At 44.9% G+C, this 114,660-nt stretch carries 117 protein-coding genes and 6 tRNA genes (1 of these 123 only partly in view); 64 read left to right on the top strand and 59 right to left on the bottom strand.

The features are described from left to right. The first annotated feature begins 88 nt into the window (after positions 1–88). The 8 genes from K7R10_RS05155 (at position 89) to K7R10_RS05120 (ending at position 7,453) form a co-directional block, all read left to right on the top strand. On the top strand, positions 89–1,432 hold the full coding sequence (locus K7R10_RS05155; RefSeq protein ID WP_224483606.1) for a Na(+)-translocating NADH-quinone reductase subunit A: 1,344 nt from the start codon (positions 89–91) through the stop codon (positions 1,430–1,432). 11 nt (positions 1,433–1,443) lie between these two features. Continuing rightward, on the top strand, positions 1,444–2,601 hold the full coding sequence (locus K7R10_RS05150) for an NADH:ubiquinone reductase (Na(+)-transporting) subunit B (RefSeq protein WP_224483605.1): 1,158 nt from the start codon (positions 1,444–1,446) through the stop codon (positions 2,599–2,601). A 2-nt stretch (positions 2,602–2,603) separates the two neighbouring features. Next, a complete protein-coding gene (locus K7R10_RS05145; RefSeq protein WP_224483604.1) occupies positions 2,604–3,326 on the top strand; it encodes a Na(+)-translocating NADH-quinone reductase subunit C in 723 nt (240 codons plus the stop codon). A 5-nt stretch (positions 3,327–3,331) separates the two neighbouring features. Then, complete coding sequence (locus tag K7R10_RS05140; protein WP_224483603.1) at positions 3,332–4,054, top strand: NADH:ubiquinone reductase (Na(+)-transporting) subunit D; 723 nt, start codon at positions 3,332–3,334, stop codon at positions 4,052–4,054. A gap of 27 nt (positions 4,055–4,081) precedes the next feature. Beyond that, the gene (nqrE, locus tag K7R10_RS05135) at positions 4,082–4,696 is read left to right on the top strand and encodes an NADH:ubiquinone reductase (Na(+)-transporting) subunit E (RefSeq protein WP_224483602.1); all 615 of its coding nucleotides are present in this window, start codon (positions 4,082–4,084) and stop codon (positions 4,694–4,696) included. Positions 4,697–4,716: 20 nt separating this feature from the next. Further along, positions 4,717–6,009, top strand: coding sequence for an NADH:ubiquinone reductase (Na(+)-transporting) subunit F (gene nqrF / locus K7R10_RS05130; protein WP_224483601.1), 1,293 nt, complete (start codon positions 4,717–4,719; stop codon positions 6,007–6,009). A 66-nt stretch (positions 6,010–6,075) separates the two neighbouring features. Next, positions 6,076–6,432 (top strand): DUF8840 domain-containing protein, encoded by a 357-nt coding sequence (locus K7R10_RS05125; RefSeq protein ID WP_224483600.1) that lies wholly within the window; start codon positions 6,076–6,078, stop codon positions 6,430–6,432. Beyond that, positions 6,413–7,453, top strand: coding sequence for an FAD:protein FMN transferase (locus K7R10_RS05120; protein WP_224483599.1), 1,041 nt, complete (start codon positions 6,413–6,415; stop codon positions 7,451–7,453). The genes K7R10_RS05125 and K7R10_RS05120 overlap by 20 nt, the downstream gene beginning before the upstream one ends. On the opposite strand, the gene K7R10_RS05115 is transcribed toward K7R10_RS05120, so the two are convergent. The 9 genes from K7R10_RS05115 to K7R10_RS05075 all read right to left on the bottom strand — a co-directional run bounded on the left by K7R10_RS05115 (position 7,440) and on the right by K7R10_RS05075 (position 18,180). After that, a complete protein-coding gene (locus K7R10_RS05115) occupies positions 7,440–8,219 on the bottom strand; it encodes a class I SAM-dependent methyltransferase (RefSeq protein ID WP_224483598.1) in 780 nt (259 codons plus the stop codon). The genes K7R10_RS05120 and K7R10_RS05115 overlap by 14 nt on opposite strands. A 6-nt stretch (positions 8,220–8,225) precedes the next feature. Further along, complete coding sequence (map, locus tag K7R10_RS05110; protein WP_224483597.1) at positions 8,226–9,047, bottom strand: type I methionyl aminopeptidase; 822 nt, start codon at positions 9,045–9,047, stop codon at positions 8,226–8,228. A 104-nt stretch (positions 9,048–9,151) separates the two neighbouring features. Further along, the gene (locus K7R10_RS05105) at positions 9,152–10,555 is read right to left on the bottom strand and encodes a TolC family protein (RefSeq protein WP_224483596.1); all 1,404 of its coding nucleotides are present in this window, start codon (positions 10,553–10,555) and stop codon (positions 9,152–9,154) included. Next, on the bottom strand, positions 10,552–11,904 hold the full coding sequence (locus K7R10_RS05100) for an HlyD family secretion protein (RefSeq protein WP_224483595.1): 1,353 nt from the start codon (positions 11,902–11,904) through the stop codon (positions 10,552–10,554). The genes K7R10_RS05105 and K7R10_RS05100 overlap by 4 nt, the downstream gene beginning before the upstream one ends. A 13-nt stretch (positions 11,905–11,917) precedes the next feature. Then, positions 11,918–13,585 (bottom strand): peptidase domain-containing ABC transporter, encoded by a 1,668-nt coding sequence (locus tag K7R10_RS05095; protein WP_224483594.1) that lies wholly within the window; start codon positions 13,583–13,585, stop codon positions 11,918–11,920. Then, positions 13,572–14,261: a TetR/AcrR family transcriptional regulator gene (locus tag K7R10_RS05090; RefSeq protein WP_224483593.1), complete on the bottom strand. Its 690-nt coding sequence runs from the start codon at positions 14,259–14,261 to the stop codon at positions 13,572–13,574. The genes K7R10_RS05095 and K7R10_RS05090 overlap by 14 nt, the downstream gene beginning before the upstream one ends. Positions 14,262–14,387: 126 nt before the next feature. Further along, positions 14,388–16,700, bottom strand: coding sequence for a M1 family metallopeptidase (locus K7R10_RS05085; RefSeq protein WP_224483592.1), 2,313 nt, complete (start codon positions 16,698–16,700; stop codon positions 14,388–14,390). A 62-nt stretch (positions 16,701–16,762) separates the two neighbouring features. Continuing rightward, positions 16,763–17,266, bottom strand: coding sequence for a DUF6702 family protein (locus K7R10_RS05080; RefSeq protein ID WP_224483591.1), 504 nt, complete (start codon positions 17,264–17,266; stop codon positions 16,763–16,765). 164 nt (positions 17,267–17,430) lie between these two features. Continuing rightward, positions 17,431–18,180, bottom strand: a complete 750-nt coding sequence (locus K7R10_RS05075) for a BamP family beta-assembly machinery protein (RefSeq protein WP_224483590.1) — start codon at positions 18,178–18,180, stop codon at positions 17,431–17,433. A gap of 128 nt (positions 18,181–18,308) precedes the next feature. Between K7R10_RS05075 and pepE the strand changes: the two genes are divergently transcribed. Next, positions 18,309–19,013, top strand: coding sequence for a dipeptidase PepE (pepE, locus tag K7R10_RS05070; RefSeq protein WP_224483589.1), 705 nt, complete (start codon positions 18,309–18,311; stop codon positions 19,011–19,013). A 7-nt stretch (positions 19,014–19,020) separates the two neighbouring features. Here pepE and rluF read toward each other — a convergent pair whose 3' ends face one another. Further along, positions 19,021–19,740: a 23S rRNA pseudouridine(2604) synthase RluF gene (gene rluF / locus K7R10_RS05065; RefSeq protein WP_224483648.1), complete on the bottom strand. Its 720-nt coding sequence runs from the start codon at positions 19,738–19,740 to the stop codon at positions 19,021–19,023. A gap of 95 nt (positions 19,741–19,835) precedes the next feature. Then, positions 19,836–19,908: transfer RNA gene (locus K7R10_RS05060), tRNA-Gly, on the bottom strand. Between the two features lie 334 nt (positions 19,909–20,242). On the opposite strand from K7R10_RS05060, the gene K7R10_RS05055 reads away from it, so the two are divergent. From K7R10_RS05055 to K7R10_RS15330, 4 genes are all read left to right on the top strand, one after another. Beyond that, a complete protein-coding gene (locus tag K7R10_RS05055; RefSeq protein ID WP_224483588.1) occupies positions 20,243–21,184 on the top strand; it encodes a GNAT family N-acetyltransferase in 942 nt (313 codons plus the stop codon). A gap of 56 nt (positions 21,185–21,240) precedes the next feature. Then, entirely contained in the window at positions 21,241–21,975 is a 735-nt protein-coding gene (locus K7R10_RS05050) for a M15 family metallopeptidase (RefSeq protein WP_224483587.1), read from the top strand. A gap of 44 nt (positions 21,976–22,019) precedes the next feature. Further along, positions 22,020–22,796, top strand: a complete 777-nt coding sequence (locus K7R10_RS05045; protein WP_224483586.1) for a M48 family metalloprotease — start codon at positions 22,020–22,022, stop codon at positions 22,794–22,796. Between the two features lie 226 nt (positions 22,797–23,022). Continuing rightward, positions 23,023–23,193 (top strand): DUF6747 family protein, encoded by a 171-nt coding sequence (locus K7R10_RS15330; RefSeq protein WP_370631295.1) that lies wholly within the window; start codon positions 23,023–23,025, stop codon positions 23,191–23,193. 74 nt (positions 23,194–23,267) lie between these two features. Here the strand turns inward: K7R10_RS15330 and K7R10_RS05040 are convergent, their stop codons facing one another. Next, positions 23,268–23,651, bottom strand: coding sequence for an ankyrin repeat domain-containing protein (locus K7R10_RS05040; RefSeq protein WP_224483585.1), 384 nt, complete (start codon positions 23,649–23,651; stop codon positions 23,268–23,270). Between the two features lie 235 nt (positions 23,652–23,886). Between K7R10_RS05040 and gpmI the strand changes: the two genes are divergently transcribed. From gpmI to K7R10_RS05020, 4 genes are all read left to right on the top strand, one after another. Then, complete coding sequence (gene gpmI / locus K7R10_RS05035) at positions 23,887–25,407, top strand: 2,3-bisphosphoglycerate-independent phosphoglycerate mutase (RefSeq protein ID WP_224483584.1); 1,521 nt, start codon at positions 23,887–23,889, stop codon at positions 25,405–25,407. A gap of 2 nt (positions 25,408–25,409) precedes the next feature. After that, positions 25,410–25,976 carry a thioredoxin family protein gene (locus tag K7R10_RS05030; protein ID WP_224483583.1) on the top strand — a complete coding sequence of 189 codons (567 nt, stop codon included), beginning with the start codon at positions 25,410–25,412 and terminating at the stop codon, positions 25,974–25,976. A 97-nt stretch (positions 25,977–26,073) separates the two neighbouring features. Continuing rightward, a complete protein-coding gene (locus K7R10_RS05025) occupies positions 26,074–26,346 on the top strand; it encodes a Sec-independent protein translocase subunit TatA/TatB (protein WP_224483582.1) in 273 nt (90 codons plus the stop codon). Further along, entirely contained in the window at positions 26,347–26,904 is a 558-nt protein-coding gene (locus tag K7R10_RS05020; RefSeq protein WP_224483581.1) for a phosphatase PAP2 family protein, read from the top strand. It abuts the gene before it with no gap. 3 nt (positions 26,905–26,907) lie between these two features. Here the strand turns inward: K7R10_RS05020 and K7R10_RS05015 are convergent, their stop codons facing one another. Next, positions 26,908–27,552: an O-methyltransferase gene (locus tag K7R10_RS05015; protein ID WP_224483647.1), complete on the bottom strand. Its 645-nt coding sequence runs from the start codon at positions 27,550–27,552 to the stop codon at positions 26,908–26,910. A 95-nt stretch (positions 27,553–27,647) separates the two neighbouring features. On the opposite strand from K7R10_RS05015, the gene kynU reads away from it, so the two are divergent. After that, entirely contained in the window at positions 27,648–28,913 is a 1,266-nt protein-coding gene (gene kynU, locus K7R10_RS05010; protein WP_224483580.1) for a kynureninase, read from the top strand. Positions 28,914–28,962: 49 nt separating this feature from the next. On the opposite strand, the gene K7R10_RS05005 is transcribed toward kynU, so the two are convergent. Both K7R10_RS05005 and K7R10_RS05000 read right to left on the bottom strand, forming a co-directional pair. Further along, a complete protein-coding gene (locus K7R10_RS05005; protein ID WP_224483579.1) occupies positions 28,963–29,688 on the bottom strand; it encodes a pirin family protein in 726 nt (241 codons plus the stop codon). A 77-nt stretch (positions 29,689–29,765) separates the two neighbouring features. Next, on the bottom strand, positions 29,766–30,635 hold the full coding sequence (locus K7R10_RS05000; RefSeq protein WP_224483578.1) for a helix-turn-helix domain-containing protein: 870 nt from the start codon (positions 30,633–30,635) through the stop codon (positions 29,766–29,768). A 64-nt stretch (positions 30,636–30,699) separates the two neighbouring features. Here K7R10_RS05000 and K7R10_RS04995 point away from each other — a divergent pair, with 64 nt between their 5' ends. Further along, a complete protein-coding gene (locus K7R10_RS04995; RefSeq protein WP_224483577.1) occupies positions 30,700–31,854 on the top strand; it encodes an MFS transporter in 1,155 nt (384 codons plus the stop codon). A gap of 3 nt (positions 31,855–31,857) precedes the next feature. On the opposite strand, the gene K7R10_RS04990 is transcribed toward K7R10_RS04995, so the two are convergent. Then, positions 31,858–32,529, bottom strand: coding sequence for a hypothetical protein (locus K7R10_RS04990; protein ID WP_224483576.1), 672 nt, complete (start codon positions 32,527–32,529; stop codon positions 31,858–31,860). 108 nt (positions 32,530–32,637) lie between these two features. On the opposite strand from K7R10_RS04990, the gene K7R10_RS04985 reads away from it, so the two are divergent. Beyond that, positions 32,638–33,078 (top strand): (4Fe-4S)-binding protein, encoded by a 441-nt coding sequence (locus K7R10_RS04985; RefSeq protein WP_224483575.1) that lies wholly within the window; start codon positions 32,638–32,640, stop codon positions 33,076–33,078. A gap of 5 nt (positions 33,079–33,083) precedes the next feature. On the opposite strand, the gene K7R10_RS04980 is transcribed toward K7R10_RS04985, so the two are convergent. The 5 genes from K7R10_RS04980 to K7R10_RS04960 all read right to left on the bottom strand — a co-directional run bounded on the left by K7R10_RS04980 (position 33,084) and on the right by K7R10_RS04960 (position 38,224). Next, entirely contained in the window at positions 33,084–33,842 is a 759-nt protein-coding gene (locus K7R10_RS04980) for an SDR family oxidoreductase (protein ID WP_224483574.1), read from the bottom strand. 1,091 nt (positions 33,843–34,933) lie between these two features. Then, on the bottom strand, positions 34,934–36,466 hold the full coding sequence (locus tag K7R10_RS04975) for a cryptochrome/photolyase family protein (RefSeq protein WP_224483573.1): 1,533 nt from the start codon (positions 36,464–36,466) through the stop codon (positions 34,934–34,936). Between the two features lie 13 nt (positions 36,467–36,479). Next, positions 36,480–37,796: a DASH family cryptochrome gene (locus tag K7R10_RS04970; protein WP_224483572.1), complete on the bottom strand. Its 1,317-nt coding sequence runs from the start codon at positions 37,794–37,796 to the stop codon at positions 36,480–36,482. Then, positions 37,769–37,909, bottom strand: coding sequence for a DUF2256 domain-containing protein (locus K7R10_RS04965; protein WP_224483571.1), 141 nt, complete (start codon positions 37,907–37,909; stop codon positions 37,769–37,771). Before K7R10_RS04965 ends, K7R10_RS04970 begins: the two co-directional genes overlap by 28 nt. A gap of 72 nt (positions 37,910–37,981) precedes the next feature. Further along, positions 37,982–38,224, bottom strand: coding sequence for a hypothetical protein (locus K7R10_RS04960; RefSeq protein WP_224483570.1), 243 nt, complete (start codon positions 38,222–38,224; stop codon positions 37,982–37,984). Positions 38,225–38,422: 198 nt separating this feature from the next. Between K7R10_RS04960 and K7R10_RS04955 the strand changes: the two genes are divergently transcribed. The 3 genes from K7R10_RS04955 (at position 38,423) to K7R10_RS04945 (ending at position 40,918) form a co-directional block, all read left to right on the top strand. Next, a complete protein-coding gene (locus tag K7R10_RS04955) occupies positions 38,423–39,766 on the top strand; it encodes an FAD-dependent oxidoreductase (protein ID WP_224483569.1) in 1,344 nt (447 codons plus the stop codon). A gap of 121 nt (positions 39,767–39,887) precedes the next feature. After that, on the top strand, positions 39,888–40,715 hold the full coding sequence (locus tag K7R10_RS04950) for a VOC family protein (protein WP_224483568.1): 828 nt from the start codon (positions 39,888–39,890) through the stop codon (positions 40,713–40,715). 5 nt (positions 40,716–40,720) lie between these two features. Further along, positions 40,721–40,918, top strand: a complete 198-nt coding sequence (locus K7R10_RS04945; RefSeq protein ID WP_224483567.1) for a hypothetical protein — start codon at positions 40,721–40,723, stop codon at positions 40,916–40,918. Between the two features lie 3 nt (positions 40,919–40,921). Here K7R10_RS04945 and K7R10_RS04940 read toward each other — a convergent pair whose 3' ends face one another. The 4 genes from K7R10_RS04940 to K7R10_RS04925 all read right to left on the bottom strand — a co-directional run bounded on the left by K7R10_RS04940 (position 40,922) and on the right by K7R10_RS04925 (position 45,205). Next, positions 40,922–42,760, bottom strand: coding sequence for an ABC transporter ATP-binding protein (locus tag K7R10_RS04940; RefSeq protein ID WP_224483566.1), 1,839 nt, complete (start codon positions 42,758–42,760; stop codon positions 40,922–40,924). Between the two features lie 5 nt (positions 42,761–42,765). Continuing rightward, a complete protein-coding gene (locus tag K7R10_RS04935; RefSeq protein ID WP_224483565.1) occupies positions 42,766–43,131 on the bottom strand; it encodes a DUF4174 domain-containing protein in 366 nt (121 codons plus the stop codon). A 194-nt stretch (positions 43,132–43,325) separates the two neighbouring features. After that, positions 43,326–44,105 (bottom strand): zinc ribbon domain-containing protein, encoded by a 780-nt coding sequence (locus tag K7R10_RS04930; protein ID WP_224483564.1) that lies wholly within the window; start codon positions 44,103–44,105, stop codon positions 43,326–43,328. A 2-nt stretch (positions 44,106–44,107) separates the two neighbouring features. After that, positions 44,108–45,205 (bottom strand): Nif3-like dinuclear metal center hexameric protein, encoded by a 1,098-nt coding sequence (locus tag K7R10_RS04925; RefSeq protein WP_224483563.1) that lies wholly within the window; start codon positions 45,203–45,205, stop codon positions 44,108–44,110. Positions 45,206–45,249: 44 nt separating this feature from the next. Between K7R10_RS04925 and lpxK the strand changes: the two genes are divergently transcribed. After that, the gene (lpxK, locus tag K7R10_RS04920; RefSeq protein ID WP_224483562.1) at positions 45,250–46,260 is read left to right on the top strand and encodes a tetraacyldisaccharide 4'-kinase; all 1,011 of its coding nucleotides are present in this window, start codon (positions 45,250–45,252) and stop codon (positions 46,258–46,260) included. An 11-nt stretch (positions 46,261–46,271) separates the two neighbouring features. On the opposite strand, the gene K7R10_RS04915 is transcribed toward lpxK, so the two are convergent. From K7R10_RS04915 to K7R10_RS04870, 10 genes are all read right to left on the bottom strand, one after another. Next, positions 46,272–48,440: a tetratricopeptide repeat-containing hybrid sensor histidine kinase/response regulator gene (locus tag K7R10_RS04915; RefSeq protein ID WP_224483561.1), complete on the bottom strand. Its 2,169-nt coding sequence runs from the start codon at positions 48,438–48,440 to the stop codon at positions 46,272–46,274. 83 nt (positions 48,441–48,523) lie between these two features. Further along, positions 48,524–49,525 carry a type I glyceraldehyde-3-phosphate dehydrogenase gene (gap, locus tag K7R10_RS04910; protein ID WP_224483560.1) on the bottom strand — a complete coding sequence of 334 codons (1,002 nt, stop codon included), beginning with the start codon at positions 49,523–49,525 and terminating at the stop codon, positions 48,524–48,526. A gap of 33 nt (positions 49,526–49,558) precedes the next feature. Then, complete coding sequence (lipA, locus tag K7R10_RS04905; RefSeq protein ID WP_224483559.1) at positions 49,559–50,437, bottom strand: lipoyl synthase; 879 nt, start codon at positions 50,435–50,437, stop codon at positions 49,559–49,561. A 47-nt stretch (positions 50,438–50,484) separates the two neighbouring features. Further along, the gene (locus tag K7R10_RS04900) at positions 50,485–51,699 is read right to left on the bottom strand and encodes an Nramp family divalent metal transporter (RefSeq protein WP_224483558.1); all 1,215 of its coding nucleotides are present in this window, start codon (positions 51,697–51,699) and stop codon (positions 50,485–50,487) included. 74 nt (positions 51,700–51,773) lie between these two features. Beyond that, positions 51,774–52,334 (bottom strand): RNA polymerase sigma factor, encoded by a 561-nt coding sequence (locus K7R10_RS04895; RefSeq protein ID WP_224483557.1) that lies wholly within the window; start codon positions 52,332–52,334, stop codon positions 51,774–51,776. Between the two features lie 91 nt (positions 52,335–52,425). After that, a complete protein-coding gene (locus K7R10_RS04890) occupies positions 52,426–52,635 on the bottom strand; it encodes a membrane or secreted protein (protein WP_224483556.1) in 210 nt (69 codons plus the stop codon). Between the two features lie 123 nt (positions 52,636–52,758). Continuing rightward, complete coding sequence (locus K7R10_RS04885; RefSeq protein WP_224483555.1) at positions 52,759–53,538, bottom strand: anti-sigma factor domain-containing protein; 780 nt, start codon at positions 53,536–53,538, stop codon at positions 52,759–52,761. A gap of 11 nt (positions 53,539–53,549) precedes the next feature. Beyond that, entirely contained in the window at positions 53,550–54,092 is a 543-nt protein-coding gene (locus K7R10_RS04880) for an RNA polymerase sigma factor (RefSeq protein WP_224483554.1), read from the bottom strand. A 164-nt stretch (positions 54,093–54,256) separates the two neighbouring features. Continuing rightward, entirely contained in the window at positions 54,257–55,276 is a 1,020-nt protein-coding gene (gene murB / locus K7R10_RS04875) for a UDP-N-acetylmuramate dehydrogenase (protein WP_224483553.1), read from the bottom strand. After that, a complete protein-coding gene (locus tag K7R10_RS04870; RefSeq protein WP_224483552.1) occupies positions 55,266–56,459 on the bottom strand; it encodes a pyridoxal phosphate-dependent aminotransferase in 1,194 nt (397 codons plus the stop codon). Before K7R10_RS04870 ends, murB begins: the two co-directional genes overlap by 11 nt. 142 nt (positions 56,460–56,601) lie before the next feature. On the opposite strand from K7R10_RS04870, the gene K7R10_RS04865 reads away from it, so the two are divergent. From K7R10_RS04865 to K7R10_RS04855, 3 genes are all read left to right on the top strand, one after another. Beyond that, complete coding sequence (locus K7R10_RS04865) at positions 56,602–57,942, top strand: aspartyl protease family protein (protein ID WP_224483551.1); 1,341 nt, start codon at positions 56,602–56,604, stop codon at positions 57,940–57,942. 82 nt (positions 57,943–58,024) lie between these two features. Next, positions 58,025–59,869 (top strand): CBS domain-containing protein, encoded by a 1,845-nt coding sequence (locus K7R10_RS04860; RefSeq protein WP_224483550.1) that lies wholly within the window; start codon positions 58,025–58,027, stop codon positions 59,867–59,869. Between the two features lie 11 nt (positions 59,870–59,880). Beyond that, positions 59,881–61,029 (top strand): M14 family metallopeptidase, encoded by a 1,149-nt coding sequence (locus tag K7R10_RS04855; RefSeq protein ID WP_224483549.1) that lies wholly within the window; start codon positions 59,881–59,883, stop codon positions 61,027–61,029. Positions 61,030–61,136: 107 nt separating this feature from the next. Here the strand turns inward: K7R10_RS04855 and K7R10_RS04850 are convergent, their stop codons facing one another. Continuing rightward, the gene (locus K7R10_RS04850; RefSeq protein ID WP_224483548.1) at positions 61,137–61,523 is read right to left on the bottom strand and encodes a DUF1573 domain-containing protein; all 387 of its coding nucleotides are present in this window, start codon (positions 61,521–61,523) and stop codon (positions 61,137–61,139) included. 126 nt (positions 61,524–61,649) lie between these two features. Between K7R10_RS04850 and K7R10_RS04845 the strand changes: the two genes are divergently transcribed. After that, the gene (locus K7R10_RS04845; RefSeq protein ID WP_224483547.1) at positions 61,650–64,283 is read left to right on the top strand and encodes a valine--tRNA ligase; all 2,634 of its coding nucleotides are present in this window, start codon (positions 61,650–61,652) and stop codon (positions 64,281–64,283) included. A gap of 167 nt (positions 64,284–64,450) precedes the next feature. Here the strand turns inward: K7R10_RS04845 and K7R10_RS04840 are convergent, their stop codons facing one another. The 6 genes from K7R10_RS04840 to rsfS form a co-directional block, all read right to left on the bottom strand. Then, positions 64,451–64,726, bottom strand: a complete 276-nt coding sequence (locus K7R10_RS04840; protein WP_224483646.1) for an acyl-CoA-binding protein — start codon at positions 64,724–64,726, stop codon at positions 64,451–64,453. A gap of 10 nt (positions 64,727–64,736) precedes the next feature. Beyond that, positions 64,737–65,384, bottom strand: a complete 648-nt coding sequence (locus K7R10_RS04835) for a phosphatidylserine decarboxylase family protein (RefSeq protein WP_224483546.1) — start codon at positions 65,382–65,384, stop codon at positions 64,737–64,739. After that, positions 65,374–66,189 carry a phosphatidate cytidylyltransferase gene (locus K7R10_RS04830; RefSeq protein ID WP_224483545.1) on the bottom strand — a complete coding sequence of 272 codons (816 nt, stop codon included), beginning with the start codon at positions 66,187–66,189 and terminating at the stop codon, positions 65,374–65,376. The genes K7R10_RS04835 and K7R10_RS04830 overlap by 11 nt, the downstream gene beginning before the upstream one ends. Position 66,190: 1 nt before the next feature. Beyond that, a complete protein-coding gene (locus K7R10_RS04825) occupies positions 66,191–66,802 on the bottom strand; it encodes an LUD domain-containing protein (RefSeq protein WP_224483544.1) in 612 nt (203 codons plus the stop codon). A gap of 130 nt (positions 66,803–66,932) precedes the next feature. Then, complete coding sequence (gene ftsH / locus K7R10_RS04820) at positions 66,933–68,909, bottom strand: ATP-dependent zinc metalloprotease FtsH (RefSeq protein WP_224483543.1); 1,977 nt, start codon at positions 68,907–68,909, stop codon at positions 66,933–66,935. A 16-nt stretch (positions 68,910–68,925) separates the two neighbouring features. Then, positions 68,926–69,294 carry a ribosome silencing factor gene (gene rsfS, locus K7R10_RS04815; RefSeq protein ID WP_224483542.1) on the bottom strand — a complete coding sequence of 123 codons (369 nt, stop codon included), beginning with the start codon at positions 69,292–69,294 and terminating at the stop codon, positions 68,926–68,928. Positions 69,295–69,385: 91 nt separating this feature from the next. On the opposite strand from rsfS, the gene K7R10_RS04810 reads away from it, so the two are divergent. After that, positions 69,386–70,117 (top strand): biotin--[acetyl-CoA-carboxylase] ligase, encoded by a 732-nt coding sequence (locus K7R10_RS04810; protein ID WP_224483541.1) that lies wholly within the window; start codon positions 69,386–69,388, stop codon positions 70,115–70,117. A gap of 34 nt (positions 70,118–70,151) precedes the next feature. Here the strand turns inward: K7R10_RS04810 and K7R10_RS04805 are convergent, their stop codons facing one another. Together K7R10_RS04805 and pyrE are read right to left on the bottom strand one after the other, a co-directional pair. Then, positions 70,152–70,544, bottom strand: coding sequence for an SRPBCC family protein (locus K7R10_RS04805; RefSeq protein WP_224483540.1), 393 nt, complete (start codon positions 70,542–70,544; stop codon positions 70,152–70,154). Positions 70,545–70,546: 2 nt separating this feature from the next. Beyond that, the gene (pyrE, locus tag K7R10_RS04800) at positions 70,547–71,191 is read right to left on the bottom strand and encodes an orotate phosphoribosyltransferase (protein ID WP_224483539.1); all 645 of its coding nucleotides are present in this window, start codon (positions 71,189–71,191) and stop codon (positions 70,547–70,549) included. 7 nt (positions 71,192–71,198) lie between these two features. Here pyrE and K7R10_RS04795 point away from each other — a divergent pair, with 7 nt between their 5' ends. From K7R10_RS04795 to K7R10_RS04785, 3 genes are all read left to right on the top strand, one after another. Next, entirely contained in the window at positions 71,199–71,801 is a 603-nt protein-coding gene (locus K7R10_RS04795; RefSeq protein WP_304621895.1) for an NUDIX hydrolase, read from the top strand. 151 nt (positions 71,802–71,952) lie between these two features. Next, positions 71,953–73,545, top strand: coding sequence for a SulP family inorganic anion transporter (locus K7R10_RS04790; RefSeq protein WP_224483538.1), 1,593 nt, complete (start codon positions 71,953–71,955; stop codon positions 73,543–73,545). A gap of 650 nt (positions 73,546–74,195) precedes the next feature. Beyond that, positions 74,196–74,336, top strand: coding sequence for a hypothetical protein (locus K7R10_RS04785; RefSeq protein ID WP_224483537.1), 141 nt, complete (start codon positions 74,196–74,198; stop codon positions 74,334–74,336). Positions 74,337–74,960: 624 nt separating this feature from the next. Here K7R10_RS04785 and coaD read toward each other — a convergent pair. Then, positions 74,961–75,422: a pantetheine-phosphate adenylyltransferase gene (coaD, locus tag K7R10_RS04780; RefSeq protein WP_224483536.1), complete on the bottom strand. Its 462-nt coding sequence runs from the start codon at positions 75,420–75,422 to the stop codon at positions 74,961–74,963. A gap of 34 nt (positions 75,423–75,456) precedes the next feature. Then, a complete protein-coding gene (locus K7R10_RS04775; RefSeq protein WP_224483535.1) occupies positions 75,457–76,452 on the bottom strand; it encodes a D-alanine--D-alanine ligase in 996 nt (331 codons plus the stop codon). A gap of 144 nt (positions 76,453–76,596) precedes the next feature. On the opposite strand from K7R10_RS04775, the gene K7R10_RS04770 reads away from it, so the two are divergent. The 5 genes from K7R10_RS04770 (at position 76,597) to K7R10_RS04750 (ending at position 80,443) form a co-directional block, all read left to right on the top strand. Continuing rightward, entirely contained in the window at positions 76,597–77,166 is a 570-nt protein-coding gene (locus tag K7R10_RS04770) for a PASTA domain-containing protein (protein ID WP_224483534.1), read from the top strand. Between the two features lie 9 nt (positions 77,167–77,175). Next, the gene (locus K7R10_RS04765; RefSeq protein WP_224483533.1) at positions 77,176–78,201 is read left to right on the top strand and encodes an RluA family pseudouridine synthase; all 1,026 of its coding nucleotides are present in this window, start codon (positions 77,176–77,178) and stop codon (positions 78,199–78,201) included. 81 nt (positions 78,202–78,282) lie between these two features. Further along, entirely contained in the window at positions 78,283–78,939 is a 657-nt protein-coding gene (locus K7R10_RS04760) for a VOC family protein (RefSeq protein ID WP_224483532.1), read from the top strand. Between the two features lie 10 nt (positions 78,940–78,949). Then, positions 78,950–79,711 (top strand): peroxide stress protein YaaA, encoded by a 762-nt coding sequence (gene yaaA, locus K7R10_RS04755; RefSeq protein ID WP_224483531.1) that lies wholly within the window; start codon positions 78,950–78,952, stop codon positions 79,709–79,711. Positions 79,712–79,765: 54 nt separating this feature from the next. Continuing rightward, positions 79,766–80,443: a TonB-dependent receptor plug domain-containing protein gene (locus tag K7R10_RS04750; RefSeq protein ID WP_224483530.1), complete on the top strand. Its 678-nt coding sequence runs from the start codon at positions 79,766–79,768 to the stop codon at positions 80,441–80,443. A gap of 8 nt (positions 80,444–80,451) precedes the next feature. Here K7R10_RS04750 and K7R10_RS04745 read toward each other — a convergent pair whose 3' ends face one another. Continuing rightward, positions 80,452–80,580, bottom strand: a complete 129-nt coding sequence (locus tag K7R10_RS04745; protein WP_224483529.1) for a 30S ribosomal protein THX — start codon at positions 80,578–80,580, stop codon at positions 80,452–80,454. Between the two features lie 59 nt (positions 80,581–80,639). Here K7R10_RS04745 and K7R10_RS04740 point away from each other — a divergent pair, with 59 nt between their 5' ends. Beyond that, positions 80,640–81,293, top strand: a complete 654-nt coding sequence (locus K7R10_RS04740; protein WP_224483528.1) for a uracil-DNA glycosylase family protein — start codon at positions 80,640–80,642, stop codon at positions 81,291–81,293. Here K7R10_RS04740 and K7R10_RS04735 read toward each other — a convergent pair whose 3' ends face one another. The 12 genes from K7R10_RS04735 to K7R10_RS04680 all read right to left on the bottom strand — a co-directional run bounded on the left by K7R10_RS04735 (position 81,294) and on the right by K7R10_RS04680 (position 91,399). After that, entirely contained in the window at positions 81,294–81,443 is a 150-nt protein-coding gene (locus K7R10_RS04735; RefSeq protein WP_224483527.1) for a hypothetical protein, read from the bottom strand. A gap of 66 nt (positions 81,444–81,509) precedes the next feature. After that, positions 81,510–83,006 (bottom strand): M20/M25/M40 family metallo-hydrolase, encoded by a 1,497-nt coding sequence (locus K7R10_RS04730; RefSeq protein WP_224483526.1) that lies wholly within the window; start codon positions 83,004–83,006, stop codon positions 81,510–81,512. Positions 83,007–83,047: 41 nt separating this feature from the next. Then, positions 83,048–83,809, bottom strand: coding sequence for a tryptophan synthase subunit alpha (gene trpA, locus K7R10_RS04725; RefSeq protein ID WP_224483525.1), 762 nt, complete (start codon positions 83,807–83,809; stop codon positions 83,048–83,050). A 13-nt stretch (positions 83,810–83,822) separates the two neighbouring features. After that, positions 83,823–85,004 (bottom strand): tryptophan synthase subunit beta, encoded by a 1,182-nt coding sequence (gene trpB, locus K7R10_RS04720; protein ID WP_224483524.1) that lies wholly within the window; start codon positions 85,002–85,004, stop codon positions 83,823–83,825. After that, on the bottom strand, positions 85,001–85,666 hold the full coding sequence (locus K7R10_RS04715; RefSeq protein ID WP_224483523.1) for a phosphoribosylanthranilate isomerase: 666 nt from the start codon (positions 85,664–85,666) through the stop codon (positions 85,001–85,003). The genes trpB and K7R10_RS04715 overlap by 4 nt, the downstream gene beginning before the upstream one ends. Beyond that, a complete protein-coding gene (gene trpC / locus K7R10_RS04710; RefSeq protein ID WP_224483522.1) occupies positions 85,663–86,445 on the bottom strand; it encodes an indole-3-glycerol phosphate synthase TrpC in 783 nt (260 codons plus the stop codon). Before trpC ends, K7R10_RS04715 begins: the two co-directional genes overlap by 4 nt. A gap of 11 nt (positions 86,446–86,456) precedes the next feature. After that, positions 86,457–87,449: an anthranilate phosphoribosyltransferase gene (trpD, locus tag K7R10_RS04705; protein ID WP_224483521.1), complete on the bottom strand. Its 993-nt coding sequence runs from the start codon at positions 87,447–87,449 to the stop codon at positions 86,457–86,459. A gap of 12 nt (positions 87,450–87,461) precedes the next feature. Then, positions 87,462–88,037, bottom strand: a complete 576-nt coding sequence (locus K7R10_RS04700; protein ID WP_224483520.1) for an anthranilate synthase component II — start codon at positions 88,035–88,037, stop codon at positions 87,462–87,464. 25 nt (positions 88,038–88,062) lie between these two features. Further along, on the bottom strand, positions 88,063–89,466 hold the full coding sequence (locus K7R10_RS04695) for an anthranilate synthase component I family protein (RefSeq protein ID WP_224483519.1): 1,404 nt from the start codon (positions 89,464–89,466) through the stop codon (positions 88,063–88,065). A gap of 225 nt (positions 89,467–89,691) precedes the next feature. Further along, positions 89,692–90,264 carry a YceI family protein gene (locus K7R10_RS04690; protein ID WP_224483518.1) on the bottom strand — a complete coding sequence of 191 codons (573 nt, stop codon included), beginning with the start codon at positions 90,262–90,264 and terminating at the stop codon, positions 89,692–89,694. Between the two features lie 25 nt (positions 90,265–90,289). Further along, positions 90,290–90,934, bottom strand: a complete 645-nt coding sequence (locus K7R10_RS04685; protein ID WP_224483517.1) for an NAD(P)H-dependent oxidoreductase — start codon at positions 90,932–90,934, stop codon at positions 90,290–90,292. 15 nt (positions 90,935–90,949) lie between these two features. Then, positions 90,950–91,399, bottom strand: a complete 450-nt coding sequence (locus K7R10_RS04680) for a MarR family winged helix-turn-helix transcriptional regulator (protein WP_224483644.1) — start codon at positions 91,397–91,399, stop codon at positions 90,950–90,952. Positions 91,400–91,541: 142 nt separating this feature from the next. On the opposite strand from K7R10_RS04680, the gene K7R10_RS04675 reads away from it, so the two are divergent. The 26 genes from K7R10_RS04675 to rpoC all read left to right on the top strand — a co-directional run. Continuing rightward, complete coding sequence (locus tag K7R10_RS04675) at positions 91,542–92,093, top strand: TlpA disulfide reductase family protein (RefSeq protein ID WP_224483516.1); 552 nt, start codon at positions 91,542–91,544, stop codon at positions 92,091–92,093. A gap of 7 nt (positions 92,094–92,100) precedes the next feature. Further along, positions 92,101–92,715 carry a thioredoxin family protein gene (locus tag K7R10_RS04670; RefSeq protein ID WP_224483515.1) on the top strand — a complete coding sequence of 205 codons (615 nt, stop codon included), beginning with the start codon at positions 92,101–92,103 and terminating at the stop codon, positions 92,713–92,715. A gap of 72 nt (positions 92,716–92,787) precedes the next feature. Next, positions 92,788–93,105, top strand: a complete 318-nt coding sequence (locus K7R10_RS04665) for a rhodanese-like domain-containing protein (RefSeq protein ID WP_224483514.1) — start codon at positions 92,788–92,790, stop codon at positions 93,103–93,105. A 40-nt stretch (positions 93,106–93,145) separates the two neighbouring features. After that, the gene (locus K7R10_RS04660) at positions 93,146–94,444 is read left to right on the top strand and encodes a DUF2851 family protein (RefSeq protein WP_224483513.1); all 1,299 of its coding nucleotides are present in this window, start codon (positions 93,146–93,148) and stop codon (positions 94,442–94,444) included. 15 nt (positions 94,445–94,459) lie between these two features. After that, a complete protein-coding gene (locus tag K7R10_RS04655; RefSeq protein WP_224483512.1) occupies positions 94,460–94,687 on the top strand; it encodes a PspC domain-containing protein in 228 nt (75 codons plus the stop codon). 6 nt (positions 94,688–94,693) lie between these two features. Then, positions 94,694–95,704, top strand: coding sequence for a potassium channel family protein (locus K7R10_RS04650; protein ID WP_224483511.1), 1,011 nt, complete (start codon positions 94,694–94,696; stop codon positions 95,702–95,704). A gap of 101 nt (positions 95,705–95,805) precedes the next feature. Further along, positions 95,806–97,884 carry an amino acid carrier protein gene (locus K7R10_RS04645; RefSeq protein WP_224483510.1) on the top strand — a complete coding sequence of 693 codons (2,079 nt, stop codon included), beginning with the start codon at positions 95,806–95,808 and terminating at the stop codon, positions 97,882–97,884. Positions 97,885–97,903: 19 nt separating this feature from the next. After that, positions 97,904–98,776, top strand: a complete 873-nt coding sequence (locus K7R10_RS04640) for a ComEA family DNA-binding protein (protein ID WP_224483509.1) — start codon at positions 97,904–97,906, stop codon at positions 98,774–98,776. 35 nt (positions 98,777–98,811) lie between these two features. Then, complete coding sequence (locus K7R10_RS04635; RefSeq protein WP_224483643.1) at positions 98,812–99,951, top strand: acyl-CoA dehydrogenase family protein; 1,140 nt, start codon at positions 98,812–98,814, stop codon at positions 99,949–99,951. 67 nt (positions 99,952–100,018) lie between these two features. After that, positions 100,019–100,213, top strand: a complete 195-nt coding sequence (gene rpsU, locus K7R10_RS04630) for a 30S ribosomal protein S21 (RefSeq protein WP_224483508.1) — start codon at positions 100,019–100,021, stop codon at positions 100,211–100,213. 99 nt (positions 100,214–100,312) lie between these two features. Further along, positions 100,313–101,197, top strand: coding sequence for a tyrosine-type recombinase/integrase (locus K7R10_RS04625; RefSeq protein WP_224483507.1), 885 nt, complete (start codon positions 100,313–100,315; stop codon positions 101,195–101,197). A 47-nt stretch (positions 101,198–101,244) separates the two neighbouring features. Then, complete coding sequence (hpf, locus tag K7R10_RS04620; RefSeq protein ID WP_224483506.1) at positions 101,245–101,547, top strand: ribosome hibernation-promoting factor, HPF/YfiA family; 303 nt, start codon at positions 101,245–101,247, stop codon at positions 101,545–101,547. A 90-nt stretch (positions 101,548–101,637) separates the two neighbouring features. Continuing rightward, positions 101,638–101,711, top strand: a tRNA-Thr gene (locus K7R10_RS04615). Positions 101,712–101,998: 287 nt separating this feature from the next. Then, positions 101,999–102,081 (top strand) — tRNA-Tyr (locus K7R10_RS04610). A gap of 102 nt (positions 102,082–102,183) precedes the next feature. Next, positions 102,184–102,256, top strand: a tRNA-Gly gene (locus K7R10_RS04605). Between the two features lie 116 nt (positions 102,257–102,372). Further along, positions 102,373–102,444: transfer RNA gene (locus tag K7R10_RS04600), tRNA-Thr, on the top strand. A gap of 56 nt (positions 102,445–102,500) precedes the next feature. Continuing rightward, on the top strand, positions 102,501–103,688 hold the full coding sequence (gene tuf / locus K7R10_RS04595; protein ID WP_224483505.1) for an elongation factor Tu: 1,188 nt from the start codon (positions 102,501–102,503) through the stop codon (positions 103,686–103,688). 69 nt (positions 103,689–103,757) lie between these two features. After that, positions 103,758–103,828, top strand: a tRNA-Trp gene (locus K7R10_RS04590). Between the two features lie 84 nt (positions 103,829–103,912). After that, positions 103,913–104,104: a preprotein translocase subunit SecE gene (secE, locus tag K7R10_RS04585; protein WP_224483504.1), complete on the top strand. Its 192-nt coding sequence runs from the start codon at positions 103,913–103,915 to the stop codon at positions 104,102–104,104. Positions 104,105–104,122: 18 nt separating this feature from the next. Then, a complete protein-coding gene (gene nusG, locus K7R10_RS04580) occupies positions 104,123–104,674 on the top strand; it encodes a transcription termination/antitermination protein NusG (protein ID WP_224483503.1) in 552 nt (183 codons plus the stop codon). A 66-nt stretch (positions 104,675–104,740) separates the two neighbouring features. Continuing rightward, on the top strand, positions 104,741–105,178 hold the full coding sequence (gene rplK / locus K7R10_RS04575) for a 50S ribosomal protein L11 (protein ID WP_224483502.1): 438 nt from the start codon (positions 104,741–104,743) through the stop codon (positions 105,176–105,178). A gap of 19 nt (positions 105,179–105,197) precedes the next feature. Next, positions 105,198–105,890, top strand: coding sequence for a 50S ribosomal protein L1 (rplA, locus tag K7R10_RS04570; RefSeq protein ID WP_224483501.1), 693 nt, complete (start codon positions 105,198–105,200; stop codon positions 105,888–105,890). 21 nt (positions 105,891–105,911) lie between these two features. After that, on the top strand, positions 105,912–106,433 hold the full coding sequence (rplJ, locus tag K7R10_RS04565) for a 50S ribosomal protein L10 (protein WP_224483500.1): 522 nt from the start codon (positions 105,912–105,914) through the stop codon (positions 106,431–106,433). A gap of 61 nt (positions 106,434–106,494) precedes the next feature. After that, positions 106,495–106,872 carry a 50S ribosomal protein L7/L12 gene (gene rplL, locus K7R10_RS04560; protein ID WP_224483499.1) on the top strand — a complete coding sequence of 126 codons (378 nt, stop codon included), beginning with the start codon at positions 106,495–106,497 and terminating at the stop codon, positions 106,870–106,872. 138 nt (positions 106,873–107,010) lie between these two features. Further along, positions 107,011–110,820 carry a DNA-directed RNA polymerase subunit beta gene (rpoB, locus tag K7R10_RS04555; RefSeq protein ID WP_224483498.1) on the top strand — a complete coding sequence of 1,270 codons (3,810 nt, stop codon included), beginning with the start codon at positions 107,011–107,013 and terminating at the stop codon, positions 110,818–110,820. A gap of 82 nt (positions 110,821–110,902) precedes the next feature. Beyond that, positions 110,903–114,660: the 5' portion of a DNA-directed RNA polymerase subunit beta' gene (gene rpoC, locus K7R10_RS04550; RefSeq protein ID WP_224483497.1), read on the top strand. 541 nt of this gene lie beyond the right edge of the window; only the first 3,758 of its 4,299 coding nucleotides appear in the window; the start codon lies at positions 110,903–110,905; the stop codon falls past the right edge of the window.

Raw genomic sequence — 114,660 nt, 5'->3', positions numbered from 1 at the left:
AAAATATAGGGTATAATTATGCAAACAATCTTTTAATTCTTAAATTTGCACGAATTTTTGAGTTAACTAATTTCATTAGATAAGGAACATGTCCAACGACATCAAGATTAGAAGAGGCTTAGATATTAAGCTGAAGGGTGTGGCAGAAAAAAAGATTTCTGAAGCCCCCAGATCTAAGAACTACGCTATCAAACCTACGGATTTTCACTATGTAACACCTAAAATGGTGCTGAAAGAAGGGGCTCAGGTCAAGGCCGGAGACACTATCTTCTTTTCAAAGTACAGTGACCGTGTAAAGTTTTCGGCTCCCGTAAGCGGGACATTAAAAGAGATCCGACGCGGAGCCAAAAGGCGTATCCTCGAAGTGATCATCGAAGCCGATGCTCAGGATGATTTTGTAGATTTCGGAAAAAAAGATCCGGCGAAAATGAATGTTGAAGAGATAAAGGAGCATCTGCTGGAGAGCGGCTGCTGGCCTTTTATCAAGCAACGTCCGTATGATATCGTAGCCAACCCGGCCGATTCGCCAAAGGCGATTTTTATTTCAGCATTGAACACGGCGCCGCTAACGGCTGATGTGGAATTTTTGCTGAAAGATCGTCAGGCCGATTTCCAGACCGGGATCGATGCGATCTCCAAATTAACCGAAGGGAAGACACACCTGTCTGTGGCCAAAGGAAGTGATTCCTGGCTGAGCGGGGTGAAGGGTGTTGAACTTCATAATGTAAGTGGTCCGCATCCTGCAGGAAATGTAGGAGTGCAGATACACCATACAGATCCCATTAATTTCGGGGAGAGGGTATGGGTTATCGCACCGGAAGATGTCGCTATAATCGGACATTTATTCAATTCAGGAAAATTCGAGGCAGACCGTTTGGTAGCCGTAGCCGGAAGTGAAGCTCCCAATGCGCAGTACTTCAAGGTGCGGGTAGGTGCCAATATGCAGGATATCATCGGAAAGGTGCCTGCCAATGTTCGAATCATCAGCGGAGATGTTCTTACCGGAGATAAGGTGGCCAATGCAGGGTATCTTGGATATTACCACAATACGATAAGTCTGATTCCTGAAGGGAATGATTATCGTATGTTCGGTTGGTTGCCTTTTAAAGATAATGATATACCAAGTATGTCAAGGACATCCTTGTCATTCCTGTTTCCTAATAAACGCTATAAGGTAGACACCAATTTAAATGGAGAAGAAAGAGCACTGGTAGTTACCGGTGAGATGGAGAAGGTCATGCCTATGGATATTTATCCTATGCAGTTACTGAAAGAGTGTATGGCACAAAATATCGAAAAGATGGAAAATCTCGGGATCTATGAAGTGGCTCCTGAAGATTTCGCCCTTGTTGATTATGTGAACACCTCTAAAGTAGAGGCGCAGGCGATTATTCGTGAGGCTCTTGATGTAATGATTAAAGAAGTTGGTTAAAAAAATAAGCTATGAGTTTTTTAAGAAAGAAATTAGATCAACTAAAACAACCTTTTGAAAAGGGTCAGAAGTGGGAGAAATTTGCTCCTGCTATCAATGCATTCGACACCTTCCTTTTTGTGCCTAATCACACCACTAAAAAGGGAGCTCATATTCGTGATGCTGTTGACCTGAAAAGAACGATGATCACCGTGGTAATCGCCTTGATTCCCGCGTTGATCTACGGTATGTACAATACCGGATATCAGTATTACAGTCAGCTCGATACCACATTTACCTTTATGGATGCTTTCCTGCACGGTGCATGGAAAATACTTCCTATGATCGTGGTGTCGTATGCAGTAGGTCTGGGTATTGAATTCATATTCGCCATTTACCGGGGTCACGAGGTTAACGAAGGATACCTGGTGACAGGGCTTTTGATCCCTATGATCATGCCGGTCGATATTCCTCTGTGGATGGTGGCCGTTTCAGTAGCATTTGCTGTTTTGATCGGGAAGGAAGCTTTCGGTGGTACCGGAATGAATATTCTGAATCCTGCTCTTACTGCCCGTGCCTTTGCCTTCTTTGCTTACCCGACCTATATGTCTGGTAACCAGGTGTGGGTTTCAGAGGCAAGTAATGTCGATGGGGTATCTGGAGAGACTATATTGGGAACCCTGGCAGCCGGAAACGAGGTGAGCTATAATATGTGGAGTATGTTTGCCGGATCGATTCCCGGTTCGATTGCAGAAACCTCTACGCTTTGGATTCTGGTAGGTGCGGCTATTCTTATTCTTACAGGAGTGGGTAGCTGGCGTATCATTGTGGGCGGTTTTGTCGGGGCGGCAGTTATGGCCTTCCTGTTCAATCTGTGGGGCGCCAATGAACTGATGAATTTCCCTTGGTATCAACACCTTGTGGTAGGCGGACTCGCATTTGGGGTAGTCTTTATGGCTACAGACCCTGTATCGGCTGCTCAGACCTTTAAGGGGAAATGGATCTACGGTATTCTTATCGGGATTTTCGGTATCATGATACGGGTATTCAATCCTGCCTATCCGGAAGGGATCATGTTGGCGATACTGCTAATGAATGTTTTTGCGCCGACCATCGACCACTATGTGATCGAAGCTAATATTAAAAGAAGAAAGAAACGTTTATCAACCGCTACGGTTAAATCAGCATAACTATGAAAAGAGACAGTAACGCCTATACTTTCATATTTGCTGCGATCATGGTATTGGTCGTGGCTTCTGCCCTGGCAATCGCAGCTACTTCGCTGCAGCCGATGCAGAATGAGAACGTAAGGAAAGAAAAAATGCAGAACATCCTGATGACCATCGGGATCGAGGTAGACCGCGAGGGTGCTGAAGAAAAGTTCAATGAATATATCGTTGAGCAGATCGCACTTACTTCTGAAGGAGAGGTAGACGAATCGGTAGATGCCTTTAAGGTCGATCTTGCCAAGGAGTTAAAAAAGCCGGTTGATCAGCAGCGCTTTCCTCTTTACGTAGCCGAGGTAGACAGTGAGAAGTATTATATTATTCCTCTTAGAGGTGCCGGTCTTTGGGACGCTATTTGGGGATATATTTCTCTTAAAGACGATATCAATACGATCAAAGGTGCCGTATTTGACCATAAGGGAGAAACCCCAGGTCTGGGTGCTGAGATCACACAATCGTGGTTCGAGGAGCGTTTTGCCGAAGAGAAAATCATGAATGATAACGGAGAATTTGCCGGAGTTTCTGTGGTAAAAGGCTATTCAGGCGGAAACGCTAAAGATGATAATGCAGTAGACGCTATCTCAGGTGCTACTATTACCGGAGATGGAGTTACAGATATGATCTCTGATCGCCTGCGTTATTACCTTCCTTATTTACAAAAACAAAACGTTGAAGTAGCTTTAAAATAATTATTATGGCCGATAACAAAACGAAAAAGGAAAAATCACCGGTGGTTCTCTTCGTAGCTGAGGAGAAAGAGCCGTTGCTTTCCAAGAAAAACAGAAAATTATTATCTGATCCTTTAGATGATAACAACCCGATTACCGTGCAGGTACTCGGTATTTGTTCTGCACTTGCGATCACTGTTCAGTTAAAGCCGGCTGTAGTAATGGCTATTGCGGTAATGGCAGTAATGGCTTTTGCCAACGTTATCGTTTCTTTGATCAGGAACCTGATTCCCAACCGTATTCGTATCATTGTGCAGCTCGTGGTTGTGGCTGCCCTGGTGATTCTTGTTGACCAGGTGCTCAAAGCCTTTGCATATGATGTTAGTAAGGAGCTTTCGGTGTTCGTGGGACTGATTATTACCAACTGTATCGTAATGGGACGTCTAGAAGCCTTTGCCCTTGGTAACGGAGTTTGGAAGTCGTTCCTTGACGGGATCGGGAATGCGGCCGGTTACGGACTCATTCTGATCATCGTGGCATTTTTCCGTGAACTGCTCGGTTCAGGGAAACTGTATGGATATGAGGTTCTTGGTCATAAGGGTGTTACCCTGGCTGAATCTACCGGTTTGTATGCACTGGGTTATGAGAACAACGGTCTGATGTTGCTCTCTCCGGCGGCACTGCTTGTAGTGGGCGTTCTTATCTGGGTTCAGCGTTCAAGAAACAGAAAATTAATAGAGAAAAATTAAGCTCTCAGTATATAAATCAAAGTAAAAATGGATTACGTAAATCTTTTTGTCAGAAGTATTTTTATCGAGAACATGGTTTTCGCATACTTCCTGGGAATGTGTTCATACCTGGCAGTATCTAAGACCGTGAAAACCGCTGTAGGTCTGGGAGCTGCTGTAATTTTCGTACTCGGGATCACCGTGCCGATCAACTACTGGCTCGACACCTATTTGTTGAGACCGGGAGCATTGAGCTGGCTTAGTCCTGAGTATGCCGATGTTGACCTTAGCTTCCTTAGTTTTATCATGTTCATCGCCGTTATCGCCTCTATGGTGCAGCTGGTGGAAATGATTGTTGAGAAGTTCGCTCCGGCACTCTACGGGGCTCTGGGTATCTTTCTGCCTCTTATCGCTGTAAACTGTGCGATTCTGGGAGGTTCACTGTTTATGCAGCAGAAGGATTTCGGCGGAGTTTCTGAAGCCGGTATCTATGGTCTCGGATCTGGAGTTGGCTGGTTCCTGGCTATACTTGCTATCGCGGCTATTCGCGAGAAGATCGCTTATTCAAATGTGCCTGCTCCGCTCAGAGGACTCGGGATCACTTTTATTATAACAGGACTTATGGCTCTTGGGTTCATGAGTTTTATGGGAATCAAATTGTAAATTTTTAGTAGAAAGAGATTATGGATTATACAGTAATCATAGCGAGTTTATTAGTATTTCTTTTCCTGATCTTTGTGCTTGTGGCGGTATTGCTGGGAGCCAAAGCCAAACTGGTCCCTTCCGGTCCTGTTAATCTTAAGATCAACGGAGAGAAAGATGTAGAGGTTTCTTCCGGTGGAACCCTGCTGTCAACTCTCGGAGACAATAAAATATTTCTTCCTTCCGCTTGTGGTGGAGGAGGTACCTGTATTCAGTGTAAGTGTGTCGTGAAAGAGGGTGGAGGAGAGATCCTTCCTACCGAAGCACCACATTTCACCCGTAAGGAAATAGCTGAAGGCTGGCGTCTTGGATGCCAGGTGAAGGTGAAGCAGGATATGGTTATCGAAGTGCCTGAAGAGGTCTTCGGAATTAAGAAATGGGAAGCTGAGGTTGTTCGTAACTGGAACGTTGCCTCATTTATCAAGGAATTTGTGGTTCGTATCCCTGAAGATATGGATTATGAAGCCGGAGGATATATTCAGATCGAAATCCCGCCATGCGAGGTTCGTTATGAAGAAATCGATATCACTGCTCACCCTGAAGAACACGACGATCCTAAGAAATTCCAGTTGGAATGGGATAAGTTTAACCTCTGGCCTTTGGTGATGAAAAACACCGAGACCGTTGAAAGAGCTTATTCGATGGCTTCTTACCCGGCAGAGGGGAGAGATATCATGCTGAATGTACGTATCGCTACTCCACCATGGGATCGTAACAAAAATGACTGGATGGACGTGAATCCGGGTATCGCCTCGTCTTATATTTTCGCCAGAAAACCCGGAGATAAGGTGACCATTTCAGGTCCTTACGGAGAATTCTTCATCAACCACAGTGATGCTGAAATGCTGTATGTGGGAGGTGGAGCAGGTATGGCACCAATGCGTTCTCACCTGTATCACCTGTTCAAAACCCTTAAGACGGGCAGAAAAGTAACATTCTGGTACGGAGGTCGTTCGAAAAGAGAGCTCTTCTATATCGAGCACTTCAGATCTCTGGAGCGTGATTTCCCTAACTTTAAGTTCTATATCGCACTTTCAGAACCGCTGGAAGAAGATAACTGGAAAGTAAAAGACGGAATCGAAGGTGAAGGAGACGGATTTATCGGATTCGTTCACCAGGTTGTGATCGATAATTATCTGCAACATCATGATGCTCCTGAAGATATAGAATTCTATTTCTGCGGACCGCCATTGATGAACAAGGCAGTGGAGAAGATGTGTGACGACTTTGGAGTACCGCCTGAAAATGTTCGTTTTGACGACTTTGGAGGATAATCAAAAATCATATATCAAAAAGGCCGGCTCTGACAGAGTCGGTTTTTTTATGTTATTTTGTGAAGTATGGGTGAGTTAAATGAACAGGAGTTGCATAACCTGGCCATGAACGTGGTAGGGAAAGACCTTGAAGAGAAGGGCTTCGAGTTTATGGCTGTGAACAGTAAGCTTAAGAAGGATCCGCAATTTGTCTGTCTGAAGGATAAGAAATTACATTTCATCGTGGTCAAGGCAGTGGTCTACCCTAATGATCCTAAAGCATATGACGTGGTTTATATGGAGACTATGAAAGAGCATGCTTTGAAGTTTAAGGCCAGGACCTACTACGCCGGTGTAGGGCTGGCCAATGCCGGAGATTATGAGAAACCGGTAAACAAAGAAGAGAATTATATAGTCAATTATAATGGTATTATTGAAATCTGAACCGGGGTATTTTTTATCCCTGATCCTGTTGGTGGCACTTCTGACCGGATGCGAACAAAATTCCGGAATAAAAACAGAACAGGGCCTTGCGCTGGGCACTAACTATACGATCAAATATGAGGTGGCACATGATTCCATCACCTATCACGATGAGATCGAATCTATTTTTGAGCAGGTCAATTCGTCTATGTCGACCTATCTCACCACCTCTGATATTTCCAGAATCAACCAGGGCGACAGTACCCTGGTGGTCGACACCCTTTTCAAAGAGGTTTTTATCAAGGCTAAGGAGGTTTGGGAAGCCAGTGAAGGGATATTCGATCCCACGGTGGGGATACTGGTGAACGCCTACGGCTTTGGTCCTGATGTGTCACTCAGTGAGATCAACCGTGAAGTTGTAGACAGCCTGATGCCACTTGTGGGGTTTGAACAGGTGGTGCTCACAGATGACAACCGCATATTGAAAGAGCGAAGCGACATTTTTCTTGATTTTAACGCCCTTGCCAAGGGCTACACAATCGACCTGATAGGCCGTATGCTGGACGCTAAGGGGGTAGAGAATTACCTGATCGAATTGGGGGGTGAAATTCTTACCAGGGGACAAAATACCCAACGGGTAAAGAATTGGACCGTAGCCATCGACAGCCCTTTACAAGATGGGGATCAACGCACTTTTATCGTCAAGGTGCAGCTGGAAAATCAGGCGATGGCAACCAGTGGGAATTATCGAAAGTTCCGGGTGGATCCGGAGACCGGAGAGCATTATGTGCATATCGTGAATCCAAAGACCGGATTTCCGGAAAAAAGCAATATTCTGAGTGTTTCGGTGATCGCCCCGACCTGTATGGAGGCTGATGCCTACGCGACGGCCCTGATGCTGATGGATCTTGATAAAAGTAAAGCGCTTCTTAAGGCGCATCCTGAACTGGAGGCTTATATCATATCATCTGAAGGAGGAGAAGGAGAAAACTCGTTACAGGAGTTTACAACTGAGGGATTCAGGGCGCTTATTGTTGAGTGACAGGCTTTTCGCAATAAGGGATCAGTTCATCAGGATTGATGGCATATTCTTTCACTTTCCCGGCAGGTAAGTCTTTCGATAGATGAATGGGACTGACCCGGAATCCTGCTTTTCTCAGGCGGTCAAAATAATCCTTTCCATAGACCCTGACATGGTCGTACTGACCAAAGATTCGCGAGCGCTCGGCCTTGTCGGTAATGCTGTCATCTTCAAAAGTTTCGTCTCTGCCAAGGTCCTGAGGTACCTGAAAAACGCCCCAGCCTCCTGGTCGCATAATACGGTATAGCTCAGAGATGGCCTTTTGGTCATCGGGAATATGCTCCAGAACGTGGTTGCATAAAATGACATCGAAACTGTTGTCTTCAAACGGAAGATCGCAAATGTCTGCCTTTACATCGGCCAGGGGTGAATTCAGATCGGTGGTTGTATAGTCCAGATTCAGCATCTTGCGGAACCGGCTGTAGAAAGCCTGTTCAGGGGCAAAATGTAAGACGCGTAACCGATCATTAAAAAAATTGGTATGCTGTTTTAAAAATAACCATAACAACCGGTGTCTTTCCAGGGAAAGTGTTCCCGGAGCCAGTACATTATCCCGTTGCTTTCCGTAGCCGTAAGGTAAAAATGAGCGATAAGATCTCCCGTCTATAGGGTCTGTATAGCCGCTTCCCCTCATGGATCTCGCCAATAAGGGGCGTACCCAGTAGCTCATTCTTATCAGTAAAGGCCGGGGTACGGCGTTCAATACAATCTTGAAAAGTTTCTTCAAGGCAGGTCAGGGCTTAGTGGTCAGGGCGGCTTTGAATTCGGCTTCTTCATCGCTTTCAATTCCCAGTACTTCATAAATATACTGGAAGGTTGAAAGAATCTCGGGTTTTCCGTTTACCAAAGCCACATCATGTTCAAAGTGGGCGCTTGGCATGCCGTCGGCGGTAACGATGGTCCAGCCGTCTCTGAGCTGTTTGATGCGTTGTGTCCCCATGTTGATCATGGGTTCGATCGCGACGACCATTCCTTCGACAAACTTCTTACCTCGCCCGCGCTTCCCGTAGTTCGGCATTTCGGGGTCTTCATGCATCTTTTGGCCGATCCCGTGACCTACCAGTTCACGTACCACCCCGTAGCCGTGATCTTCGCAATATTGCTGAATGGCAAATCCCACGTCACCAACTCGGTTGCCGGCTTTAAAGGCGCGAATGCCTTCGTAAAGCGATTCTTTGGTGATTTGAAGCAGTTTTTTGGTTTCAGGAGCCACCTCTCCGATTTCAAAGGTGTACGCGTGATCCCCGTAAAAGCCGTTCTTCAGGGCACCGCAGTCGATAGAAACGATGTCACCCTCTTCCAGCGGCCTGTCTGTTGGCAGACCGTGTACCACGGCTTCATTGACACTTGTGAGCAATGTTGACGGACAATCATATAATCCGAGAAATCCGGGTTCTGCCCCGTGATCCCTGATAAAGGCTTCAGCTTTTTTATCCAGTTCAATGGTAGTGATACCCGGCCTGAGCTCTGAGGCAAGCATTCCCAGGGTTTTAGACACTACCAGTGCACTTTCTCTCATCAGTTCAATTTCTTCAGGTGTCTTGATCTTGATCATCTTCAAATTTTTAAAAAGGCTGAATACCAAGTTTATGGATTTAATGTCATGTGAATGATTGCAAAAATAGCTATTATTTTGTGAATACCTCTTCTTTTCAATCCCTATGGCAGTATGGCCAGATTTCGGAAAAGACTGGCTTTGGCCTTTGCCAGTTTCCAGTTCAGGTCTATCTCTTTCAACCTGGCGTCAAGGTAACTCCTTTCCCTTGAATTGATTAGGAAAATGGAGCTTTCGCCAAAACTGAATTTCCGTTCTTCAGCAAGCAAGAGGGTTAAATAATCCTCAACCACATTTTCAACCATAACGATCTGACCTTTATAATTGTCGACTTCCTGAAAAGAAGCACTGATCTTGTTTTCCAGTTCCAGGGCCTGTTGCTCATATTCAAAGCCGGCATCCCGTATCTTAAAGTCGGCAATTTTTAATCCCCCCCGTTCTTTTCGAAGAAACAAGGGCATGCTGAAACGCAGTCCGAACTTGTAATCTCCCGTATTGATAGTGTTGATGCGGGTGGCATCAGAAGTGATGAAATTATAATTCAGATCGAGTTGGGGTTTGAGCATTTCGGCTTTCAACCTGCGTTCGACCTTAAGCCCGTCGATCTTGGCTCTCATGGCCAGTAATTTAGGGTGATTCTCAAGATTGACACCTTCAGGGAGTATATCATTGATCTCAAGGGTTCGTTCCAGGTTCTCCAATAACAGAGTGTCAGGAATAATGTCAGGCCTGAGTTCGAGGGGAATGGCTTCATCGATCCATAAAAAATTGGAAGCTTTAAGGCGGGCCTTTATCAGGTCCAGCCTTGCCTGTTCCAGGCTGATTTTCCTGTTGCGGTAAGCGATGCGCGATTCCACGCTGTCGATGGGGGCAATATCTCCGCTTTCTGCACTGGTTTTAACATTCTGAAACCGCTGAAAGGCGTTTTCAACGAACCCCTGATACAGATAGGTCTCCATGTAGGCCCTGTACCAATCAATGTATGCTGATGTAGCCTCAAAAAGAATTCTGTTCAGCTCAAGATCTCTTTGAGCCTGTGACAGGTCCTGAAAGATCTTGGCCTGCTTTAGGGTCGCCATCCGTTCGTTGATGAAAAGACCCTGCCCGATGGGTACGCTGACCCCGGCACTGTAGAGCCCGTCTTCCGGCACCGTGTTCTGTGGGTTTAAGAAACTGCCGTCATTGAGCTCGTAACCAGCCTTGAATTCAATTCCAAACCAGGTGGGAATCTTGAAGTTGGCGTTCAGAATATCGTAATATTCTGAATCTTTAAATGCCTTTTTATCGTAATCCACTTCCACTTTCGGGTCGAAACCTCCCCGGGCCTGCATCAGGTTTGCCTGAGCGGTATTGATGATCAGGTCGGCCTGCCTGGCCACCGGGTGATAGGTTTTTACAAAGCCCAGGAATTCATTCAGGTCCAGCACATTTACCGACAGGCTGTCCTGAGCGTTTCCGCCCTGTAAAAAAAACAGTGAGAGTATTATGGCTGCTAAGTGACGTCTCATTTCTTGGCACTTTGTTTTAAGATGTCCTGCGGACTGTAATAATTAGGAGGGAAGCCGTTGAGTTGTCGCCAGAGTTCGAACCAAATGGGAACATCCTGTAACAGAGCCATTGTTTTTGCGCCTGAACCTACTCTCAGAGCATCAGGCCATTCATGATCTTCAGGGTCTGGTGCGATCAGAATACGATACTTCCCGTTATCACTTATAAAGTTTTCAACTGCAACCACGACACCACCATAGGTTCCATAGGAGGCATTGGGCCAGCCGCTGAATACGATAGCAGGCCATCCGTCGAATACGACACGCACTTTTTCTCCACGGTGTATCAATGGCAGATCGATGGGCTTTACATAGCTGTCGACAGCGATCTCAAACTGAGACGGCATGATACTTACCAGGGGATCACCCTCTTTAAAGGTTTCTCCAATTCCTTGTTGCAGCGCCTTGTTCACAAACCCGCTTTGCGGGGCGGTAACAAAATTCATACCCCTTCGCACGGCATAATTGGTACGCTGGTTGCGCATTTTGGTCAGATTGGCCTCTGCATCTGCCTGAGAACTGATGGCCGTGAACTTGTCGCTTTCGGCTTTCGATATCTTTTCGGCATACTCTGCCTCAGTACGGGTGATCTCCACCTCGGCATTGAGCACCTCATTACGGCTGGCCAGCAGTTTATTTTCCTGGGATACCAGTTTGGCCTGTGTTTCCTGAAGCTTTAGTCGTTTTTCTTCCACATCGGTCACGGCTTTCAGGCCTTCACTGTTCAGGGCGACCACCCGGTCGTATTGGCGTTGGGCGATAAGAATATTGGTCTTTGCGGCCTCGAGGTCAATGCTGTCGCTTTCCACCTTTAAATGGGCCTGCAAGAGTTTGTTTCGGGCCTGTTCCAGTTTTAGTCTTCTTTCGTTCTTCAGCGCCTCAACCTGTAGATTCAACGCCCCGATCTTATTTGAATAAGACGAAACGCTTAGTTGCTTGGCCTCCAGCTGCTGGTCGGTTCTGGCCAGTAGTTCTGGGTCAAAATATTCATCTTTGACCTCTGAAAGTCGCAATATGGTATCTCCTGCCTCCACGAAATCACCTTCTCTGACATACCATTTTTCAATTCTGCCGGGAATGGCAGAGTGAACGGTCTGTGGCCGCTCTTCAGGGTTCAGGGTGGTGATGTAACCGTCTCCGGAAACAATCTGTGTCCATGGCAAGAACAACACCAGGAAACTAATGATAAAGAAGATCCCCAGGAATTGTCTGAAATATTTATAATGGTCTTTTCCGAACACCTTACCGGAGGAGCGGTAGTGCGAGATATCAACCTTTTTGTTCAGTATGTTTTTAGATATATTGAGCATGATATTTATGCGTTTAGATCTTTTTTAGTTTACCATTTTCCAGTCTGTAGTGGAGGGGGCATTTTGAGTCCCAGTAATGATTTTTGGAAACCACGATCAAACTCCACGGCTTGTCTTCTGCGGTTAAGAAGTCGATGACCTTTCTGGCTTCTTCTTTGTCGAAATATTCCAGAGACTCATCAAGGATCATCAGTTTTGGTCTTTTTATAATCGATCGTGCCAGAACGATTTTCTTGGAAACCGTGTAAGGCAATTGTTTTCCTTCGGGATAGATCACCGTATTGAGACCATTGGGCTGTTGTTTTATGAACTCATTAAGCCCTGTGTTTTTAATGGCCCATGACAGATCTTCGGCCGATACATCCGGGTTGCCAAAGGTGATATTGTCCTTAATGGTACCTTCGAAGGGAGTTTCTTCGGCTATCGAATGACCGATGAAGCTGCGGTAATAATTCGGATTGATTCCCTTCAGTGAAAAATCGTTGATATAGATATTTCCTGATTCAGGCTCCATCAAACCTGCCATGATTCTGAGGAGGGTCGACTTTCCGGAACCGTTCTTGCCTTTGATCATAATACGGGAACCCTGCGGCACCTTCAGAGAGATCTTATCAAGAAGTGGGGTGTCTTTGTGCTGGTGTCTGAAGGTAACCCTGTCTAATTCGAGATCAATTTGGTCATTAATCTGAAAGGCTGTATCGATCTCCTGACTTTCCAGGTCCTTGTCAACCACCTGTCCAATCTTTTCAAGGGAAGTGAGCATGTCGTAAAACATCTCCAGCCCCAGAATGAGTTTTTCCACCGAGCTGATCACAAGCAGGATAATAATTTCAGCTGCTACGAACTGCCCGATATTCATCTGTTGGTTAAGTACCAGTATACCACCGATAAGCAAGAGACCTGCGGTAACCAGAACTTTGAATCCGATCATCTGCCCGAATTGCAGCATCAGGATCTTAAAGTGAGATTCCCGTGCATCGAGGTAATCTGCCACCAGGGTATCACTCTTATCCATGGCGTGGGTGGTTTTTCCTGAAAGCTTGAAACTTATAACACTTCGGGCAACTTCCTGTATCCAGTGCGCCACGCGGTACTTGTGTTTCGATTCGTCAAGACTCGTATCCATACCTCTTGAAATGGTGAATTTGAATACGATATAAATAAATACGACCAGGAGGAGCCCGTAAATAATGAAAAACGGGTGATAGAATGATAGCAGCATAAGACCGAAAACGATCTGCAGGAATGCCGCAGGAACATCTATCAGCATTTTAGAAAGGCTTTTTTGAACAGTAAGAGTGTCAAAAAAGCGGTTTGCAAGCTCCGGGGGGTAGTAATTGCGCATCTGACCCATTTTGATTTTCGGAAAGCGATAGGCGAACTCGAAAGCCGAACGGGTAAATATCTTTTGCTGTATATCTTCGATAATGCGAAGCTGCATCAATTGCAGTATACCCACAAAGGCTACTCCGAGGGTTACCAGTATGACCAGAACGATCCAGGAAGTACTTACCTGAGCGGTCTGCAAAAGGTTGATGATCGCTTGTATACCAAGTGGCAGCGAGAGGTTTACCAATCCTGCAAAAATGGCGTAATAAAAGATCTGATAGAGATCTTTCTTATCCAGTTTGAGCAGATTTATAAAACGATTCCAGGGGGTTAGCAGATTATTTTGATCCATGATGCTCTTTCAGATTATTGAAAACGAGGTTGGTGATAAATTCAGTGACGCTGTGGCGTTGGTTGCAATTGGTTATGGTGGGAAAGTGTTCCCTTAGGAAATGCTGATGCAGGGTTCCTTCCAGTACGATAGATACCAGGCTCTTCGGATGAGAATAAGAAGAGTCAATCTCTTCGATCATTTCGGTTAGCCGGTATGCCAGTCTTTTATAAATGGAAAAAAAACCTTCTTTATTTTCCTGGTCTACTTCTTTGGTCAGAAACGATTTTGAAGATTCAGACACTACGATCTTATGGAGTATCACTTCGTTGATATGATCGAAATGCATGTCTTGTTCAACCGGCTGGGTAATGATCTCAAGCGCTTTTCTGAGCTTTTGCTCAGGGTTCTCTATGCTGTTGGTGGCAAATACCAGTCTGTATTCCAGCCAGCCCCAGTACCAGGAAGAAAGATATACCAGTAATTTGTGTTTGTTCTCAAAATAGCGGTATATAGAGCTTTCGGTAGAGTTGATCTCTTTGCTGAGCTTCCTGAAGGTAAATTGTTCAAAGCCGATCTTGTCGATCAGCAAAATGCTGTTCTCGACGATCCGCTTCCCCAGGTCTGAAGACTGAGGATCTTTGAGATAAATCTTGCTATTGATATTTACTTTCAGGTTTGTTAGTAATCTTTCCATTTCAGAAAACTTTGCACACAAAAATAATAGTATTACTATCATTATCAAGCATGATAAGAAAAATTTAACAAAAAAAAGACCGGCTTCTTTTGAAACCGGTCTTGTGTAACTTATTGTTTTACAGGATTATTTGCCCTGTACTTTCTTTTTGAACTTGTCGAAATCGCTGTCTTCCACTTTTCTTGGCCACTGGTTGTTTTCAGTGTCAATATCTGCAGTTTCAGCTCTTGGGTCAACAACAACACTTTCAAGCTCTTTATCGGTAGCCAGTACCTTGTTCAGCTGTTTGTCGTTCTTTCTCCATACCTGCGCGGGGTATTTCACGATCTCGCTGCTTCCGTCTTTATAATTGTACTCGACGATAAGCGGCATGGGGATTCCTCCCGGTTTTTCGAAAGTGATCTGGTAGAAGTATTTTGGATTCTTCAGCTTAGCGCGTTCTGCTGCTGAGAAATTATCCATAAGATACTCATTCAGAGTTTTATAATTTTCTTCCTTGCTCGATTCAGCCACATCATTCAGGTAGTCTTCACTGCCTTCTTCCACCATATAAACAAGAGGGGGAAGGTCTGCTTCGGTAATACCTCTTTGCTCAAAGATGTCTTTCACTTTCGCGGTAGGCTTGGAAGAGACATAATACTTCTTCACGTCTTTCACTCCTATATCGACATAATCAGTGCTGTAGAACCAACCTCTCCAGAACCAATCCAGGTCAACAGCTGAAGCATCTTCCATAGTGCGGAAGAAATCTTCAGGAGTAGGGTGTTTGAACATCCATCGCTGAGCGTATGTTTTAAAAGCATGATCAAATAACTCACGCCCCATAACAGTTTCTCTTAATATGTTCAGGGCTGTTGCCGGCTTGCCATAAGCATTGGCTCCAAGCTGATATACGTTTTCAGGATTTGACATGATAGGAGCGATATAATCCTGATCTCCTTTCATATAATCAACGATCTTCGACGGAGCTCCTCTTCGTGAAGGATAGTTGTCAAGTCCCTTGATCGCTTCAGGATGTGTTTTTCCAAACTCCTGTTCTGTAAGGTACTGCATAAAGGTGTCCAGACCTTCGTCCATCCATCCCCACTGACGTTCGTCTGAGTTGACGATCATCGGGAAGAAGTTGTGACCTACTTCGTGAATGATCACAGAGATCATTCCGAATTTGGTTCTGTCACTGTAAGAACCGTCTTCGTTGGGTCGTCCGTAGTTCCAGCAGATCATAGGGTATTCCATCCCCTGATTTTTGGCGTGAACAGAAACGGCTTTAGGGTAAGGGTATGCAAAGGTGTGATCTGAATAGGTCTTCAGAGTCTGCACCACGGCTTTGGTAGAGTATTCTTCCCATAGTGGGTTTCCTTCTTTAGGATATAGAGATACAGCCATTACGGTGCGTCCGTCGCTCATTTTTACAGCCTGCCGTTCCCAGATGAATTTACGTGAAGTGGCAAATGCAAAGTCACGAACATTCTCTGCCTTTAAAATATAGGTTTTTTTCTCTTCAGAAAATCCTTTTTCAGCGGCTCTGGCTTCTTCTTCGGTAACGATGATCACCGGTTTGTTATAAGACTTCTTAGAAGCTTCAAAGCGCTCATATTGCTCTTCGGTAAGGACTTCTTTCGCGTTTTGAATCTCACCTGTTCCCTCCAGTATATGGTCAGCGGGTACAGTGATGCTTACCTCATAATTACCAAAAGGGAGTGCGAATTCGCCTCTTCCCCAGAACTGGTGGTTCTGCCATCCTTCCACATCATTATATACGGCCATGCGCGGGAAGAATTGCGCGATAACATAAGCGTTGTTCCCGTCTTCTTCGAAATGCTCGAATCCGCTTCTGGCCCGGTTGGTAACGTGGTTGTTCACATTATACCACCATTTGATAGAGAAGGTGTATTGTTCTCCTGGCTGTAACGGCTCAGGCATATCGATACGCATCATCGTTTGATTGATGAAGTAGGGCAGATCTCTTCCTTTTTCATTTTGAACCTGTTGAATATTAAAGCCTCCGTCAAAAGGCTCACTCAGGTATTTATCTGCAAAACTGGCGGCATAAGCGGTTTCACCCAAAGACTCCTCGTCTCTGTCAAGAGCAGGACTGTCTTTCTTTCTGACGTTCTGATCAAGCTGTACCCAAAGGTACTCAAGCACATCGGGTGAGTTGTTGGTGTAAGTGATCGTTTCCTCTCCGTAGAGCTTCTGGTTCTTATCATCCAGCTCTATGGCCATATTGTAGTCGGCCTGTTGCTGGTAGTAAGCAGGTCCCGGGGCTCCGGCGCCGGTACGAAACATATTGGGAGTGGCGAACTCCTCATACAATTGTCTGAACTTGCTGGTGTTCTCGTGACCGGGCTGTCGCTCCTGTTTTTCTTCTTCCTGAGCGTTGATAGTCCCTGCCGCGAAAATGCACATAGCAGATACAAGGTACTTTAGTTTATTCATAATTTGATTTAAGTTTAACGGCGCAAAAAATAATGTATTTCAGTATTTTAATCTCCCCTCTGTTATAAGTTTAACATAGCTTTATCATTTTGGCTGTGCAGCATGAAACTTTCTTTTGTGCTCCCTGCCTCAAAATGAACGATATTCTGTTGTTCTTCGTACATGTCGCACAATACCTGGCTGTATACGCCGAGGCTTTTCAAGGTTTCGTCCTGTACATTTTCAGCTTCCAGGTAGACCTTGATCACATCGACATCATATTCCTTACCCAGGTATTTCCATCTGACTTCCTTGCCATTGGCAAATAATTTGAATTTGTCTCTCAGATACCGTTCTATGTAGTAATCGGCATTGTCGATCTCCTGTCCCGAGGTCAACTTCGGGTCAACTCCGTAACGGGCCTTGATCACGTTTTCCATGTCGTCGATGAAATATCGCGAAATCACTTGAACAGCCTGCGCTTCCTTGTCATATTTGATATCGGTAACGCTTACGTAAAACTTATGGGCACTAAACCCGAAAAGGGTCAGGGTAATTAATATGAGGGCGATATTCTTTTTCATCATCAATAGGTTTAGCAAAAAATCTGCCAATCTCCGCGAATGTCAAAAAAAGACTTTTCCGGCAACGCGGGTCATGAGATGCCAAATATAGCGATCAGGTTTTTTTAAGACTCAATGTTAATACAGAATTAACGGCTGTAGATCGGGGAGCCGGTTACAGAATGAGATTATTTCTGGTCTTTGATAAGTTCGTTGAAATTCTTGCTCTCTTCCACCAGGAAGTCGATGAGTTGAAATTCCTGATCTTTTTTTAGCAGTTGCCTGCTGGGAAAGCGATCATCGATATAAAAGAGAAATTCAGAAATGCGATCCTGAGGGATATCCAGATCGACCACAAAGAAGCGGTCGTCATAAACCTGCCTCAGCACATCGCTTGGCATGAGATTATTGGCGGGATCACCATCGGTATTAGGAGCGCTTTGGAACAGTGCCTTAAATATATTCACGAAGTTAAGGCCGTATTTCATTCCTCTGTCCTGCAGGGGAAGGGCAACATTTTCGACCGGAGTGGAGGGGTCGATCTCGTAAGCGGTCTCTTTGAATTCTTCCTCCTTAAGCTCGAGGAATTTTTCACGATTCGACGGACTCACTACAATTTCATCCAACTCGGTAATTTTCTCATCGACCTCGACCACTACTCGTGCATTGGTTAAAATCTCAGGGGTGATCAACAAGGTCTTGAACTGGTAGTTCAAAGCGGTGAATGCCAGAACATCACCCGGACTCACCCAGATCTCAAATTCTCCGTTTTGGTTGGTGATGGTGGCTCTTTCGGTGGTGGCATTGATTACATTTTCACCCTGAACGGGACTGTTCTGATATAAAACCGTACCCCTGAGGAGCACTCTTTCCGTTTCCTGAGAAAATGCCAGGAGCGGTGTAAAGAATAATAATAATGTGATGAGGTGTCTGTTCATAGCTGTTTTTTTTCATCAGATGGCTTAGGCTTGCCAGTACCTGATGGAGTTACTAAATTTACAAAAAAGCATTGGATTTTTCCAGTGATTCCTGTTCATTACCCATACAAATGTATTTACTGTAAATTATGAAACGCAACATGATCATCGCCAGCACCTCTACCGTATTTGGGGGTGAGTACCTGGAATATTTAAAACCCCGGCTGCAAACCTTTCTGTCGGGAGTAAAGCAATTGATTTTTATCCCATACGCCCGACCGGGAGGGATTAGCTGGGATGATTATACGGCCCGGGCTTCGGTTTATTTTAATACCCTGGGAATTGAGGTGAAGGGCATACACGAATTTGAAGACAGGTCTCAGGCGATCCTTCAGGCAGAGGCCATATTCACCGGGGGCGGTAATACTTTTTTATTGGTGCATGATTTATACCGCTATCGCATCATGCAGGTACTGCGGGAGGCTATATTTACAGGAGTGCCCTATCTGGGCAGCAGTGCAGGATCGAATATCACCGGTCTGACCATGCAAACCACCAATGACATGCCTGTGATCTATCCGCCGAGTTTTAAAACCCTCGGAGCGGTTCCTTTTAACATCAATCCGCATTACCTTGACCCTGAGCCGGGCAGTAAACATATGGGAGAAACCAGGGAAACACGAATCGGGGAATTTCAGGTGCTGAACGATATCCCCGTGGTAGGTTTAAGGGAAGGAAGCTGGCTGGAGGTAAATGATGATGATATCACACTTGGAGGAACTCTTTCTGCAAGAATATTTTTGAAAGACCGGCAGCCCTATGAACTGGAGGCCGGAAGTCATCTGGAACTCTGAGTGAGTTTTACTCGTGGGTCTTTGAAGAATCTTTAATAAGTTCCTGAAGTTCGCTGAACTCTCTTTCTGTCAGGGGGCGATATTTTCCTGTAGGTATATCGAGGGAGATATTCATGATGCGAATTCTCTTCAGTCTGGTGACCCGGTAACCCAGGTATTCGCACATTCTTCTGATCTGTCGGTTCAGTCCCTGGGTGAGTATGATTCTGAATTCATTTTTGCCGGTTTGTTCCACCTCGCATTTTCGGGTGACCGTACCTAAAATAGGAATTCCGTTTCTCATGCGATGGAGGAAATCAGGCGTGATAGGTTTATTGACCCGAACTATATACTCCTTCTCGTGATGATTGCGTGCCCTTAATATCTTATTGACGATATCACCATCATTGGTAAGAAGTATAAGACCTTCACTGGGTTTATCCAGTCTGCCTATGGGGAAAATGCGTACAGGGTAATTGATGAAATCGATAATGTTGTTCTTTTCAACCCGGGTGTCGGTCGTGCATACAATGCCAACAGGCTTGTTAAAGGCCAGGTAGATCCTTTCTTCATCGGGTTCACCAACAGGTTTCCCGTCAACGGCTACACGGTCGTTTTCAGATATTTTGGTGCCCATTTCCGGGACCTTACCATTGACGGTGACCCGGCCCTGTTCGATCAGTTTGTCGGCTGCCCTTCTGGAGCAATAGCCGATCTCACTCAGGTATTTATTGATACGCTTTTCCATGATTGCCAGAAAATTGCTTCTCAAACTTACAGAATCTCATTGAAAACCAAGAAGCAGAGAAATGAAAAAGCCCAACCTAAAGGATGGGCTTTCAGAGCGGGAGACGAGGTTCGAACTCGCGACATTCAGCTTGGAAGGCTGACGCTCTACCAACTGAGCTACTCCCGCTTATCGTGGGCGCAAATATAAATAATATGAAAGATTCTTTCCAAATAAATCAGAAGAATTTACCGGGTCATATCGGGAATCTTTTGTGTGTTTTCATTAACATACTTGATCTTAAGCTCTTATAGGAAGCGGGATTTCATACTGCCGGCATTTGCGTAATTATGCGTACTTTTAAATTGAGCCTCACAAAGAAGGCGGCAGGAGTTTTCGAAACTGCCTGGTCAATTCTCCCTGTGATGCTCTGCAAAACCGGTCTTGAAATTATTTGTAATACCTGCCTGCCGGTTGAAGCTTGTAGCGAAAAGCCTGCCATTATTATTATAAGACATCATTAATGAATAAGATAGCCGAAACTTCCCGATTGCTTTTACGGGAATTCACAACCGAAGATGCACATCATTTTTACGACATGAACAGTGACCCCCTGGTATTGAGATATACCGGAGATCCTCCTTTTAAAAGTAAAGAAGAAGCTTTCGAGTTTGTTAAGAACTATGATCAGTATGAACGGTTCAATTATGGCCGGTGGGCAGTCATTCGAAAGGAAGACGATGCTTTTCTGGGATGGTGTGGTCTCAAATATCATCCTGATAAGCGGCTTACCGAGGTAGGGTTCAGGTTTTACCGTAAATACTGGGGAGAAGGCTATGCGACAGAAGCGGCGCGGTCTTCGATAAATTATGGTTTTGCTGAGTTGGGTTTACCGGAGATTCACGCTCACGTTCATAAAGATAATCAGGCATCGGTTCGGGTACTCGAAAAACTGGGAATGGTATTTCTTAAACCAATCGAATACGACGGTATGGAGGCTTTGCTCTACGTCAGGAAGAACCCGTATTACAACTGTGATTTTATCACCGCAGAGGAAGCACGTACCGTGAGGCATTCGGTGCTGAGAAAGGGATTGCCATATGAGTCTGCCTTTTTCGATGAAGACAACCATCCTGACACCTTCCATATTGGTATGTATTTCAGGAACACCCTTACTGGGGTGCTTAGTATGATCAGAAATCCAAAAGAGATTCTTCAGACAGATTATCCTTATCAGTTAAGGGGGATGGCAGTCCTGGAACGTTTCAGGAAACGAGGTTTGGGAGGAGAAATGGTCAATATGGCTGAGGAAGAGCTCAGGGAAAGAAAGCTTCCAGGGCTTTGGTTGAATGCCCGCGAAAAAGCCATCCCTTTTTACCGGCGACTGGGATATGAACCGGTTGGAGAGATCTTCGACATTCCCGTTCACGGACCTCACCTTCTGATGAAGAAAGATCTGGAATAGGAACATAAAAGCTGCTTTTGTTTATATTTGAGCCTTCAGCACTAATACCTGATCTTATGAATTTATCAATTCCACGAATCTCATTCTGCCTTCTTCTTGTTTGTCTGATCGCTTTCGTCTCCGGGAGTCATGCACAAGCTGATTATACCAGAGCAGAGCTTATCGGCAAGAGCGGAAAGGTCTATGAGGGCGAAGGGATCGGCCTTAGAAAGGAAGCCTATGAGTCGTTCATCTGGATGAAGGAGGCTGCTGCCAAAGAAGGAATTGAGATCAGGGTGGTTTCCGGGTTCAGGGATTTTGCCAGGCAGAAGGGAATCTGGGAGCGCAAATACAATCGATTTACCGGCGAAGGCGCAAGTCCGGAAGAGGCCATAGAGCGCATTATAGAATATTCGACCATACCCGGAACCTCCAGGCATCACTGGGGAACCGATATAGATATTATCGATGGGGGTGCTGAATATTCAGGAGATGTGCTCGTAGCTGAAAAGTTCGAAAGGGGAGGGCCTTTTCATAAATTGAAAAAGTGGATGGATGCGCACGCAGGTGCCTACGGGTTTGTTCGGGTATATACCGACGAACCCGGCAGAAAGGGTTTCAAATATGAACCCTGGCATTATTCGTATGCACCGATCTCCATTGAGATGCTGAAGGCTTATCTTCAACTTGATCTGAAGGAGACCCTGCAGGAAGAAAATCTTTTAGGCAGTGAATATCTCAGTGATGCATTTATGTCTAAATACCTGGATCAAAACATTTTAGATATAAACAAAGAACTCCTTCCGCGATAAATTCGTAATTTTAAACATGCCCCTGATCTCTAAATCCAAGTCAAATGAGAAGCAGGTCAGGAATCAGATTTTTTATAGGAGCGGTGATCATTCTGTTCGCCCTGGTCAAATATTGCTCGTCTTCAGAAGAGAACCCCTATACCGGAAAGATGCAGAATATTACCATTTCTCCCGATGAAGAGATCGCACTGGGGCTGCAAAGCGCCCCGCAAATGGCCGCCGAGTATGGCGGACTTTACCCTGACAGCAAGGCTCAGGCTTTGGTCGATGCCATAGGTGAAAGGCTGGTAGATAACAGTGTGGCCAGGGAAACGCCTTATCAATATGATTTTCATCTTCTCGCAGACCCGCGAACCATTAATGCATTTGCATTACCGGGTGGGCAGGTTTTCATTACTTACGGCTTATTCTCACGTCTGGAAACGGAAGATCAGCTGGCCGGGGTCATCGGTCATGAGATTGGCCATGTGGTGGGCAGGCATTCTGCCGACCGTATTTCGAAACAAGGCCTTACCCAGGGTATAATCAGTGGGGTGGCAGTTGGGAGTGAAAGTGCGGCGGCTACCCAGATGACCGCCGTAATAGCCAATCTGATCAATATGAAATACGGTCGTGAAGACGAGCTGGAAAGCGATGAGCTCGGAGTGATTTTCATGCTCAGAGCAGGCTATGATCCGAATGAAATGATCAGGGTTCAGGAAATCCTGAAAGAGGCAGCCGGCCCTAACCGCGTACCTGAATTCCAGAGTACCCACCCCGATCCTGACAACCGCATTGAGAAGATCAGAGAAGCCATCGAAAAATATGGCAATTCATATTAAACATTCTGATTTTCAGCTAAATTTCTTAGTGATTTTGAGCGTATTATCTTAACTGAATAATATGTATTTCATCGTTTATTTGTCGAATTTTTTTACATTTTGTCTGTAAAACCATAATTTTAAGAACATTAGAAAGGCAGTTCTGTCTTTTTGGTCCCTATGTCTACTTTGTAATAATCTATTTAAAGCTATAACAACTTTTGTGTAATAGTTTTAAATAATTTTTATGACTACATTATTACTTCTAAAAGAGATCTATGTGAATTCTTTTACGGAGTTTGAAAACAGGTTTATCGCCAATTTGTTAAAGGTTATGAGCTGGTTTTGCTTTACCTGTCTCATTTTGGTGTTTTACGCCTTTTTTTATCGCCTGTTTACCGGATTCACATTTCAGTGACCTAAAAAAAATCCCGCCAACTGGCGGGATTTTTTCTGCTAAATCAAAATCAATTGCTGTCTCGAAAAAGACATTTATACCGAATTCAGGACCTTTAGTACTTCTGTGGCGTTGAATTGTTCGGCGTAATCACGGGCGGTTAAGCCAGTTCTTTTATCTTTCTTAGAGAGGTCTGCCCCGTTTTCGATCAGAAGTTCGAGAATTACAGCCCTGTCATATCTGGCCGCGTACATAAGTGGAGTCATTCCTCTTGAGGTTTCGTTAAGATCAGTACCCAGATCGATCAGTCGTACTACCATATCGAAATCATCCTGGGCAATTGCGATACAGAACGGTGATACATCATGTGTCAGAACCACAGTTTTTTTCTTTTCCGGGTCAATACGCTTGTTGTTGGCTGCCGAGCTAAGCGGTGATGCCAAAAACAAAAGCATTACAAAATATATTAAAGCTTTCATGGGCTTGTTATTGTATGGTTGCTACTTAAAAGACGTCTCATAATGATAGTTGTTTCACTTTTTAACCGTGTTTAACTATAATTTAACGTCAGCATCTTCTTTTTAAGATATTTGAAATGAGTGTGTTACCTTCAGGTGTCTCAGGAGTGGCTCTTGAATATTACACGGTTCAGCTTCCGGCAGGACTTCCTATTTACTGTTATTAGTGGTATCTTTGAATCAGATAAATGCATTTATGAATAAGAAAGTAATACTCATGATACTTGATGGTTGGGGGATGTCTCCCGATCCGAAGGTTTCGGCTATTGAGAATGCTGATACCCCTTTTATCGACGGTCTCTATGATCAATACCCGCATGCTACCTTGCAGACTGACGGCTTAAATGTTGGTTTGCCTGAAGGGCAGATGGGGAACAGTGAAGTAGGGCACATGAACCTGGGAGCCGGAAGGGTGGTGTACCAGGATCTGGCAAAGATCAATATGGCGGTAAAGGAAAATACCTTAGCCGATGAGGCAGTTCTCACCGATGCCTTCGAATATGCCCGCAACAACGACAAGAAAGTTCATCTGATCGGTCTGGTGAGTGATGGTGGGGTGCATTCACATATCGAGCATCTCAAAGGACTGATGACGGCAGCTAATGATTACGGACTTGAAAAGGTATATGTGCATGCCTTTACAGATGGAAGGGATGTTGACCCGAAGAGCGGGAAAGGTTTTATAGAGGAAGTGCAAAAGCATGCCGCTAAAACCAATTCGAGACTTGCTTCTGTTATTGGAAGGTATTATGCCATGGATAGGGACAAGCGCTGGGAGCGGGTGAAACTTGCCTATGATCTTATGGTTCGCGGAGAAGGGGCTCCTTATAAAAATGCCCTTGAGGGAATACAGGAAAGTTATGATCAGGGGGTGACCGATGAATTTATCAAACCAATTGTGGTTCATGATGCCGATAATCATCCTGTTACACTAATTGAAGAAGGTGATGTGGTGATCAGCTTTAATTTTCGTACCGATCGCGGACGACAGATAACCCAGGCCCTGACCCAAAAAGATTTTCACGAGTACAATATGCATCGTCTCGATCTCTACTATGTCACCATGACCAATTACGATGAAACCTTTAAGGGTGTTCATGTGATCTATGACAAAGAGAATATTAAAGATACGCTGGGAGAGGTGCTTTCAAAGGCAGGGAAAACTCAGATACGTATCGCGGAAACAGAAAAATACCCCCACGTAACTTTCTTTTTTAATGGCGGAAGGGAAGAGCCTTTCGAAGGAGAAGAGCGCATATTGTGTCCGTCACCAAAAGTGGCGACTTACGACCTGAAACCGGAAATGAGCGCTTATGACGTAAGAGACATGATCATTCCTGAATTGAAGAAAGGCAGTGTTGATTTCGTCTGTCTTAATTTTGCCAACCCTGATATGGTAGGACACACAGGTGTAATGGAAGCGGCCGTTAAGGCCTGTGAGACGGTCGATGCGTGTGCCAGGGATGTTGTTAACACCGGTTTGGAACACGGTTATACCTCGATCATTATCGCCGATCATGGAAATTGTGATACAATGATCAACCCCGATGGTTCTCCAAATACGGCTCACACTACCAATCCTGTTCCCATCATTTTGGTGGATCCGGATTTAAAAAATGTTAAAAGTGGTAAACTCGGTGATATCGCTCCGACTGTTTTACGACTTATAGGTGTCGATCAACCTGAAGCTATGACCCAAAAATCCCTAATTGATTAAGTATGAGATATTTTATTACCGGCTTACTGGGGCTCTCCCTGTTTGCTTGCGGAGGTAATCCCGAAAAACAAAAAACGGAAGAAACCGCTGAACTGCAAGTCGAAAAGATTTCAACAGAAAGCCAGGAAGAGGAGGTGCTTACAGGCGAGCAGCCCAGAAAGGCTATCGAGGCTGCGCCTTACCAGAATTGGTTCGGGCCCGGCTATGAATCTTATAAAGTAGATAAAGATTTGCTTCCTGAGATCAGTGAGCAATTAAAAGGTAAGACCATTACTATTTTTATGGGTACCTGGTGCGGAGACAGTCAGCGTGAGGTCCCTCACTTTTTCAGGATTCTTGATGAGGCGGGCTTCCCTGAAGATCACGTACGCCTGATCACTATGGACCGGAATAAGACCACGCCCGAAAACCTGGAAGAGGGATTGAACATCATCAATGTGCCGACATTTATCTTTTATGAGAACGGAGAGGAGATGAATCGTATGGTGGAATTTCCTCTGGAGTCACTGGAGAGCGATATGCTGAAGATTTTGAAAGGTGAGCCCTATACCAATCCCTACGGCTATTAATCAGTACAGCTGAATTTTAATCCTTACAGCTATCTTATCTTGCTTATATTTGCAGTGAAGAGAGCGGTGTCATTTGACATCATTTAAATGAAGTAATATGTTTTTGTTTATCAGTGGCGGAGAGATCGTTTTTATACTCTTTATCCTTGTCATGGTTTTCGGAGCTGATAAGTTACCTGAGATCGCGAGAGGACTTGGAAAGGGTATGCGTCAACTCAAGGATGCCACCAACGAGGTGAAGGCAGAAATACAACGCAGTGCGGAAAAGCAGGGTATCGATACCGAATTCAGTAAGGATATCAAAAAGGAGATCGACGAAGTTAAAGATGATATTGAAGATTTTACCGGCTCAGTAAAACGCAAACTGTAGATGTTTGAACTGATCGAGGAATCTGACAGGGAGCTGTTGATCTTTCTCAATAATCTGGGCCTGGAAGATTACGACCGTTTTTGGTCAACCGTCACCCTGATTGAGACCTGGGTTCCCCTTTACATCATTTTCGGAATTCTTATCTATTTCACCTATAAAAATCAGAAACCCTGGTTGCAGATCGCAGTCGGGGTTTTGACTTTTTTACTGACCATGACCCTTACTGCTTCAGTAAAGAATCTGGTGAGAAGGCTGCGTCCCAGTAATGAATCAGAATTAACAGAGTTGTTGAGAGTTCTCACCAGTGCAGAGTCTTATAGCTTCTTTTCCGGACATGCAGCCAATTCGTTTGCGTTGACGACCTTTGTGGTTCTTGCCGTACGTTCAAAGTATGGCTGGGCTCCTGTTTTTTATCTCTGGCCGCTGTTATTCAGTTTCAGCCGTATCTATGTGGGCGTACATTATCCTACAGATATTGTCGTGGGAGCCCTGGTAGGTCTTCTTATGGGAAGTCTGATGTTTTCATTCCAGCAGCGATATTTCCTTCCCCGCAGTTAGAATTTATTTTTTCCGGCTGATCGTCAGGCCATCGCGTATAGGAAGAATGACGGTCTCCACCCTTTGATCCTGATTGATCATCGCATTGTAGGCTTTGATGCTTTCTGTTTGCCGATCTTTTTTACCCGGATTTTCCTCTGCCACTTTTCCGCTCCATAAAACATTATCTGATAATATAATACCTCCCGGGTTCATCTTATCGATCACCAGTTCAAAATAGCGTGTATAATTCTTTTTATCGGCATCAATAAAGACCAGGTCAAACCTTTTGTCGATGGTGGGAATGATATCGATGGCGTTGCCCGTATAACTGAAGATCTGATCTCGGTATTCGCTACGGTCAAAGAATTGACGTTGTAGCGCTTTGAGTTCTTCATTCACATCGATGGTGTGCAATTCTCCTTCGGGGTGAAGTCCTTCTGCCAGGCAGAGTGCTGAGTACCCGGTGTATGTTCCTACCTCAAGAACTTGTCGGGGGTTGACCAATTTTGAGATCATACTTAATACACGGCCCTGGTAATGACCACTGAGCATACGTGGTTGAAGTACCTTGAGATGAGTTTCCCGGCTTAATTCCTGCAATAGTTCAGGTTCACCGGCAGAGTGTAAAGTAATATATTCTTCAATGGAGTCGGGCAGGAAGTGCATATTCTCTGTTTTTTTTGACAAAGTTAAATTTTTATACGCTGTCTGTTCTTGTGCCTTGGAAGAAAGTAATTGTATTTTTGTGCAAAAAGCAGCTCATGGATTTCAGGAATACCCTTGAATTTTCTCAACAACTCGACAGGGAAGACCCGCTCTCTTCATACCGGGATGAATTTATATGTCCGCTTATCAACGGCAAACGGGCCATATATTTTACCGGGAACTCGCTGGGTCTGCAACCGAAAAGAACCCAGGAATACGTAAATGAAGTGATGAATGACTGGGCCGGTCTTGCGGTAGAAGGTCATTTCAAAGCTGAAAAGGCCTGGTGGGATTACCATGAAAGGCTTGCAGAACCCTTATCTGCAGTGGTGGGTGCACTGCCGGAAGAGATTACCGTGATGAACACCTTAACGGTAAACCTTCATTTATTGATGGTCAGTTTTTACAGGCCGGAAGGAAAGAGATTTAAGATACTTTGCGAAGAGAAGGCTTTTCCTTCTGATCAGTACATGTTGAACAGCCAGGTGCGGTTTCATGGGTATGATCCCGAGGAGGCTATCGTTGAGGTGGCCAAACGTGAGGGAGAACACCACTGGCGAACTGAAGATGTGATCCAAAAAATCGAAGAACTGGGAGATGAGCTTGCCCTGGTTCTGATAGGAGGGGTCAATTATTACAACGGACAGGTCTTTGATATGGAAGAGATCACTAGGGCCGGTAAACGGGCCGGGGCTTTTGTAGGATGGGACCTTGCCCATGCCGCAGGAAATGTCTTGCTGAAACTGCATGATTGGGATGTTGATTTTGCAGCCTGGTGCAGCTACAAGTATATGAACAGTGGGCCTGGTAATGTTTCAGGGGTTTATATTCACAAGCGTTACCATGGAATGAAAGATATACCGCGTTTTGAAGGTTGGTGGGGTACCCGCAAGGAAAGCAGGTTTTTGATGGAACCTGAATTCGAGCCTATGCCCAATGCAGAAGCATGGCAGCTGAGCAATGCTCCCATTTTATCGGTGGCACCGTACCTGGCCTCTCTGACGCTCTTTGAAGAGGTGGGTATGGAACGGCTAAGGGCCAAAAGCACAATTCTTACGGCCTACCTGGAATTTATTATGAAGGAAGTGGCGCGGGATGTAAAAGGAAATTTTGAAATCATCACTCCGAAAGAACGTGGTTGTCAGTTATCGGTCTTTCTGCATGGGGAAGGAAAACAGGTCTTCCACGAGTTGATGAACCGCGGTGTGATCACCGATTGGAGAGAGCCAAATGTGATCAGATTAGCTCCGACTCCGTTTTATAATTCTTTTGAAGAGATGTATCGCTTCGGGGAACTATTGAAAAATATACTGGCAGAATAAAAAATGACCGCAGGCCAAAACCTGCGGTCATTTTCTGATTTTTGTGAATTTATCCCAGGGACGGTAAGCGCATGGGAATATCCATTAAAAGTATCCTTGATCCACCAACAGCCTTGATCGATACCGAGTCGGTTTCGCTGATGCCCAACCCATCTCTTTTACCGAGTTGGGTTCCGTTGACCTCGGCCTTACCTTCCAGGACAAACAGGTATACCCCGTTCTCTTCTTGCTTTATACGGTGCTCGATGGTCGTATCCGGGTCAAGATCGGCCAGATAGAACCAGGCATCCTGGTTGATGGTTACTCCTTCACTATCAGAGTCCGGAGAAACGATCTGTTGCAGTTTATTTTTGCTGTCTTCGGGATTTAAAGTGATCTGATCATAAGAAGGCGCTACGTTCCTCTCTTTTGGAAATATCCAGATCTGCAGAAATTTCACCTCCTTATCTTCGTTATGGTTGTATTCACTGTGGAAGATTCCGGTGCCCGCTGTCATAGATTGTACATCTCCTTCTTTGATCACCTTCTTGTTGCCCATACTGTCTTCGTGCTCAAGATCGCCGTAAAGGGGTATTGAAATGATCTCCATATTATCGTGCGGGTGTTTTCCAAAGCCCCGTCCCGGAGCAACCGTATCGTCATTGAGTACTCTTAATACACCGAAGTGCATACGTTCAGGATTGTAATAGTTGGCAAAACTGAAACTGTGATAACTGTCAAGCCATCCGTGGTTGGCATGACCTCTGCTTTCTGCTTTGTGTAAAACCGTTTTCATAATGTTCTCTTTAATTAACAGATCAAAGTTCCGGAAAATCAGAATGCCGGTAAATGTTGAAATCGTGAATAAAGATGTCAAAATGAGTCATCCAGTGATTCTCTGAATTCAGTAAGCGTTTTTCCCGTGCAGGCTTTAAACATTTTGCTCAGCTGCGAAGGGTTGCTGTATCCAAGTTCGTAAGCGACCGACTTCACCGAGTTTTTAGGGTTGAGTAATCTTCTTTTAGCCTCTATGATAATCCTGTTCTGAATAAAATCTTTAGTGGAGCTGCTCAGATAGGTTTTTACCAGTTTGTTGAGGTAATTTGGGGTGATGGAAAGTTGCTGTGCATAATCTCCCGCCTTATGCCATACGGCATAGTTTTGATTCACGAGTTTTCTGAACTCTCTTATGGTGATCAGGGCGTTATCAAGCGTGTGGTCACGGTTCTTACCCAGGTCACAACTGCTGTTGCTGAGAATGAGGAATAACCGAAGGTTCGCCCCCAGCGCTTCATACCTGAATGTATCCTGCATTTCCTGACAGTTCAGCATTTCCTCGGCATAGTGGCCTAGTTTTTCAAGGATAGCAGGCTCCGGCACTAAAGGCGGACTGTCGCCGTACGGCCTGAAAAGATTGATATTCTCAAAAAAATCAGGATCTATTCCTGAGCGTATCAAAAAATCGTGGTTGAAAACAATCACATAACCGTAATTCGGAGCGGTCTCCTTTACACGGTGTACTTGTCCGGGACTCAGAAAGAAAACAGATCCCGCATTATAGGTATAGTTCCTGAAGTCAATCTGATGCTCTCCTGTTCCCCCGGTAATGATCATAATCACGTAATAATCATGACTGTGAGGATCAAAATCCCTGGGTTTCCCGGCATCCTTTCCCTTCTCGATCTTCTGAGCGACAAAGTAGCCGGTATCCCTGTGTACCGATTTGAATTCGAGTAGTTTCATGATATTTTTCTTTCCCGAAGGGATGATCTCAGCACTTAAAAATAAACTATTTTAGACTTATCTAATGAAGGCACTGCGTTTAATATGGTCGAACCCTGTTTATATTTCGGTGGCATGCGTTTTTGCCTCCCTGAATATTCTCATCGGTACCTGGGCCATCTATATTCCGGAGATCAAAGAAGAACTGCTTCTTAGCGAAGGGGAACTGGGACTGGCGCTGTTCTTTTTTGCGCTGGGTACTCTTACTTTCATTCCCCTTTCGCCATATCTTCTGAAGCGTTATGGTCCGGGCAGAGCAACCGGTGCTGGCATATTGTTCTATTGTGTGGCTTTCCTGTTTCCGTTTCTTGCCTATGATTTCTGGAGTCTCGCCATGGCTCTTTTCATCACAGGAGCAGCATCGGGATTTACCGACATCGCAATGAATACCCTGGTTTCTGAAAAGGAAAAACAGGATGATGTTTCCATTATGTCGGCTGCCCACGGGTTTTTCAGCCTTGGCGGCGTAATCGGGGCAGGAGTCGGAGGGATTTTGGCCGGGGTTTTTAAACTTCCGTTCCATCATATGCTACTCGTATCCCTTTTGTTGTTCGTGGTGAATTTCATCTTAATGCGAAATTACAAGGGAGTTCAGGGTACTGAACAAAATGAGAATGACGGGGTGCCTGCTTTTCTCAAACCTTTGTTGGGACTCGCAATTATATCATTTATTATCATGGCCAGTGAAGGTGCTGTGGTTGACTGGAGTGGTTTATACCTTCAGGAGGTCAGTAGCGTAAAAAGCACCTGGTTAACGGGAATGGGATATACGCTATTCTCTGTAACCATGACCGTCGGGCGATTCCTGGGAGATGAGATCAGCAGTAAAAAAGGGGCGGTGAGATTGATTTTGGGCGGGTTGATGACCGGTATAGCAGGTTATCTGCTGATACTTTCCGCAGACATATATACAGCCATAGCGGGCTTTGGTTTACTGGGAATGGGTTTTTCGGTCATTGTACCCGAACTATTCAGGATGGCCGGGAGTTTTGACCGTATACCACCGGCCAGGGGTATTAGTTTTATCGCGGGAACAGGCTACCTGGGTTTTCTTTCAGGTCCCGTAGCGCTGGGATTCATTGCTGAGGTCACCGGTCTGCGGTACAGTTTCGTTACCCTCCTGGCCGGAGCCGTTATGGCGTTTGTTGTCACATTGTTGTTGTGGGCAAGAAAGAAGTAACTATCACGGGGTCTGAGTCTCTGAAGCAGTGACCTCCAGTCCTGTAAAATAAAGCTTGAACTTACCGGTTTCATCCTGGTGCATGGTGGCGATCTGAAGCCCTTCGAGATTTTCATAATCTTCCCAGGTTGTCTTCATGCAAACAGCCGTATCGTTGTCTTTTCGGTATACCCATTCTTTGACCTTATTTTCCTGATCCAGGTAAAAATCATAACCATCACCCGGGGTATATCCGCCTTCCCCCACATATACTATGCTGAATTTTTGAAGGCTGTCATTGCTGATTGGTGCTTTATCAAGGTAGGGTTCTTCATATTCGTACCCCTTGTCCCAAACCAGTTTGTAAGGGGCGAGCAACCAGTATACATCATTGACAAAGGCTTTGTCTGCCTGAAGTACGGTGCTGTCAATGCTTGCCCGATTATAGGATACGGTATCTTCAGCGTAGATCATGGTAACTGCGTCTGACTTAGGCTGCCAGATCCAGTGCCTCTCAAAATGGGTGGTATCCCGGTCTACATTAAAAGTGAATTGTATCTCCTCTATTTTATCCCAGTTTTCGAACCCATGTGCATAGGCGATCTTTTCAGGTGCTGACAGGGGCTTTTTATCGGTCTCTTCATTACAGGAGATGAGTAGAAGCAAAACGAGAGCTAAGGGGTATAGTTTGGTCATAACGGCAAATTTTGTCTACGGTAAATATATTAAAAAGAGAATCAATTTCTCACAAGTTCTGTGGAGTCAGGATGTTATTATGCTATTTTGTATCTTTAAAAGAAAAGCATGGGAACTACAAAGGAATATTCTAACGGGGAGGTAACGGTGATCTGGAAGCCTGATTTGTGTATCCATTCTGAAGTTTGCGTCAAGGGCCTTTCAGAGGTTTTTAAGCCTGATAAGAAGCCATGGATACAAACTGAGGCAGCCCCCTCGAAGGCTATCGTAGATCAGGTAAAAAAATGTCCTTCAGGTGCGCTTGATTATTATTGGAATGATAAAGAAAAAAAGAAGGAACTAATGGATCAGAACGAAAAAGAAGCATCTGGAATTAAGGTGGAGATAATAGAAAACGGGCCTTTAATGGTCTATGGGCAGCTCAATGTAGAACATTTTAACGGGTCTTCTGAGGTGAAGAAGAAGGCAACCGCCTTTTGTCGTTGCGGATACTCTGAGAATAAGCCTTATTGCGACGGGAGTCACACAGGTGAAAATTTCCAGGGTTAAGGATTTCAAAGGGCATGAATGCTCATACCACCATCGATCACGATGTTCTGACCGGTAATGTACGAAGCCTTGTCCATGGCAAGAAATGCTACCGCCCCCGCCATTTCTTCGGCCTTTGCCACTCTTTTCATGGGAGTTCTTGAAAGCACCGGATCGATCTTTTCAGGTTGGGCGAGCAGAGATTTTGTCAAAGGAGTTAAAGTGAACCAGGGAGAAACTGCGTTGACCCTGATGCCATAAGCAGCCCATTCACGGGCCAGACTTCGTGTCATCTGTAACAAGCCGGCCTTTGCCATGCCGTAGGGAGCTCCGGTATGATCATCGACTATGGCGGCAACCGAGGAAATATTAATTACCGAGGCATGCTGACTTCTCTTTAGCAGCGGTAACATCACCACCGATATTTCAAAGGGAGCGGTCAGGTCTGTATCAATTATCTTTTGGTACTCCTCACGGCTGTATTCATGAGATGATTTCCTGATGTTCATTCCTGCATTATTGACAAGGATATCCAGTTTGGAAAACCGTTGTTCTATAACTTTTGCCAGCGCCTTCTGATCTTCTTCCTTAGTGACATCACTCTGAAGTCCTGATACCTGCAATCCTTCTTTTTTTAACGACTCTTCGGTTTTATCAATATCCGTTTGATCCCTGCCGGTAAATAGTACTTCCGCACCAAGTGAGGCCAGTTCTTTAACAATCGCCTCTCCAATACCTTTACTGCCTCCGGTAACCAGGGCTTTTCTGTTTTCTAAGTTCCACATATCATTAAAAGTACAGTATTCTTCAGAAAAAACATGAGAGGTATTTTTATGGATGCATTGACGAGACTCAGGGTAGATAAAAATAAAAGATCCTGTGATCTGGCGACCACAGGACCTTTTCCCTAAACTAATACCTACTACTATGTAATGATTGATGTAAATATAAGGAGTGTGATCTGATTCTCAATAACATAAACGACTAAAAATCAGATATTTAGGTTTATTTAACGTTTTCTTTATTTTAAAGAACCAAAGGCTACAAAATCCGTAAGAAAAGATGTCAGTAAGCGCATAGCCTTTCTCATAAACGGAGGTCCTGTTGAAAAAATACTTCTTACATAGTCTGCTTGAAATACGGCGGGGTGTTAGGTAGAAATAAAAAGTCCTCTGCCAAATTGAACAGAGGACTTTTCACCCTAAACTAATACCTACTACTATGTAATGATTTGTTTTATATACGAATGAAATAAGCTGCTTGGTTTTCGTAAATTATTAAAAATGAGTCTTATAACACAATTTTAACATTGTGTTGAACGGGGCTCGGTCAACCTGCCCAATAAAAATACATCAAGGTTAAAAAAAAGCCCCGGCAACATTAAAATTTGCACAAGGCTTTTTTACCTAACTAACTATACTGCTAAATCATCTTGTAATTATATACGGTAAATCAGCCCGGTCGGTTCTTTTGGGTAGGTTGTTAGTTGATGACTTATGAGGAACGCTTTATCGTTACCAAACAGAAAGGCCCGGAAACAAAAAGTCCTCCGATCCGAAGAACAGAGGACTTTTTTCCCTAAACTAATACCTACTACTATGTAATGATTACTTTATATACGAGCGATTGCTCTTTTCGGATCTTCTGGAGCGAATTAATTTGAATTTTTAACATTATCGCCAGCTGAACCGGCAGTTTTACAGAAGATAAATAAATGGCTATACCGGGGATTTAAAACCATAGTTAAAAAGAAACAGGCTTTCTTATAATAAGAAAGCCTGTGCGGGTTATTAAGACGCTTAAAGCGGGATTTTCTAAGTATAATACATACGAAGAAAGGGTTGATATTAGCCGTGGGTTTTGCGTTAAAACTTTATTAAAACTCATCGGGGTTTTTCATGATCTTATCAGCTCTTTTCATGATCGCTTCCAATTGATTTTTGTCCATTTTGTCGAGCAGGCTGTACATCATTCCCATACGCGGATTATTCTTAAGTCTCTCTCTTTTCTGTTCCAGAAAGTTCCAGTAAAGAGCGTTGAAGGGGCATGCCCGTTCGCCGGTTTTCTTACTGTGATAATAATGACACTCCTTACAATAATTACCCATTTTATTGATGTAATTGGCAGAGGAAATATACGGTTTGGTGGCAATTACGCCACCGTCGGCATACTGACTCATTCCTCTGGTATTGGTAAGTTCTACCCATTCTATGGCATCTGCATAAATTCCCAGGTACCATTCGTCTACCGCTTCAGGTTCGCATTGCATCAATAAGGCGAAATTACCCGTTACCATGAGCCGTTGAATATGGTGTGCATAGGCATTGTTGAGCGACTGTTTGATAGCATGTTGCAGACACTTCATTCTGGTGTCACCTGTCCAGTAAAAACCAGGCAGGTCATTATGGTTATCCAGTGCGTTCTTTGATTTGTATCCGGGCATTTCTTTCCAGTATATTCCTCTCATATACTCTCTCCAGCCCAGGATCTGCCTAATGAATCCTTCGGCCTGTGAAATGTCGATTTCTTCTTTGTTCTGATAGTAATGATCTTCGACTTTATTAACGATCTCCTCAGGATTGATCATCTTGCTGTTAAGGGAAAAGGAGAGGCGCGAGTGAAACAGGTAGGTGGTTTCGGTATGCATGGCATCCTGGTAGTCTCCAAAATGAGGAAGCAACCTATCGCAAAAATGATCCAGTAACTGCAGGGTTTGCTCCCTGTTCACTGGCCAGTTGAAGTTATTTTCATCTAAATTCCCTATGGTACGAACCCCGTTTTTTTCGAGCATCTCTTTAATGGGCCGTGGATCATTCTCAAAGGTCAGTGGTTCGGGTATTTTTGGTTCTCCCTTCCACTTTTTTCGGTTGCTCTGATCGTAATTCCATTCTCCACCTTCCGGGTTGTCATTATTCATGAGCACCTTGTGTTTCTTTCGCATATGGCGATAGAAATTTTCCATGAGCAGTTGCTTCTTTCCCTTAAAGAACTCAGACAGCTCTGAACGTTCGGTATAGAAATGTTCGGTTCCGGTCATACCGGTATCGATGTCGAGATCATTACAGATTTCCTTCAGCTGTTTATCAAGTCTGAATTCATCAGGTTCCATGTATTCAAAACGATCATAAGAGCCCTGCTTTAATTCATCTTCCAGCAGGGTTTTGAGCTTATGCGGATTTTCATCCATGTCCAGTTTGTAATAATGTACCTGAAGGCCTTGTTTTTTCAGGTGATCTGCAAAAGAGCGCATGGCGAGGAAAAAGGCGCAGACCTTTTGTACATGGTGTTTTACATAGTCTGTCTCCTGACGCATTTCAGCCATGAGATAGGTTATATTATCGTTGGTTTCCCTGAACCAGCTGTGGTTATAATTCAACTGGTCTCCCAAAATAAGTCTTAACGTGGCCATAGAATTGATTTGGTCATGCGAGTTCTCTGAAAATGTTAGCTTGTAGCCAAAGACGCCTGAATCTGCCGTTGGAATCATATCTTTCAGCCTGGCTGCTGATGTTGAACTTGCGATCCCTCGGATCATTGCCCACTCCGCTGTTGTACATCCAATTGCCCCAGTTGCTGTGTACGTCATAGTCGATGAGGGTACTCTCAAAATAAGCAGCCCCAATACGCCAGTCCTGCGCAAGTTCCTTGGCCCAGTAAGAAGCCACATTCTGCCTTCCCCTGTTGCTCATCCATCCTGTTTCCCGAAGTTCAATCATGTTCGCATTCACGAAGGGCTCAGCCGTTGACCCTGAAATCCAGGATTCGAGTTTTTTTTCATCCCGCTCCCAGTCATAATCCCTGTTCTTAATACCGCCCAGGTGAAAGATTTTGTCTCCGTGTTTCAACGAGATATATTTAAAATAATCTCTCCAGATTAGTTCGAATATGAGCCAATAGGTACTTTGATTTTCAGCAACGCGGTCTTCGAATTTCTTTATCTGATGATAGATCTCCCGGGGCGAAAGACTTCCGTTAGCCAGCCAGGGTGAGAACTTTGAACTGTAGTCGGTTCCCACAAGACCGTTCCTGGTCTTTTTATAATATTTGATTTTCTGAGTGTCCCAGATATAGTACTCCAGTCGTTTTTTAGCCTGTTTCATACCTCCCCGGAAGGGAAAGGCCGTGCGGTGATCGGTAATTCTGGACTCCAATCCCAGTTCTTCAGGTTCAGGGATATCTGATTTGTTGAGGGAAATACTTTTTTTCGGTTTCCCGATGTTCTGCACCGGTCTTACCGGGGATTGCTTTTCCAGTGTCTTTCTGAAAGCTGTAAATACCTCCGGGATTTGGTCGAAATTTTCGTAGGGAATATCATCGGGATGAAACAGGAATTGATCAAAATGTTCTTTTACAGGAATATGGAGCTGTGCTTTTACCTTTTCACTAACGGCCAGTTCTTCGCTGGTCCATTCTCTCTGTAAATGAACTTCGGTGATGTTGTATGTGTCTGACAGTTGCGGAAGAAGCTCTTCCGGCTTTCCTTTTTCAATAATCAGGGGTATGTTGAGTTCAGCCAGACTGTCGCGAAGCTCTCTCAGAGTTTCGAGCAGAAACCTGGTTCTGAAATAACCGGTTTTATTAAATCCGTACCGGGTTTCACGGTAGTGCCTTGGGTCGAGAAAATAGACACCTATCACAGCATGTCCGGAATTGATAGCCTCTGAAAGCGATGCCTGATCGCTCGCTCTCAGGTCATTTCGAAACCATACCATTACTGTTTTTTCTTCTGTTTTCTGCATTTGTTGCTACAATATTTTACGTTTTTCCACTCTTTCTCCCATTTTTTTCGCCAGCTGAACGGACGTTGACAAACGGGACAGATCTTTTCAGGGAGATGTTGTTTTTTAATCATAAAAAAAAAGACCGAACAATCGGCCTTTAAAATACATTTTGTCTAAGAAAAATGTGTTAATATTAAACAAAATTATTCAGGTGTCATTTTGTTGATGCGTTCTTCATAATTCTCAATGGCTTCACGTACCATGTCGACGTTGTCAGAAGCTCGTTGGTGGGCTTCTTCCATAACTTTTTCAAGTTTGGCATCCGGATGTTGAAACAGATCTGTGATCACATGGTTGATCTTATCGATACTGCTTTCCTGGGTGTTTTTAATGTCTTCCAGTTTCGAAAGTATCTTTCGCATCCTATCGAGTTTGGCTTGATCCATAATTTTAAGGTTTAAGATTTTATATAATATACAATAAAATAATAACATGCTCATTTGGAGGAGATTTCCTGACATTTCAGTTCGTAGAGGAGGGTAGTCTTTCAAGGGGCCTGGTCAGATACGATCACATTATTTTAAACAAAAGAAATTGTTAACTTTGTTTATCCCGCTTATGCGGGAATTTTTATAACTAACTGCATGCAGCAACCCAAAAAAATTGCGATCACCGGTAGCGGTCTCGTAGGAAGTCTTCTGGCGATTTATTTGATGAAAAGAGGTCACCAGGTAGATGTTTATGACAGAAGACCCGATATCAGGGGAACCGAGTTTTCAGGACGTTCGATCAATCTGGCCATGTCTATCAGGGGATGGGCTGCTCTGGAAAATGTCGGAATTGAGGAGGAGATCAGAAAGCTTGCTATTCCCATGCACAAGCGTACCATACATGTGCTTGATGAACCGGTTTTTGACCAGTATTACGGAAAGGATGGTGAAGCTATCTATTCCATTTCCAGAGGGGTGCTGAATAAAAAAATGATCGATCTTGCCGAAGAGGCAGGGGCCCGTTTCATATTTGATACGAAGGTTTGGGATGTGAAACTTCCTGAGGCTACCTTGTTTACAGGAGAAAGTGAAAACGAGACCTGGACCCCTCACCAGTATGATGTGGTATTTGGGGCTGATGGGGCTTTTTCACGAATCAGACATAAAATGCAGCGGCGCAGTATGTTCAATTACAGCCAGCATTTTCTTGAAAGTGGTTATAAAGAACTGACCATTCCGGCTAATGCTGATGGTTCCCACAAGCTTGATAAGCATTCTCTGCACATTTGGCCCAGGGGAAATTTTATGCTGATCGCTCTGCCCAATCTCGATGGTAGTTTCACCTGTACGCTTTTTCTTCCATTCGAGGGCGATTATTCTTTTGAGGCCCTGCAAACCAGGGAGCAGGTGGAGACGTTTTTCAGCAATTTCTTCCCCGACGTGATCGATGATATTTCAAACCTGGTTCGGGACTTTTTCAAGAATCCCACCAGTTCCTTAGTAACGATCAAATGCTATCCGTGGACCTATTGGGATAAGGTGGCGCTGGTAGGAGACTCAGCTCATGCAATCGTTCCTTTTTTCGGCCAGGGAATGAATGCAGGTTTTGAAGACATCGCTGCCCTGAATGAGTTAATGAATATTCACAACGATGACTGGGAAACGATCTTTCAGGAGTATCAGAAGAAACGCAAACCCAATGCAGATGCGATTGCCGAACTGAGCTACCGGAATTTTGTTGAAATGAGTTCTCAGACTGCAAATGCTGAATTCCACCTGAGAAAGAAGATAGAGAAATGGTTTGCCGATAAACATCCCGATAAATGGCAACCCCTCTACAGCCGGGTGACCTTTACCACCGACCCTTATGCCGAAGCGCTAAAGGAAGGAGATCGTCAGCAACGTATAATGGATGAGGTGATGAAAATGGAAAACCTCGCAGAAGACTGGCAAAGTGAGAGGGTGGAAAACACGATTCTTTCTCTTCTGGAAAAATAGCTTTTTAATACATAAAAAGCTGGATGTCAGCGATTTTAAACTTCTGCGTGTTCGAAATATATTAAATTTAAAGTACTTTTATATTGATTTTCTGAAAGTACGAACTATTAAAATCGCAGCTATGAAAGATGTACGTCTTGTTAAAATGCTGCCCCTTTCTTTTCTTTTCCTTTTCCTTCTGGCTTTTACAGAGCCTGAGCCCTACGATCGGTTCTATACCGAGGTGCCCCTCTACTGGCATGACCTGGTTACTCCTGATATGGAGAAGTCAGAATCCTTTTATAACAGTGTGTTCGGTTGGGAGTTCCGAAAAATAGATGTTAAAGGTCTGCAACTCGCGACCATTTATGACGGAGACCGCCCCATAGCCGGGGTTATTGAAGTGCCGGAGGCTAACACATCGGTTTGGTTAAAAACCGTATATGTGAATAACCTGGAAAACAGGGTGTCAAAAGTGAAAGATCAGGGAGGAAAGGTTTTATTGCCTCCTGCCCGTGTACCCGGAAGAGGGATGCAGGTGGTACTCGAGGGAGTCGACGGTGAAGAGTTCGCCCTAGTGGGAAGCGGTGACATGATCACAGGAGTTGCGGCAGACAACAGTTCCTGGGCCTGGTCAGAACTGTGGGCTGAAGATCCTGCCAAGGCCAGGGAATTCTATGAAACCGCCTTTGAGGTGCAGACGGCATCAGTAGACTATGGTAACCAACCATACTGGATCTTTCAGAAGGGTACGCATAAACTTGCCGGAATGATCAAAAACCCGCTCACCAATCAGGGTACGCAGTGGGTGCCCTATGTGGAGGTTAATTCCTCTGAAACGGCTGTCGGAAAAGCAGAAGCTGCCGGGGGATTCATCGTATTGTCTCCTGATGCCAAGATTCGCGACGGGAAGGTGGGCATCTTTCAGGATCCTATGGGAGCGATCATTTGTGTTCAACATTTAAATTAATAAACATGGTTACGATATCTTCAAAATACATATACCGCTTTGCCTTATTTTTATTCATACTTAGTCTCATGGCTATGCTTTTTTCTTCATGCGGCGGGTCGCATTGGGGAACCCGTGCAGGGGTTGATGTGGTTTGGGGCCCGGGAGGTCCCAGGGTACAACCGGAACTGAGCGTTGGCCTGTATAATGGCGGAAGATGGTGATCGTTATTGGTATCCTGATGCCTGAAGAGAAAACAATTCTGCGTAAAGCTGATCGTTTTCCATAAGTTCTTCGTGAGTACCTTCTTCCAGTATTTCACCGTTTTTAAGCACGATGATGCGGTCAGCCATCCTGACCGTACTGAAGCGGTGAGAAATGATCACACTGGTCTTTCCCCTGGTCAGGCCGATAAATCGTTCGAATACTTCAAATTCTGCTTTGGCATCGAGAGCGGCGGTAGGTTCATCAAGCACCAGCACCCGGGCATCTTTCATATAGGCCCTGGCCAGTGCGATTTTCTGCCATTGTCCGCCGGAAAGATCCTTCCCCTTTTTAAACCTTCGGCCCAGTTGCTGCTCATAGCCTTCCTCGAGTTCCCTGACCACATCATCGGCAAGGCTTAGTTCTGCAGCTCTTTTAATGCGTTCAAGATCCGGGAGATCTTCGATTCGACCTACTGCAATATTTTCACGTAATGTAAATTCATATCTGAGAAAGTCCTGGAAGATCACTCCGAAGACCTGTTGGTAGGTCTCTCTCTCGAAACGATTGATATTGATACCATCCAGGCAGATTTCGCCCTGCTGAGGTTCATAGAAGCGCAACAGCAATTTGATAAGTGTGGTTTTTCCGGCGCCATTCTCACCGACAAATGCCATTTTTTCTCCTGCTTTGATACGGAAACTTACATTCTTTAAGACATGATGAGAACTGCCCGGGTATGAAAACCAGACATTTCTGAATTCAAATCCTTCTTTGATTGGGTCGGGTATAGGCAGGGGATCTTTTACGGGGGGAGGGGTTTCCATGTCGATAAAATCAAAATAGTCTTTCAGATAGAGCGCGCTTTCGGTAATGCGGGTAAAGCGTCCGAAAAAGCCCTGTAAGGCATTTCTGAGCCGGTTGAAGGAGCCGCTGAGAAAGGTGAGTTCCCCGATGGTAATCATGCCGGTAAGAACACGGTAGATGATCAAAATATAGGCGCCGTAATAAGACAAAACTCCCAGCATATTGAAAAAGCCTCCCCAGGCCGTTCTTTGCACAGCCAGTTTTTTATTGAGGCGGTAGTACTCATCAGAGAGCCTGCTGAACCGGTCTGAAAGAAAATCTGTGAGGCCAAAGAGCTTGACCTCTTTTGCTGTTTTGTCGTTGGCGCCAATATACCTGAGGTAATCCAGTTCCCTTCTTTCTGCCGTCCAGGATCGCGCCAGGGAGTAGGAGGCCGAGCTAAAGCGAATCTCATTGATGAAAGAAGGTATTACGCTTAATACGAGAATGACGATCAGTACGGGCTCGAAAAATATCAGTCCTGCGATCAGCGAACCGATGCTGATAAGGCTCTGAAACTGATTCAGGATATTAGACATCAGGTTTACGCGGCCCGTAGTCTGGGTGCGGGCTCTCTCAAGCTTATCGTAAAATACGGCGTCTTCCAACTGGCTGATGCCGATTTCTTTGGTCTTTTGAATGATTGCCACTGAAGAACTGTTGGCATAGAGGTCTCCCAGTAAACCGTCGGTGAGGGTGATGACCCTTCCCAGGACATCGGTCAGAAGCACGATCAGGAATTCCAGCAATACGTAGTTCCATAAGATCGTATAATCTTCTGATCCGGAATTTACAATACCAATGATCTCATCGATGATAAGCTTCCCGATCCAGAGAACCACCACAGGACTGAAGGCATTTATAAGCCTGGTGATCATATTTATAAGGAAAAGTGAAGAGCTGGTTTTCCATATCTCCCTGGCAAAACGAGGAATCAGGCGGAAGGCTGCGAAACTGTCTTTGAAGCCCGGCCGTTCTTTTTTGGTTTCCTTTATTGATGGTAGTCTTCTGGCCAAAAGATTCAGCGTTTGTTTTTCATTTCCTGTTGTCTCATGGGCATACTGTCGATCAGCTCATAAATAATGAGCGGATCAACCAATTTCCGGGATCTGTATTTTATCCCTCCGTCTTTTCCGATCAATACCAGCATGGGTGGGGGACTTTCTAAATCCAGCTTTTTGATGACCTGCTCCCGTGAAATTTCTGTCTTATCTTCGAAGAGATAGACCTGCTCCGTTGTTAATGTAAAGATCAGGATATCTCTGTCACGGATTTTTTCGGGCGTTGCCTGAAATGCCTTATACTGCTCAGATTGCGTTGGAATGATGTTTTGCTGAGGGAAGATCAGCAGCAGGCGGTTCTTCCATTTGTATGTTTCCAGGTTCATCTTTTGGGTTTCTTGGGAAAGGCTTACGAGAGAGATGCTCAAAACCAGGATTGTCAGTATCGTTCTCACAGCAATATCTAAAATTTGATTTACTGAAAGTTACGAATATTATAGAAGGCATTACCCGGAGAGCAGGCATAAAAAAACCCGCTTAAGGTAAGCGGGTTCGTATTCTTGTTTGATGTTAGAGGAAATTAAAATCCTGAGAACATTTCATCCATCTTGACTTTTTCTTCATCTGCCAGTGCGGGGTCAACCAGGATCCGTCCGCTGTGCTCATCGGTGATGATCTTTTTGCGGGATGCGATTTCCATTTGAACCTGAGGAGGAATAGTGAAGAAAGATCCTCCTGAAGCACCTCTTTCGATAGGTACTACGGCGAGACCGTTCTTTACGCTGCCACGAATTCGTTTGTAGGCAGAAAGCAGTCTGGGTTCAATAAGCCCTTCATATTCGGCGCTTTTGTCCATCAGTGCCTTTTCTTCCTTTTCTGTTTCAGCCAGGATATCGTTCAGTTCACTCTTTTTGTGTTTCAGGTGTGTTTCCCGCTCTGACAATTTCTCTTTCGTCTGAGCGATCACTTCTTTCTTCTGCTCTATCTGAGCCTTGAACTCCTTGATATTCTTTTCAGCCAGCTGAATTTCCAGCTCCTGGTATTCGATTTCTTTAGAGAGCGAGTTGAATTCGCGATTGTTACGAACGTTTTTCTGCTGCTCAGTATATTTTTTGATCAGTGATTTGGCTTCCTCGATAAGATTTTTCTTATTGCTGATCTGCTCATGGATCTCATCAAGGTTCCCGTGTAACTTTTCGAGCCTGGTTTTCAGTCCTTCCACCTCATCCTCAAGATCTTCTACTTCCAACGGTAACTCACCGCGAACGTTTCTGATTTCATCAATGCGAGAATCGATAAGTTGCAGATCGAATAATGTCCTTAACTTTTCTTCTACGGTAGCTTCGGTTTTCTTTGCCATAATTAATATAAATACTTGACGGGATTTGTATTGCAAGTTGATAAAACGACTGCAAAATTAGTGATTTTTTTTGTAAGATACTTAACTATTAGTTCTTTTGTAAATTGTTCCGATTCATAGTGGCCAATGTCTGCTAAAACGATCTTGCCCTCTGCGCGGTAGAAGTCATGATACTTCAGGTCGGCAGTCACAAAAACATCCGCTCCTGCTGCGATGGCTTGTTCAATGGCAAAAGCACCGCTGCCTCCGAGAACGGCTACCTTTTTCACCGGCTTTGATCTCAGGGCACTGTGCCGCAGTCCGGGGGTGTTCATCTGCTGAGTGATATCTTTCAGGAATGATGATTCGTTCATAGCTTCAGGCAAATCGCCTGTCATTCCCAGCCCGATGTGCTGGTTGCTATTGTCGAGACCGTATATTTCATAAGCCACCTCTTCATAAGGATGGGTCTCTTTCAGGGCTTTCAGAATACGCCCTTCTGCATGTTTCGGATAGGTGATGTTCAGTTGGGTTTCCTTCTCAAAATGCAATTCTCCCTTTTTACCTACCACCGGGTCTGAACCTTCCCCGCCTCTGAAAGTTCCGGTACCCTGAAGGTTGAAGCTGCAATGATCATAATTCCCGATGTTTCCCGCACCGGCCTCGAAAAGCGCCGTACGCAGGGATTCGGCGTGATCGTCGGGAACATAGGTCTGTAGTTTTTTGATGGTATGCTGCTGAGGAATAAGAACCTTTCGGTTTATCAGTCCCAGTTTGTTGCAGATCATGGCGTTGACCCCCTGAAAATGATTGTCGAGAGCTGTGTGAACGGCATAGATGGCAATGTCATTTTGTATGGCCCTGATCACAGTTCTTTCGACATAGGTTTTTCCTGTAAGGCTTTTCAATCCTTTGAAAATGATGGGGTGGAAGCTGATGATGAGATTGCAGTTTTTTTCAATAGCTTCATCTACCGTGGCCTCCAGAGTATCAAGAGTGACCAGTATACCTTTTAGTTCCCGGTCGGGATCTCCAACCAATAACCCCACATTGTCGAAATCTTCGGCATAATTTAAAGGAGCCCAGGATTGCATGAGGGTCATTACGTCTTTAATAATCATTTCCTCCGTTTTTTTTCAAAGATAATTATTCTAATTTCGCTTGTATGCGTTGGTTAAGAAAATTACTACTTCCCTTTTCACTGATATACGGGCTTGTTCTGCGGATTCGGCATTTTGCCTATGATGTGGGGGTTTTTCCGTCGGCTTCTTTCCCGTTTCCAGTGATCTGTGTGGGCAACCTGCGCGTCGGGGGTACCGGAAAAACCCCTATGACCGAATACCTGGCTACTTCGTTGAAGGAGCACCATAAAACGGCGATACTGAGCCGGGGGTACGGACGAAAAACAAGCGGATTTCTGGTTGCTTGTTCCGGTATGGGTGTCAGGGAGCTGGGCGATGAACCTTTTCAATATGCACGAAAACTCAAAGGAGTGACGGTGGCGGTTGATGAAAACCGAAAGAGGGGCATTTCCCGATTACGTGATACTGCCGATATAGAAGTGGTTATTCTGGACGATGCTTTACAGCACAGAAAGGTTGCTCCCGGATTGTCTATGCTGCTTACCGCATATGGAGATCTGTATGTTGATGATATGCTATTGCCTGCAGGGAATTTAAGAGATTTGAAATACAGGGCGTCGGCCGCCGATCTGCTTGTGGTCACCAAATGTCCGGCTGACCTCACAGCATCGCAGATGAAGGAGCTGAAATCAAGATTGAAGCCCGAAGGCAAACAGCAAATTTTCTTTACCACTATTGAATACTCAGATTATACCGGAGGGGCAGAAATTGTAGCACTTGAAACATTGAAACAGAAACAGCTGGTACTTATTACCGGAATCGCAGATCCTTCGCCTCTTGTAAGGTATCTGCAATCTTCAGGTTTCGATTTTATGCATAAGGCCTATGCAGATCACCATGAATTCTCAGAAAAAGAGATCAGGCTGTTTCAGACCTACCGGGATTCAGGAAAAGTATTGCTGACCACTGAGAAAGATTATACGCGTCTATCAGAAAAGATAGAGGGGGTGTTGTATCTGCCGATCAGGATAGGTTTTCTCGAAGATCAGCAGGGATTCGAGAATCGCATCAATGAATTTGTGACGCAACAATAAATTTTATCAGGTCAGGCAGAGTTTTTTCTTTGCTGCAGGGCCTTGGCGATAACCCCGTAAAAGGTTTCAGGCTTAAAGGGCTTGGTGATAATGTCGGTGCAGCCGGAGGCGAAAAAATCATCGAGGCTTTCATCGAGGGTAATCGCTGTAAGGGCAATGATGGGGATTTCCTTGTCAAATTCCCTGATCTCTTCGGTGGCTTTAAGTCCGCTGATACCAGGCATATGAATATCCATAAGTATCAGGTCATAACTGTTCTCTTTCGCCATGTCTATGGCTTCATAACCGTTATTCGCAATTTCACAGCTAATGTCTTTTTTGCCAAGCATCTTTTGGGTAATCACCTGGTTGATCTTATTGTCTTCAACCACCAGAACGCGAAGTCCTTTAAAGAAATCGTCACTGACCTTAACTTCAGCGTCTGCCGTTTGTTTTACTGCATGTTGTGTTTCCTGAGTCTGAGTCTGTGGCAAATCGAAACTGATGTCGAACCTGAACGAACTTCCCACACCGAGTTCACTGCTTAGCGAGATATTGCTGTCGAAAAGCCCCAGCAGGCTCTTCACGATAGTAAGTCCCAGGCCGGTACCCCCGTATTTCCTGTTTATCTGAACCGATCCCTGGGAAAAGCTTTCAAAGATGTTTTCCTGCATTTCTTTGGAAATTCCGATTCCTTCATCATTGACCTCAAAGTGAATATCGATGCTGTCATCATGTTTTTTCCGCGTTTTTGCAATAATGGTCACCTTTCCGTTTTCGGTAAACTTGAGGGCATTACCTACCAGATTCAGAAAGATCTGTGACAGTTTCAGTTTGTCGCCTATCAGGGTGTCGGGTATATCGGGATCGATTTCGACCACGATCTCATTGTCGTTCTGCTTGGCGGTCTGATGCATGGCAGCACAAACATCTTCCATGGTATGCCTGAGATCGAACTCTTCCAGCTCTAACGCCAGTTTATTGGCGTCGATCTTGTTGATCTGTAAAATATCATTGATGAAGTTCAACAGATATTCCCCCGAGAATTTCAAGGATTGCAAGTGTTCCTTCTGGCTTTCTTTCGGATCTTCTTCCAGTAGGAGATGGGTCAGACCTGTTACGGCATATAGCGGGGTTCGGAGCTCATGGCTTACTGTGGAAAGAAACTGGCTTTTTGCCTTCATGGCTCTTTCCGCTTCCTCTTTGGCTAATTGCAGCTCGTTGTTTTTCTTAAGTAACAGATCATTGGTCTTGAATTTGATCTGATTGTTTCTGTATAGAGAAATGGTCAGCAAAGAGATGATGATCAGCAGAGCAGAACTCAGTACAGAAGTAAGTTTCGAAACACTGACCTCCTGGTCAGACTTTTCTTGTTGTTCTTCCAGCTGATTAATGGTGTTTCGCATGCTTTCGGTCACCTTTTTCATCGCAAGCTCATTCTCAACTTTCAGCAGTTCTGCATTGAAATAGATTCTTTCAAGGCTGTCGGCAGCTTTGTAAAATGCCAGGGCTTGTTTATAATCTCCATCATTTTCAGCCAATTCATAGAGCTTATTATTGGCGAAAACCATGTATTTGGGAAAGGTGAACCGGTAGGCATAATCTAGCGTATTCTGCAAAAGCAGGCGTGCACTTTTCTTATTGTCCATATCAAGGTAAAGCTCAGCAAAATGATATTGAGAAGCACAGTAGAGATACTCCTGTTCAAAACGGTGATATGGAGGGATGAGTTTTTTAAAGGTGACCTTAGCCTTCTCTTTTTTGTTGAGTTCCTGGTAGCTGCGGGCTTCGTAAAAGAGAAGCACGCTTAAATGGCTTTTATCTGAATAATCGGCAGCGGAAAATGCCTCACGGATCAATTCTGTAGCCCTTTCCTCCTTACCGTTCTTGGCCGCCAGAAAGGCCTGCAGAATACTGCTCACGGCTCTTTCTTTTTCGATATCCTTTACTTCGTAGAGGTCCTGGGCCCTACTCAGGATTTCTGCCGGATCAAAGTTTTTGCCCTGTTCGATGTAGACACGGGCCAGGAGATTCTGCATTTTGGCGATGGCCTCTCTGTCATCAAGAAGGCTTGCCACGCTTTTACCCTGGTCAATAGCCTCAACAGCTTTTTGGAAATCCCCCTGATTTTTGAATTGGTAAATTTTGCCGATCAAAGACTGAAGGCTGTCCTGAAGCACGAGTTCATCCTGTGCTGCCATAGTTAATGGCAGCAGAAACATAAGGATTAAGTACCTGAGGGCCAGTTTTTTCATCTTCTCTCCTCGTGAGATTATAAATATAACTAATTATTACTTATACGTTTAATTAAATCGACCAATCTGCTGCTGTAGCCAAATTCGTTATCATACCACCCTATAATCTTTACCATTTTCCCGATCACAGAGGTCATTTGCGCATCAAAAGTACAGGATGCCGGGTTATTGATTATATCGACTGAAACAATGGGATCTTCGGTATAATCGAGGATGCCTCTGAGCTCATTTTCAGCGGCTTTTTTGAAGGCCTGATTCACGGCTTCTATGTCGGTTTCCTTTTTAACGTTCAGGGTGATATCGGTCAGGGAACCGTCGGGTACCGGCACTCTGATACCGCATCCGCCGATCACTTCGCTCAGATCCGGGAAAATGCTGGTAAGGGCCTTTGCAGCTCCGGTGGTAGTTGGAACAATTGATTGAGAGGCAGCACGGGCACGTCTCAGGTCCCTGTGAGGTTGGTCATGGAGGCTCTGATCTGTGGTATACGAGTGAACCGTAGTGATATAGGCTTGTTCAATACCGCAGAGATCCCTGATAACCTTGATCATAGGCGCTGCATTGTTGGTGGTGCAGGAAGCGTTAGAAATAATGCGTTCATCGCCTTGAAGAATGCTGTCGTTCACTCCCAGAACCACCATGGGAATATCGTCGTCTTCAGGAGGAACTGAAAGAATCACCTGTACTTTTTCATTGTACAGATGTCCTTGCAAGGAATGACTGTTCTTGAATTTCCCGGTAGCTTCGACTATGATATCGGGTTGGTGATTTTCCCAGGGGATGTTTTCAGGTAACCTTTCATTATAGAGGGGAAAGTTGTTCTCTTTGACCGTGATAAAGTCTTTCCCTGCACTAACAGGAAAGGGCAGTACCCCGTGAATACTATCGTACTTTAGCAGATGTGCCAGTGTTGGGGCATCGGCAAGGTCGTTGATCGCGACCACTGAAATCTCAGGTATTTCCAGCAGCAAGCGAAATAGGGTACGGCCAATACGTCCGAATCCGTTAATGGCAACTCTGGTGGTGTTCAATATTTATGTAAGCTTTTGGTTATTTCCTTGTAATTATTCAATGTGTTTATGAGCCTTGTAGGAAGAGCGAACCAGGGCGCCGCTTTCCACATGCCTGAAGCCAAGGTCTTTGCCGATCTCTTCATAACGTTTGAACTGGTCGGGAGTTATGAATTGTTTTACAGGCAAATGCTTTTTGCTGGGTTGCAGGTATTGCCCTATGGTAACGATATCAACATCTGCGGCACGAAGATCATGAAGGGTTTCGATTACCTCTTCTTCCTGTTCGCCCAGGCCGAGCATGATTCCCGATTTTGTTCTTCTTATGCCTTGTTGCTTAAGGTATTTCAATACTTCAAGACTGCGGTCGTATTTAGCCTGTATACGTACCTCACGGGTAAGCCTTCTTACGGTTTCCATATTATGAGACACCACTTCAGGACTTACGGCCACGATCCGGTCGATATTTCTTTCCACACCCTGAAAATCAGGGATAAGGGTTTCAAGGGTCGTTTCCGGATTCATTCTGCGAATGGCTTTTACGGTTTCAGCCCAGATGATAGATCCCATATCTTTCAGGTCGTCACGGTCTACAGAGGTGATTACGGCATGCTTGATCTTCATGATACGGATCGATCGGGCCACCTTTTCGGGTTCTTCCCAGTCTACTGTTTCAGGCCTTCCGGTTTTCACCCCGCAGAATCCGCAGGATCGGGTACACACATTTCCGAGTATCATGAAAGTGGCTGTACCTTCGCCCCAGCATTCACCCATGTTCGGGCAGCTTCCGGAAGTACATATAGTGTGAAGATTGTATTTGTCGACAAGACCTCTTAGTTCGGTATATTTTTTACCGGTAGGCAGCTTTACCCGAAGCCATTTCGGTTTACCCTTCTTTGGAGGTGCCACACTGGTTAAAGTGTCTGTGCTCATACTGCAATTTTAGCACAAAGATACGAAGTATACTTTTAAATAAATACTCATATGAAAAACAGGTACCATACGGTGAATCCTGTCAGGAATACAATTCCCGAAATGCTGAGTATGTGCATGAGAAGTCCGGGTTTTGCGTTTGCAGGCATGTGCCTGGAACATACAAGAGTGTAGTTGAAGATGGCGAAGAAAGGTGCGGTAACAAATGAAATAATAGTGGCTATATCGATGAGTGTTGCCATTTCAGAAAGGAAGAACATCAGGATGGTCACTGTACCGACGGCCAGAAGACCCAGCCAGAATTCATAGTTAAACCTGAATTTTTTGCCTGTTAAAAGATGCAGTGTTTCTGCCATGGCCCGTGGAGAGGCGTCAAGAGTGGTAAGGGTGGTGCTGAACATGGCGGTAAATCCGGCCAGGGCTATGATCACAAAAGCGTAGTCTCCAAGCATTTCGGTATACATCGAAATGAACTGCGCAGCAAATCCCGCCGCACCATTCTCAAAGGTGTCTCCGCTCTGATGCATAACCAGGGCACCTATACTTACAAAAAAGACCCCCAGGATCACCGTTGAAATATAGCCTATATTAAAATCAAAAGCTGATCTTTTAGCGTCGTATTCTGAATCGATCCTGTTCTTTTCCCGAACCCAAAGCGATTGCCATACCGAAATATCAAGGGGTGCCGGCATCCATCCCATAAAGGCGATCAGAAAGGCGACCCCACTCACTTCTTCCGGGAAAACCTGTTCGAAATTCACAGGCTGATTATTTCTTACCGCTGCCATGATGACTGCGGTAACTGTGCAGATGGTCAGGATCAGAATGATCACTTTCATAATACGATCAAGCAGGGTATAGCGGCCTGCCAACAACATCACCGTACTTACCAGAGTAATTATGATACTCCAGGTGATGGCATCGGCACTGATGCCGAACAGGTTGGCAGCCAGTCCGGCCGTTACGATGGTCACAGCACTTTGGATGCTGAACATAACGGCAAATGTCATAAGAAAGTACGCCCAGAGCACAGGTCTGCCCAGTCTTTTATATCCTGCCAGCAGGCTCTCTCCGGTAGCCATGGCGTAGCGCGGACCGAATTCAAAGAAGGGATATTTAAACAGATTTGAAAGCATGAGGGCCCAAAGAAGTCCGAAGCCGAAATCGGCACCGGCACGGGTTGACTGAACCAGGTGTGAAACTCCGATAGCGGCACCGGCAAAAAGCAGGCCCGGACCAAATTTTCTGATAAGATCTTTCAAAGGCTGAATTTTTCTGAAATGTAGGAATTTTTCTTCTTACGGGGAGTGAGGCCGGGACGAAAGCTTGATCAGGATCAATTTTTTTTAATGATGTCGGCGAGTAATTTCCTGGCTCTTAGCAGCTTCACCTTAATATTATTCAGGGGCTCATCAAGCGTCTTTGCGATTTCGTCGTAAGTCATCTCCTGGAAGTACCTCAAATGTATCACCTTTTGATAATGAGGTTTCAGTTTTTGAATGTGTTTTAGCAGGGAATTCAAGTCCTGTTCGCTAATAAGCTGATCTTCGGCAGTGGGGGCATCATCAGGTACCTGATAGATTCCGTTCTGTTCCTGCTCATCGAGCTGTTGCATCATGCGTGACTTTTCTTTGCGCAGAAGATCGATGTGAATGTTCTTCGAGATGGTGATAAGCCAGGTTTTGAATTCGTATTCTTCCCGATAGGTTTCAATACGGTCGAAAGCGCGGGAAAAAGATCTGATAGTGATGTCTTCGGCCTGATTCTCATCATGGGTTCTCAGCAATTGGAAACGATAGACATCGGGCCAGAAGCGGTTCAGGAGAAAACTGAAGGCTTTTTGATCGCCTTCTTTTGCCTTTTCGATATGATCTTTTACGTTTTCTTCCTGCTTCAAGTTCGTGTTTCGCTTTGCTTTAAAGATAAGAAAATGCAGTCTTCATTCTTTTCAGGAATGACAAAAAAAAGATATTTGAAAGGGAAGGGGGTTAATTCACCTGAGGATCAGTTGATTTCTTGCAATCTTGTTCATCGGGGAGCTTTCCGCAAAAACTGCAGGCCTCACCGGATTTGTTAAGAAAAGGCGACTGACTGGCACAGGTGCCGGCAAATTTACCGTCTTTTTTCGCCCAGATCTTTATGGCTATACCTGCGAATGCCAAACCAAGAAGTACGATGCTGATCAAAATAAGTTCCATAACCAAATTTTGTGCAAAGTTACAAAAGAACACCTGATTTCTGGAATCAAATATCATAAAGCTATACAAAAAAAGCAGCTCAGTTTGAGCTGCTTTTCAGTTATTTGATCATCAGATCGTATATTATTCCTGGTCGAAACGAATATCTGCTACTTCTGTATCGATGGTGGCAAAATTATTGTTTCCTTTAGATTCTATTGTGATTTTATAAGCCGTTGCATCTTCGTTAAATGGCAGGGCCATTAGTTTTCTGTCAGCCTGTTCGAGAGTACCCAGGCAAACCATTTTACCATTGATCTCGGCCCACATTTTAAGTTCTTTCTCTTTCGGTAGTTCAGGAAGCGACAACACGTTGATGGCACTTAATCGTTCCTTAGAGTTTATGTAAGCAACAGATTTCAGGTTCTTTGCTCTTTCGTTACCGGTAATATAGTATTTTTTGGTTTCCGGATTGTTCAGAACAGCAAACTTGCTTTTTACATTTTCCAGTTTAGAATTCGTCAGAACGATATCTTTTTTCAAATCCTCGATCTGAGTGGCAACGGTGTTGTTCTGATCAGAAAGCAGTTTGTTCTGCTTCCAGAGGGTTACGGTAGCCATGGCGAATATCATAGCTGCCACCGAGGCTGCTATGAAAAGCCAGGATACGGGCTTCTTATCGTCAGCGGCTTGCGATTTGCCGAGCTCTGAAACGATCTCTTTCCTGAGGTCTTCAGGAGCTTCTACAGCGTATGACCTGATGAAGAGCTCCAGGTTTTCCTGCAGGATCTCGTATTCCTTTTCGATCTCGGGATATTTTCCGATAAGGTGTTCTGCACGAAGAGACTCCTCTACAGAGGTCTCACCGGTTAAATACCGCTCTAACAGGTCAGATTCTAATACCGTATGTATCGTATCTTTCATTTTACAGATAATTATGATAAGGTGGCAGGGTCGAAAATCTTTCTTAGTTCTCGTAACCCGATTTTCAGGCGGGATTTGATCGTTCCAAGCGGAATATTCAGCTCTTCGCTGGCCTCTTGTTGCGTCATACCTTTAAAAAAGAGCGCTTCCAGAACTTCAACATACTTGTCTTCGAGAGTGTTCAAGTGTTTCTTAATGTCCATATGTTCCGGGTTTACTCCCTGAACGCCTAAATTATATACGTCTGAAACTTCAATTTGGATCTCCTGGTCTGTCTTAAGTGAAATACTTCTTATTTTATCGATTGCGGTATTGCGGGTAATGCGAAACATCCAGGTGAACAGCTTTGATTTTTCAGGATTATAGGTCTCTATCTTATCCCAAATCTTCATCAGGCTTAATTGAAGTACGTCTTTGGCCAGGTCTTCATCTTTGGTGATTTTCATGGCCACCCCAAAAAGCGTATCTCCGTAATGATCGTACAGCAGGTTCATGCCTTGTTCATCACGGTTTTTTAAATGGTCTATTATGGTTCTCTCCAGCAATTTGCTCATACAGTATTAGCTTGATTATCTGCGGCCGGCATTAAGCAGGTGCGATAGATTACAACGGGTGGCGCTTTACATTCAGGCTTCGGTCGTTCGAGAACCCGGGATATGCGCCAAATTTATTAATTATTCGTGTAATTATGCTTTATAACTGCCTATTTTAGAATTTATTAGATAATGTTCACCTCATTCTCAATAGCTATGCCAAATGTTTCCATAACCGTATTTTGGATGTGTATTGCCAGGTCGTAAATCTCCTGGCCTTTAGCGTTCCCGTGGTTGACCAATACCAGCGCCTGTTTGTCATGAACTCCGGCATCGCCAAACCGCTTTCCTTTAAAACCGCACTGTTCTATGAGCCAGCCGGCAGGGACCTTGAACTCATTATGACTGATCTCATAATGCGGCATATCGGGATGGTTTTTTTGTAATCTTTCGAACTGTACACGGTCGATAACCGGATTCTTAAAGAAACTACCGCTGTTCCCAATTTCTGCGGGATCGGGTAGCTTGCTCTGCCTGATTCGAATAACAGCTTTTGATACATCTTCAATACCGGGCTCATCTATGCCCATAGATTGCAGCTCCTTGTCAATGGCGCCATAGGAAGTGTTGAGTCGGTGATCTTCTGAAGTGAGCTCCAACACCACAGAGGTGATGATGAACTTGCCTTTGGCTTCGTTTTTAAAAATGGAATCTCTGTACCCGAACCGACATTGGTCTTTGGTGAAGGTAACTATTTTACCGCTGGCTATCTCCATGGCTTCGCATGAGACGAACACATCTTTGAGTTCTACACCATACGCCCCGATATTCTGAACGGGAGCTGTTCCGGTATTCCCCGGAATAAGACTCAGGTTTTCCAGTCCTCCCAGCTGTTTTTCCAGGCTCCATAATACCGTTTCATGCCAGTTTTCACCCGCAGCGATACGAACGAGGGTTTTTCCCTTTTCATGACCGACCACTTCTTTGCCTTTGATGCCGATATGTACAACAAGTGCATCGAGGTCGGTGGTCAGCAATAAATTGCTGCCGCCTCCTAAAATGAATTTTTCGGGATAGTCTTCTAATTGTAACACCCGGGCCAATTCTTCTTCGGTATTTACCGAAACAAAGAACCTGGCCCTGCTGTCAATTTTAAAAGTGTTGTATTCCTTTAGAGATTTATCTGTCTGTATATCAGGATGCATTATAGCGATTTAAGGCTTCTTTCAGTATGGTTACTGCCCTGACCAGGTCTTCTTTCTTCAACACATAGGCGATGCGAACCTGATTTTTTCCAATGCCGGGGGTCGAATAGAAGCCGGCTGCAGGGGCTACCATAACTGTTTCTCCGTTAAGGTCGAAGTTTTCGAGCATCCAGCGTGCAAAATCATCGGTATCTTCAACCGGTAACTGTGCGATGCAGTAGAAAGCACCTTTTGGAGTTGCCACTTGTACGCCTTCGATCTTGCTCAGTTCTTCGATAAGAAGGTTTCTGCGTTCAACATATTCTTCGATAACCTCGTCAAAGTACTCCTGAGGGGTGTCCAGAGCCGCTTCACAAGCTATCTGAGCGAAAGTTGGCGGAGAAAGTCTGGCCTGGGCAAACTTCAGCGCTGTAGCGATCACCTTTTTGTTCTTAGAGATAAGGCAACCGATACGGGCACCGCACATACTGTAACGCTTAGAGACTGAATCTACCACGATGGCATGATCCTTCAGTCCGTCTATGCTGAGAATGGAATGGTGTGTTGCTCCATCGTAGGTGAATTCGCGATATACCTCATCTGCTATGATGAAAAGGTCATGTTTCACGGCGATGGCGGCCAGTTTTTCAAGCTCTTCTTTAGAATAGAGATAGCCGGTTGGGTTCCCGGGATTACAGATCAGGATCGCTCTGGTCTTGTCTGTGATCAGTGCCTCGAAATCTTCGATGGGAGGAAGGGCAAAATTGTTTTCTATATCTGAAACCACAGGGACCACTTTCACTCCTGATGCCGTGGCAAAGCCGTTGTAATTGGCATAGAACGGTTCGGGTATGATGATCTCATCTCCCTGATCTGCCACCGTTCCCATGGCAAACATAAGTGCTTCTGATCCTCCTGTCGTTACGATGATCTCTGAAGCGTCACAATTCACACCGTTCTTGCGATAGTAAGCCGCCAGCTTCAGTCGGTATTCTTCTGAACCTTCGCTTCGGCTGTATGCAAGTGTTTCGATGGTATTGTTCTTGATCGCATCCAGTGCTACTCTGGGCGTCTTAATATCGGGTTGTCCGATATTCAAATGAAACACATGTATTCCCCTTTTTTTCGCGTCTTCAGCGTAAGGAACCAGTTTTCTTATAGGTGACTCGGGCATTTGGTGCCCTTTGGCAGAAATTGTTGGCATAAGCTCTGATTTTTAAACGCTGCAAATTTGCGAAATATATTTAAAATGAGACCAAGAGATCCGGGGTTTGTTCCATGCTTCATAAATGTTAAATCATTAGGTATAACCGTAGGATTTTGGTATCTTAAGTGTTCATCAATCAATGATTTACGTTTTGTTTCGTTCGCTGCTGATATACCTGTTATGGGGTTTGTTCCCCGTATTCCTTTTTTCCCAGGGTGATTTTCATCTTCAAAAGGGAAAAGAGAAGGAGGTGGTGCGTTTTGATTTCATCAATAACCTGATGATCGTACCGATAGAGGTGAACGGGGTAGAGCTGTCTTTTATTGTAGATACCGGCGTTAACAAACCCATTCTTTTTAATCTTTCCGAAAACGACTCTGTTTCACTTCGAAACTTTGAAGAAATCACTATCAAAGGCTTAGGTGACGGAGAGGCCATACAGGCCATTAAATCATCAGGGAACACCTTCCGCATAGGAGAAATATACAATCCGAATCAGGAGATCTATATCCTGATGGATACTGATATTAACCTGTCTCCCAGATTGGGTATCGCAGTAAACGGTATCATAGGGTATGACTTGTTTGAAAATTTTGTGGTCGAGGTGAACTACAACCGCGCGCGTCTGGAATTTCACCGGCCCGACACATATACCTACCGCAATTGCCGGAAATGCGAAACCCATCAGATGGATATTGTGGCTAATAAACCCTTTATCAAAGGATTCATAGACCTGAACGAAAGTCAGGATCTGCCGGTGTACCTTCTGGTAGATACAGGCAGTACCGATGCCCTATGGCTTTTTGAAGATGAAAAGCAGGGAATAAACGTGCCGGAAAAATACTTTGACGATTATATCGGAAGGGGGCTTAGCGGTGATGTCTACGGGAAACGTTCCAGAGTGCGCAGTTTTGCCATCGGTGACTTTGAACTGGAACAGGCCAAGGTGGCTTTTCCAGATTCGGCATCAACCCAGAATCTTAAATACCTGGGTACGCGTAACGGGAGTGTTGGTAACGAGATCATCAAACGGTTCAATCTGGTTTTCGATTATCCCAATCGAAAGATCACCCTGAGGAAGAACCGATTCTTCAATGATCCCTTTAAATACAATATGAGCGGGATCGAACTGCAACACAACGGGCTCAGACTGGTTCGCGAGATTTCAGGTAGTTTTAATCATCTTCGAAACAAAGATGAAAACAGCCAGGGGATCACCTTTGATCTGCAACGAAATTACAGCATAGAATTGCATCCGGCACTTGAGATCGCTGAGCTTAGGGAGAACAGTCCTGCCAAGGAGGTAGGTCTCAGAAAGGGCGATGTGATACTATCGGTCAACGGAACCCCTGTACACCGGTTCAGCATACAGGAACTGAGAGAGATTCTGAATGAAAAACCGGGTAAAAAACTTAAACTTCGCATTCAGCGTGACGGGAAGGAACTTCAATTTGCCTTTCAGCTCAAAAAAGTACTTTAATATTTCTGAAATACCTGTGGTTGACAATTGTCATGTTTATCTCCTTTAAAATGAGTTATTTTCACTGAATAATACCGGGATTATGGGGTATAAGTACGTGAAGAGTATCGATTCGGCAGAGGAGCGCGCCCTCTATCACAAACACCTGCTTTCTGACGTGGCTGCGCTCGAGCGTATCTACAATGAAAGACTGTTCGAGGCCGATTGCATTCGTATCGGAGCAGAACAGGAATTGTGCCTGATCGACAACCACTGGTACCCCTCCACATTAGCCACAGATCTTCTTGAGGCGATTGATGACCCGCATTTTACTACAGAAATCGCCTGTTACAACCTGGAGATAAATCTGGACCCTATTGTTTTAAGAGGAGAATGTTTCAGCCAAATGCAGAGGGAGCTGGAGCGGTTACTCGATAAAGCGGCCAAACATGCAGCGGGGAAGAACGTGCGCATACTGTTGACAGGCATTTTACCCACTATCAGCAAAAAGCATCTGGCTCCGGAATACATGACACCCCTGGAGCGCTATGCAGTGCTCGACCGCACCCTGAGAAAAATCAGGGGGAGGGATTTTGATCTTCATATCAAAGGAATAGACGAACTGCTTGTAAAACATGATTCAGTATTGTTTGAAGGCTGTAATACCAGTTTTCAGGCACATTTGCAGGTGGTGCCCGATGACTTCGTGAAAAGCTACAACTGGGCCCAGGTGATAGCCGGACCCTTATTGGCGATTTCAACCAATTCGCCCTTGCTTATGGGGAAAGAATTATGGGAAGAAACCCGTATTGCCCTTTTCGCTCAAAGTACCGATACCAGGTCAAGTTCATTTCAGCTTAACGAAAGAGAGGCCCGGGTGAGTTTTGGAGACGATTGGGCTCAGGGAGATCCTGTCGATATCTTTAAACAGGATATCATTCGGTTTCGAAGTATTATCAGTTCAGACTTCGGCAAAACCAGCATGGAGGAGCTGGATTCCGGAAAAATACCTTCGCTGAAGGCCCTGGGACTGCATAATGGCACCATCTATCGGTGGAACCGGCCTTGTTATGGTGTTTCTGACGGGAAACCCCATCTTCGTATAGAGAACCGGTACCTGCCCGCCGGACCTACCGTTATTGATGAGGTTGCCAATATGATGTTTTGGGTTGGAATGATGTCGGGTAGACCGGCCGAATACGACCGGGTACAGGATTTATTCGAATTCAGGGATGTTAAAGCTAATTTCCTTAATGCTGCAAGACATGGTATGTCGAGTCAGATCTATTGGGAAGGGGAGCAGCTATGTCTCGATAAGCTGGTACAGGAAATTTTATTACCTGTTGCCCGCAGAGGTCTTAGGAAAAGAGGCGTTTCAGAAGAGGATATCGATTTCTATCTTAAAGTGATCACCCGTCGGATCGAGCATCAGGGTGCTTCGAGATGGATGCGAAAAAGTTACAGGAATCTTCGCAAGAAGTTTAAGAAGACCGATGCCTGCCGGGCGTTAACAGCAGCCATATATCATTATCAGTCAAAAGGAAATCCGGTTTCGTCATGGAGAATTCTGCAGGATGATGTCGATATCAGCCTTGAGAAGGAGAAGCGGGTCGACCAGCATATGAACCGGGTTGTTGAAACGGCACAGGAAGAAGATAATGTTGCATTCCTGAGAGAAATAATGCGCTGGAGAAAAATTCACCATATGCCTGTGATCGACAGCCACGGGAAACTTACAGGTATTGTGACCTCTACAGATCTCGACCGGATACGTCTGGATGGGGAACCCGTATATCTTGCCGAGGTGATGAAGAAGGATGTGATCACCATCGAGCCCTGGGGGTCTATGAAAGAAGCAGGAGAGCTTATGCGGAAACATGACATAGGTTGCCTGCCTGTGGTTCAGGATGAATACCTGGTGGGGATATTGACCCGAAATGATTTATAAAACCTGATCTTTTGAAGCCAGACCGTGTATTATACAGATATGATGCCGCTCCCGAGCTGCCCGCTGTGGTGTTTTTTTGCGGAATACACGGAAATGAACCTGCCGGTGTAAGAGCTTTTGAGCAATTGCTGCCTTTTCTGGAGGAAAAGGATCTTTCGGGTTCGCTTTACGTTCTGTCAGGAAATCTCGCAGCGCTGAAGGAAGGGGTGCGTTATATGGATGTCGATCTGAACAGGATATGGGACGATCTGCATCTCAAAAAAATCGCTGAGGCTGATAAAGATTTTATTTCCGAGCATTTGGATATGCGGGAAATTCTGCAAATGCTCCATGAAATTTGGGGCCGTATTGAGGGGCCTTTATACTTCATCGACTTTCACACCACATCCAGCGCCTCCATACCCTTTATCACTATTGACGATTCGATGATCAACCGAAACTTTTCTGAGCACTTCCCGGTTCCCAAGGTGCTGGGCATCGAAGAGTACCTGAACGGTACCCTGCTTAGTTTTATCAATCGTGTGGGCTATGTGTCTCTGGGGTTTGAGGCCGGACAACATCAAAGCAGAAGTGCAGTTCTTCATGCTGAAGCTTTTATGTGTCTGACATTGGAATATGCCGGGTTACTTCCTTCGGGTATGCGGATCAACAAATCGTATCGGCGTACCCTGACAGAGGCTTCGAAGGGAAAGGACTCCTTTTATGAGATCACCCAGCGTTATGGGATTGACAAGGACGAGGATTTCAGAATGATACCCGGTTTCGAAAGTTTTCAGCATATCAGTGCAGGCACTGAACTTGCCTTGTCAGACGGAAAGCTTATCAAATCAGAAGAAAAGCAGGTATTGTTTATGCCATTATATCAAAAACAAGGCGCTGACGGTTATTTTTTCATAAGGGAAATACCCCGGTGGGCCTTGATGCTGTCAAGATGGTTTCGCCGTTTCAGGCTGGACTCTCTTTTGGTTTGCCTGCCCGGGGTGTCCTGGGCGACCCCTGATAAGCAGGCCCTTCTTGTCAAGCCTGCGGTAGCTAACTTTATGGCTCGTTCGATCTGGCATCTGCTCGGATACCGACATACCCGAAAAGCAAAGGGTGTATGGGTGATGTATAACAGGGAACGTGGTGCCAAGAAAGACCGCTATCCCCAGGTGGCCTGAAACGATTGGTTAAGACTCCGGTACTGTTGAGCAGATTCCCGTTTAGGCATATAAAAAAACCGTCTGCTTGGTGGCAGACGGTTTTTGTAAACCTTCGTTTATATACCTTACTTACCTGAAGAGGGAACTACTTTTCCTTTGATCTTCAGGGCTACGGTAGGATTGGAAGCATTGGAAAGAACCATTATGGTCTTTCTGATCGGACCTACTCTGTTGGTATCGTATTTCACTTCTATTTTTCCGGTTTTACCTGGCATTACGGGTTCTTCTGGCTTCTTAGGGATCGTACATCCGCAAGAAGATGAAACCTTTGAGATTACCAGAGGAGCATTACCTGTATTTGTGAATTCAAAAACACGAACGCCATCGCTTCCCTGCTCGATCTCTCCATAATCTATCACGTCGGTCTTAAATTCGATCTTGGCTTGAGTATCCTGAGCGTACAGGCCTATACTGGCAAGGCTCAGAAACATCAGCATTAGTAATTTTTTCATAAGTCTAAGATTTAAGATTGAATCAAAGTTAACCACTTTCTGTGTACCGGCAAAATTTATCGATTTCTTTTAAAATCCTGCCGATAGTGCTACTTTTGCATTTTCATTGAAAAATCCATATAACAAATGACGATTCCCTCGAAATATGATGCCGGTTCAGCCGAATCAAAATGGTATGATTACTGGATGGAGAACAAGTATTTTCGCTCGGTTCCTGATGAAAGGGAGCCGTATACCATTGTGATCCCGCCACCCAACGTGACCGGGGTGCTGCATATGGGGCATATGCTGAATAATACCATTCAGGATGTGCTTATAAGACGGGCCCGCCTGAAAGGCTACAATGCCTGCTGGGTTCCCGGTACCGATCACGCATCGATTGCTACCGAGGCCAAGGTCGTCGCTAAGCTGAAAGCAGCAGGAATAGAGAAGTGCGACCTGACACGGGAATCGTTTTTGGAACACGCCTGGGATTGGACTCACGAGTATGGTGGAGTGATCCTGGAGCAGTTAAAAAAGCTGGGGTGTTCCTGTGACTGGGAACGCACCAAATTCACCATGGATGACGATATGTCGGCTTCGGTGATCAAGGTCTTTGTTGAATTATATAATAAAGGGCTGATCTATAAGGGTCACCGAATGGTGAACTGGGATCCTGAAGCAAAAACCACTCTTTCAGATGAAGAGGTTATCTATGAAGAGCGTCAGGGTAACCTGTACCACCTGGCTTATCAGATCGAAGGCAGTGATGAGAAAGTAATCATCGCTACTACACGCCCGGAGACCATTTTAGGAGATACGGCTATCTGTATTCATCCTGATGATGAAAGATATACACACCTCGCTGGTAAGAAGGTCATAGTACCTGTTGTGAACAGGGCCATCCCTGTAATTCAGGATGAATATGTAGACATGGAATTCGGAACCGGTTGTCTTAAGGTGACCCCGGCCCATGACGAAAATGATAAAATGCTCGGCGACAAGCACGGGCTTGAAGTGGTCGATATCTTTAATGACGATGCCAGTGTTAATGCTAACGGCCTCCATTATGAGGGCATGGATCGTTTTGCGGTTCGTAAGGCCATCGTGAAAGAGCTGGAATCCCTGGGATCACTTGTAAAAACCGAACCCCATATGCATAAGGTGGGTACTTCAGAAAGGACAAAGGCGGTGATCGAACCCAGGCTTTCTGATCAGTGGTTTCTTAAGATGAAAGATCTTTCTGAACCGGCGCTTAAAGCCGTTCTTGAAACGGGGGATATACGTTTGTTCCCTAAAAAGTTCGAAAACACTTTCAAGCACTGGCTCGAAAATATCAGAGATTGGAATATTTCCCGTCAATTATGGTGGGGACACCGTATTCCTGCTTTTTATTACGGAGAAGGGAAAGAAGATTTTGTGGTCGCAGCCACTATTGAAGAAGCATTGGATCTTGCGAGAAAGGCTACCGGAAAGGAGGAGTTACAGGCTGAGGATCTGAAACAGGAAGAAGATTCATTAGATACCTGGTTTTCATCATGGTTATGGCCCATTAGTGTTTTTGGGGGTATACTAGAGCCCGAAAATGAGGAGATAAAATATTATTATCCGACCAACGACCTGGTCACAGGTCCTGATATACTTTTCTTTTGGGTGGCCAGAATGATTTTTGCCGGCTACGAGTTCAGAGACGAAAAGCCTTTCACTAACGTTTATCTTACCGGTTTGGTCAGGGATAAACAACGTCGAAAGATGTCGAAATCCCTCGGAAATTCACCCGATGCCCTGCAGTTGATCAGGGATTATGGCGCTGATGGGGTGCGCGTGGGACTTTTACTGAGTTCTGCGGCGGGTAACGATCTCTTATTCGATGAGGCATTATGCCAGCAGGGAAAGAATTTTGCCAATAAGATCTGGAATGCTTTCAGACTTGTGAAGGGTTGGGATATTGATGATACGATAGGCCAGCCTGAACATGCAGCCATAGCTACAAGTTGGTACAGGAATAAATTCAATACCGTACTTGCTGAGATAGAAGATCATTTTGAGAAATACCGAATCTCAGATGCGCTCATGGCAATCTATAAACTCATATGGGATGACTTCTGTTCATGGCTGCTGGAGATGGTCAAGCCTGCCTATCAGCAACCCGTTAATAAGAAAACATTCGCTGAGGTGATCTCCCTGTTTGAAGACAACCTCAAACTTTTACATCCTTTTATGCCTTTCCTCACCGAAGAAATCTGGCAGCATATGGAGGAGCGTATGCCGGAAGATGCCCTGATCGTTGCTTCCTGGCCTGAGTATGAAAAGGCTGATGAGCAGCTGGTGTCCCGTTTCGCTTTTGCTGCAGAAGTGATTTCAGGTATCAGAACTGTACGTAAAGAAAAAAATATCGCTCAGAAGAACAGCCTCGAGCTTTATGTGCTCGATAACGAGGGTACAGGTAAAGAGTTTGATCCGGTAATTACCAAACTGGGAAATATTGAAAAGCTATCCTATACCAATGAGAAGATAGAGGGGTCTATATCTTTCAGGGTCGGATCAAATGAATATTTCATTCCAATGGAGGGATCGGTTGATGTCGAGAGTGAAAAGAAGAAAATAGAAGAAGAACTTTCATATACCGAAGGATTTCTTAAAACCGTACGCAAAAAACTTTCCAACGAAAGATTCGTAAACAGTGCCCCGGAAAAGGTGGTGGAAATGGAGCGAAAGAAAGAGGCTGATGCCCTGGCTAAGATAGAGACCCTAAAAGAAAGTCTTGCCGGCCTGCAGTAATAGCTTCATACGGTTTTGATGCTGTAAATTTTATCAAGAGAGGACCCCTGTGGTCCTCTTTTTTATTTGATGGAGTATAGCAGCCGTGTTAAATCGCAATCCATAAATCCGGCAAAAATTAAGAATTATACGTAAGCTGGGAGAGTATAAGGAGCGGGAGGTGATTATTAAGGTTGGGAGTCTAAACTGTCAAAATACGAATTGACCAGTTCGATATACTTTCTTTTGGCTTCGCTCTCAGAAATATCCTGAACCTGAAAAAGCGCGTTTGCTTTGAATGCATTGATGATCGATCGCTTACTGCCCGGAGGGTCTGTGCTTCTTGTAGCGCGCTTATAGTAGGCGTATAACCGTAATAAAAAGTCTGCAGGCAGCATCTGGTCATATTCGTTGATACGGTCAACTGCTTCCCTGAAGGTCTTATCTAGTTCCTTCCCTTTCATGTTGTACTTTTTAAGTTGCGATAACATCAACGCCTCCTCTGACCTTTTCATGCAGAGCGACTTTTATATCGGCATCAAGCGGGAGAAACAAGTCGACACGAGATCCGAATTTTATAAAACCGGCATCTGCGCCTTGTACGGCTTCCTGGCCTTCCCTGGCGTAGTTCACAATACGCTTGGCCATGGCTCCGGCAATCTGACGGTATAAAACCTCCCCATAGACCGGGTTCTTGATCACGACAGTGGTACGTTCGTTTTCTTCAGAAGATTTTGGATGCCATGCCACCAGGTATTTCCCCGGGTGGTATTTACTGTAGGTGACCTTTCCTCCGATAGCATACCGGGTCACGTGTACATTGATGGGCGACATGAAAATAGATACCTGAATGCGCTCGTCTTTGAAGTACTCTTTTTCGAATACTTTTTCGATCACCACCACTTTTCCATCTACAGGAGCGATAACTGTTGCGTCATCAGGTGATATGAGTCTTTTGGGATTGCGGAAAAACTGCAAAATAAGAATGAGCAAGACCAGAAATATCATCTGCACCAGGATGCGGATCCAGTCTTTGTCGATATAAAAATGAGCTGATAACACCCCGGCTATAACCAAGAAAAGGGTGATAATGATGATCTTGTATCCTTCCTTATGAAACATAGTTGAAAATTTGTAGCATTAGATAAGCAAAAGGGGCGGCGAAAACCAGGCTGTCCAGCCGATCCAGCAATCCGCCATGACCCGGCAGGATGGCTCCGCTGTCTTTCACTCCCGCTCTTCTTTTAAACATCGATTCGACCAGGTCGCCAAGGGAGCCTGTAATTACCACTACCAGTGCAAGCAGGATCCATTGAGCCAGGTTTAACTCATGACCATATCTGTATAGGAGATAGGCCGCAAGCAATGCAAAAAATAAACCTCCTAGAAAGCCTTCTATAGTTTTCTTTGGAGAAACACGTTCAAAGAGTTTTCGTTTGCCGAAAGTCTTTCCAACCAGGTAAGCGAAGGAATCATTTACCCAGATCAATATAAAAATACCAATAATCAGAGGTTTGGCAAAATGATCGATCCGATAAGGTATCATGGTCAGAAATATACAGCCACCTCCTATATAGAAAAGGCTGGTGAGGAATTTCATTTCGTTGCTGTACCTGATCTTTTTGATGGTGAACAGGTCGATAAGCAATAAGAGATCGAAAGAGATACAGGCAATCAGCAACAGGGTCTTCAGGGTCTCCTTGTATGAAATGGTATTCAGTATATAGATATACACCCACCATAAGAGCAGAAAGGCGATAAAGACCAGGTATCCTCTGAGTCTTATAATGCGTTTGAATTCATAAAGGCAGACCAGCCCAAAAATAAGGAAGAGAAAATCAAAAGCATCATTGCTCAAAAAAACCGCTGCGAGAAGTAACAATACGTATAGAACGCCGGTGATCGAGCGCTTCAGAAGTTCTCTCATACTATAAATCTTCCAGTAGGAGCAAATATAAGTTTTTTGAACTACTACCATAGGTGAGGAAATCTTTTTCTTCGCTCATGGTAAAGTTCTTAATGGTGGTGATATTTGTAGGTATCACGCTGCGGTTTTTGGATTTGATTCCGCGAAGCCCTTCACCGATATTGTCGATTAACTGGCTTGTAGTGGCAAAGATCACAAAGTTACCGGGCAGTTCATTAAGTTTACTTTCTCCTATTTGGTTGGAGCTGATCAACAGGGAGCCATTGTCGGCCACCAGGTACTCACAACGGCTTAGAAAAGCCTCGGCTCCCCTGCAGTTCTTTCGGGAGGGAAGTTTAAATGGAGGTTGAAAGCTTTTTTTAAGAGAGTCATCAAGGCAACATATATCTTCTGTATTCCATTGATTTTCTTGCAGGATATTGGCAAAGCAGTCATGAATTTCGTCGATGGAATCACAATAGAGAAACTTACCACCGTTTTTCTTGAAGTTGATGGTAAACTTTTCATCGGTGGGGAGCTTGACTTCAGGCATGAACTTACCTCGCTGTTCAGCGCCTTCAGGTTTTGAATCCTTGCCAGAATTTTTTCCAAAAAGTCGTTTAAATAAGCTCATTATAAATTAATGGGGGTATCGGTGATTCTTTCTTGCTCTGTTCTTAAAAGTATGAAATAATATGGTTATTTATAAAATACGGGCACAAAAAACAATTTTGTGCCCGGAGTTTATATTGTTAACCAAAGTCCTAGTTTTCCTGTAACTCTTCAGCTTCCTCTTCTTCTTTGTCCTTTTTTTCAAAAGGTCTTTTGCCGAAGATGCGCTCAAGGTCATCTTTGAAAATAACTTCCTTGTCAAGAAGATATTCTGCCAGGGTTGTGAGTTTATCCTTGTTCTTCTCCAGTATCTCAATGGCCCTTTTGTACTGCTCTTCAATGATTCTGGAGATCTCCTTGTCGATGATCTTCGCCGTCTCCTCACTGTATGGTTTGGAGAAGTTATAATCGGTCTGACCGGTAGAATCGTAATAAGTGAGGTTTCCTATCTGGTCATTCAGTCCGTAGATGGTAACCATGGCTCTGGCCTGTTTGGTCACTTTTTCGAGATCGCTGAGTGCACCGGTTGATATTTTATCGAAGATCACTTTTTCGGCTGCTCTTCCACCCATGGTGGCACACATCTCGTCAAGCATTTGCTCGGGGCGAACGATCAATCGTTCTTCCGGCAGGTACCATGCTGCACCGAGGCTTTGTCCGCGGGGAACGATGGTAACCTTCACCAGGGGAGCTGCATGTTCAAGCAACCAGCTTACCGTAGCGTGACCGGCCTCGTGAAAGGCGATGGTCTTTTTCTCTTCCGGGGTGATGATCTTGTTCTTTTTTTCCAATCCTCCAACGATACGGTCTACCGCATCCAGGAAATCCTGTTTGTCAACGGCTTTTTTCCCGTTTCGTGCAGCGATCAGGGCTGCTTCGTTACAAACATTGGCGATATCTGCACCTGAGAAGCCGGGGGTTTGTTTCGCGAGAAACTCCATATCCAGTTTTTCAGAGGTCTTGATGGGTCTGAGGTGAACCTCGAAGATCTCTTTGCGTTCCCGTACATCAGGGAGATCGACATAGATCTGTCTGTCAAATCGACCCGCCCGCATGAGTGCCTTATCTAAGACATCGGCACGGTTGGTGGCTGCGATCACGATCACATTAGTGTTAGTGCCAAAACCATCCATTTCAGTCAACAGCTGGTTGAGGGTGTTTTCCCGCTCATCGTTACTGCCGGTGAAATTGTTTTTACCACGAGCCCTACCGATGGCATCGATCTCATCGATGAATATGATCGCCGGAGCTTTATCTTTCGCCTGTTTGAACAGGTCGCGTACCCTTGAGGCACCCACCCCTACAAACATCTCAACGAAGTCTGAACCCGAAAGCGAGAAGAAAGGCACTTTTGCCTCTCCTGCCACCGCTTTCGCGAGCAGGGTTTTACCTGTACCCGGAGGTCCTACCAGTAAGGCTCCTTTAGGTATTTTACCACCAAGGGAAGTATATTTTTCAGGGTTCTTCAAAAAGTCTACGATCTCCTGAACCTCCTCTTTAGCCCCTTCCAATCCGGCAACATCCTTAAAGCTGACCTTCATGTCGGTCTTTTCATCAAAGAGCTTCGCCTTTGATTTACCGATGTTAAAGATCTGCCCTCCGGCACCGCCGGCTGCACCACCTGACATTCTTCTCATGAGGAATATCCAGATCCCGATGATCAGCACAAATGGCAGCAGTGTGAGCAACAGGTCACCCAGAAGGTTGGATTCCTGCTCGAACTCTACAGAAGTTTCCAGGTCGTTTTCCTGTATGGTTGTACTGACCTCATTCTCAAAATTCTGCAGGTCACCGAACTTGAGCTGATATTGAGGTAGTTGTGAAGTTGAAGGCAGCAGGGATTTACTCTGTGCATTCTTGTGAACTTCTTTTTCAAGAGCTTCCGTATCCAGGTAGACCTTCGCCTGCCTGGTATTGGTAATAATCTGTATTTTTTTAACATCTCCCGCTCTCAGGTATTCCTGGAGTTTGGCCGGTGTGATGTCAGGGGGAGTAGACCATCCACTTCCTCCGGAAAAAAACTGCATTCCAATGATGAAAAGCAGTATCACCCCATAGATCCAGTATGAACTGAACCTGGGTTTTTTGGGCGTATTATTATTGTTGTTGTTGTTATTCTCTTTTGCCATTTACTAAAACTTAAATTTAATTGGAAGGGATAGCTGTAACCTTGGCATCACCCCATAATCCTTCGATGTCGTAATATTCTCTGATGTGTTTCTGGAACACGTGAACCACGACGTTGACGTAGTCGATCAATACCCATTCAGCATTATCAGTTCCCTCAACATGCCATGGTTTGTCTTTTAACTCTTTACTGACCGTTTTTTGGATGGAATTTACGATGGCGTTTACCTGAGTATTTGAAGTACCATTACAGATAATGAAGTAATCGCAAACAGTGTTTTCTATATCTCTTAAATCTAAAATGTTTACATCCTTTCCCTTAACCTCTTCAATTCCCTTTAAGATAAATGTTATTAACTGATCTGCACTACTATTCGCTTTTGCCATTAAAAAATTTTATTTTCACAAAGTTATTATTTTTTATCTTTTCAGGGCTCCCCTCTTAACATAAGATTACATTTTAAAGGAAACCCTTTTCATGAACATTATCAAACTTAATGCCATCGATTCGACCAATAGCTATCTTAAGAAGATGGCCGCTTCCGGCGGGGTCTCAGATAATACCGTGGTGGTCAGTGATGAACAGACCTCAGGGAGGGGTCAAATGGGAACAGTATGGCGCAGTGAACCCGGTAAGAACCTTACCTTTAGCCTGTTCAAGGAGATCAGGCGCCTGCAGAGGGAAGAGCAGTTCTATCTTAGCATGGCTGTTTCCCTGGGTATTCTGAAAGGCCTGGAAACCTTTGATATTCCTTCACTGCGAATTAAATGGCCGAACGACATTTTGTCAGGGAATGCCAAAATATGCGGTATTCTCATAGAAAACATCTTTAAGGAAAACCAAATGAGATCTTCTGTAATCGGGATAGGGTTGAACGTGAATCAGCTCGACTTTGAAGATCTGTTGAACGCTTCTTCGATGAAACGTATCACAGGAATTCATTATAACCGTGATGAAGTGATGCAGCGAATCATTAAAGGAATTAACGAGATGGAACAGCTGGTTGAGAACCGGGAACTGGGTCTGCTGAAAAGCGAGTATGAGTCCATGCTTTTCAGAAGAGAAAAGCCATCTACTTTTAAAAAACCCGACGGAGCACTGATAATGGGTTTTATAGAGGGGGTCGATACCGGAGGGAAACTTGTTATTCGCCTTGAAGACGAAGTACGGCAACGATTTGACCTTAAAGAAATAACCCTGCTGTATTAGCAGGGTGTGAGTTTAAAGCCGAAAAGTTTGATATCTAAAGTTTAGACATGTTTTCGGTCAGGGTATTGATGAATTTGGTGATTGGTCCCTTGATCATCATCCCCATCATGGCATTAAATTCTCCTTCGAATACCAGTTTAGCTTCGCTTTTATTGTCTGCCGCTTCATCGATGTCGGCTGTCAGGGTAAAAGGCAGTTTGTCGCTGGCGGCACCTAATACGACCTTCTTGTGAGGGTCCTGGTCTTTAAGCTTTAGAACGATCTCAGGCATTCCCTGAAGGGCAAAAAGAAATTTGCCTTCTTCCAACACCTCAAATTTGCTGATGTTGTCAGGCATAAGTGTTTCGAAGTTCTCCACCTGGCTCAGAAAGTTGAACAGCTCTTCAGGAGATTTGTTGACTGTGGTTTTAGGAGTTTCTATGGTCATAATTATTGCTGTTTCCACTCTGAAGGATTAAGTCTCCAGTCTTTCAGAGTGTTCATTTCTTTTTCGTTAATATAATGTGTTTCGGTGGCCTGTTCCAGCAGATGATCGTAGTTGCTGAGCGTATGCAGGCTAACGCCTTCCTTTTCAAAGTTTTCTTCAGACACTGCGAAACCGTAGGTGAATATCGCGATCATTCCCTTTATAACAGCCCCTCCTTCTTTCAGGGCTTTTACTGCGTTGAGGCTGCTCTTGCCGGTACTTATTAGGTCTTCTACTACCACTACGTGCTGACCCGGCTCCAATTGTCCTTCGATCTGATTGCCCCGTCCGTGTTTTTTAGGTTCAGGCCTCACATAAATAAAAGGCAGATTCATGTATTCTGCAACCAGCATACCAATTCCGATAGCACCTGTGGCAACTCCGGCTATAACATCGGGTTTTCCATAGACCTCTTCGATCTGTCGGGCCATCTGTTCCCTGATATAGTTTCGAATGGGCGGGTATGAAAGTACGATGCGATTGTCGCAGTATATGGGTGATTTCCAGCCCGAAGCCCAGGTAAATAAATTTTTCGAATTCAATTTTATTGCATTTATTTGCAATAGAAGTTCTGCTGTTTTCCTGGCGGTATCTTTGTTAAAAATCATGGTGCAAATGTATGAAGTTTTTGCTAACGATCATCGTCTTTTTTTAACCTCTGAAATCGCCAAGGAAACCGATTTTAAACTGTTTCTCATGGATACGGTTGACCTTGAAGATGTGGTCAGCCAACTGCAAAAAGGAAAGATTCAGGGAGCGCAGATCTATCATCCAAAAAAGAAGGATCTCCTAAAGAAGTTTACCAAAAAAGCACCGCTTGTAGTGGCTGCCGGAGGGCTGGTCCAAAACAAGCAGGGTGAGACCCTGTTCATTTTCAGAAACGGAAAATGGGATCTGCCCAAAGGCAAGGTCGATAAGGGAGAGTCTATCGAAGAAGCCGCCATCAGGGAAGTGGCGGAGGAAACGGGAGCTAAAAAACTCAAACTCGGAGACCTGCTCGGAGTGACTTACCACCTGTTTAAAAGAAACGGAGTGATCAAGCTCAAGGAAACCCACTGGTATAAAATGTCTACCAAATACAAAGGGGAGCTCATACCTCAGTGTGATGAGGGGATCGAAAAAGCCGTATGGCTTTCAGATGATCAGATCGAAGAGGCGCTGAGCAATTCATACGCCAATATCAAAGGTTTTTTCGAAAGGGTGACAGTTTCTGAATGATTGCTTTTCATATTGATTTTCAATTCCTTACTTCAGGCTGAAACTATAACGATTGCGAATTCATCTTCTGCATTATCAAATCGTCATTCTCTCTCTGCAGCCTTGTCAAAACGAAAAAAACAAGTAGTTTTGCACCCTTAAAATTTAAAGGATGACAGAATTTATTCGCAAGCGCGCGGCAAATGCTAAAAACGATATTTTCAGCGGTCTTACGGTGGCTTTGGCACTCATACCGGAAGCGGTCGCTTTTGCATTTGTAGCCGGTGTTCCGCCGCTGGTAGGGTTGTATGCCGCCTTCATGGTAGGACTTATCACCTCGATATTCGGAGGGCGACCCGGTATGATATCCGGCGCTACGGGAGCTTTGGCAGTAGTCATGGTAAGCCTGGTGGCCCAGGGAAATGCCATGGGTGCCCCCGACGAAAATATGGGGTTATACTACCTCTTTCTCACAGTTATTCTGATGGGGATCATACAAATGCTGGCAGGTATCTTCAAGCTGGGTAAATTCGTACGCTTGATACCGCATCCTGTGATGATGGGATTCGTAAATGGTCTCGCCATTGTTATTTTTCTTTCTCAACTGGGAATGTTTAAGGAAGTTACAGGGGGAGAACGTGTCTGGATGTCAGGTATGTCATTGTATCTCATGATCGGCTTCGTGGCTCTGACCATGCTGATCATGTGGGGGCTGCCCAGGATCAATAAGAAATTACCTGAAGCACTGATCGCCATTCTGGTGGTGTCTGCCATCGTTATTATCGGAAACCTCGATGTAGCCACAGTGGGTTCTTTTATTCGTGATGGGGGAGGAACCGGTTTGAAAGGCGGGCTTCCCGTGTTGCAACTGGAGATATTCGAAAAGGTTCCGTTGAATCTGGAAACCTTGAGATTTATCGGTCCATATGCTTTGATCCTGGCAGCGATCGGACTCATTGAATCACTGATGACGCTGAACCTTATCGATGAGCTTACTGAGACCCGTGGAAATACCAATCGTGAATGTATGGCGCAGGGAGGTGCCAATATCGTAACGGGACTTTTCGGAGGTATGGGCGGATGTGCCATGATCGGGCAGTCGATTATCAATATCAAGGGAGGAGGCAGAACCCGGCTTTCAGGAATAGTGGCCGCCATTACCTTGCTTTTGTTCATATTGTTTGCCAGCAGCCTGATAGAAAGGGTGCCCATTGCCGCGTTGGTTGGCGTGATGTTCATGGTGGTGATAGGAACCTTTGCCTGGTCAAGTTTTCGCGAGATCAGTAAGATTCCTTTGTCTGATGCCATTGTGCTGGTAGCCGTTTCTGTACTTACCGTGATTTTTGATCTGGCCATCGCAGTGATCGCCGGGGTGATCATCTCTGCCCTGGTGTTTTCCTGGGAGAACGCCAAGCGTATACGTGCCAGAAAGACCGTACAGGAAGATGGTACCAAGGTGTATGAGATCTGGGGACCTCTTTTCTTCGGAAGTGTACAGGCTTTTAACAGTAAATTCGATGTGAAGAACGATCCCGATAATGTGGTGATCGATTTTATGGAATCAAGAGTGGCCGACCATTCAGCATTGGAAGCGCTTTTTAACCTGGTGGGTAAATATGAGGCAGCGGGAAAAAAGGTGCGCATCAAACACCTGAGTGAAGAATGTCAGCGACTCATGATCAAAGCCTCTCCGAGACTGGCTACCGTGATCGAAGAAGATATAGATGACCCGAGATATCACGTCATGGCACAGGTTATGGAATAAAAAAAATACCCCCGGATAATCCGGGGGTATTTTTTTTGGGTTATGAGGGTATGGAGTTATGGGATTATGGAGTTATGAGGTTATGAGGTTATGGGGTTATGCAGGGATGTCGGGATTCTGTCTATCAATCCATTTTTATAGTGACTACCTCATTGCCTGATTATCTGACCTTTTAACCCTCTGAATAAAACTATTTTAGATAGCCGCAGACCAGTCCGCTTTTACCGGCTCCCTTCGACAAGCTCAGGGTGACTTCGACAAGCTCAGGGTGACAATAACTGATGTAGTGACTGTTTATCAATCACACCATCTCACTATTTCACCACCTCACCGACTGACTGCCTGGCCTTTTGACCCTCTGAATAAAACTATTTTGGATAGCCGCAGACCAGTCCACTTTTACCGGCTCCCTTCGACAAGCTCAGGGTGACTTCGACAAGCTCAGGGTGACAATAACTGATGGTGACTGTTTATCAATCACACCATCTCACCACCTCACCATCTCACCATCTGACCATTTGACTGTTTGACCACCTGACTACCTGACCACCTTATGAAAACCGTCATTCAGAGCACAGCGAAGGACCTGCCGATTCGGTATGGAGGTACACGGGTATATGGATATATCTAACTGAATTTCTAAGTGGTCTTTGAAAGATTGCTTCGCCTCATTGCCTGAGGCTCGCAAAGACGTATTATTTGATTATTTCTCGGGAAGCGAGAAGCGGGATGGAATGCGGGGATTCGGGAATATGGAAAAGCCCGAACTCTTTGACTTTCTGACCTTCTGACTATCTCACCATCTCACCATCTCACCATCTGACCATCTCACCATCTGACCATTTGACTGTTTGACCAGCTGACTACCTGACCACCTCATGAAAACCGTCATTCAGAGCGCAGCGAAGAATCTGCCAATTCGGTATGGAGGTACACGGGTACATTGGTATATGGATATATCTAACTGAATTTCTAAGTGGTCTTTGAAAGATTGCTTCGCCTCATTGCCTGAGGCTCGCAAAGACGTATTATTTGACTTTCTGACCATTTGACCATTTGACTACCTGACCACCTCATGAAAACCGTCATTCAGAGCGCAGCGAAGAATCTGCCAATTCGGTATGGAGGTACACGGGTACATAGGTATATGGATATCTCTAACTGAATGTCTAAGTAGTCTTTGAAAGATTTGCTTCGCCTCATTACCTGAGGCTCGCAAAGACGTATTATTTGATTATTTCTCGGGAAGCGAGAAGCGGGATGGAGTGTGGGGATTCGGGAATATGGAAAAGCCCGAACCCTTTGACTTCCTGACCTTCTGACTATCTCACCATCTCACCATCTGACCATTTGACTGTTTGACCACCTGACTACCTGACCACCTCACTATCTCACTATCTCACTATCTCACTACCTCACTGCCCATCCACCTTCACCGTTTCTGGTACCAGTCCGCTATAGTCACCGCCATTTCTGATCACATCACGAACGATCGATGAAGATATATAGCTTTTCCCGGAGGAGGTAAGCAGGAAGACCGTCTCTATTTCTGAAAGTTTCCGGTTGGTATGGGCGATTGCTTTTTCGAACTCGAAATCAGCCGGGTTTCGAAGACCTCTCAGAATAAATTCTGCTTCCACCTTCCGACAGAAATCCACGGTGAGGCCTTCATAGGTCATTACTTTGATTCGGGGCTCATGTTTAAATGCCTCTTCGATGAATCGCATTCGCTGTTCCAGGGGGAACATATATTTCTTATCGGCATTGATACCGATGGCGATGATAAGTTCATCAAAAAGGGTGATGCCCCTGGTAATAATATCGTAATGCCCCAGAGTAATGGGATCAAAAGATCCCGGAAAGATAGCTCTTCGCATAGTTGTCGGCTTTCGTTTTTTTAAAGATACGAATTCACGCTTGTATGGCATGAGCGCTTTTGAGTGCTTCTTCTATCGCGTTCCCGAACAGCTCAGGAAGTGTGATGCCTGCTTCCCTTGCCTGTTGTGGAAGTATGCTTTCACGGGTAAGGCCCGGAATGGTGTTCACCTCCAGTAAGTGCGGCTCGTTGTTTACCAATATATATTCGCTTCTGCTGAATCCTTTCAGTTTTAAAACCTGATATACTTTGGCAGCGATATTCCTTATTTTTTCTTCCAGCTCAGTATCGAGATCGGCAGGGGTCACTTCCTGTGATTTGCCCTGGTATTTGGCTTCATAATCAAAAAAGTCGTTCTCTGTAACGATCTCGGTAATAGGGAGTACGGTGACCTTGCCCTGGTATCTGATCACACCGACAGAAACCTCACGTCCTTCAAGGAAGGATTCGATGATGATCTCGTCATCTTCATTGAAAGCGCTGTCGATCGCCTTTTGAAGGGTGCTCTCTTCGTGTACTTTTGAAACTCCAAAACTGGAACCTGCCTTATTTGCCTTTACGAAGCAGGGAAGACCTACTTTCTCAATGATTGCCCTGGTGTCAACCTGGTCTCCTTTATTCAGGTAGTAGGAAGTGGCGCATTTGATACCGTAAGGTTTCAGGGCCGCCAGGCAATCTCTTTTGTTAAAGGTAAGGGCCGCCTGGTACATATCGCAGGCGGTTTGAGGGATGCCGAGTAATTTGAGGTAAGCCTGCATAAAGCCATCTTCGCCCGGAGTGCCATGTATGGCATTGAATATACAGTCAAAGTTGATTTTTTTTCCTTCTATCGTTACAGAGAAATCTGAACGGTCTATCGCGTACTCTTTTCCGTCAGGCATGACACATGCCCATTTATCTTTCAGAATATGAAGGGGAAATGCATTATAGCGATCGCTGTCAAGATTGTCGCAGACCACTTGTCCGCTTTTCAGTGAGATCTGGTATTCTGAAGAATACCCTCCCATGATCACTCCGATATTTTTTTTCATTTATATTGATTCAGGCTGTTCTTACGTTATCCAAATGTATTATTAATTCTGAAAGTAATGAAGGGAAAATTTATCTGTCTTAGCGAAATCCCTCACAGGCTTTATCCTCGTAGTTTTTATATATTTGCCTCATAAATTTTATAGATGAAATTGATCAAATTTGTCCTGAGTAAAGTCTTCCTGAAACAAGTCCTGCTTGCATTTGCAGTGGTACTGGTACTTGTGATCGGTATTATGCAATACCTGAAGATCACCACCAACCACGGAGAGTTCGTTCTGGTACCTGATCTTTCGAAAAAATCTCTTCGGCAGGTCGATGAGATTCTCGAACAGGCCCAGTTGAACTATGTGGTGCTGGATTCCACTAATTTCAACCCTGATTATCCGCGTTTTTCGGTGATCGAGCAAAACCCGAAACCCAATAAACAGGTGAAGGAGGGAAGAAAGATCTACCTGACCATAAATCCTTCGGGCTACCGCACGGTGAGCGTTCCCGATGTGATACAGAAAACAAGAAGAAATGCAGAATCCATGCTGAAGGCCGTAGGTCTGCAGGTGGGAGAAGTCACCTATATTAATGAGATCGGGAAAGACATGGTGTATTACATTCGCCATGAGGGTAAGAACATCAATCCCGGACATCAACTGCCCAAAACCACTAAAGTCGAACTGGTCTGCGGAAACGGCAATGAGGCCGAGGTTGTGGTTGAATAAACAGAACTAATGGCAGATTTCGAAACAGAAGAAAATGACGAACTGTACGAACACTACAGTTTCAAAGCGGGGAAGGGGCAGGAGCCACTGAGGGTTGATAAGTTCCTGATGAACTTTATAGAAAACGCCACCCGGAACAAAATTCAGCAGGCTGCCAAAAATGGCAATATCCATGTGAACGGTACAGTGGTTAAACAAAACTACAAGGTAAAAGCCAACGATGAGGTGAAAGTGCTTTTCGAGCACCCGCCCCATGAATATCTGCTTACGCCTGAAGACATTCCTCTCGATATCGTTTACGAAGACAAAGACCTGATCGTGCTGAACAAAGAGGCAGGGATGGTTGTGCATCCCGGTCATGGGAATTATTCGGGCACCCTTATCAATGCCCTGATCTATCATTTCCAGAATCTGCCAATGAACAGTGATGAGCGCCCGGGACTGGTACATCGCATCGACAAGGATACCAGTGGTCTCCTGGTGGTAGCGCGAACCGAGAAGGCATTGAATCATCTGTCAAAACAGTTCTTCAACAAAACCAGTGAGCGGGAATATGTGGCTCTCGTTTGGGGAAATGTGGAAGAGGATGAAGGTACGGTTGAGGGAGCTATCGGGCGCAACCCTAAGAACCGGTTGCAAATGATGGTGTTTCCTGATGGCGATCAGGGGAAGGAAGCTGTCACCCATTATCGCGTATTGGAAAGATTTGGTTATGTCACTCTTGTGAGCTGCCGTTTGGAAACGGGGCGAACCCATCAGATAAGGGTGCATATGAAATACATCGGACATACGCTCTTTAATGATGAGCGCTACGGAGGAGATAAGATCCTGAAGGGAACTACCTTTACCAAATACAAGCAATTCGTTGAGAACTGCTTTAAGACTCTTCCAAGACAGGCCTTACATGCCAAAACGCTCTCTTTTGAACATCCGGAAACAGGTGAATGGTTGAGTTTCGATTCAGAAATACCAAGGGATATGGCCGAATGCCTGGATCGGTGGAGGAACTACGCCAGGCATCAGGACCTTTCATAGGTGTTTGTTATGAGCTGATAAGATTAAAATGTCAGGGCTTCATTGGGTGATAAAGGCTTACTTAGTACCTTTATATACTCCATGCGCATCAGAGAACTTACATTATTCACATCGGTACCTGAGCAACAGTTCAGGTTTTATGCTGATGTTCTGGGTTTTCCGGTCAGCAGAACAGAGGAAGGCCTGGAAATAATCGCAGGCGATACCATCCTGAGGTTCTGTTACAGAAAAAACGCATCTCCCACTCATTTTGCATTTAACATCCCTCCGTATGCTGAGCACAAAGCTTTAGAGTGGTTACGGGATCGGGTAGAGTTGATACCGTTCGAAGATGAACCTATCATTGATTTTTCCAACTGGAATGCCCGGGCGCTTTATTTTTATGATGGTCAGAAAAACATTGTCGAATTCATCTCTCGCAGGGATCTTTCACATCCCGGAGTGAATGATGCGTTCTCGGCAAAAGACATCCTGAACGTCAGTGAGATCGGGGTGGCGGTTTCTGATATCAAAGACTTTTACGACAACCTTCAGAAATTGAAGCCTGTCGGTATGTATGATGGTAATTTTGATTCCTTTTGCGCGGTGGGAGATCCCAATGGCTTATTTATAATCGTCGACAGAGAGAAGAAAACATGGTTTCCGGCTGATGACCCGGTTGAGCAATCAGATTTTATTATCTCCGGAGATTATAATTTTGCCTTTAAAGATGGAAAAATAGAATCAGTAACATGTTAATGCCTGTTTTATGAAATTAGTTTTATCACCAGCAAAATCATTGAATTACGAATCTGAAGTGCCTGTTGCCAAGGCAACTGAGCCTGCTTTTCTCGAAGAGGCGGTAAAGCTCAATAAGGCCCTGCGGGAAAAATCACCCGCAGACTTGCAGGAACTGATGGGAATATCAGAAAAGCTGGCTGAACTGAACTGGCAACGCAACCAGGATTTTGAGGTTCCGTTTGATAAAAAGAACGCCAGGCAGGCGATCTTCGCTTTTGACGGAGATGTCTATACAGGTCTGGACGCCTATACCATATCTGAAGAGAACATCGATTATCTGCAGAATTCTGTTAGAATCTTAAGCGGATTATATGGCGTTTTAAAACCACTCGATCTTATGCAGCCATACCGCCTTGAAATGGGCACGAATTTCTCGGTAGGAAATAATAAGAATCTTTACGACTTCTGGAAAGAACGCATAACTGCTGAACTCAATAAAGAGCTTAAGGAAAATGAGCTTTTTGTAAACCTGGCCAGTAAGGAATATTTCGGTGCTGTTGATGAGAAAAAGCTAAAGACAGCGGTTATCAGCCCGGTATTCAAAGACTGGAAGAACGGGAAGCTAAAGATCATCAGTTTTTATGCCAAAAAGGCCCGGGGATCTATGGTGCGATATATGGTCGAGAACCAGGTCGAAAGCCTCGAAGGCCTGAAAGGCTTCGATTATGATGATTACTCATATAGCGAAGAATACACCAAAAAAGAAAATGAGCCCGTTTTTATACGATAGTTATAGTTTTAAAGCAGGTTAAAATTTGCTATCTTATATAGCAAACCAAAGATAATGAGACAAATAGGTGTAGTTGTGCTCATGTTCTTCATGCTGATGTTGAATATGAGAGCTCAGGAAAAGATTAAGTTACTGGGTTCGGTAAAAGATCATGAACGCGAGCCCATAGCCGATGCCCGTATTTATATAGACGGAAAGTTCAGCGGACAAACCAGTAATGCCAGGGGATATTTTGAAGTTGAGGTGAGTCCGGATACACAGGTAATTTCTGTGGTGGCAAAGAAAAAAGGATTGATGAGTGTTGAATATGAGGGGCAGGAACGTTTATCGTTTGTGTTTCTGGACCAGGAGCACAGTGGTTTCGCCGTTGATGAACAAACCGACCTGGGTTATGGAAAAGTAGATAGTGAAGACGCTACTTACAGTGTCGGCAAGGTCGATTTTTCAGAAGCTGTTGCGAATCCTTCAGCATTTACCAATATCTACGACCTGATACGTTCAAGGGTGCCCGGGGTAACGGTGGTGGGTAACCGTATTTATATGAGAGGAGCCGATAGCTTCAGGGGAGGCGGACAGCCCCTTTTAGTCGTTGACGGGCAAATAGTGAGTTCCATTGACTACCTGAATCCCAATGAAATAAAAAGCATTGAATTTTTAAAAGATGCAGCTGCATCCATATATGGATCCCGGGGCAGTAACGGGGTATTGCTCATCAGCCTCAAAAAGGAATAATGTTGCAATTATTTTTTGGTATCGATACTCAGTTTTTCTTCTACCGGAGCTTTCTTTTTGATTTTTCTGCGTCTGCGAACGCCGTACGTACCACGATAGATTTTACCTCTTCTTGATTTAATATCTCCTTTTCCCATGGTTGTTTATGATTTTTGGTTCTCTTTAATATAACTATTTTCAAAGAAAACAGAAAGTAATGTTCTACCATAAACACCCTTATTCACCCTTTGTTCCCGATGGCGCAACCAGGCTTATAGTGGGCACTTTGCCGCCTCCAAGGTTTACTACAGGAGATCTGAAACCTGATGATGTTGATTTTCCCTACGGAAGCAGGGACGGGATGCTTTGGCCCATCATTGACCGTATTTTTGATCTGAACCTGCTTTACGATAATAGTTATGAAGCGGTCAGGCAAAGAGCAGAGTTTTTGAAAAGAAGAAAAATGGGGATTTTCGATATTGTGGAGGCGGCAAGACGGGATAAGATAGATGCTTCTGACCTGGGAATGCAGGATATTGAACTTCGGGACCTGACCGGGGCTCTTCGTGAACTTCCAAATGTGCACACTCTTTTATTCACTGGCGGCAACAGCAAGAACGGCCCTGAATATCATTTCAGGAGGCAGTTGATTGCATATGGTATAAAGCTAGAGGCGGTTAAAAAAAGCGTACCACGTGTGCATCGGTTCATTTTGGATGACCGCCTGATTACTACAGTTTCCCTGACCGCCCCATCAGGTGCGGCCAACAGGGCAGTGGGTGCTTTACCCGAATACAAGTTGCAGAAAGCAAAAAACCCTGAATTCAACACTTTTGAATTCAGGGTTCAGCAATATTCAGAATTTCTCTGATTATTTCTTGTTCTGTTGATCCTTAATAGTTTTCTCGTCAATATCGAAATCGTTGGTGTCAATATTGGTTTTTCCGGTTGGATTCACCGGGTTGTTTTCGTTGTTCTTCTCTTTTTTTCTTTTTAGTCTGTTATCTTCAATCTTTCCCATCGTTCTTCTGTTTTAAGGTTCACTTATAATATAGGAAAGATTAAGTTTATTCTTCTTAAAATTGATTTAAATTCCTGTTAATGAGCTTGAAAACAAGCCTTCGTAAAACCTAAGGCCGTAGTTTATCTGTTCCAGGGTGATATTTTCATCAGGACTGTGTTGGTTGTTATCGGGGTTTACAAGGGGAACGATGAATGCGGGAACTTCCAGGGCATTGATAAAGGGGGCGATGGGAACGGTTCCTCCCATGATCCTGATACGTACCGGTTCTTCTTCGAATGTGGTTTGTAGCACCTGCTGCAGCCAGGAAGCATAGGGGTGATTCATATCGGTTCTGAAGGCATCGGTAACACTGCCTTCTTCGAATCGGATCACCTTATCGTAATTCGTTCGTATATCTTTGCCAGGTTCATCATCCACCAGGTGATATCCCTGCGCTGTCAGATATTCTCTTATCAATGACTTTTGACGGGCTCCCGGGGTTTCGGGTACCAGCCTGATATCGATCTCTGCAACGGCACGGTCAGGAATGATGGTTCTGGTCTGACTGCCTGTCCACCCGCTGCTGAGACCTCTGACGTTTAAAGAGGGGAACTGCAGGGATTCCTGGTAATTATTTCCCGGTTTCTGAGCGCTGTGGATAGCGAGATTTTTACGTATGCCTTCCTGGTCATCGGGAACTTCGGCGAGAATTTGAGTGAGTGGTTCATCCAATTCGATGCCTTCGTAAAAACCTTCCACGAGTACGCTTCCGTCTTCCTTTTTTAAAGAGCTCAGCAAATGCGCCATGGTAAATGCCGGGTTGGGAGCATAATTTCCATAATGACCGCTGTGCTGTGGCGCAATAGGGCCATAGGAGGTAAGCTGCAGGCTTGTGATTCCCCGACAGCCGAAAACGATAGTTGGTTTTCCGCTGGCATGCACCGGGCCATCATTGATAATTAGCATGTCTGCCTGCAGCAATTCCCGGTATTGCCTGACAGCTTCAGGTAAGGGCTTGCTTGATTTTTCTTCTTCTCCGTCGAGTATGACTTTGATGTTAAATGCCGGTTCGCGGCCAGAGGCCAGCAGTTCATCATAGGCATTAAGAAACATGATGATAGGGCCTTTATCGTCGGAGACCGATCTCCCGAATAGCCTCAGGTCCATGGAGATTTTTTCTTTTTCCAGTTCCTCCCAGGAGACCTCGTCAAAATTGCCCTCCCTGGGCTGTTTGAGCACTACCTGATAAGGGTTCGGTTGATTCCATGCCTTGGCATCGACCGGCTGTCCGTCAAAGTGCATATAGAAAAGAACGGTGGGCCGGTCATCTCTGATACGCGTATTGGCAAAAAACAGAGGTGCGTTTGAGGTCTTCAGTACCATAGTACTGAAACCCCTTTTTGCGAATCTCTTTTTCAGCCAGATGATATTATCATCGATATCAGAAAGGTTGGAAGCATCGTTCGGAATGGCTGTAAATTCACGGATTTCTTCGATAGCCGCCAGCAGTCTTGGGTGCCTTTCCTGAGCTTGTATAAAAAAACTCATCAAAACGCATAGAAGGGAGATTTGAAATTTCATAGTTGCGGTATTTTGAGTAAAAATTACTGCTTTCTTTTCAATTACCTGATCTGTTTAATAAAATCAGCGGTTTTTTCCGCTCCGTTTTCTGAGAGATACTTGATAAAGGCCGATCCGATGATGGCCCCCTTCGCTGTCCCGGTGGCTGCCTTGAATGTTTCAGCGTTGCTGATGCCGAAGCCAACAATCTGCGGGGAATTCAGGTTCATATCTGCGATTCTTTTGAAGTACTTCTGTTGCTCCTCTCCGAAACTGCTCTTGGCCCCTGTAACGCTGGCAGAACTCACCATGTAAATAAAACCTTCAGATTCCTGATCTATGAAACGAATGCGTTCTTCGGAAGTCTGGGGAGTGATCAGAAACATATTAAACAAACCATATTTTTTGAAAACAGGCTGGTAATTTTCGCGGTATACATCGACAGGAAGATCAGGTATGATCAGTCCGTCTATACCTGTTTCGGCACACTTCGAACAGAATTCTTCGATCCCGTACTGCAGTATGGGATTGAAATATCCCATAATGATAAGGGGAATATCGACTCGTTTGCGGATATCTCTGAGTTGTTCGAACAGTATTTTAGTGGTCATGCCGTTTTTAAGTGCCCGGGTGGAACTTTCCTGAATGGTGGGGCCGTCTGCCAGGGGATCGCTGAATGGCAGCCCGATCTCTATCATATCGACGCCACTCTCCTGCAGTTTTTCTATAATGGTGCCTGTATCGTGCAATTCGGGATAGCCCGCTGTGAAATATATGGAAAGCAGTTTCTTATCTTTTTGCAGTGTTGCGCTTATGCGGTTCATACGTATGCGAAAGTTATAGGTTGAAATAATCGATATAGGTATTAAGGTCTTTGTCGCCTCTTCCGGAAAGGTTGATCACCAGGACATCATCAGGCTTAAACTTCATATGGTTGAAGATGGCCAGGGCGTGGCTGGTTTCTATAGCCGGTATAATACCTTCGGTTTTGGCCAGTTCAAGACCTGCCTGCATGGCTTCATCATCTGTTACCGACACAAAGGTTCCCCGGCCGCTTCGATACAAATGGGCATGCATGGGTCCCACCCCGGGATAATCAAGGCCTGCAGAAATAGAATAGGGCTCGGTGATCTGTCCGTCATCTGTTTGCATTAACAGGGTCTTACATCCGTGAATGATCCCTTCTTTCCCCAGGATCGAAGTGGCGGCGCTTTCTCCTGAATCGATTCCCTTACCGGCAGCTTCAACAGCTATAATACCGACATCAGGATTATCAAGGTAGTGATAGTAGGTGCCGGCAGCATTACTGCCACCTCCGATGCAAGCGGCGACATAATCGGGATTCTCCCTGCCTTCCTGTTCTTTTAACTGCCATTTGATCTCCTCTGAAATAATGCTCTGAAACCGGGTAACCATATCCGGGTAGGGATGCGGACCGATAGCAGAACCGATAATATAATGGGTGTCTACCGGATTATTGATCCAGTCCCTGATGGCTTCATTAGTGGCGTCTTTCAGAGTTTTGCTTCCGGAGGTCGCCGGTACTACCCTGGCTCCGAGCATTTTCATTCGAGCCACATTGGGAGCTTGTCTTTTTATATCGATTTCACCCATGTAAACCACACACTCAATACCCATAAGAGCACATACTGTTGCAGTGGCAACCCCATGTTGCCCTGCTCCGGTCTCGGCGATGATACGCTTTTTCCCCAGGCGTTTGGCTAAAAGGATCTGCCCGATGGTATTATTGACCTTGTGGGCTCCGGTATGATTGAGATCTTCCCTTTTCAGATAGATGCGGCAACCGTGTTTTTCAGACAGTCTCCTGGCCAAATACAGGGGAGAGGGCCGGCCCACATAATCCCGTAACAACTGGTCGAATTCCTTTTTGAATTCGGTATCGTTCATAATTTCCAGATAGCGTTCTTTGAGTTCGGCTACATTCGGATAGAGCATTTCGGGGATATAAGCTCCTCCGAAATCTCCATAATATCCCTTATCGTCTACGTGGTAATTCATGGTCTTTTTGTATTTAGTAATTCAAGCTCGGTTTTAAATTTTTCCAGAGCATAGGGGTTTTTTAAGCCAGGTCTTATTTCGAAACGGCTGTTGACATCTACTGCCATACATTTTTCTGAAATGGGTGAATTGAAAAACGTCTTCAATTTATCAAGATTTTCATTTCCAATCCCCCCGCTGAGAAAATAGGGTTTGTCTGAAGGATATTCTTTCAGCAGTTCCCAGTCGAATTCCACCCCGTTACCGCCGGGATATTCCCCTTTGGTGTCAAACAGGAAAATATCGACCACCAGTTCATACGGCGACAATACCTTAAAATCAAAGTGCCGGCCCACACTGAATACTTTGATCAGCGGAAGGGTTTTGCCCAGTGATGATTTCAATACCTCTTTCAGTTTTTTACAATATTCCGGTGATTCATCACCATGCAATTGTATAAGGTCGAGGTTTTTTATTCGGCTTTGGTCGAGGATATATTCTGCTTCGGCATCGACAAATACGCCCACCTTTTTAACGCTAGAGGGAATTTCCGGCAGTCTTCCTTCCATATGCCTGGGGGACCTTTCATAATGAATAAAACCCATGTAATCGGGAGACAGGGCCGCTATCTCCCCGATATTCCCCGGGTCTTTCATGCCGCATATTTTCAGTGCTGGTTTCATTTCAGATCGTTTATGAATTCTGCTGCGGCCGCTCCCGGGTCGCCTGTAGCCATAAAGCGTTCACCTATTAAAAAACCGCTGAAGCCAAATGGTGTCAATTCTTTTATGGCCTCTGCGTTGCTGATGCCGCTTTCAGAAACCTTGACAAACTCATCTGGAATTTCTTTTGAAAGTTCCATACTGGTTTCCAGGCTTAGCTCGAAGGTTTTCAGGTTTCTGTTATTTACTCCCACCAGGTCGATGTAAGGGTTGAGATAGCGCTGAAGTTCCTCAAGGTTGTGAACCTCGAGCAACACATCCATCCCGAGCTCCTTGGTGAGCCTGGCGAGCTCTTCCAGATCTTTAGGATTAAGGGCTGCCGCAATTAAGAGAATGACATCAGCCCCGTAAGCTTTTGCTTCTATGACCTGGTAGGGGTCGATCATAAATTCCTTTCTAAGCAGGGGCAGGGAGGAAGAAGCCCTGGCGAGCAGCAGGTCATCCAGAGATCCGCCGAAATATTTTACGTCGGTTAGTACAGAGATACCCGCTGCACCGGCCTTTTCATAGCCTTTGCATACGTCAAAGGTGTTAAGGCTTTGATTGATTACCGATTTAGAAGGAGATCTTCTCTTATGCTCAGCTATGATACCCGTTTGCTTCGATCGGATACCGGCTGCCAGTGAGGGAGAGGTTCGGTCGAAAAGTACCGATCGCTCCAGCTGATCGGAAGGGATAAGGCTTTTTCGCAGATCCACTTCTTTTCTTTTATCAATAAGTATGTTTTCGAGTATGGTCATGGTTACTGTTTTTAACGGCTTAATTGTTGCAGTTTTTTAAGGCTTTCGAGGGCTTTCCCAGAAGCCAGTGCATCTTTGGCGGTTTGAAACGCTTCTCTTACAGGGATGCCCTTTGCGGTGGCCAGAGCCAGGGCTGCATTTGCACAGACTACATCAGACTGCTCCTTACTGCCTTTTCCTTCGAGGATGTTCATAAATATCGCTGCACTGCCTGCGACGTCATTTCCCCCGGTAATCTGTTCAGGTTTAAGGGGTGTGAGTCCGAAGTCTTCCGGACTGATCATGCTTTCATGAGTATTGCTGATGACCTTGGTCTCTCCGGTAAGCGATACTTCATCGTAGCCGTCAAGGGCATGCACGATGGCGTATTTTTTATCGGTGTTTTGATACAGGTAGCCATAAACTCTGGCAAGTTCCAGATTGAATACTCCGACTACCTGGTTCTTTGGGAATGCAGGATTGACCATTGGGCCCAGCATGTTAAAAAAGGTCTTCACGGCCAGTTCCCGTCTTATAGGTGCTACATTTTTCATAGCAGGATGAAAGAGAGGGGCGTGGAGAATACACACCCCGGCCTTGTCGAGACAACGTTTAAGGAAGTCTTCGTCGTTCGAGAATTGTATGCCCAGGTGTTCCATAACATTGCTGGATCCGCAGCGGGAGGAAACTCCGTAATTTCCGTGCTTGACCACCGGAACTCCTGCTCCTGCCGTAACAAAAGAAGCCAGGGTGGATATATTGAAGGTGTCTTTGCCATCACCACCCGTTCCGCAGAGATCGATCGTTTCGTCATTATCGAGATCGACCTGGATACAGAGATCAAGCAAGGCATCTCTGAATCCTTCCAGTTCCTCCAGGGTGACATTCCGCATCATGTAAACGGTAAGAAATGCTGCGATCTGGCTGTTGTTGTATGCGCCTTTTGAGATATTGACCAGCACCGTTCTGGCCTCCTCTTTCGAGATGGTCTCATGGTTGATCAGTCTGTTCAGTATAGCTTTCATTTATGTTTTTTTTTACAGTTGTGAGGTTTCGTTTAACCAGTTCTTCAGTATCGTCTTACCTTCGGGGGTGAGAACTGATTCTGGATGATACTGGACCCCTCTGACATTGTATTCCCTGTGTCTCAGCGACATGATCTCGCCATTTTCATCGATCGAAGTTGCGATCAATGCTTCCGGCAGGTTTCGTTCTACCACCCAGCTGTGATATCTTCCTACTTCCAGGGTTTTCGGCAGCCCTTTATAGATAGGGTCGTTATCGATAACCCTGATGGTGGTCGATACCCCGTGATATACCTCATCCAGATTCAGTATCGTTCCTCCGAAAACTTCCCCGATGGCCTGTTGCCCTAGACAGACCCCAAAAATATTCTTTTCGGCAGCATAGGTCTCGATTATGGGTTTTAGCAGGCCCGCTTCGCTGGGAATTCCCGGACCGGGAGAGAGGAGAATATGGGTAAAGGGCTTCACCTCTTCAAGGGTTAACTGATCGTTTCTCTTTACCACCACCACACAATCCAGATCTTCCAGGTAGTGTACCAGGTTGTAAGTAAAACTGTCGTAATTGTCTATAACTAATACTTTTTTCATTTCTTTTTTACTCAGGAGTGATCGGTTAAATATTTTCAGCCATCTCAAGCGCCTTGTTCAGGGCGCCCAGTTTATTATAGGTTTCCTGCAGTTCGCTTTCAGGGTCTGATTCTGAGACCAGCCCGGCCCCTGCCTGGAAGTAAAGTTTATGGTCCTTGCTCAGGAAGGTGCGAATCATAATGGCATGATTAAAATTTCCGTGGAAATCCATGAACCCTATGGCACCCCCGTAATAATTACGATTGACGGGTTCGTAGCGATCGATCAGCTGCATCGCCATATGTTTAGGTGCCCCGCTAAGGGTTCCTGCCGGGAAGGTATCGGCAACGATCTGCATGGTGTCGATGCCTTCTTTTACCCGGCCGGTGACTTTTGATACCAGATGGATCACATGAGAAAAGAACTGTACTTCACGGTAGGTTTCCACCTTTACCGTATTCCCGTTGCGGCTCAGGTCATTTCGTGCCAGATCGACCAGCATAACATGTTCGCTGTTTTCCTTTTCATCTTCAGCCAGGGCTTTCGCAGCAGCAGCGTCTTTTTCATCATTCCCGGTTCGTTTAAAGGTGCCTGCTATAGGATGGATCTCTGCCTTGTGATCTTTCACCACTAATTGCGCTTCAGGAGAGCTTCCGAAGATCTTAAAATCTCCGTAATCGAAAAAGAACAGGTAAGGGGAAGGGTTGATCGAACGTAAAGCCCTGTAAACGTTAAATTCGTCTCCCTTGAAATCCTGTGTAAACCTCCTGCTGAGTACCATCTGGAACACATCGCCGCGATGACAATGACTTTTAGCCCTTTCGACCATAAGCTTGTATTCCTCATCTTCCAGTTCTGATTTGGGGCTTCCGTTCTTTTTAAAGGGGTACGCCGTAAAATTGCGGGACTGCAGCAATCTGATTATCTCATCGATATTGTCTTCGTTGTCATAACTGTGACAAAAGACATAGGCCTCATTTTTAAAATGATTTATCGCGATAATGTTCTGATATACGGCATAGTAAACGTCAGGGATCTCTACCGAGGCTTCCTTTTTAGTGATGGTGATGTCTTCAAAATATTGTACAGCATCGTATGAGATGTAGCCGAACAAGCCATTGTAGATGAATTTAAAACCATTGGTCTCTGTTTCGAATCTGGAAGCAAAATCACTTAATATGGCCGGAGCGGTATTTTCGGTGTCTATCATCAGGCTTTCCTCACTGTCATCAGGGAATTCCATAGTCGCCCTGTGCTCTTTTATAGTAACAGAGGCAATCGGATTGAAACAGATATATGAAAAGCTGTTATCGTTGGCATGGTAATCACTGCTTTCCAGCAGAATACTATTGGGGAATTTATCCCGAATCTTGAGGTAAATACTAACCGGAGTGATAGTATCTGCCAGAATCTGTCTGTAAGTTGTCTTAAGCTGGTATGTGCTGTTCATAATCTCATAATTTTTAGGCATAAAAAAAGGCTTGTCGTGATTGACAAGCCTTTATTGATGTTTTAATCAATGGGGTGTCTGCTCACGACGTAAGACGTAAGTTAGACCACCACCAGTTATTTAGAATAGTTACTTTCATTTTCGGCTTCAAATATAGAAATCAAATTTTATAAATCATAGTCCCGAAAGCAAAAAATACCATTCATTTGCTCAGCGTGGGCTGTATTAAAATTCCAGGTCTACCACCAGGTCGAATTCATCATAGATGGTCTTATCTCCCAGGTTATCAAAAAAGCTTCCTGAACCATACTTAACTCCGTATTTGGTGCGGTCTACCTTTACATTCGCGGTGGCTTTGCTCCCATATACGGAGAGGTCAAACGTAACCGGGTGGGTCTGTTCTTTAATGGTCAGGTCTCCGGTTACCTCGTAGGCATTTTTACCCGTTTGTTTCACTGTGGTAATATCAAGAGAGGCCGTAGGGTAGTTGGCAACACCAAAAAAGTCATCAGATTTAAGGTGTCCTTCCAGCTTTCCTTTGTACTCTCCTTCGAGATCGGTAGCTATCAGAGACGTCATATCGACTACGAAATTACCGCCTGTAAGAAGTTCACCGTCAAACTGGAGTGCTCCGCTCTTTATTTGTACCGTACCTTCGTGAGATCCGGTAACTTTATAGCCTTTCCAGGTCACCTTGCTTTTGGTGGTGTCCACTTTTTTTTCTTCGATCGGATTGGTAAATGCCGAAACCGCCAGGGCCAGAACGATGGCCAGCGTTGTGCTAACTGCTTTTTTCATGATTCTTGTTACTTAATTAGGATATTTAAAGGGTTATAAAAAGTTCATCTTGTGATTTACGCACCTTGGCATAATGCTGGGTGTCGTCTTCTTCTGAGCGGTAACCAACCGTTACCATGGCTACGGCATTCAGGTTTTTTTCGTTCAGACCGAGGATCTCATTAAACTGAGCCGGTTCAAAACCTTCCATCGGACAGGCGTCTATTTTTAATGATGCTGCTGCAGATAAAAGATTTCCCAGCGCGATATATGCCTGTCTGGCTGTCCAGTTGGAACGGGTTTCCTGCGGCAGTGGTGTTATTTTAGATTTCATAAAATCTGCATATCCCTTCAGGTCTTCTGCTTTCAGATTTCTCGTGTTCACCACATTGTTGATGTAGGCATCGATCTCTTCTGCCCCGAAATCGGTGTTGTTGGCAAAAATGAAAACATGAGATGCATCGGTAACCTGACTTTGGTCCCAGGCAGCCGGTCTCAGTTTTTCTTTAAGTTCTGCATCTTCAATGATCAATACGTTATAAGGTTGCAGCCCATAAGAGGAAGCAGAAAGCCTTACCGCTTCCTTCAGAATGTTCAGGTTCTCCGCACTGATCTTTCTGGAGGCATCAAATTTTTTGGTGGCATAGCGCCATTTCAGGTCTTCGATAAAGGTTTTTTCTTTGGTATCCATGTTCAATAGTTTAAATTATCCTCTGATTTTTTCTAACAATTCATTGAAGAGATCAACTTCTTCCCGGCTCAGGCGAGCGATGGTTTCTTCGTTTATGCGATCCATCGGCTCATCGATCTGCTTAAGCAGCTCCAGACCCTTGTCGGTGATAAAAATCTCCACCTTGCGGCGGTTCTCCGCACAAATCATTCGCCTGACAAGACCTTTTGTGATGAGCTTATCTACCAGGCGTGTAGTGTTACTCATCTTACTGATCATTCGTTCCTGAATGGTGCTCAGGTTGGCAGGTTCTCCCTTTCTTCCTCTGAGTATGCGCAAAACATTAAATTGTTGTGTGGTGAGTCCAAAGGGTTTCAGAATTTCAGCCCCCCTGTCATGTATCAGGTTAGCAGTATACATCAAATTGATACTGGTCTTTCTGCCATCTGGCATGTTCTGCGATTGTATGATCTCTTCTATCTTCATTTGTATAAACAACAATTGTATATACAAATTTAATGGAAGTTTCATCATTTCCAATAGGTCTTATTGATAAATTAATGTTAAAGGAAGCTTTCTCCTAGGCTAACATTAATACATTTAAGCACTAAGAAATCGATATTCATCTATGAAAAAAATACTACTTATCACATGCTTTATCAGTGTTATGTTCGGTTGCAAAACCAAAACAGATTCTGAAAGCGACGTGATGGCATCCTTGCAAGCGACTCCCAAAGAGGTTCTTAACAGCGGTGATAAGGAGATCCCGGTCTATGACTTTGACGGTCTGGCTCCTTTGCTGCAATCACCGGGAGAAAAGACGCGTATTGTCAACTTTTGGGCCACCTGGTGTAAACCTTGTGTAGCTGAACTGCCTCATTTTGAAGAAATCGGTAAGAAATATAAGGATGCCGGTGTTGAGGTAATCCTGGTAAGCCTTGATTTTCCTTCTAAAACAGAAGAATCGTTATTGCCTTTTGTAAAGGAACACAATTTATCGAGTCAGGTGGTGCTTTTAGATGATCCCAGACAGAATGAATGGATCCCTAAGGTAGATGAAAATTGGAGTGGGGCCATTCCGGCTACTGTAATAATTAGCCAAAACGAACGTTCTTTTTATGAAAAATCATTTACCTTTAAAGAGTTAGAGGCTGAGTTGCTGAAACATACCGATAATTAACAATACAATGAAAACAGTAAAATATCTGCTTATTGGGCTTGTAGTGGTTGTCATTACCGCGTTTACCGTACAAAGAGCCTTTGATTCAGGATACCAGGTGGGCGATATGGCCGAAGATTTCCGGCTAAAAAATATAGATGGAAAAATGGTGTCTCTTTCAGATTATAAAGACGTTAAAGGATACCTAGTCGTGTTCACCTGCAACAGTTGTCCGTATGCAGTAGCTTATGAAGATCGTATAATAGCCCTTGATAAGAAGTATAAAGATCAGGGTGTGCCCGTGATCGCGATCAATCCGAATAATCCCTCGATTCAGCCTAAAGACAGTTATGAGATGATGAAGACAAGAGCGAAGGAAAAGGGATTTACTTTTCCCTATCTGATTGATGAAGATCAGGAGATCTTTCCTAAGTACGGAGCCACCCGAACCCCTCATTGCTTTTTGCTGGAGAAAACTCCCAAAGGCAATCTGGTGCGTTATATCGGTGCAGTAGACGATAATTATCAGGACGCTTCTCAGGTTAACAATGCCTATGTGGAGCAAGCTATTGACGCCATGCTTAACGGTCAAGAGATCGAGATCAAGAATACCAAGGCCATCGGCTGCTCTATCAAGGTCTAATTAAGATATTGAGTATATTTGTGATCCGGGACGGCGTTCCCGGATTTTCTGTTTAAATAAGAGATTAAAATTATGTCAGACTTAAGTCAGGAAGAATGGGCTTCACGCCTGGAAGAGGATAATAATGCGGTAGTGCTTGATGTGCGTACCGACGAGGAATTCGAAGAAGGCTACATCCCGGGTGCTCTTCAGATCGATATTTATAAAGGTCAGGGTTTTCTCGATGAGGTAGAAAAACTGGACAAATCAAAGAACTATTACGTCTATTGCCGCTCCGGCAACCGAAGCGGTCAGGCCTGTAAGCTTATGAAGCAGATGGGCTTTGAAAACGCCTATAACCTCAAAGGCGGCATGATGGAATGGGAGGGCGAAGTACAGGAGCCTGAATAACATAGAAAATATTCTATAGTTTAAAATCTTTTCATACCTTGTGATATTAATTTTTCACTGGAAGGTGCGGGAAGATTTTTTACATTTTATATGGGAGCGCATGGCCTTTAACGGTCATGAATTACATACCACCAATGGGGTGCGAATCCGGATATTCAGGCAAGGGGTATTGAATCATGATGCCGGTCCTGATTTTTTCGATGCCCGCATAGAGATCGGTGATCAGTTATGGGCCGGCAATATTGAAATTCATGACAGGTCTTCAGACTGGTTGGTTCACGGCCATCAACATGATTCAGAATATGACAATGTGATACTTCATGTGGTTTGGCAGCATAACCGGGAAATATATGACTCTTCCGGGAATATGTTGCCTGTGCTGCAGCTGCAGGATTATGTGCCTGAACCACTGCTCAAAGAGTACCGAGAGCTCTTTGAAAGGATCCCGGCATTTATCAACTGTGAAAAGCTTTTACCTGATGTTCCCTCCGGTGTGAAAAACGGTTTGCTGGAGCAAATGTCTGAGAAGCGTTTGGCAAGGAAGGCCGGGGAAGTGACAAAAAGCTTTTTCTCAGGAGACAAAGATTGGGAGGCCCTGCTCTTTAAACGCCTGCTTTATGCATTCGGATTGAAGGTCAATGCAGAAGCTTTTGCTTCTCTTGGAGAAAATCTGAACTTTCGCACCTTCAGAAAGGTTTTGCCCGATCGTAGAGATATGGAAGCGCTGCTTTATGGTACGGCTCAGATGCTTCCGGTAAATCCAAAGGAGGATTACACTTGTGAACTTTCTGAAAGGTATGCATACCTGAATCGTAAATTCTCATTGCAAAGGCCTGTGGTGATCCCTGTGAAATATATGCGTATGAGGCCTGAGAGTTTTCCCACGATCAGGATTTCACAATTTTGTGCTATTTACGCTTGCAGTCATTCTTTATTCTTCCGGCTCATTGAGAGTCGCAGATTGGAAGATGTTACCAACACATTGCAGGCAGCAGCTTCAGGCTACTGGAACGATCATTATGTTTTCGAAAGAAAAACGGAAAAGAGCCGTGAAAAACGGCTTTCACCGATGATGGCTCGGGTAGTGGTTCTCAATGCGGTCATCCCGGTCATGCTTGCTTATGGTCAGTATAAGGGAAACGGGAAAGAGCGGATGATCAAGCATTGGCTAAACCAGATGTCACCTGAAAGCAATAGCGTGATCAGGCGTTTTGCTTCTCTGAAGATGCCGGCGGGCACTGCGGCTGAATCACAGGCCTTGCTCGAACTTTACAATACCGGATGTCGGCAACAGGCCTGTTTGCAATGTAAGATAGGCACTCATTTAATTGGTTTATAATTCTATATTTGTAGTATGGATAGTGTTCAGGATCTCAGGTATTTTTTTGAAAAACACGGTTATGCGGTTTCGTCGCGCCTGGCAGATCGTATGGGTATGAAAGCTAAAAATGTACGACTGTTTTTTATCTATGCGACCTTTGCCACTTTCGGAATCTGGTTTCTGGTATACCTGATACTCGCTTTCTGGCTGAAATTAAAAGATATTATCTATACCAAACGAACTTCAGTATTTGACCTGTAGCAACTCATGTTTAAATTTTTCCGTTCCAAATTTGTGATCGCCATATCCCTCCTGTTCGCCTTGTTGCTGGCAGGAGTTTTCGGTTATCGGTTTATCGGTGGGTATAATTGGTTAGACGCGATGTACATGACTATTATCACCGTTTCCACCGTTGGGTACCGCGAGCTGATGCCTCCCGATTCAGGAACTAAGTTGTTCACGGTCATACTGGTGCTTTCTTCTTTGTTTATCATCGCATATGCCATCTCGGTGATCACCGAATACGTATTGTCAAGAAGTACATTTGAAAACATAAAATTCAGGAAGATGAAAAAGAGTGTTGAACAACTGCAGGATCATGTGATCATTTGCGGTTATGGGCGAAACGGGCAGCAGGCTGCGGTCAAACTGCGGGCCTATAAGCGGCCTTTTGTGATCGTCGAGAGGGACAGGGAGCTTATAGAAAAAGAAGAGAGGGACTTTCTGTTTATCCACGGGAATGCCAACGAAGATGAAGTACTCCTGGAGGCAGGTATCAAAAAGGCTTCCTGCCTGATCACTACCCTGCCCAATGATTCAGATAATCTCTTTGTGGTACTCTCTTCCCGTCAGTTGAACGGGAATCTGAAGATCATCAGCCGGGCTTCTCTGGAGGCAACTCAGCGGAAACTGATACTGGCGGGAGCTAATAAGACGATTATGCCCGATAAAATCGGAGGTGATCATATGGCCTCGCTGGTAGTACTTCCTGACCTGATCGAATTTATGGACCAGCTCTCGATAGAAGGTGAGAATTCGATCAATCTGGAAGAGATCGCGGTAGATGACCTGCCTGAAGATTACATCAATAAGTCGCTTGCTGACCTGGATCTGAGAAAAAAATCGGGGTGCACCGTAATCGGCTTCAAGGCGCCCGAAGGCACCTATCTGATCAACCCGGATGCAAGCACCCGATTGCTGCCTCACGCTAAATTAATGGTGCTCGGAAGACCCGAACAAATACAGAAACTCAACAATATTCTCTTTGCTGATTCCTGAATTTATTTAACCCTTTAAATTTGATTTAGAGTGCATTTTTTTTGATATTGCGCGACGGATTACAAAAAATCTAACATAAAATTAACCTAAATTACTGCTATATGAGAAATACTTTTCTCTTACTCCTTTTTTCTTTTTTCAATTTAATAAGCTTTGCTCAGGACTTACAGGTAGAGGCTTTTGTCGACAATCCTTCCAAGAGGATCAACGATGGGGTTATCGACCTTGATGTTACCGGTGGTACTCCTCCCTATCAATACAAATGGAGTAACCAGGGAACTTCCCTGAAATCTGAGATGGCTGTAGGTCTTACCGAAGGTGTTCCTCACCAGGTAACTGTGACCGATGCGGCCGGAAATAGTATAACTAAAGAATTTGAGATCGATACAGATGGTATTCCTGAAGTATTCAACAGCACCATGACGCCTGCCGTGGCAGGATTAGGTTCTGTATTATTCTGGGACCCTTTTGCCGCTGTAGGGATATATGACCCGGTGATCTATGCCGATAAGAAAATGATATCTATTCCGGGCTGGACCACTCAGACAACACTACAGTACACCCTTTCTGAGTGGCTGGTGGAAGACGGAGCTAAAGTAAAGAAAGGTCAGAAGATCGCTGTGATCACTACCGATGACGGGGAAGAGATCGTTGCTGAAGCTGAAGCTAACGGAGCCGTTGAGCACCTGGTGGCCGAGGGAGCTGTTATTTATGACGGAAAGAAGACCACCGATAAGATCGAAACCAATGCAGATGTTTTTGCCGATATCGTTTATGACGAGCCGGTGGCACTGCTGCATCCTAATGGAGATAAGCAGACCAACAGCATTCCTTTTATTGTGGTTTGGTTGATTTTTGGGGCTGCTTTCTTCACTTTCAGAATGGGCTTTATCAACGTGAGAGGTTTCAAGCATTCGCTGCAGCTGGCTCGTGGAAAATATGATGATCCTGATGCCCCTGGTAGAATTACTCACTTCCAGGCTCTTGCCACAGCTGTTTCTGCGACTGTGGGACTTGGAAATATCGCCGGGGTAGCAGTTGCGGTTTCTCTCGGAGGAGCAGGAGCAACTTTCTGGATGATCCTCGCCGGATTGCTGGGAATGTCTTCGAAATTCGTCGAGTGTACCCTGGGGGTAAAGTATCGTGATATTTTACCTGACGGGCGTGTATTCGGAGGGCCTATGAACTATCTGAGGTACGGACTGGAAAAGAGAAATCTTTCCGGACTTGGAAAAGTGCTGGCCGGATTCTTCGCTGTACTGGCGGTTGGAGCTTCCTTCGGAGGAGGGAATATGTTCCAGGCGAATCAGTCATTTGAGATCCTGAGCGGTCAGTTTCCCGGACTTGACGGAAACGGATTCTGGTTTGGAGTTATCGTTGCCGTTCTGGTTGGGGTGGTAATTATTGGAGGAATTAACAGTATCGCCAAGGTGACCGGTAAGATCGTTCCTTTTATGGCTGCGGTTTATGTACTGGGTGCTCTCGCGGTGATCTTTGTGAATATCGAAAATATCGGGCCTGCTTTCGGAGCAATCTGGGAAGGTGCTTTCAGTCCTTCTGCCTTGAAAGGGGGTATTCTGGGAGTACTGGTGGTAGGATTCCAAAGGGCTGCATTCTCAAATGAGGCAGGAGTTGGTTCGGCTGCTATTGCACACAGTGCGGCCAAAACGAATCATCCGCCTTCAGAAGGTTTTGTTGCCTTGCTTGAGCCTTTTATCGATACCGTAGTGGTGTGTACCCTTACCGCCCTCGTTCTTATCTTTACTGGTATGCATGAAGTTTCAGGAGTAGCCGGTGCAGAGCTTACTTCGAACGCTTTCGGAAGCGTGATCTCCTGGTTCCCATATGTGTTGGCAGCTGCAGTATTCCTTTTTGCTTTCTCTACGATGATTTCTTGGTCTTACTACGGGATGCGTGCATGGACCTATCTCTTCGGAAAGAGCAAAAGAACCGAGCTGATGTATAAAGTTCTGTTCCTCTTCTTCGTGATCGTGGGAGCTTCTGTAAGTCTGGGGGCCGTACTGGATTTCTCAGATATGATGATCCTGGCGATGTCGTTCCCGAATATCATCGGTCTTTATATAATGAGTGGAGAAGTGAGAAAAGATCTGAGTGAGTACTTGTCGAAACTCAAAAACAACCAGCTCTTCAAAAAAGAGCCGATTAAGAAGGCTTCTTAATACTTTTAGAAATACAAAAATGATGCGGTCCCATTTCTACTTCAATAAGCGACAGAGAAACGGGGCCGCTTTTTTATTGGTACTGATCATAGCTGTGCAGTTGGTGATATGGTATCGGCACGACTTATGGCCGCCCGGAGAACAATTGGTGCTCACACCAGAAGATTCAATAGCTCTCAAATCATATCAGCGGGAGTACGATTCAATACTTGAGTTGCGTTCAAGGCATTCCCGTGATACCATATATCCGTTTAATCCGAATTATCTGGATGATTACAAGGCTTATCTGCTTGGCCTGAACACAGCCCAGATCGACAGTCTCTTTCTTTTTATTGAACGCGGCGGCAAAATACGCTCTAAAAAACAATTCAGACAGGTGACTAATTTATCAGACAGCCTGTATAGATTGCTCGAACCCTCCATCAGGCTTCCTGAGTATTATGCCAAAGGCAGCAAGGGAGGTCGTGAAACTGCAGTGAGAACGGTATATGAAAAGGCAGATCTCAACACGGCCAGTGCCGAAGCCCTCAGGGAGGTGTATGGAATAGGAGAGGTCTTATCGGCCAGAATTGTTTCCTACCGGAAGAGTATCGGTGGTTTCGTTCATGTGAAACAGCTGGAGGATGTCTACGGGTTGAAGGAGGAGGTGATCGATGAATTGCTGACCCGCTTTGAACTGCAGTCGGTGCCTGAGATCGAGCTCTTGGATGTGAACCGGGCAGGTATTCAGGAGCTGGCTGCCCTGCCATACTTCAGTGAAGCACTGGCGGCCCGTATCGTAGCGTACAGAAGTATGGAGTTTCGCATCGAAAGTCTTGATGAATTAACAAAAATTCAAGATTTTCCTTCCGAGAAAATAGACATAATTCGACTATATTTGAGGGTTAAATAAAAATTGCTAGTATGGAGCTTGAAGTTGCCTCTCAAATGAATTTTGATTATTCTGAAACCCAGCAGATGGTGGCTGCTTCCGCAAAAGATTTTGCTGAGCAGTATATCCGTCCTCATATCATGGAATGGGATGAAAAACAGACGTTTCCCGTAGAGCTTTTCAAAAAGGCGGGAGAGTTCGGTTTTATGGGTGTGCTGGTGCCTGAGTCACTCGGAGGATCAGGTATGGGGTATCATGAATATATTGCTATTATTGAAGAGATATCTAAGGTGGATCCTTCTATCGGGCTTTCGGTTGCGGCGCATAATTCACTTTGTACAAATCACATTTTGTCTTTTGGCGACGATGAACAGAAAAAGCGATGGATACCCAAACTCGCTTCTGCTGAATGGATCGGGGCCTGGGGACTTACAGAACATAATACAGGTTCTGATGCCGGTGGAATGAATACCACTGCGGTTAAAGACGGGAACGAATGGGTGTTAAACGGCGCTAAAAATTTTATTACCCATGGTAAAAGTGGAGATATAGCGGTAGTGATCGTCCGTACGGGTGAAAAGGGAGATTCTCACGGGATGACTGCTTTTGTAGTGGAGAAAGGGACACCCGGTTTCAGCAGCGGTAAAAAGGAAGATAAACTGGGAATGCGGGCCAGTGAGACTGCTGAGCTTATTTTTCAGGATTGTCGCATACCCGACAGCAATCGCCTGGGAGAAGTGGGAGATGGCTTTATACAGTCGATGAAAATACTTGATGGAGGTCGTATTTCCATAGGAGCACTTTCGCTTGGAATCGCGAAGGGTGCCTATGAAGCCTCGTTGAAATATTCGAAGGAGCGGGAGCAGTTTGGCAAGCCAATTTCGAAATTCCAGGGAATCGCTTTCAAACTGGCCGATATGGCGACCGAGATCGAAGCCTCTGAATTGCTGCTTCACAAGGCGGCATTCGAAAAGAACGCCGGGAGAAAAATGACCACCCTTAGCGCTATGTGCAAGATGTATGCCTCTGAGGTTTGTGTGAAGGTAGCTAATGAAGCCGTTCAGATTCATGGAGGCTACGGGTATACAAAGGATTTTCCGGTTGAGAAGTTTTACCGTGATGCCAAGCTTTGTACGATAGGGGAGGGAACCACCGAAATACAGAAGCTGGTGATCTCCAGGAATATTTTAAAATAATCTCTTGTCTGATATTTAAATTTTGATATATATTTGCCGCTCGTAAAAGAAAGGAGGTGGTGAACTCATGTTAATTATACCTATTAAAGAAGGAGAAAACATCGACAGAGCGCTGAAGCGTTACAAGCGAAAATTCGATCGTACAGGAACGATGCGTCAGCTAAGAGGCAGACAGCAATTTTCAAAGCCTTCAGTTGAGCGCAGAGCGCAGATTCAAAAAGCAGCTTACGTGCAGCAACTGAGAGATCAGGAAAACCTGTAAGCCTGTCGAAATAATATAAAAGAGCCCTTGCTTGTTAAGCAGGGGCTTTTTCTTTTAAGTTACCGCCAATTTGGTTACATTTGAGTAAATCCATTCTGCATGCTGATCGATAAATTTGCAGATTACCTGAATAAGGAAAAAAACTACTCTTCGCATACGGTTACCGCTTATCGTCGTGACCTGCTTTCATTCAGCGATTTTCTTGAAGACCAGGTGCTCGGTACAGATCCCGGGGCTATATCATACGCAGAGATAAGGGGGTGGATCGTGCATTTGGTCAATACCGGTTTGGGTAACCGAAGTGTAAACCGTAAACTGTCTTCTTTAAACGCCTATTACCGCTACCTGATGAAAATTGGTGAGGTGGGCGTAAATCCGCTTTCAAAGCACAGGGCGCTGAAGACCGATAAGAAGGTTGAGGTGCCTTTTTCTGAAAAGGAGATGAACAAGGCCTTTGAGTTGCTTCCCGATGCGGTTGATTTTGAAGGAAGCAGGGATCGTCTCATAGTAGAGATGTTCTATGCGACGGGAATGCGGCGCGCCGAACTCACAGATCTGAGAATACATGATATCGACAGGGCAAATGGTTTGCTGAAGGTAAGGGGGAAGCGAAACAAGGAGCGGTTACTGCCCTTGCTGCCTTTTTTGGAGGAGACCCTGGTGACCTATTTGAAGTTCAGGGATGATGTGGAGGTGTCTGCTTCGAAAGATTATCTTTTTTTGCGAAGCAATGGGTTGCCTGTTTATGATAATTTGGTCTACCGGATCATCAATGAGTACTTTGCCCGGGTTTCAGTGAAGGTGAAAAGGAGTCCGCATATTCTGAGGCACACATTTGCTACTCATATGCTGAACAACGGGGCAGACCTGAATTCGGTGAAGGAACTTTTGGGGCACAGCAGCCTGGCTTCCACACAGGTGTATACCCACAACAGTCTGGCCGAATTAAAGAAGCAATATGGCAGTCATCCGCGAAATAAATAAATGACAGGAGCGTTTAACAAAAAGTGTAACCTTTAAATATTGAGAATATGGATGTGAATATGCAATCGGTGAACTTCAACGTGCAGCCTCAGTTGGTGCAGTTTGTTCAAAGACGGATGGATAAGATGGAAACGTTCTACGACCGGGTTATCTATTCTGATGTATACCTGAAGCTGTTGAATACCAGTGCCAAGGAAAACAAGATCGCTGAATTGAAAGTGCATGTTCCCGGTGATGAGCTGGTGGTTAAAAAACAGGGTAAGAGTTTTGAGGAAGCCATCGATAAAGCGGCTGATTCTTTGCAGCGTTTATTGACTAAGCGCAAACGCAAGATCAGGCCTTACGTATAGGGCAAAATTTTTTGAAATTTATTTTGTAAAAAGAATTATTTCTATACATTTGCAGTCCGTTAGAAATAGCGGACTTTTTTAGTGTAAAGTGCCGATGTAGCTCAGCTGGCTAGAGCAGCTGATTTGTAATCAGCAGGTCGTGGGTTCGAGTCCCTCTATCGGCTCTTATTGAAAGACTGTATTTTATCGTTTTGCTCAGGTTTTTGAAATAAACTGAGGGGCGAGAAGCAGGTCCCGAGTCCGGGCGAGGGAAGTCCCTCTATCGGCTCTGAAATAGTGAAATTTTGACGAGGTTTGTAATAGAACTAGGTCTTTTTAAAGAGGAGAAAAAACTTTTTTTAATCCGATTGAAAAATAACTAGGAGAATAAGATAAAATGTCTATTTTTGCCGAGTCAAAATATGAGACAAGACAAGGAAATTTGATCCTTGAGCGTTCATTAAAATACTGAGGGGAGATACTCAAGCGGCCAACGAGGACAGACTGTAAATCTGTTGGTTTTTACCTTCGCAGGTTCGAATCCTGCTCTCCCCACTTTAAATTTTCGAAAGACATCGAAAGTTTTACCGATAACAACCTCGTGAGAGGTGGATGAGCTTACTGGATGACCTGCCGGGTCGTCAAATCTAAATTAAAGCGGGAGTAGCTCAGTTGGTAGAGCGTCAGCCTTCCAAGCTGAATGTCGCGAGTTCGAACCTCGTCTCCCGCTCTAAATCCACCCTGAAACGAATACCTGCAGAACTGTTATCTTCGGAGAAAATCCGGTGATACTTCTCGGGCTGTCTGGGGTTTCGGTGCAGACTGAAGGGTTTTTTGAAAATAAAAGCCGATGTAGCTCAGGGGTAGAGCGCTTCCTTGGTAAGGAAGAGGTCACGAGTTCAATTCTCGTCATTGGCTCTAGTTGCGTTTAAATTTGAACACTAATATATAACTAAGATTAAAATTATTAAATCATGGCAAAGGAAACTTTTGATCGTTCCAAACCGCACTTAAATATAGGTACTATTGGACACGTCGATCACGGTAAAACTACTTTGACTGCTGCCATTACCAAGGTATTGGCAGACGCTGGTCTTTCTGCAGCACGTTCATTCGACTCTATCGATAACGCTCCTGAAGAAAAAGAGAGAGGTATTACTATTAATACATCACACGTAGAGTATCAAACTGCTAACCGTCACTACGCTCACGTTGACTGTCCTGGTCACGCTGACTACGTAAAGAACATGGTTACCGGTGCTGCTCAGATGGACGGAGCTATCCTGGTTGTAGCTGCTACCGATGGTCCTATGCCACAAACACGTGAGCACATCCTTCTTGGTCGTCAGGTAGGAGTTCCAAGAATCGTTGTATTCCTTAACAAAGTGGATATGGTTGATGACGAGGAGCTTCTTGAGCTGGTTGAGATGGAAGTAAGAGAGCTTCTTTCTTTCTACGAGTATGACGGAGATAACGGACCTGTAATTCCAGGATCTGCACTTGGAGCCCTGAACGGGGAGCAAAAGTGGGTTGACTCTGTTATGAAGCTTATGGAGGCTGTTGATGAGTGGATCGAGCTTCCTCAGCGTGATGTGGATAAGGATTTCCTTATGCCTATCGAGGATGTATTCACCATTACAGGTCGTGGTACTGTAGCTACCGGGCGTATCGAGTCTGGAGTTGCTAAAACCGGAGATCCTGTAGATATTATCGGTATGGGGGCTGAGAAGCTTACTTCTACTATTACCGGGGTTGAGATGTTCCGTAAGATCCTTGACCGTGGTGAAGCTGGTGATAACGTAGGTATCCTACTGAGAGGTATCGAGAAGAAGGATATCAAAAGAGGTATGGTTATCTGTAAGCCAGGATCAGTAACTCCTCACGCTAAATTCAAAGCTGAGGTGTATATCCTGAAAAAAGAAGAAGGTGGACGTCACACCCCATTCCACAATAACTACCGTCCGCAGTTCTACGTTCGTACAACTGACGTAACCGGTACTATTTCTCTTCCTGACGGAGTTGAGATGGTAATGCCAGGTGATAACCTTACCATTACTGTTGATCTTCTTCAGCCTATCGCACTGAACAAAGGTCTACGTTTCGCTATCCGTGAGGGTGGTAGAACTGTAGGAGCTGGTCAGGTGACTGAGATCTTAGACTAATTGTAGAGTATATATAAAGTTCAAAGGGTGTCCTGTCTCGTTTGACGGGATGCCTTTGAACTTGAATAAACGGGTGTAGTTCAAGGGTAGAATAGCGGTCTCCAAAACCGTTGATGGGAGTTCGAATCTCTCCACCCGTGCAAAGTAATAACAGGATTGTGAAGGGGAAGATAGCTGTGGTTTTATGGCTTTCGGAACTCTCCGCCGAAGCTAATAGTTAAGTCATGACGATAGTAAACTATATTAAGGAATCTTTCGAAGAGTTGAGAACGAATGTGACCTGGCCTTCGTGGGCAGAGGCACAGAATCTGATGGTGGTTGTTGCGGTTTTCTCAATTCTGTTTTCCTTGGCTATTTACGGTGTTGATACGGTTTTCAGTAAACTGATCAGCCTGTATTTCGATTTAATAAGTTAACAGTAGAAAGGTATTGCAATGGCAGACGCATTAGCAAAACAGTGGTACGTAGTTAGAGCGGTGAGCGGTCAGGAAAACAAAGTTAAAGGCTATATCGAACAAGAGATCGCCAGACTTGGTTATTCTGATTACGTGGATGAAGTGCTGGTGCCTACTGAGAAAGTAATTCAAATACGTAACGGAAAAAAGATCAGTAAAGAGCGTGTATATTTCCCCGGCTATGTAATGGTGAAAGCCAATCTGGGAGGAGAAGTGGTGCACGTGATAAAATCGATTACCGGTGTGATCGGGTTTTTGGGTGAAGTGAAGGGTGGAGACCCTGTGCCGCTGAGAAAATCTGAGGTGAACCGCATGTTAGGGAAGGTTGATGAGCTGGCTGTGAAAACAGACAATGTAGCGATCCCTTATGTGTTAGGTGAAACGGTGAAGGTGATCGATGGTCCTTTCAACGGCTTCAACGGAACGGTTGAAAAGATCAATGAGGAAAAGCGCAAGCTCGAGGTGATGGTGAAGATTTTCGGAAGAAAGACTCCGCTGGAACTGAGCTATATGCAGGTAGAGAAAGTATAAGTGTTACATATAGATTCGCCTTTGCTTCCAATAGAGGCGTTTCGACTTTAATTTGAACTATAAACAATGGCAAAAGAAGTAAGTAAAGTAGTTAAGCTACAAGTTAGGGGAGGTGCTGCGAATCCGTCGCCACCGGTTGGACCCGCTCTAGGTGCTGCCGGCGTTAACATCATGGAGTTCTGTAAGCAGTTTAATGCTCGTACACAGGACAGACAGGGTAAAGTTTTACCAGTTGTTATCACCGTATACAAAGACAAGTCATTTGACTTTGTAGTAAAGACACCGCCAGCGGCAGTTCAGCTATTGGAAGCGGCTAAGGTTAAAAAAGGTTCAGGAGAGCCAAACCGTAAGAAGGTGGCCAGCGTTACCTGGGATCAGGTACGTACCATCGCAGAAGACAAAATGCAGGACCTTAATGCATTCACCGTAGAATCGGCCATGAGCATGGTTGCAGGTACTGCAAGGTCAATGGGATTAACGGTTTCAGGTGAAAAGCCTTTTTAAATCTTAAAAGAATCTAAGAATGGCACGATTAACGAAAAAACAAAAAGAAGCAGTAGCAAAGATAGACCGCTCAAAAGTTTATACTGTTGCTGAGGCTTCTCAATTGGTAAAAGATATCACTAACGTAAAGTTCGATGCTTCTGTTGACCTGGCAGTTCGTTTAGGGGTTGATCCTCGTAAAGCGAATCAAATGGTAAGAGGCGTTGTAACCCTTCCTCACGGAACGGGTAAAGATGTGAAGGTGCTGGCACTGGTTACTCCTGACAAAGAGCAGGAAGCCAAAGATGCCGGAGCTGATTACGTCGGGTTAGATGAGTATCTGCAAAAGATCAAAGACGGTTGGACTGATGTTGATGTGATCATCACCATGCCAAGCGTGATGGGGAAATTGGGTCCTTTGGGTCGTATATTAGGTCCCAGAGGTTTAATGCCAAACCCTAAAACAGGTACAGTTACTATGGATGTAGCCAAAGCTGTGGAAGAAGTGAAGGCTGGTAAGATCGACTTTAAAGTTGACAAGACCGGTATCGTTCATGCTTCAATCGGAAAGGCTTCATTCTCTGCAGATAAAATTGCAGGTAACGCAAATGAACTGATTCAAACATTAATCAAACTGAAGCCAACTGCGGCCAAGGGTACTTACATTAAGAGTATTTATATGTCAAGTACCATGAGTCCTAGTGTACCGGTAGATCCGAAAGCAGTTTCATAGGCAGTTTTAAATTTTTTAATCATGACTAGAGAAGAAAAGTTAACGGTAATAGAAGATTTAACTGCGCAATTAGCTGAAGGTAGCACGATCTATCTGGCTGATATTTCAGGACTGGATGCCCAGGCTACCTCAAACCTGAGGAGAGCGGCGTTCAAAGCGAATATCAAACTTGCCGTAGTTAAGAACACCTTGCTTGCAAAAGCAATGGAAGCTTCAGAAAAGGATTTCGGGAAACTTCCTGAGACCCTGAAAGGAAACACTTCCCTGATGATTGCTGAGGCCGGGAATGCACCTGCCAAGCTGATCAAAGACTTCAGAAAGAAGTCTGAGCGTCCCATCCTGAAAGGAGCCTTTATCGAAGAGGCGATCTATATCGGAGATGAGCAGCTTGATGTGCTTACCAGCATCAAATCGAAGGAAGAGGTTATCGCCGATATCATCGCATTGCTTCAATCACCTGCTAAGAACGTTATCAGCGGTCTTAAGTCAGGAGGAGGTAAGCTTGCAGGTATCCTGAAGACGCTTTCAGAAAAAGAATCATAAGTACGTACGCACTTTAACACAATTATAAATTAGAATTTTTTATTTTTAAAACGATAGAAAGATGGCAGATTTAAAAGATTTTGCAGAACAGTTGGTTAACCTTACAGTAAAAGAAGTAAACGAGTTAGCTGATATACTTAAAGAAGAATATGGCATCGAGCCTGCAGCTGCTGCTGTAGCTGTTGCTGGTGGCGCTGCTGCCGGTGGTGGTGAAGCTGCTGAAGAGAAAACCGAATTTGACGTAATCCTTAAAGCGGCCGGTTCTTCAAAGCTTGCAGTAGTTAAGCTGGTAAAAGAACTTACCGGTCTTGGACTTAAAGATGCAAAAGAGCTAGTTGACAGCGCTCCTAAGGCTGTTAAAGAAGGTGTAGCTAAAGATGAGGCCGAAGGTCTTAAAGCATCTTTAGAGGAAGCTGGTGCTGAGGTAGAGCTGAAGTAACTTCAGAACTACAGCGCAAGCTGTAAAACAACGGTTTAGGTCTTTCCCGCAACAAGGTGGGATTAGACCTAAACCCTTTTGCGTATATAATTGTATACGCGGTTTAACATTTATTTTAATCAATAATACTGTCCATTGATGTTCACAAATCAGACTGAAAGAATCAATTTCGCCTCTGCTAAGAATACCCCGGACTATCCGGATTTCTTGGACATTCAGATTAAGTCATTCCAGGACTTCTTTCAACTGGAAACGAAATCTGAAGAAAGAGGTAACGAAGGTCTCTACAATACCTTCATGGAGAACTTCCCTATAACTGATACGCGTAATCAATTTGTACTCGAGTTCCTTGACTACTTCATCGATCCTCCCCGCTACAACATTCAGGAATGTATCGAGCGTGGATTAACTTACAGTGTGCCACTTAAAGCCCGGTTGAAATTATATTGTACCGATCCGGAGCACGAAGACTTCGAAACCATCGTGCAGGACGTGTACCTGGGAACCATCCCGTATATGACCCCGAGCGGTACCTTCGTAATCAACGGAGCAGAACGCGTTGTCGTATCGCAGTTACACAGGTCTCCTGGTGTATTCTTCGGTCAATCGTTCCACGCAAACGGAACTAAACTTTATTCGGCCCGTGTGATTCCATTTAAAGGATCATGGATCGAGTTTGCTACCGATATCAACAGCGTGATGTACGCTTATATCGACAGAAAGAAAAAATTACCGGTTACCACTTTGTTCCGCGCCATCGGTTTTGAGCGCGACAAAGACATTTTGGAAATCTTTGACCTTGCAGAGGAGGTGAAGGTGACCAAGACCGGACTCAAGAAAGTACTCGGCCGTAAACTGGCAGCGAGAGTACTGAAGACCTGGCATGAAGATTTCGTTGATGAGGATACCGGAGAAGTGGTGTCTATCGAACGTAACGAGATCATTTTAGACCGGGATACCATTCTGGAAAAGGAGCATGTAGATGAAATCGTTGATACTGATGTTAAGACAATTCTTCTTCATAAGGAAGACAGTCAGACCGGTGACTATGCGATCATTTACAACACCCTTCAGAAAGACCCTACCAACTCAGAGAAAGAAGCCGTAGAGCACATCTACCGCCAGCTGCGTAATGCTGAGCCGCCGGATGAAGAGACCGCACGTGGTATCATCGACAAGCTCTTCTTCTCTGACCAGCGTTATAACCTGGGAGAGGTAGGTCGTTACCGTATGAACAAGAAGTTAGGCCTGAATATCGATATGGATAAGCAGGTACTGACCAAGGAAGATATTATTACCATCATCAAATACCTGATCGAGCTCATCAACTCTAAAGCAGAGATCGATGATATCGATCACCTTTCAAACCGTCGTGTACGTACGGTGGGTGAGCAGCTGTCTACCCAGTTCGGTGTTGGTTTGGCCCGTATGGCCCGAACCATTCGCGAGCGTATGAACGTCAGGGATAACGAGGTATTTACTCCGATCGACCTGATCAATGCGAAGACGCTTTCTTCGGTGATCAATTCGTTCTTTGGAACCAACCAGTTGTCTCAGTTCATGGACCAGACAAACCCGCTGGCAGAGATCACGCACAAGCGTCGTCTTTCTGCCCTGGGGCCAGGTGGTCTTTCAAGAGAAAGAGCCGGGTTCGAGGTACGTGACGTTCACTATACTCACTACGGAAGACTTTGTCCGATCGAGACCCCTGAAGGTCCGAATATCGGTCTGATCTCCTCGCTGAGTGTATATGCGAAGGTGAACAACATGGGCTTCATCGAAACCCCGTATCGTAAAGTGGAGAACGGGAAGGTTGATCTCAAAAATGTGATCTACCTGAGTGCAGAAGAGGAAGAAGAGCGTAAGATCGCCCAGGCGAACATTCCGCTGAAAGATGATGGTACCATAGAAAATGATAAAGTGATCGCCCGTGAGGAAGGAGACTTCCCGGTTGTTGAACCGAGCGATGTTCACTATACCGATGTGGCGCCGAACCAGATCGCTTCGATTTCTGCATCCCTCATTCCGTTCCTGGAGCATGATGATGCGAACCGTGCACTGATGGGATCGAACATGATGCGTCAGGCCGTACCATTGTTACGTCCTGATTCCCCGATTGTCGGTACCGGACTTGAGCGCCAGGTGGCCTCAGACTCAAGAGTACTGGTGAATGCAGAGCGTTCAGGAGTGGTTGACTATGTCGATGCCCGTAAGATCATCATAAAGTATGATCGCGATGATGAGGAGCGAATGGTGAGTTTTGATGATGACTTTACCACCTATGACCTGGTGAAGTTCAGAAAGACCAACCAGGGAACCTCTATCAACCTGAAGCCGATCGTTAAGAAAGGCGATAAGGTAGAGAAGGGACAGGTGCTTTGTGAAGGGTATGCTACCCAACAAGGAGAACTGGCTCTTGGTCGTAACCTGCAAGTGGCATTCATGCCGTGGAAGGGTTATAACTTTGAGGATGCGATCGTGATCTCAGAGAAAGTGGTTCGTGAAGATATCTTCACTTCAATCCACATCGATGAGTACTCACTGGAGGTAAGGGATACCAAACTGGGAGCTGAAGAGCTGACCAACGATATTCCTAACGTGTCTGAAGAGGCGACCAAAGAACTCGATGAGAACGGAATGATCAGAATCGGTGCTGAAGTGAAGCCCGGAGATATTCTGATCGGGAAGATCACGCCTAAAGGAGAGTCTGATCCGACCCCTGAAGAGAAGCTGTTAAGAGCGATCTTCGGTGACAAGGCAGGTGATGTGAAAGATGCTTCTCTGAAAGCTTCTCCATCGCTGAGCGGAGTTGTGATCGATAAGAAACTCTTCTCAAGAGCTATAAAAGATAAGCGCAAACGCGCCAAGGATAAAGAAGATATCGCGAAACTGGAGCTTGAGTATGAAAGCAAGTTCGCGGCATTGAAAGATCGTCTGATCGAGAAATTGTTCGGACTGGTCAACGGTAAAACTTCACAGGGAGTGTTTAACGACCTGGGTGAAGAGGTATTCCCTAAAGGTAAGAAGTATACTCAGAAGATGCTGAATGCAGTTGATGACTTCGCTCACCTGGTAAGCGGAACCTGGACTACCGATGACAAGACCAACAAGCTTATCAACGATCTGTTACACAATTATAAGATCAAACTGAACGACCTTCAGGGGGCGCTCAGAAGAGATAAGTTTACCATTTCTGTAGGTGATGAACTGCCTGCAGGTATCATGAAGCTTGCCAAGGTGTATATCGCCAAAAAGCGTAAGCTGAAAGTGGGAGACAAGATGGCGGGTCGTCACGGTAACAAAGGTATCGTGGCACGTATTGTAAGGGAAGAAGACATGCCTTTCCTTGAAGACGGTACACCTGTAGACATCGTGTTGAACCCGCTGGGGGTACCTTCGCGTATGAACATCGGACAGATCTATGAGACCGTACTGGGATGGGCCGGGAAGAAGCTTCAGAGGAAGTTTGCCACCCCGATCTTTGACGGTGCCTCTCTTGATGAGATCAACGAACTTACAGACGAAGCAGGAATTCCGCGATTCGGTCATACACACCTGTATGACGGAGGTACCGGAGAGCGTTTCGATCAGGCCGCAACCGTTGGTGTGATCTATATGCTGAAACTGGGTCACATGGTAGATGACAAGATGCACGCACGTTCTATCGGACCGTACTCGCTAATTACCCAGCAGCCACTTGGTGGTAAAGCACAATTCGGGGGTCAGCGATTTGGAGAGATGGAAGTTTGGGCTCTGGAAGCCTATGGCGCATCGAGCACGCTTAGAGAGATCCTGACTGTGAAATCTGATGATGTGATCGGTAGGGCTAAGACCTACGAATCGATCGTGAAAGGAGAATCGATGCCGGAACCTGGTTTACCGGAATCGTTCAATGTATTGATGCACGAGCTTAAAGGTCTCGGACTGGACATCAGATTAGAAGAATAATTTTTGAGGGCAGCTTTTCTTAGGGAAAGCTGCCTCCCAAAAAGGGGTATTTTTTACACTTAATTCATATCACCATAGTATCATGGCTAGAAATAAAGATAAGAATACAGTACAGAGATTTAATAAGATCTCGATCGGATTAGCATCTCCCGAGGCCATCCTGGCCGAATCAAGAGGCGAGGTGTTAAAGCCGGAAACAATCAATTACCGTACCCACAAACCGGAGCGTGACGGTCTGTTTTGCGAGCGCATCTTCGGTCCGGTAAAAGATTACGAATGTGCCTGTGGTAAATATAAGCGAATTCGATATAAAGGAATTGTTTGTGACCGCTGCGGGGTAGAAGTGACCGAAAAGAAAGTACGTCGCGACCGTGTGGGTCATATCAACCTGGTCGTACCGGTAGCTCATATCTGGTACTTCCGTTCACTGCCGAACAAAATCGGTTATTTGTTAGGTCTTCCTTCGAAGAAACTTGACATGATCATCTATTATGAGCGTTATGTGGTTATCCAGCCGGGTACTGCCAAGAATGCCGACGGAGATCCGGTGGAGAAGATGGACTTCCTTACAGAAGAGGAATACCTGAATATACTGGAATCTCTTCCGCCGGAAAATCAGTATCTGGATGATACAGATCCTAACAAGTTCATCGCCAAGATGGGAGCAGAGTGTCTTATTGACCTCCTTTCCCGTATCAATCTTGATGAGCTTTCATATGAACTGCGTCACAAAGCCAACAATGAAACCTCAAAGCAGCGTAAGACAGAGGCTCTGAAGCGTCTGCAGGTGGTAGAGGCTCTTCGTGATGCTCAGAATAACCGTGAGAACAATCCGGAGTGGATGATCATGAAAGTGATTCCTGTAATTCCGCCGGAATTGCGTCCGCTGGTACCGCTTGATGGTGGTCGATTCGCAACTTCAGACCTGAATGACCTTTACAGAAGGGTGATCATTCGTAACAACCGTCTGAAGCGACTGATGGAGATCAAAGCTCCTGAGGTGATCTTGCGTAACGAAAAGCGTATGCTGCAGGAATCTGTAGATTCACTTTTCGATAACACCCGTAAGTCGTCTGCGGTTAAAACAGAATCGAACAGACCACTCAAATCATTGTCTGACTCCCTGAAAGGGAAGCAAGGACGTTTCCGTCAGAACCTGCTCGGTAAGCGTGTTGACTATTCAGCGCGTTCGGTTATCGTTGTAGGACCTGAGCTGAAACTGTATGAGTGTGGTCTTCCTAAAAATATGGCTGCCGAGCTTTACAAGCCTTTCGTGATCAGAAAACTGATCGAAAGAGGAATTGTAAAGACTGTAAAGTCGGCCAAAAAGATCATCGATAAGAGAGAGCCCGTTGTATGGGATATCCTGGAGAACGTATTGAAAGGACACCCTGTACTGCTGAACCGTGCTCCCACATTGCACCGGTTGGGTATCCAGGCTTTCCAGCCTAAGCTGATCGAAGGTAAGGCTATTCAGCTTCACCCTCTTGTATGTACGGCATTTAACGCCGACTTCGACGGTGACCAGATGGCGGTACACCTTCCGTTAGGCCCTGAGGCAATTCTGGAAGCTCAGCTATTGATGCTGGCCTCTCATAATATCCTTAACCCGGCCAATGGTTCGCCGATCACCGTACCTTCACAGGATATGGTACTCGGACTGTACTATATGACCAAGGCGCGTAAGTCTACCGAAGAACGTAAGATCAAGGGTGAAGGACTGACCTTCTATTCAGAAGATGAGGTAACCATCGCCTTTAATGAAAAGCGTGTGGAACTCAACGCCATCGTTAAGGTTCGTGCGAAAGACTATAATGAAGAAGGAAAGCTGGTCAATAAGATCATCGAAACCACAGTAGGTCGTATCCTGTTCAACCAGGTGGTGCCTGAAGGTGTTGGTTTTGTAAACGAACTGCTTACCAAGAAATCGCTGAGAGATATTATCGGTCGTATTTTGAAAGCTACCGATGTACCTACCACAGCAGACTTCCTCGATAAGATCAAGAATATGGGTTACAACTTCGCATTTAAAGGCGGATTGTCATTCAGTCTTGGGGATATTATCATTCCGGAAGAGAAACATACCATGATCGAAGAGGCCAACGAACAGGTTGACGGGATCATGATGAACTATAACATGGGTCTGATCACCAATAACGAGCGTTATAACCAGGTGATCGACGTGTGGACCTCTACCAATGTCATGCTTACAGAGCTGGCCATGAAGCGTATTCGTGAAGATAACCAGGGATTCAACTCGGTATTCATGATGCTGGATTCAGGGGCGAGGGGATCTAAAGAGCAGATCCGTCAGCTTACTGGTATGAGGGGTCTGATGGCCAAGCCGAAAAAATCGACCGCCGGTGGTGGAGAGATTATTGAGAACCCGATCCTTTCGAACTTTAAAGAAGGGCTTTCGATTCTCGAGTACTTTATCTCGACTCACGGTGCCCGTAAGGGTCTTGCCGATACGGCGCTAAAAACGGCCGATGCGGGTTACCTTACCCGTCGTCTGGTAGACGTTTCACAGGATGTGATCGTTAATGCAGAAGATTGTGGTACGCTGAGAGGTGTAGAGGTAGAGCCGCTTAAAAAGAATGAAGAAATTGTAGAATCACTGGGTGAGCGAATTCTGGGTCGTGTGGCTCTGAATGATGTATTCGATCCGCTAACCGAAGAATTGCTGGTAAGTGCCGGTGATGAGATCTCTGAAGAGATCGTTCGCAAGATCGAAGAGTCTCCTATCGAAAAGGTAGAAGTACGTTCACCGCTTACCTGTGAGGCTAAACAAGGTATTTGTACCAAGTGTTACGGACGAAACCTGGCTACCGGTAAAATGGTACAGCGAGGTGAAGCGGTCGGAGTGGTTGCAGCCCAGTCGATCGGAGAGCCCGGAACACAGCTTACACTGCGTACCTTCCACGTAGGGGGTATCGCAGGGAACATCTCAGAGGAGAATAAGATCATTGCCCGATACAACAGTAAGGTGGAGATCGAAGATCTTAAGACCGTTAAGGGAGAAGATGCAGAAGGTAAACCTGTTGATATCGTGATCTCTCGAACCGCAGAGGTGAAATTCATCGATGAGAAGACCGGAATTACATTGGGTACCAATAACGTACCTTATGGTTCTCAGATCTTCGTTGAAGACGGTGCCTCGGTTCAGAAAGGTGATGTTATCTGTCAGTGGGATCCGTATAACGCGGTGATTATTTCTGAATTCGCCGGTAAGATCGAATACGAAAACATCGACCAGGGTGTTACGTACCAGGTAGAGATTGATGAGCAGACAGGATTCCAGGAAAAAGTGATCTCAGAATCGAGAAACAAGAAACTGATTCCTACCCTGCACATTAAGAACAGCAAAGGGGAAACCCTTCGTTCGTACAACCTGCCTGTAGGTGCCCACCTGATGGTAGATAACGGAGATAAGATCAAAGAAGGAAAAATTCTTGTTAAGATCCCGAGAAAATCATCGAAAGCAGGTGATATTACCGGTGGTCTTCCAAGGGTGACTGAGCTTTTCGAAGCGCGTAATCCTTCGAATCCTGCCGTGGTTTCAGAGATCGACGGGGTGGTATCATTCGGTAAGATCAAGCGTGGTAACCGTGAGATCATTGTTGAATCGAAACTGGGAGAAGTGAAGAAATACCTGGTAAAACTGTCGAATCAGATCCTGGTACAGGAGAATGATTACGTACGTGCCGGTATGCCGCTTTCAGATGGTTCAGTGACTCCGGAAGATATTCTTAGAATTAAAGGGCCGTCTGCAGTTCAGCAGTACCTGGTGAACGAAGTTCAGGAGGTATACCGACTGCAGGGTGTGAAGATCAATGACAA

Source organism: Robertkochia aurantiaca (genome assembly GCF_020166495.1).
Lineage (GTDB): Bacteria > Bacteroidota > Bacteroidia > Flavobacteriales > Flavobacteriaceae > Robertkochia > Robertkochia aurantiaca.
Note: the sequence above shows the minus strand (reverse complement) of the source record. Positions and strands in the feature narration are given on the sequence as shown.

Bases quoted from the DNA above. Each gene is read 5' to 3' on its own strand.
- K7R10_RS05155 (WP_224483606.1), top strand. From the start codon at position 89: ATGTCCAACGACATCAAGATTAGAAGAGGCTTAGATATTAAGCTGAAG.
- K7R10_RS05150 (WP_224483605.1), top strand. From the start codon at position 1,444: ATGAGTTTTTTAAGAAAGAAATTAGATCAACTAAAACAACCTTTTGAA.
- K7R10_RS05145 (WP_224483604.1), top strand. From the start codon at position 2,604: ATGAAAAGAGACAGTAACGCCTATACTTTCATATTTGCTGCGATCATG.
- K7R10_RS05140 (WP_224483603.1), top strand. From the start codon at position 3,332: ATGGCCGATAACAAAACGAAAAAGGAAAAATCACCGGTGGTTCTCTTC.
- nqrE (WP_224483602.1), top strand. From the start codon at position 4,082: ATGGATTACGTAAATCTTTTTGTCAGAAGTATTTTTATCGAGAACATG.
- nqrF (WP_224483601.1), top strand. From the start codon at position 4,717: ATGGATTATACAGTAATCATAGCGAGTTTATTAGTATTTCTTTTCCTG.
- K7R10_RS05125 (WP_224483600.1), top strand. From the start codon at position 6,076: ATGGGTGAGTTAAATGAACAGGAGTTGCATAACCTGGCCATGAACGTG.
- K7R10_RS05120 (WP_224483599.1), top strand. From the start codon at position 6,413: ATGGTATTATTGAAATCTGAACCGGGGTATTTTTTATCCCTGATCCTG.
- map (WP_224483597.1), bottom strand. From the start codon at position 9,047: ATGATCAAGATCAAGACACCTGAAGAAATTGAACTGATGAGAGAAAGT.
- K7R10_RS05105 (WP_224483596.1), bottom strand. From the start codon at position 10,555: ATGAGACGTCACTTAGCAGCCATAATACTCTCACTGTTTTTTTTACAG.
- K7R10_RS05100 (WP_224483595.1), bottom strand. From the start codon at position 11,904: ATGCTCAATATATCTAAAAACATACTGAACAAAAAGGTTGATATCTCG.
- K7R10_RS05095 (WP_224483594.1), bottom strand. From the start codon at position 13,585: ATGGATCAAAATAATCTGCTAACCCCCTGGAATCGTTTTATAAATCTG.
- K7R10_RS05090 (WP_224483593.1), bottom strand. From the start codon at position 14,261: ATGGAAAGATTACTAACAAACCTGAAAGTAAATATCAATAGCAAGATT.
- K7R10_RS05085 (WP_224483592.1), bottom strand. From the start codon at position 16,700: ATGAATAAACTAAAGTACCTTGTATCTGCTATGTGCATTTTCGCGGCA.
- K7R10_RS05080 (WP_224483591.1), bottom strand. From the start codon at position 17,266: ATGATGAAAAAGAATATCGCCCTCATATTAATTACCCTGACCCTTTTC.
- K7R10_RS05075 (WP_224483590.1), bottom strand. From the start codon at position 18,180: ATGAACAGACACCTCATCACATTATTATTATTCTTTACACCGCTCCTG.
- pepE (WP_224483589.1), top strand. From the start codon at position 18,309: ATGAAACGCAACATGATCATCGCCAGCACCTCTACCGTATTTGGGGGT.
- rluF (WP_224483648.1), bottom strand. From the start codon at position 19,740: ATGGAAAAGCGTATCAATAAATACCTGAGTGAGATCGGCTATTGCTCC.
- K7R10_RS05055 (WP_224483588.1), top strand. From the start codon at position 20,243: ATGAATAAGATAGCCGAAACTTCCCGATTGCTTTTACGGGAATTCACA.
- K7R10_RS05050 (WP_224483587.1), top strand. From the start codon at position 21,241: ATGAATTTATCAATTCCACGAATCTCATTCTGCCTTCTTCTTGTTTGT.
- K7R10_RS05045 (WP_224483586.1), top strand. From the start codon at position 22,020: ATGAGAAGCAGGTCAGGAATCAGATTTTTTATAGGAGCGGTGATCATT.
- K7R10_RS15330 (WP_370631295.1), top strand. From the start codon at position 23,023: ATGACTACATTATTACTTCTAAAAGAGATCTATGTGAATTCTTTTACG.
- K7R10_RS05040 (WP_224483585.1), bottom strand. From the start codon at position 23,651: ATGAAAGCTTTAATATATTTTGTAATGCTTTTGTTTTTGGCATCACCG.
- gpmI (WP_224483584.1), top strand. From the start codon at position 23,887: ATGAATAAGAAAGTAATACTCATGATACTTGATGGTTGGGGGATGTCT.
- K7R10_RS05030 (WP_224483583.1), top strand. From the start codon at position 25,410: ATGAGATATTTTATTACCGGCTTACTGGGGCTCTCCCTGTTTGCTTGC.
- K7R10_RS05025 (WP_224483582.1), top strand. From the start codon at position 26,074: ATGTTTTTGTTTATCAGTGGCGGAGAGATCGTTTTTATACTCTTTATC.
- K7R10_RS05020 (WP_224483581.1), top strand. From the start codon at position 26,347: ATGTTTGAACTGATCGAGGAATCTGACAGGGAGCTGTTGATCTTTCTC.
- K7R10_RS05015 (WP_224483647.1), bottom strand. From the start codon at position 27,552: ATGCACTTCCTGCCCGACTCCATTGAAGAATATATTACTTTACACTCT.
- kynU (WP_224483580.1), top strand. From the start codon at position 27,648: ATGGATTTCAGGAATACCCTTGAATTTTCTCAACAACTCGACAGGGAA.
- K7R10_RS05005 (WP_224483579.1), bottom strand. From the start codon at position 29,688: ATGAAAACGGTTTTACACAAAGCAGAAAGCAGAGGTCATGCCAACCAC.
- K7R10_RS05000 (WP_224483578.1), bottom strand. From the start codon at position 30,635: ATGAAACTACTCGAATTCAAATCGGTACACAGGGATACCGGCTACTTT.
- K7R10_RS04995 (WP_224483577.1), top strand. From the start codon at position 30,700: ATGAAGGCACTGCGTTTAATATGGTCGAACCCTGTTTATATTTCGGTG.
- K7R10_RS04990 (WP_224483576.1), bottom strand. From the start codon at position 32,529: ATGACCAAACTATACCCCTTAGCTCTCGTTTTGCTTCTACTCATCTCC.
- K7R10_RS04985 (WP_224483575.1), top strand. From the start codon at position 32,638: ATGGGAACTACAAAGGAATATTCTAACGGGGAGGTAACGGTGATCTGG.
- K7R10_RS04980 (WP_224483574.1), bottom strand. From the start codon at position 33,842: ATGTGGAACTTAGAAAACAGAAAAGCCCTGGTTACCGGAGGCAGTAAA.
- K7R10_RS04975 (WP_224483573.1), bottom strand. From the start codon at position 36,466: ATGGCCACGTTAAGACTTATTTTGGGAGACCAGTTGAATTATAACCAC.
- K7R10_RS04970 (WP_224483572.1), bottom strand. From the start codon at position 37,796: ATGCAGAAAACAGAAGAAAAAACAGTAATGGTATGGTTTCGAAATGAC.
- K7R10_RS04965 (WP_224483571.1), bottom strand. From the start codon at position 37,909: ATGATTAAAAAACAACATCTCCCTGAAAAGATCTGTCCCGTTTGTCAA.
- K7R10_RS04960 (WP_224483570.1), bottom strand. From the start codon at position 38,224: ATGGATCAAGCCAAACTCGATAGGATGCGAAAGATACTTTCGAAACTG.
- K7R10_RS04955 (WP_224483569.1), top strand. From the start codon at position 38,423: ATGCAGCAACCCAAAAAAATTGCGATCACCGGTAGCGGTCTCGTAGGA.
- K7R10_RS04950 (WP_224483568.1), top strand. From the start codon at position 39,888: ATGAAAGATGTACGTCTTGTTAAAATGCTGCCCCTTTCTTTTCTTTTC.
- K7R10_RS04945 (WP_224483567.1), top strand. From the start codon at position 40,721: ATGGTTACGATATCTTCAAAATACATATACCGCTTTGCCTTATTTTTA.
- K7R10_RS04935 (WP_224483565.1), bottom strand. From the start codon at position 43,131: ATGAACCTGGAAACATACAAATGGAAGAACCGCCTGCTGCTGATCTTC.
- K7R10_RS04930 (WP_224483564.1), bottom strand. From the start codon at position 44,105: ATGGCAAAGAAAACCGAAGCTACCGTAGAAGAAAAGTTAAGGACATTA.
- K7R10_RS04925 (WP_224483563.1), bottom strand. From the start codon at position 45,205: ATGATTATTAAAGACGTAATGACCCTCATGCAATCCTGGGCTCCTTTA.
- lpxK (WP_224483562.1), top strand. From the start codon at position 45,250: ATGCGTTGGTTAAGAAAATTACTACTTCCCTTTTCACTGATATACGGG.
- K7R10_RS04915 (WP_224483561.1), bottom strand. From the start codon at position 48,440: ATGGCAGCACAGGATGAACTCGTGCTTCAGGACAGCCTTCAGTCTTTG.
- lipA (WP_224483559.1), bottom strand. From the start codon at position 50,437: ATGAGCACAGACACTTTAACCAGTGTGGCACCTCCAAAGAAGGGTAAA.
- K7R10_RS04890 (WP_224483556.1), bottom strand. From the start codon at position 52,635: ATGGAACTTATTTTGATCAGCATCGTACTTCTTGGTTTGGCATTCGCA.
- K7R10_RS04885 (WP_224483555.1), bottom strand. From the start codon at position 53,538: ATGAAAGATACGATACATACGGTATTAGAATCTGACCTGTTAGAGCGG.
- K7R10_RS04880 (WP_224483554.1), bottom strand. From the start codon at position 54,092: ATGAGCAAATTGCTGGAGAGAACCATAATAGACCATTTAAAAAACCGT.
- murB (WP_224483553.1), bottom strand. From the start codon at position 55,276: ATGCATCCTGATATACAGACAGATAAATCTCTAAAGGAATACAACACT.
- K7R10_RS04870 (WP_224483552.1), bottom strand. From the start codon at position 56,459: ATGCCAACAATTTCTGCCAAAGGGCACCAAATGCCCGAGTCACCTATA.
- K7R10_RS04865 (WP_224483551.1), top strand. From the start codon at position 56,602: ATGATTTACGTTTTGTTTCGTTCGCTGCTGATATACCTGTTATGGGGT.
- K7R10_RS04860 (WP_224483550.1), top strand. From the start codon at position 58,025: ATGGGGTATAAGTACGTGAAGAGTATCGATTCGGCAGAGGAGCGCGCC.
- K7R10_RS04850 (WP_224483548.1), bottom strand. From the start codon at position 61,523: ATGAAAAAATTACTAATGCTGATGTTTCTGAGCCTTGCCAGTATAGGC.
- K7R10_RS04845 (WP_224483547.1), top strand. From the start codon at position 61,650: ATGACGATTCCCTCGAAATATGATGCCGGTTCAGCCGAATCAAAATGG.
- K7R10_RS04840 (WP_224483646.1), bottom strand. From the start codon at position 64,726: ATGAAAGGGAAGGAACTAGATAAGACCTTCAGGGAAGCAGTTGACCGT.
- K7R10_RS04835 (WP_224483546.1), bottom strand. From the start codon at position 65,384: ATGTTTCATAAGGAAGGATACAAGATCATCATTATCACCCTTTTCTTG.
- K7R10_RS04830 (WP_224483545.1), bottom strand. From the start codon at position 66,189: ATGAGAGAACTTCTGAAGCGCTCGATCACCGGCGTTCTATACGTATTG.
- K7R10_RS04825 (WP_224483544.1), bottom strand. From the start codon at position 66,802: ATGAGCTTATTTAAACGACTTTTTGGAAAAAATTCTGGCAAGGATTCA.
- ftsH (WP_224483543.1), bottom strand. From the start codon at position 68,909: ATGGCAAAAGAGAATAACAACAACAACAATAATAATACGCCCAAAAAA.
- rsfS (WP_224483542.1), bottom strand. From the start codon at position 69,294: ATGGCAAAAGCGAATAGTAGTGCAGATCAGTTAATAACATTTATCTTA.
- K7R10_RS04810 (WP_224483541.1), top strand. From the start codon at position 69,386: ATGAACATTATCAAACTTAATGCCATCGATTCGACCAATAGCTATCTT.
- K7R10_RS04805 (WP_224483540.1), bottom strand. From the start codon at position 70,544: ATGACCATAGAAACTCCTAAAACCACAGTCAACAAATCTCCTGAAGAG.
- pyrE (WP_224483539.1), bottom strand. From the start codon at position 71,191: ATGATTTTTAACAAAGATACCGCCAGGAAAACAGCAGAACTTCTATTG.
- K7R10_RS04795 (WP_304621895.1), top strand. From the start codon at position 71,199: ATGTATGAAGTTTTTGCTAACGATCATCGTCTTTTTTTAACCTCTGAA.
- K7R10_RS04790 (WP_224483538.1), top strand. From the start codon at position 71,953: ATGACAGAATTTATTCGCAAGCGCGCGGCAAATGCTAAAAACGATATT.
- coaD (WP_224483536.1), bottom strand. From the start codon at position 75,422: ATGCGAAGAGCTATCTTTCCGGGATCTTTTGATCCCATTACTCTGGGG.
- K7R10_RS04775 (WP_224483535.1), bottom strand. From the start codon at position 76,452: ATGAAAAAAAATATCGGAGTGATCATGGGAGGGTATTCTTCAGAATAC.
- K7R10_RS04770 (WP_224483534.1), top strand. From the start codon at position 76,597: ATGAAATTGATCAAATTTGTCCTGAGTAAAGTCTTCCTGAAACAAGTC.
- K7R10_RS04765 (WP_224483533.1), top strand. From the start codon at position 77,176: ATGGCAGATTTCGAAACAGAAGAAAATGACGAACTGTACGAACACTAC.
- K7R10_RS04760 (WP_224483532.1), top strand. From the start codon at position 78,283: ATGCGCATCAGAGAACTTACATTATTCACATCGGTACCTGAGCAACAG.
- yaaA (WP_224483531.1), top strand. From the start codon at position 78,950: ATGAAATTAGTTTTATCACCAGCAAAATCATTGAATTACGAATCTGAA.
- K7R10_RS04750 (WP_224483530.1), top strand. From the start codon at position 79,766: ATGAGACAAATAGGTGTAGTTGTGCTCATGTTCTTCATGCTGATGTTG.
- K7R10_RS04745 (WP_224483529.1), bottom strand. From the start codon at position 80,580: ATGGGAAAAGGAGATATTAAATCAAGAAGAGGTAAAATCTATCGTGGT.
- K7R10_RS04740 (WP_224483528.1), top strand. From the start codon at position 80,640: ATGTTCTACCATAAACACCCTTATTCACCCTTTGTTCCCGATGGCGCA.
- K7R10_RS04735 (WP_224483527.1), bottom strand. From the start codon at position 81,443: ATGGGAAAGATTGAAGATAACAGACTAAAAAGAAAAAAAGAGAAGAAC.
- K7R10_RS04730 (WP_224483526.1), bottom strand. From the start codon at position 83,006: ATGAAATTTCAAATCTCCCTTCTATGCGTTTTGATGAGTTTTTTTATA.
- trpA (WP_224483525.1), bottom strand. From the start codon at position 83,809: ATGAACCGCATAAGCGCAACACTGCAAAAAGATAAGAAACTGCTTTCC.
- trpB (WP_224483524.1), bottom strand. From the start codon at position 85,004: ATGAATTACCACGTAGACGATAAGGGATATTATGGAGATTTCGGAGGA.
- K7R10_RS04715 (WP_224483523.1), bottom strand. From the start codon at position 85,666: ATGAAACCAGCACTGAAAATATGCGGCATGAAAGACCCGGGGAATATC.
- trpC (WP_224483522.1), bottom strand. From the start codon at position 86,445: ATGACCATACTCGAAAACATACTTATTGATAAAAGAAAAGAAGTGGAT.
- trpD (WP_224483521.1), bottom strand. From the start codon at position 87,449: ATGAAAGCTATACTGAACAGACTGATCAACCATGAGACCATCTCGAAA.
- K7R10_RS04700 (WP_224483520.1), bottom strand. From the start codon at position 88,037: ATGAAAAAAGTATTAGTTATAGACAATTACGACAGTTTTACTTACAAC.
- K7R10_RS04695 (WP_224483519.1), bottom strand. From the start codon at position 89,466: ATGAACAGCACATACCAGCTTAAGACAACTTACAGACAGATTCTGGCA.
- K7R10_RS04690 (WP_224483518.1), bottom strand. From the start codon at position 90,264: ATGAAAAAAGCAGTTAGCACAACGCTGGCCATCGTTCTGGCCCTGGCG.
- K7R10_RS04685 (WP_224483517.1), bottom strand. From the start codon at position 90,934: ATGGATACCAAAGAAAAAACCTTTATCGAAGACCTGAAATGGCGCTAT.
- K7R10_RS04680 (WP_224483644.1), bottom strand. From the start codon at position 91,399: ATGAAGATAGAAGAGATCATACAATCGCAGAACATGCCAGATGGCAGA.
- K7R10_RS04675 (WP_224483516.1), top strand. From the start codon at position 91,542: ATGAAAAAAATACTACTTATCACATGCTTTATCAGTGTTATGTTCGGT.
- K7R10_RS04670 (WP_224483515.1), top strand. From the start codon at position 92,101: ATGAAAACAGTAAAATATCTGCTTATTGGGCTTGTAGTGGTTGTCATT.
- K7R10_RS04665 (WP_224483514.1), top strand. From the start codon at position 92,788: ATGTCAGACTTAAGTCAGGAAGAATGGGCTTCACGCCTGGAAGAGGAT.
- K7R10_RS04655 (WP_224483512.1), top strand. From the start codon at position 94,460: ATGGATAGTGTTCAGGATCTCAGGTATTTTTTTGAAAAACACGGTTAT.
- K7R10_RS04650 (WP_224483511.1), top strand. From the start codon at position 94,694: ATGTTTAAATTTTTCCGTTCCAAATTTGTGATCGCCATATCCCTCCTG.
- K7R10_RS04645 (WP_224483510.1), top strand. From the start codon at position 95,806: ATGAGAAATACTTTTCTCTTACTCCTTTTTTCTTTTTTCAATTTAATA.
- K7R10_RS04640 (WP_224483509.1), top strand. From the start codon at position 97,904: ATGATGCGGTCCCATTTCTACTTCAATAAGCGACAGAGAAACGGGGCC.
- K7R10_RS04635 (WP_224483643.1), top strand. From the start codon at position 98,812: ATGAATTTTGATTATTCTGAAACCCAGCAGATGGTGGCTGCTTCCGCA.
- rpsU (WP_224483508.1), top strand. From the start codon at position 100,019: ATGTTAATTATACCTATTAAAGAAGGAGAAAACATCGACAGAGCGCTG.
- K7R10_RS04625 (WP_224483507.1), top strand. From the start codon at position 100,313: ATGCTGATCGATAAATTTGCAGATTACCTGAATAAGGAAAAAAACTAC.
- hpf (WP_224483506.1), top strand. From the start codon at position 101,245: ATGGATGTGAATATGCAATCGGTGAACTTCAACGTGCAGCCTCAGTTG.
- tuf (WP_224483505.1), top strand. From the start codon at position 102,501: ATGGCAAAGGAAACTTTTGATCGTTCCAAACCGCACTTAAATATAGGT.
- secE (WP_224483504.1), top strand. From the start codon at position 103,913: ATGACGATAGTAAACTATATTAAGGAATCTTTCGAAGAGTTGAGAACG.
- nusG (WP_224483503.1), top strand. From the start codon at position 104,123: ATGGCAGACGCATTAGCAAAACAGTGGTACGTAGTTAGAGCGGTGAGC.
- rplK (WP_224483502.1), top strand. From the start codon at position 104,741: ATGGCAAAAGAAGTAAGTAAAGTAGTTAAGCTACAAGTTAGGGGAGGT.
- rplA (WP_224483501.1), top strand. From the start codon at position 105,198: ATGGCACGATTAACGAAAAAACAAAAAGAAGCAGTAGCAAAGATAGAC.
- rplJ (WP_224483500.1), top strand. From the start codon at position 105,912: ATGACTAGAGAAGAAAAGTTAACGGTAATAGAAGATTTAACTGCGCAA.
- rplL (WP_224483499.1), top strand. From the start codon at position 106,495: ATGGCAGATTTAAAAGATTTTGCAGAACAGTTGGTTAACCTTACAGTA.
- rpoB (WP_224483498.1), top strand. From the start codon at position 107,011: ATGTTCACAAATCAGACTGAAAGAATCAATTTCGCCTCTGCTAAGAAT.